The sequence below is a fragment of the Enterobacter sp. 3U4 genome (genome assembly GCF_057224565.1).
In genome coordinates this window covers 807202-922544 of the sequence record NZ_CP136665.1, presented here as the reverse complement: position 1 = coordinate 922544, position 115343 = coordinate 807202, and the positions used below count along the sequence as shown (strand labels likewise).

Sequence of the window (115343 nt, the reverse complement as noted above, 5' to 3'; positions counted from 1 at the left end):
ACCGTTGAGTTTTTCCAGAAACTCCGCCGTGCCATCGTTCGAGCCGCCGTCGACCACAATCCACTCAAAGGTGAGGCTTGGATCGCGCGCCAGGTTGCGCAGCGAGCGCCAGGTTTTTACCACCCCTTCGTAATTACGAAAAGCGACAGTAATGACGCTAAGAAACATAAATCACCTCATTTCGTCATACGTTCGTAATATTAAGCGCTTTGCGCAGAATAAACGGACAGACAATCAAGAAAGCATATTCCGGGCTAAATATTGACCCGGTAAAAAACAGCGACACCGGAGTAAAAAGATAAAGCTGAACGCGAAAGTTCTGGTTATCACCAAACGCGTTAATCATCATTTTGAAAACTTTAAACAGATACCACAGGGTCAACAGTACGGCGAACCACGAAAAATAAATAATTAACAGATACAGACCATTGTCTATGGTTTTACCGACATCCGCACCGTTAAAGATTCCGAATGATGCAACATATTCGTAAAGTGAGCCGAATCTTACTACCCCATCAATATGGGTTAAGGAATAACCCACCATCACCAGTGGCCCAATGATGCGATAATAGGACGAAGATCCTTCCGTTCCCAAATCACCCAGACGCTCTGAGATGTATGGGAAGGCAAATATCACGCCTACCATAAATACCGTCAGAGAGATAATCGCCAGCGGCAGTTTTTTCTTAATCGCATCTTTGTTCAGGTACTGGAACGCCCACTCCAGCAGGTAAAACAGGATAAATGTCATTACCCCTGAGAACGATCCAGACAGAACAATTCCTGCAAGAATCATAGCATCGGTCTTAGGCGTTTTGATACCAAACTGTTTGATGCTGAGCCAAATTGAGATTAACGCCAGAGCGAAAAACGCCGGTTCAAAATAGAGGGCCGTAGTACGCTTTCCGCCAAACTTGATGAAGTTCAATACATAGCTGTTACTGTAAATGAGATATTTCGAAATTATCTCCATCAGGCTGCTGCCGCCGGTCAGAATAATCTGCGCCATCTCCAGCGCGGCAAGCATAACAATTAACGCAACGGCAATATAAAAAAACCTAAGGATTTTCCGATAATTGTGCGGAGAAATAGTTTTAAACCGAATACTCCAGACCATTCCGATAATAATAACAATATAAACAAACAGCATGGTCGACGTGACGTATTTACTGGCATCCAGCGACTGGCCAAAGATGTAGTTAAACAGCGTCAGGCCCGTGCCCAGCCCCAGGGCAATCATCAGCTTCTTGAGGTTGATTTTATCGACATACAGCAGAAGCAGAACGGGCAAGAAGGTCACGATGGTTATCGGGAAGCTTTCGCCAAGCTGGGCAATTTTGACGTTGACCAGCAGATAAATCAGCGGCAGCAGTAGATAACTACAGATTCTGATAGAACGAGACATATTCCTCCAGCATCTGTTGTCCACTGTAGGCCTTGCGGCTGCGGTTGCGGAACGATTCCAGGTCAGTGCCAAAAACGATCTCAGCAATCTGCGCCTTCGGCAGCTGTACCAGGGGCAGGACTTCCTGCTCCGTGAAGGTTTTCCCGCCTGATTTTTCCAGCACTTCACGCGCCGCATCGCTGTGGGTGGCGATCACCGGCACGCCGATAGAGAGCGCTTCGCAGAGGATCAGCGGGTAGTTATCCACGCGGGAGCTGAACACCAGCGCGTCCATTTCATTCAGCGCGCTCATCAGCTTGCGCTTGTCGGTCTCAAACCCATGGTTCACCACGTTGGCCCCTTCGAACGGTGAAAACTTGCCGAATGTATGAAGTTCTATTTTGTCACCCAGCGCCATCATGTCGCGCACCAGCTGCTGGTTGGTTTTACCGTCGTAGCGCAGGTCATGCGCAACGATAGCGATTTTCGGTTTGCCCGCGGTTTTCGCCACCGGGGTCAGCTCGGCAAGAATGGCTTCCGTCGCCACGTCGATCCCGTTGTTGATAATCTGACAGCGCCCTGCCCCGTACAGGCTGTTGAAGGCATCGGCTACGTGCTGGCTCGGGGAGATAAAGGTACAGCCGAGCGAGAGCATGTCGCGGAACAGCTGGCGCTTTCCGTCCACCAGCTGATGCGCGCGATCCACCTTCACCGGCGGGTAGTTGCTTAACGTCGGGCACTTCTGGCAGTTATCTTTCCAGCCTTCGCAGCCGTCGGTAAACGCGCAGCGGCCCGTCACGCTCCAGTGATCGTGCAGCGTCCAGATGAAACGGGTGTCGGGCTTGTGGGCCTGCACCTTCTGACAAAACGCCACCACCTCTTCCAGATTCAGCCAGTAGCTGTGCAGCACGTGAAAATGCAGCACAACCGGGCCGGTAGTGCGGGTCACCGTACGGTAAAGCGTGTTCAGGTTGCCAAACAGGTCGCGGTTAAACAGACGGAACAGCGCAATGTTGGCAATCGAGGTCAGACGCGGCGTGTGCTTATGCACCTGCGGAAAATTATCGTGGCTGACGCTTTTCTTGCCGCCTTTGCCGTAGCCGTAAATAAAACGAGACTGAAGTCCTTTTTGCAGCGCGCGCTGGTGTAGATCCAGGGCTACGCCTGCCGCTCCGCCTTCTGCGAGGCGTACGTTAAATTGCAGAATGTTCATTTAATCACCTTCACGCGGGCTTTTTCTCCCACCACCAGCGCGTTATCCGGAATGCTGTCCAGCACCACGCTGCCAGCACCAATCGTGACGTTGTTACCAATCGTGATGTCACCAACGATCACCACGTTCGCCCCCAGCTCGACGTTATTGCCGATGACCGGGCAGGCAAGGCTGTCAGGGCCGCGGTTGCCAATGGTTACCGCATGACGAATGGTGAAATCATCCCCGGCGACCACGAATTTATTGATCACCACCGCATAGCCGTGATGGATGGTAAAGCGGCGGCCAATGGTGGCAGCGGCCTGGATTTCATAGCCGAAAAAGCATTCGGTGATGATGCGGTACAGCACCAGCACGGGTGCCGCCCAGATATTGTTGAGCACGTTTTTCTTACGCCACACCGAGCAAAAGTGCGCGATGCGGTACGCCAGAACCATGCAGCACGGACGCAGGCTCCAGCTGTTAGCGCGGCAATCTTCCAGAAACATTATTTCCCCCGAAGTCCATCAGCCAGGCGCTTGCCGTTACGCACGGAAAACAGCGTCAGCAGCGTGCGCCAGTTCATGCGCTTATTGCGGATCTGATAGAGGGTAAAGAGCTGATATTTACGGCTGGCACGGTCAAACTTGTCCTTGTGCTTGCGGTAAAAATGGAAGTAGCCGGAGAACTTTTTCGGCGAGGAGGTGATTTGCATCTCCCCGTGGTTGATGTGCAGGATCTGCGTGGCATCTTCCACTTTCCACGGCTCGCCATATTCCACCACCATGCGCAGGAAGATATCGTAATCCTGCGCGGCCTTGAGTTCGGTATCGAACAGGCACTCTTTGAAGCGCCACGCCCAGGTAAAGACCTGGTTACCAATAATGTTGCGCTTGTAGAACAGGCGGCGGGAGTAAGGTGATTTCGGATACAGCGGCAGGCTCGCGGGCTGCGAGTACACCTCGCCCTGGCAGACATAGTCGTTGGCATACAGGAAAGCGTGGGTGACCAGCTGCTCTTTATGCGACAGGAAGACAGACAGACGGTTCGGCGTCCATTCGTCGTCGTCGTCGATGCCGGTCAGATACTGCCCTTTGGCCTGCATAATCGCCTGATTACGCACAGCACAGGCGCCTGAGTTAATGGCGTTGTGCGTATAGACCACCCGCGGGTCGTTGAGGTCAGTCACAAACTTTTGCAGCTGTTCATACGAGGAAGAGCAGTCATCAACGATGATCAGCTCCCAGTTATCGTAATCCTGACGTAACACCGACTTGATTGCGCGAATCGCCAGCTGCTGACGATTCCATGTCGGCATATAGATTGAAACTAAAGGGCGTTGTGTGATCATTTTTTCCCCTCACCCCGGCCCTCTCCCCAAAGGGGAGAGGGTGAAAGGCAGCCAGTGGTTATCATTACGTTCGTCCCCCAAATCCAGCACCGAACAGTCCCCTCTCCCCTTTGGGGAGAGGGTTAGGGTGAGGGGTGTGGGGGGTGTTTTGTTATTTACTGTCAGACTTGTATTCGTATTCGTAATAGCCGTAATCCTGGTACCCGGTCGCGCGGCGGAAGATGGAGTTCAGGATCACCCCTTTCACCTCAATCCCGTTCTGCTCGAAGCGGCTCAGGCTGGTTTCCACCTCTTTCAGGGTATTCACCGCGTAACGCGCTACCATCAGCGTGGTGCCAGCGTGGCGGCCAACAACCGCTGCGTCGGTCACGGCCAGAATTGGCGGCGTATCGATCAGCACCAGGTCGTAGTTTTTACTCGCCCACTCCACCAGCTCGGTGAAGCGCTCGCTCATCAGCAGCTCGGACGGGTTAGGCGGCACCTGACCGCGTGGGATCAGGTCAAATTTCGGCACCGTTGTCGGTTTCGCGCTCTGGCTAATGTCACCTTTGCCGAGCAGGATTTCCGACAGACCGTTAACGTTGTTGGTACCCAGCAGTTCGTGGGTATAGCCCTTACGCATATCGCAGTCGATCAGCAGCACGCGCTTGTTGGTCTGGCTGACCACCGCCGCCAGGTTGGCGCAGACGAAGGTTTTACCGATTGACGGACTCACGCCGGTCAACATCAGGACGTTGTTTTTGGCCTGCAACATGGCGAAGTGCAGACTGGTACGCAGGCTACGGATCGCTTCGATGGCGAGGTCGGTCGGATTACCCACCGCCAGAAGCTGGCTCTGTTTGTAACGCTTGACGCCCTTGATGGTTTTGACGCGGTCACGGGATTTTTGCCACTCAGACAGCGGAATGCTGGCATAGACGTTGATACCGCTCTCTTCCAGCACCTGCGGGCTTTCGATACCGCGGTTGAACAGCGAACGCAGCAGCACGCCCACGATGGAGAGCATCAGGCCGAGAATAATGCTGCCGAGGATGATCAGCGCTTTCTTCGGCTTCAGTACGCCAGGCTGGGTAATGGCCGGGTCGACGATGCGCACGTCACCCACGGTACTGGCTTCGGTGATTTTCAGCTCCTGCTGCTTGTTCAGCAGCTGCATGTAAACCTGCTGTCCGGACTCCACGTCGCGGGTCAGACGCACGATCTCCTGCTGCGTTTTCGGCATCGCGGTCACGCGGTCATTGAGCTTCGCCTTCTCCTCTTCCAGCGTGCGGCGTTTCTCCAGCAGCGTGCGGTAGGCCGGGTGACGTTTGGTATAAAGCTTGGAAATCTCCGCCTCTTTGAAGGTCAGCTCGTTGAGCTGCGCATCAATGTTGACCATCGAATCAAGGACCGATTTCGCCTCCAGCGGCAGGTCAACGGAGTCTTTATCCTGACGATAGGCGTTCAGCTTGTTCTCGGCATCATCAAGACGGCCGCGCACTTCCGGGAGCTGTTTCGCGAGGAAGGCCAGGCTTTTCGCCGCCTCCGCCGACTTACGCTCAACGTTCTGCTCAAGATAGTTGCGGGTAATGCTGTTCAGGATGTCGCGGATTTGATCTTTATCTTCACCGGTAAAGGTCATGCTCAGCACGCCGGTGTCCTTACCGTTTTCGGTGACGGTCAGGTTGTTTTGCAGATTGTTGATCATCCCCAGCGTGGAGAATTTGGTGACGGTAAATTCACCACCCTCCTGGGCGTTAATCGCGCTGACCATCATGCTGACGCCGTCTTTGGTCAGCATCTGCCCCACTTCGCCGCGGGCGCTAAAACCCGCGTCGCTGGTTAGCTGGTACTGTTTCGGCCCCAGAACCGTCAGGGTAAACGTCTGATCGGCAGCCCCTTTCGGCAGCACGAAGTCAGTCACTTTCACCGTGTCGTTGCTTCGCCCCATCAGACGATCCCAGCCGGCACCAAAGACTGGGAAGGTATTTTTGGTGACGGAGATATCGAGCCCGAGGTCGTGAACCGTTTTGCCCAGCACCAGGCGTGACTGGATGAGCTGAATTTCAGCGTCGGAGGCCGGCGGCTTGTTCGCCAGCGCGGAGCCAATGTCCTGCACCAGAGAGTTGCCGGTATTCTGCTCGATCTGCACCAGCGCGTCGGCACTGTAGATAGGGGTGGCGAACAGCGTATAGACGACGGCCGCCGCCGCGAACACGGCGGTAATGCCCAGCACCCACCATTTTGCCTCTACAACAGTGCCGACCAGGCGCCCAATATCAATTTCATCACTGCCCGAAGTCGGGGCGGCAGAAGGTCTTGTTTTTTCTGTCATTGTTATCCCTGCTGAACTTTCAGTGCCTGCGCCCACTGTTGGGCAGACTGGTCAAGTAAGGTGTAAACCGCCTCAAAGGCCTCATGGCTTTTGCGATACGGATCGGGGATTTCACGTTCATTGTCCCAGTGACCAAACAGCATCACCTTGCCGCGCATCTCTGGAGCGATATCGCACAGCGCATGAATATGGCGTTTTTCCATCGCCAGGATCAGGTCATACTCCCGGCACATGCGGCCAGTGACCTGGCGGGCCACGTGACCGTCGAGAGAGAGGTGATGATCCCGCGCCACGCTCGTTGCGCGCTCATCGGCACCTTTACCGACCAGTGCACCCAGCCCTGCCGAATCAACGGTCAGTTCGGGCTGGTAGTGTTTCAACAACCGTTCAGCCGTAGGGGAACGACAAATGTTCCCCACGCATACCACCAGAATTTTGTTAAACATCGCGGATTACCAGGTATGAATGTCGCGCGCCGTATCCGTCATGTAGCGAACGCCACTGATGGTTGGCAGCAACTGGTTGATCAGACGGTTCCAGCGGGCAACCGGCGCGGTGGTGACATACACCACATCGTATGGCTGGAGACGGAACTCCGTTGCCATCACCAGAGAGGTCGCATCGGACATATCCAGCTGGTAGATGTTGGCAATCTTGCCTTTCGCACTACCCTCACCTTTCAGCGGACGGATAACGAAGATACCGGTCGCGTTAGAGGTCGTCAGATCGATACCCTCAGCATTGCCCAGCGCTTCGGTCAGCGTCATACCGCTGAAGTCCATTTTGAGGGTGCTCTGTTTCTTCACTTCACCCATCACGAAGACTTTCAGATCGTCATTGCGCGGCACGTAGAGAATGTCGCCCGGATAGAGCAGGCGGTTCTGGGTCAGATCGCCGTTTTGCATCAGCGCCTGCAGCGAAATGCGCTGCTCCTTCCCGTTGTGGGTGAGCACGACATTGCGCCAGTCGGCACCGTCGGTTAACCCGCCCGCGGCGTTAATGGCATCCAGTACGGTCAGAGGAACGTTGGTGATGGCCTGCTGGCCGGATTTGTTCACCTGGCCGGAGATATAGGCTTTTTGCGAGCGGAATGCGGCGATATTAACGTCCACCTGCGGATCGGCGATGTACTGCGCTAAGCGGCCGGTAATATCACTACGGATCTCGGCAAGCGTTTTCCCTGCAACATGTACTTTACCAATGTAGGGATAGAACATGGTGCCATCTGACTGCACCCAGTTACCGGTGTCGCTTGAGCTGCGGTACTGGCCCGCTGGCGTGGTCAGTTCGGGGTGGTCCCAGACGGTCACGTTGATCACGTCACCCGGACCCACGCGATACTGGTAGGACGCAATTTCCTGGTCCAGCGACATATTCGGCTGGGCAACATTCGGACGTGGACGTAATTGTTCGACCAGTCGAGGCGTAAGTGGATAAACATTCACCATTTTGTCGAGATCAAAATCGGCATCCTGTTGCTTGATCACATCCTTACCCATTGTTGACATATTGCTGCCGGGAAAGACCGTGCAACCACTCATCAAGGTCACAGACACCAATAATGGCATCAATTTCATTTTGGATTTCATCATTGATTATTTATCACTTTGGCAGAGTAATTATCCTGTGCAATTTAAATAAGCTCGAGTCGTATTGGGTTTCAGCATGCAGTTAATCAAATAGAAATATAACTGGCATCAGTCCTAAAAAAAGCTTATTCATCCATTGGCTATTGACAGAATAATCGAGGCTGATTCACACGCTTTCAGGCACGCTACCGCCCTTGGCTTTCAGTTACCAATCCACTGACTAAACAATGTGTTATGGATAGACACCCTCTTGAGCAAGGTCTTCTGGAAATATATCAGTCGCTTGAGAAACCCGACGGATAATGAATAACCATCTCCTGAAGACCGAACATTAATAGCAACACCGAGATTTAACATTTGATGCTGGGAGAATTGTTGCAGCTAACCTAATAGCAGGCAAGGAGACAACTGTCCTAATATCGGTTTTTAAGATTAATATTAAGAGCAAATTTTTGACCTTTTAGGATTTTCTTTATATTGACAAGATGAGAGTAAAAAATACCGCCTGCGATATATCCTAAAATGCTATCCCTGCAATTAAATATTCGCATTTCGCTTATTTACACATTATTGAGAATGCTCTCTTTTTTAAGCGCCGTATTAAGAGAAATCTCAGCCCGGCATTGCAATTTCCCCCAGCTTTATCCATGATCGAAGTGTGACATTCGTCATATAACAGAAGGTATTGCTATTACTATGGAATGGATTGCCGATCCCTCAATCTGGGCCGGGCTGGTTACGCTGGTCGTCATCGAGCTGGTGCTCGGGATTGATAATCTGGTTTTTATCGCCATCCTTGCTGAAAAACTGCCGCCTTCCCAGCGCGACCGCGCGCGCGTGACGGGTCTGCTGCTGGCGATGGTGATGCGGTTACTGCTGCTGGCTTCTATCTCCTGGCTGGTGACGCTCACTCAGCCTTTGTTCTCCATTCACGGCCTGAGCTTTAGTGCCCGCGATCTGATCATGCTCTTCGGCGGGTTGTTCCTGCTGTTCAAAGCCACGGTGGAGCTCAACGAGCGGCTGGAGGGCAAAGACAGCGAGAACCCCACCCAGCGCCGCGGAGCGAAATTCTGGCCGGTAGTGGCGCAAATCGTGGTGCTGGATGCGGTCTTCTCCCTTGACTCGGTGATCACCGCCGTCGGGATGGTGGACCACCTTGCGGTAATGATGGCCGCGGTGATTATTGCCATCACGCTAATGGTAATGGCCAGCAAGGCGCTGACCCGCTTTGTAAACAGTCACCCGACCATTGTGATCCTCTGTCTGAGCTTCCTGCTGATGATTGGCTTTAGCCTGGTGGCCGACGGTTTTGGCTTCCATATTCCGAAAGGCTACCTGTACGCCGCCATCGGATTCTCCGTCATGATTGAAGCGCTCAACCAGCTGGCGATATTTAACCGCCGCCGCTTCCTGTCCGCGAATCAAACCCTTCGTCAGCGCACGGCCGACACGGTTATGCGCCTGCTAAGCGGTAAGAAAGAGGATGCGGAGCTGGACGCCGAATCCTCCGCCATGCTGGCCGACCACAGCGACGGGCTGATCTTTGACCCGCAGGAACGACGGATGATCGAGCGGGTGCTCAATCTGAATCAGCGGACGGTCAGCAGCATCATGACCTCGCGGCATGACATTGAGCATATCGACCTGACGGCACCGGAAGAGCATATTCGCGCCCTGCTGGATAAAAACCAGCACACCCGCGTGGTGGTAACCGGCGGTGAAGAGGAAGAGGAACTGCTGGGGGTGGTGCACGTTATTGACCTGCTCCAGCAGCAGCTTCACGGCGAGGCGCTCAACCTGCGCGTACTGGTGCGCCAGCCGCTGGTTTTCCCTGAGGGGCTACCGCTGCTTTCCGCCCTTGAGCAATTCCGTAACGCGCGTACGCACTTTGCCTTTGTGGTGGATGAGTTTGGTTCGGTGGAAGGGCTGGTGACGCTCAGCGACGTAATGGAAACCATCGCCGGTAATTTGCCTAACGAGGTGGATGAGATTGATGCCCGCCATGATATTCAGAAAAACGCAGACGGTTCGTGGACGGCGAACGGCCATATGCCGCTGGAAGACCTGGTGCAATACGTGCCGCTGCCGCTGGATGAAAAACGGGAGTATCACACTATTGCCGGTCTGCTGATGGAGTATTTGCAGCGTATCCCGCAGCCGGGAGAAGAGGTTCAGGTAGGCGACTATCTGCTCAAAACGCTACAGATTGAAAATCATCGCGTGCAGAAGGTTCAGCTCATCCCGCTGCGGGATGAGGAAGAACTGGATTTTGAGGTTTAGGTAAAACAAAACGGCAACCGGGTTGCCGTTTTAGTATTTGCTCCCTCTCCCGTGGGAGAGGGTCGGGGTGAGGGCATCAGGCCGCACTGGCTGCCTGGTAAGGCGGAGCCGCCACCCGGCGCAACGAACGTCAAAGCTTATCCAGCAGCTTCTTCATATCCTTGCCGTCCTGTGAATCTTTATTGCGATCCGCCCAGCCGCTAAGCCGACGTTTCGCTTCATCCTGCAGATGCTTGCGCAGGATCTGATCCACCTCCAGGCTGTAATTCAGGGCCTGCCATTTGCCGTATACGGTCAGCGGGACCGGCGTCTCTTTCAGGAAGTCGATGAGCTTGCTTTCCCCCTGCCAGCCGGAAAGTACGCGCACGTTAAAGCGCGTGTCCGCCGTCTCTTTCACCAGATCCAGCTTACCTTCACCGGTCATTGATAACAGTGAAGAGGCACCCTGCATACCGTCGAGTGTGAGTTGTCCGTTGTCCAGCGTCAGGTCCGTGGTGAAGCTGTCGAGGCGCGTGGCACTGTCGTAGTTATCCTGGACCTTCACATCGCTGCTGCGCTCAACCGCCTGCTGCACCAGCTGCTGGAAGTTAAGCCCTTCCATGCGGGAATTTTTCAGATCAAGATGCGCCTGTCCCTGCCACTCGCGGCGGAAAGCATCGGCATCAATTTTCGTGCCTGAGAAGTCACCCGCGAGCGACAACTGCCCCGTCAGGGATATCGGGTAGTTAAACGCTTTCAGGATAGTGCCAATCTCAACGTTGTCGAGACGCGGCTGGAATTCGGCGCTGGCAACGTCTTTACGGACGTCCAGCGTGCCGGGCAGCGAGAGATTCCCTGCGCCCATCTTACCGCTCAGCTCGGAGATCACCAGCAAACCGTTATGGTTAAACATCTGGCTGCTCACGTCGGTAAAATCAATGCCGCGCCAGCGCAGGCTATTGGCTTTCAGCAGAATATCCGCTGTGAATCCGCGCAGAGCGTTATAGTCAGGTTGATCGAGATTAGACGAGATAACCGGACGTGAGACCGGCGCCTGACTTTGCCCCGTCTGCGTGGCATCGCTGTCCGTGGCGCTGGCCGGCAGAGGCGGCAGCAGGTTTTCCAGATTGAGCTTGTCAAACTGTAAATTCAGTACCCACTTAGGCTTCTCTTCGAGCGTGACGCTCGCCTGCCCTTTGAGGCTACTGTCATTTGCCTGCAGGTTGAGGTTATCCAGCTCCAGCTGCTTTTGCTCTTCGCGCCACACGGCCTGCAGCGTTCCCTGCCCCGCGATCCCCTGGGTGGGAAGATCGGCCCCCGTCAGCTGCCAGTTCAGCTGCTGGATGTCGGCCGTAAGCTGATGCGGATAGTCTGAGGCGTTGACGCTGGCATTCAACGACAGGGTCAAATCGCGCTGATCGCGGTTCACGCGCCCGCTAAACTCCAGCGACGCTAAATGGTGTGCATCCTGTTCCATCTGCAGGTTAATGTTGCGTACGGTCACCTGCTCCTGGTGCTCATGCTGGAAAACCAACACGCTATCGGCGACTTTCAGCTTGCCAATATCAAAGGACCAGCCGGTATCGGACGGCTCATCAGGAAGGGTATTTTCGCGCGGCGCAACCGGCGCATTGGCATCACGCACGGCTTCGGTTTGCGGGGTGAGCTGGATCACCGCGCCCTTCAGCATCACCTGCTTAACCTGCAGCTGATGGGAAATAAGCGGGATCAGCGCCACATCAAGGCGCATGTTGTCTGCGGACACCAGCGGCTGGGACGCCCCCGGTGCCGTGAGCGACATGCGGCCAGAGAGAATGCTGAGCTGCGGCCAGACGTGCCAGCGCAGCGGCCCGTCAAGATTCAGTTGATAACCACTGCGCGCCTCGACCTGCCGCACCATGTAAGCGCGGAAATCGTTGGGGTTAACCAGCAGAACCAACGCCGAAAGGCCAGCCACCAGCACCACCAGCAAAATCATCAGCGTTGTCAGAACTCTTCTCATGGCATCCTCAATGGGCTAACGATCAGTCTTTATCAATACGGCTGGCAACCGCGCCCTGCTGGTCGCGATATTTTGCGTCCTGCCGACGGTTGTAAGGACGATCTGCCGGGCCTGACAGCGGTTCAAAGCTCAACGCGCCGATCATCATGCCCGGGCGCAGCGCCAGCGGCAGTTTACCGGCATTAAAGAATTCCAGCACGATACGCCCCGACCAGCCTGGATCGATACGGTGCGCGGTCACGTGAACCATCAGCCCCAGTCGCGCCAGCGAAGAGCGGCCATCAAGCCAGCCGACGAGGTCCGCAGGCAGGGTGACGGATTCAAACGTCACCGCCAGGGCCAGTTCACCCGGATGCAGATAAAAGGCTTCGCCATCGTCGATAACGATTTCGTCACTCATCACGCGATCGAGCGCGGCGCTGACTTCGTCCTTCGGCCCGCTGAGGTCAATGAACGGTGCGGTATGGCCGCTAAAGGTGCGGAATTTATTCCCCAACCGGACATCAACGGTCACCCCATTGATACGCTCAACAGGTGGACGTGGGGTAATAGACAAACGGCCTTCATCCAGCCAGGCTTCTATATCGCGATCACAAAGACGCATGCCTCTTTCTCCTTTCATGCATCGTACCCTGAGTCGGTAAGCGCTCAGGGTAAAACCAGGTTATCTCTGAACGGTACACAATTCACGCGGCTTATTCAAAAAACTGGCTGATTTTCGCTTTTAAGATATCAATCGCAATGCGGTTTTTACCCCCGCGCGGCACGATGATATCGGCGTATTGTTTGGAGGGTTCAATAAACTGCAGGAACATCGGGCGGACCGTTTTCTGGTATTGCGCCATCACGGAGTCCATCGAACGGCCGCGTTCATTCACGTCACGCTTGATGCGGCGCATCAGGCAGATATCCAGCGGAGTGTCGACGAAAATCGAGAAGTTCATGGATTCACGCAGACGGGCGTCGGTCAGCAGCAGGATGCCTTCAAGGATAATGACCTTTTTCGGCTCGATGCGGATGGTTTCCTGCGTGCGGGTGTGTTCTACGTAACTGTAAACGGGCAGCTCAATCGCCTGGCCGCTCTTAAGCGCTTCTAAATGCTGGAACAGCAGGCTGTGATCCATTGCATTTGGGTGGTCATAGTTGGTTTTAACGCGTTCTTCCATCGACAGATGGGATTGATCTTTGTAATAGCTGTCTTCGGGAATGACGCCGATATGCTCATCACCTACTTGTTCACGCAGTTCGCGATAAAGCGTACTGGCAATTAGACTTTTACCTGAAGCCGATGCGCCGGCGATGCCTATAATGACGCACTGATGAGACTTATCAGTCATAAATTTAGCGACCTGATTAACCTGGATGTTAAGGAAGGACGACGCCGGAGCGTCAAACGCGGCAATTATAGGGATTTCGCGGGCGTGATACCAGTCGAAAGCACAGGTTCTGCGAGACTGGCCGAAAAGTAGCGCTTTATTCCCTGAGTGAAATTTAAATGAACGTTTTTTCAGCGTTTAACCGTTTTTTTTCACGGAGCCTCTATTTAATAAGTCTGTGGTGTCAAATTCTGAGCGGTCACCATATGAATTGTAAATTGTTTGTACTAGCATAAACCAAATTATCAAATTCACGCGTTCGGACATCTTCCCTGACGGCATGGCGTCTCTGGATAAAGCGGTAATGAATAAACAATACCAGCGGGTTTTGGTTACCACCCCACATCCTTTAATACGACTTGTCTGTCTGGGCCTGGTCACCTTTATCTTTACCTTATTTTCGCTGGAGCTCACCCGGTTCGGTACCCTGCTTGCCCCGCTCTGGTTCCCCACCGCGATTATGATGGTGGCGTTTTACCGTCATGCAGGAAAAATGTGGCCAGGAATCGCCCTGGCCTGCTCGTTCGGCAACGTTCTGGCCTCGTGGATGCTGTTTTCGTGGGGGTCGGTCAGCCTTATCTACCCTTCTATCAACGTCATTGAGGCTGCAATCGGCGCGCTGTTCCTGCGCAAATGGCTCCCGTGGTATAACCCGCTGCAGAATCTGAACGACTGGATCCGCGTGGCCGTTGGCAGCGCGCTGGTGCCGCCGCTGGTAGGCGGTATTCTGGTGTCTCTGCTGGCACCCGGCCCTGAGCCCCTGCGTAATTTCTTCGTCTGGGTATTGTCAGAAGCGATTGGCGCGCTGGCGCTGGTGCCGCTAGGGCTGTTGTTTAAGCCGCATTATCTGCTGCGCCACCGTGACCCGCGATTGCTGCTGGAAACGCTGACCACGCTGGCCGTAACGCTAGCCCTCAGTTGGGCAGCCATCACCTGGCTGCCGTGGCCCTTCACCTGCGTGATCGTTCTGCTGATGTGGAGCGCCGTGCGCCTGCCGCGAATGGAAGCGTTCATGGTGTTTCTGATTACCGTGATGGTTGTGTCGCTGATGATTGCCCGGAACCCTCTGGCGCTGACCACCCAGCACGCCGGGCCGATGCTGAACGCCCCGTGGCTACCGTTCCTGATGCTGCTCCTGCCCGCTAACGTGATGACCATGGTGATGTACGCCTTCCGCGCGGAGCGCAAACACATCACCGAAAGCGAAGAGCGTTTTCGTAACGCGATGGAGTATTCGGCCATCGGTATGGCGCTGGTCAGCATCGAAGGCAAATGGCTTCAGGCTAACAAGGCGCTGTGCAATTTCCTCGGCTACAGCCAGACGGAGCTCCAGTCGCTGACCTTCCAGCAGCTCACCTGGCCGGAAGATCTGCATACCGACCTGGAGCAGCTCGAACAGCTGATTAACGGCGACATCAATACCTATACCCTCGAGAAGCGCTATTACACGCGCGACGGGGAAGTGGTCTGGGCGCTGCTTGCCGTCTCCGTGGTGCGTCATGCCGACGGCTCGCCGCTCTATTTTATCGCCCAGATTGAAGACATTAACGACCTGAAGCAGACCGAATGGGTCAATAAACGCCTGATGGAGCGCATCACCCTGGCAAACGAAGCAGGGGGCATCGGCATCTGGGAGTGGGATCTGGAGCCAGACATTATCAGCTGGGACAAGCGGATGTTTGAGCTGTATGAAATTCCGCCGCACATCAAGCCCACCTGGCAGCTCTGGCACGACACGATGCTGCCGGAAGATCGCGCTCACGCAGAGAAGGTGCTGCGGGACTCGCTGATTTCCCGGCTGCCGTTTAAGCTGGAGTTCCGCATCCGCGTGAAAGAAGGCGTGCGCCATATTCGTTCCCTGGCGAACCGGGTGCTCAATAAGCAGGGTGAAGTCGAGCGGCTGCTCGGCATCAATATGGACATGACCGAGGTTAAGCAGCTTAACGAGGCGCTTTTCCAGGAAAAAGAGCGTCTGCACATTACTCTCGACTCCATCGGTGAAGCGGTGCTGTGCACCGATATCAACATGAACGTCACCTTTATGAACCCGGTGGCTGAGAAAATGAGCGGCTGGCTGCAGACCGAGGCTATTGGTCAGCCGATCCTGAAGGTGTTACACATCACCTTTGGTGAAAAAGGACCGCTGATGGAGAATATTCACAGCGGCGATATGTCCCGTTCCGATATTGATCAGGACGTGGTGCTGAACTGCCGTACCGGCGGCAATTTTGATATTCACTACAGCATTACGCCGCTCAGCACGCTGGATGGACAGAATATCGGCTCGGTGATCGTGATTCAGGACGTGACCGAGTCGCGCAAAATGCTGCGTCAGCTGAGCTACAGCGCCTCCCACGATGCCCTGACCCATCTGGCAAACCGGGTCAGCTTCGAAAACCATCTTAAACGGCTCCTGCAGACCGTTCGCGAAACGCGCCAGCGTCATGCTCTGGTGTTTATCGACCTCGATCGCTTCAAAGCCGTCAACGATACGGCTGGCCACGCGGCGGGCGATGCCCTGCTGCGGGAACTGGCCTCCCTGATGTTGACCATGCTCCGCTCCAGCGACGTGCTGGCACGTCTGGGCGGGGACGAATTCGGATTACTGTTACCGGACTGCAATATTGAAAGCGCGCGCTATATCGCCGGGCGCCTGATTCATACGATCAATGACTATCACTTTATGTGGGAAGGCCGTCTGCACCGGATCGGCGCCAGCGCCGGCATCACGCTGATTGATGAAAATAACCATCAGGCGTCGGAGATCATGTCCCAGGCGGACATTGCCTGTTACGCCTCGAAAAACAGCGGGCGCGGCATGGTGACGGTTTACGAACCCCAGCAGGAGCGGGATCACAACACGCGCAGCATGATGTCGCTTGATGAACAGTGGCACATGATTAAAGACAATCATCTGATGATGATTGCCCGCAGCGTCGCCTCCCCGCGCATCCCTGAGAGCAGTAATTTCTGGCTGCTGTCGTTACGCCTGTGGACCAGCCAGGGCGAAGTTCAGGAAGAGCATGCTTTCCGCTCGGGCCTGGCGGAGCCTGAGCTTCTGCACGCCCTCGACAGACGGATCTTTAGCGAGTTTTTCCGCACCTCAGCCGCACAGATCGCCAGTAAAGGCATGGGCGTGGCGCTGCCGCTTTCGGAGGCCGGTTTAGCCAGCGTGACGCTGGTCGATGAACTGCTCGACCTGCTGGATAAAAGCCCGATGCCGGGCCGTCTGCTGCATCTGGTTATCTCTGCCGATGTGGTGTGCAGCCCGGAAAAGAACCTGCATCGGGGTCTGCAAAAGCTCCGTCAGGCGGGCTGCCGCGTGATCTTCAGCCAGGTGGGACGCGATATGAACGTCTTTACCCACCTGACCGCTAATATGGCCGACTATCTGATGCTGGATGCGGAGGTGGTCACCAACGTATACGGCAATCTGATGGATGAGATGATGGTCACCATTATTCAGGGCCACGCCCAGCGTCTGGGAATGAAAACCATCGCAGGTCCCTGCAACCAGCCCATCATGATGGATACGCTCTCCGGTATCGGCATCGATTTTATTTTTGGTGACACCATCGCCGAGCCGCAGCCGCTGGATCTACTGCTCAACACCAGCTATTTCGCCATCAACTGACGGTGCCCAGCCGTCGGTATACCAGATGTGCAGCAGCGCGTAAGAGCGCCACGGCTGCCAGCGTTCGGCATAGCGACGAATTTGTGCGGGCGTCATTCCGGCGAAGCGTTGTTTAATCAGGTAATCATCCGGCAGAAACACATCTTTCGCCTGCCAGCCACGCAGGGCCAGGTAGTTTGCCGTCCAGCGCCCTATTCCCGGCCGCTGCTGTAGCGCCTTCATCCCCTCTTCTATATTTGCGGGCGGGAAAAGCGGAAACGTTCCGTCGATAACCGACTGCGCCAGGTGAATCAGCGACTCAGCGCGCTTTACCGGCATGCCCAATGCTTTCAGCGCCAGCGGGTCCGCTGCCGCCAGCGCCTGCGGCGTGGGGAAGCAGAGATAGCCCGGGCAATCCGCCACGGGTTCACCGCATAGCGCCACCACGCGCGACGCCAGCTTCGCCGCCATCGCCACGCTCACCAACTGCCCGAGAATCGCCCGGACGCCCTGCTCGTACGCATCCATCGCTCCCGGCAAACGCAAGCCTGGCCGGGCAGCACCGAGATCGCCCAGCGTCTCCGCGATGTGCTGCGGATTGCAGCCAAGATCGAACAGGCGTTCGATGCGTTCAAGGCACGGCTGCGCAACCGGAATTAACCCCGGGCTGAGGGTCACGGCCAGCGTGTGTGATGCGATATCCGGCGTCACGCGGAAAATCCCCTGATGCCCCTCGCAGGCAAAACTGCGCTCGTAGTAGTCGTGCGTGACGGTTTCAATGCCCGTTACCGCACGCGCGCCAAGAAAGCCAAACATCCACTGCCAGTCGTAAGGGGGAAGCCAGTTAAGGGTGTACATCGTCTCTCCTTTTGGGTTCTTCACAGCATAAACGGAAAGACCCTGTTTCGCCTTGCTTTCATATTCCTGTTGTCGCCATGCGGACATTTCGTTAAAGTCTCGCCCCTTCTCACCGGCATGGGGATTAATCGTGTTTATTGGATTTGACTACGGTACGGCAAACTGCTCGGTTGCGATTATGCAAAACGGGCAGCCACGGCTCCTGAAAATGGAAAAAGAGAGCACGCTGCTGCCGTCTATGCTCTGCGCGCCGACGCGTGAAGCGGTGAGCGAGTGGCTGTTCCGCCACCATCAGGTTCCGGCCACGGCGCCAGAGACCCAGGCGCTGCTGCGCCGGGCGGTCAGCTTTAACCGCGAGGAAGATATCGACGTTACGCCGTCCAGCGTGCAGTTCGGCCTCTCTTCGCTCGGGCACTACGTTGAAGACCCCGAAGAAGTCTATTTCGTTAAGTCGCCAAAATCCTTCCTCGGCGCCAGCGGCCTGAAGCCGCAGCAGGTCGCGCTATTCGAAGACCTGGTGTGCGCGATGATGCTGCATATTCGTCAGCAGGCGCAGACGCAGGTCTCCGATGCGATTACCCAGGCAGTCATTGGCCGCCCGATCAACTTCCAGGGGCTGGGCGGCGACGAGGCCAACCAGCAGGCGCAGGGGATCCTTGAACGCGCGGCGCACCGCGCAGGCTTTCGCGACGTGGTATTCCAGTATGAGCCTGTTGCCGCGGGGCTGGACTTTGAAGCCACGCTGACGGAAGAGAAGCGCGTATTAGTCGTGGACATCGGCGGGGGCACAACGGACTGCTCGCTGCTGCTGATGGGCCCCCAGTGGCATAACCGTCGCGATCGTGAAAACAGCCTGCTCGGGCACAGCGGCTGCCGCGTAGGCGGTAACGATCTTGACATCGCCCTGGCATTCAAGAGCCTGATGCCGCTGCTCGGCATGGGCGGTCAGACGGAAAAAGGCATCGCCCTGCCAATCCTGCCGTGGTGGAACGCGATTGCCATCAACGATGTGCCTGCGCAAAGTGATTTTTACAGCACCGCCAACGGCCGCTTCCTTAACGATCTGGTGCGCGATGCCCAGGACGGCGAAAAGGTCGCCCTGCTCTATAAAGTGTGGCGTCAGCGTCTGAGCTACCGCGTGGTGCGTACAGCGGAAGAGAGCAAAATCGCCCTTTCCGAGCGCGCTGAACATGGGGTTTCGCTGCAGTTCATCAGTGACGAACTGGCCACCGCCATTTCGCAGGACGGGCTGGAGACGGCGCTCGCCCAGCCGCTGCAGCGTATTCTGGAGCAGGTGCAGCTGGCGCTGGAGAACGGCAAAGAGAAGCCGGACGTTATCTACCTGACCGGGGGGAGCGCCCGTTCACCGCTGATCAAGAAAGCGCTGGCGGAACAGCTGCCGGGAATACCGATTGCGGGTGGCGATGACTTTGGCTCCGTTACCGCAGGGCTGGCGCGCTGGGCGCAGGTGATGTTTAGCTAGGGCTGTTGCGGTGCGGTCTGGTGCCCTCACCCCGTCCTTCTCCTACAGGGAGAGGGAGAAAACACCAAAAACGGCAACATCCGTTGCCGTTTGCATTTACCTTGTAGGCCGGGTAAGCGAAGCGTCACCCGGCGACACTCAGACAATTCCAGACAGTCTTCCATATTTCCTCCATTTTTCCGCTGTGTTAGCTGACTAAACTAGTATCATTCCCCGAAGTCTTCAGGATGAGAACGTATAACGATGAAAGGCAGTAACAAAACCCGCTGGGCAATCGCCGCTGGCATCATTGTGGTGGTCCTTGCCGCCGCCTGGTACTGGCACAGTCAATCCGCGAACTCCGCCGCTCCCTCCGGTGCCAACAGTCAGGCACAGCGCCCGTCAGGCGGAGGGCGCCACGGCATGCGCGGTGGTGCGCTGGCGCCGGTTCAGGCGGCGACGGCGGTGAATAAAGCCGTTCCTCGCTATCTCACAGGTCTCGGGACCATTACCGCCGCCAACACCGCCACAGTGCGCAGCCGCGTCGACGGCCAGCTGATGGCCATTCACTTCCAGGAAGGGCAGCAGGTCAAAGCCGGTGACTTACTGGCGGAAATCGATCCGAGCCAGTTTAAGGTCGCCCTCGCCCAGGCGCAGGGACAGCTCGCGAAAGACAAAGCCACTCTCGCCAACGCCCGGCGCGATCTAGCCCGCTACCAGCAGCTGGTGAAAACCAACCTTGTGTCTCGTCAGGAGCTTGATACCCAGCAGTCGCTGGTCAGCGAAACGCAGGGCACTATCAAAGCCGACGAAGCCGCCGTGGCCAGCGCCCAGCTGCAGCTGGACTGGAGCCGCATCACCGCGCCGATTGACGGACGCGTCGGCCTGAAGCAGGTCGATATCGGTAACCAAATCTCCAGCGGCGACACCACGGGCATCGTGGTGATCACCCAGACCCACCCGATTGATTTAGTCTTTACCCTGCCGGAAAGCGATATCGCGACCGTCATGCAGGCGCAAAAGGCCGGTAAAGGCCTGGTGGTGGAAGCCTGGGACCGCACCAACAAGCAGAAATTAAGTGAAGGGTCTTTGCTCAGTCTGGATAACCAGATCGACACCACCACCGGCACCATCAAGCTGAAGGCGCGCTTTAATAATCAGGACGATGCCCTCTTCCCGAACCAGTTCGTCAATGCGCGCATGCTGGTTGCGACCGAAGAAAACGCGGTGGTGATCCCCACCGCTGCGCTGCAGATGGGTAATGAAGGTAACTTCGTCTGGGTGCTGAACAGCGACAATAAGGTCAGCAAGCATCTGGTAAAAACCGGTATTCAGGACAGCCAGACGGTGGTCATCAGCGCCGGGCTTTCCGCAGGCGACCGCGTGGTCACCGACGGCATTGACCGTCTGACCGAAGGGGCCAAAGTGGAAGTGGTTGAACCTGCGAAACAGGGAGAGAAATCCTGATGCAGGTGCTGCCGCCAGGCTCTACAGGTGGGCCGTCACGCCTGTTTATCCTTCGTCCTGTCGCCACCACGCTGTTGATGGTGGCGATCCTGCTCGCCGGGATTATCGGCTATCGCTTCCTGCCCGTGTCGGCGCTGCCGGAGGTGGATTACCCAACGATTCAGGTGGTGACGCTGTATCCCGGCGCCAGCCCGGATGTTGTGACGTCCGCCATCACCGCACCGCTGGAGCGCCAGTTCGGCCAGATGTCGGGGCTAAAACAGATGTCCTCCCAGAGTTCCGGCGGGGCGTCCGTCGTGACGCTGCAGTTCCAGCTGACGCTGTCGCTGGACGTCGCCGAGCAGGAGGTACAGGCCGCCATCAACGCCGCCACCAATCTGCTGCCGTCAGACCTGCCTAACCCGCCGGTCTACAGCAAGGTGAACCCGGCGGATCCGCCGATCATGACGCTTGCCGTCACCTCCTCCGCCATGCCGATGACCCAGGTCGAAGATATGGTCGAAACGCGCGTCGCGCAGAAAATTTCTCAGGTCTCCGGCGTCGGCCTCGTCACGCTGGCGGGCGGCCAGCGCCCCGCCGTGCGCGTGAAGCTTAACGCGCAGGCGATTGCCGCGCTGGGGCTCACCAGCGAAACCATCCGCAGCGCCATCAGCAACGCGAACGTCAACTCGGCGAAGGGCTCGCTGGACGGCCCAACCCGCGCCGTCACGCTCTCGGCGAACGACCAGATGCAGTCCGCCGACGAATATCGTCAGCTGATTATCGCCTACCAGAACGGTGCGCCGGTTCGCCTGGGCGACGTGGCGACCGTAGAACAAGGCGCGGAAAACAGCTGGCTGGGGGCATGGGCCAACAAACAGCAGGCGATCGTGATGAACGTGCAGCGCCAGCCTGGCGCTAACATCATCGAAACCGCCGACAGCATCCGCACCATGCTGCCGCAGCTGATCGAAAGCCTGCCGAAATCGGTCAGCGTGAAGGTGCTTTCCGACCGCACAACGAATATTCGCGCGTCGGTCACCGACACCCAGTTTGAGCTGATGCTGGCGATTGCGCTGGTCGTCATGATCATCTATCTGTTCCTGCGTAACGTTCCGGCAACCATTATTCCCGCCGTCGCCGTGCCGCTCTCGCTGGTCGGGACCTTTGCGGTGATGGTGTTCCTCGACTTTTCAATCAACAACCTGACGCTGATGGCGCTCACCATCGCCACCGGGTTCGTGGTGGATGACGCTATCGTCGTTATCGAGAACATCTCGCGCTATATCGAGAAAGGCGAAAAACCGCTGGCCGCCGCGCTGAAAGGCGCGGGGGAAATCGGCTTTACCATTATCTCGCTGACCTTCTCGCTGATCGCGGTGCTGATCCCGCTGCTGTTTATGGGCGATATCGTCGGGCGTCTGTTCCGCGAATTTGCCGTGACGCTGGCGGTCGCCATTTTAATCTCCGCCGTAGTGTCGCTGACCCTGACGCCGATGATGTGCGCCCGCATGCTGAGCCACGAGTCCCTGCGCAAGCAAAACCGCTTCTCGCGCGCCTCCGAGCGCATGTTCGAGCGGATTATTGCCGCCTACGGTCGCGTGCTGGCGAAAGTCCTGAACCATCCGTGGGCCACGCTCGGCGTGGCGCTGGGAACGTTGGCGCTCAGCGTGATGCTGTGGATTTTCATTCCGAAAGGCTTCTTCCCGATCCAGGACAACGGCATTATCCAGGGCACGCTTCAGGCCCCGCAGTCGGTCTCCTTCGCCAATATGGCCCAGCGCCAGCAGCAGGTGTCTGAGATCGTCATGAAAGATCCGGCGGTAGAGAGCCTGACCTCCTACGTCGGCGTCGACGGCACCAACCCGTCGCTCAACAGCGCGCGTCTGCAGATCAACCTTAAGCCGCTGGATGAACGCGACGATCGCGTTAACGCCGTCATTGAGCGTCTGCAAAACGCCGTCGCGCGCGTGCCGGGCGTTGAGCTTTACCTGCAGCCGATTCAGGATTTGACCATCGATACCCAGGTGAGCCGCACGCAGTACCAGTTCACGCTGCAGGCCACCACGCTGGATGCCCTCAGCACCTGGGTGCCGCAGCTGGTGAACAAGCTTAACACCCTGCCCCAGCTCTCCGACGTTAGCAGCGACTGGCAGGACAAAGGGCTGGCGGCGTACGTTAACGTCAACCGCGATACCGCCAGCCGCCTGGGTATCACCATGGCAGACGTGGATAACGCCCTGTACAACGCCTTCGGTCAGCGTCTGATCTCCACCATCTACACCCAGGCCAACCAGTACCGCGTGGTGCTGGAGCACAACACGGAGAACACGCCCGGCCTGGCGGGGCTGGACTCGGTGCGCCTGACCAGCAAAGACGGCGGCATTGTGCCACTGAGCGCTATCGCCACGGTGGAAGAACGCTATACCCCGCTGTCGATTAACCATCTGGATCAGTTCCCGTCCACCACCATCTCCTTTAACGTGCCGGACAATTACTCTCTGGGTGAAGCGGTGGAGGCCATTCAGGCGGCTGAAAAAGATCTCAGCTTCCCGTCCGATATTCAGACCCAGTTCCAGGGCAGCACGCTGGCGTTTCAGGCCGCGCTGGGTAACACCATCTGGCTTATCGTCGCGGCGGTCGTGGCGATGTTCATCGTGCTCGGGGTCCTTTACGAAAGCTTTATCCACCCGATCACCATCCTCTCTACCCTGCCGACGGCGGGCGTGGGGGCGCTGCTGGCGCTGATGCTGGCGGGCAGCGAGCTGGACGTCATTGCCATCATCGGCATTATCCTGCTTATCGGGATCGTGAAGAAAAACGCCATCATGATGATCGACTTTGCCCTGGCCGCCGAGCGCGAGCAGGGCATGTCGCCGCGCGATGCCATCTTCCAGGCCTGTCTGCTGCGTTTTCGTCCGATCCTGATGACGACGCTGGCCGCCCTGCTGGGCGCGCTGCCGCTGATGCTCAGCACGGGCGTCGGCGCGGAGCTGCGTCGTCCGCTGGGTATCGGCATGGTCGGCGGTCTGCTGGTGAGCCAGGTGCTCACGCTGTTCACCACGCCGGTGATCTACCTGCTGTTTGACCGCCTGGCGCTGTGGACCAAAAGCCGCTTCCCGAAACGTGAAGAGGAGGCATAAGTGAAGTTTTTCGCCCTCTTCATTTATCGCCCGGTGGCGACGATTTTAATCTCGCTCGCCATCACCCTCTGCGGCGTGCTGGGCTTCCGGCTGCTGCCGGTGGCGCCGCTGCCGCAGGTGGATTTCCCGGTGATCATGGTCAGCGCCTCGCTGCCAGGCGCCTCGCCGGAAACCATGGCCTCGTCCGTTGCCACGCCGCTGGAGCGCTCGCTCGGGCGGATTGCGGGGGTCAACGAGATGACCTCCAGCAGCTCGCTGGGCAGCACGCGCATTATTCTGGAGTTCAGCTTCGACCGGGATATTAACGGCGCAGCGCGCGACGTGCAGGCCGCCATCAACGCCGCGCAAAGCCTGCTGCCGAGCGGGATGCCGAGCCGCCCAACCTACCGCAAGGCCAACCCGTCCGATGCGCCGATCATGATCCTGACGCTGACCTCGGATACGTACTCTCAGGGGCAGCTTTACGACTTTGCGTCTACCCAGCTGGCGCAGACAATCTCACAAATTAACGGCGTCGGTGACGTGAGCGTCGGCGGGAGTTCCCTGCCCGCGGTGCGCGTGGGGTTAAACCCGCAGGCGCTGTTTAACCAGGGCGTGTCGCTGGACGACGTGCGCTCCGCCATCAGCAACGCCAACGTGCGTAAACCGCAGGGGGCGATTGAGGACAGCAGCCACCGCTGGCAGATCCACACCAACGACGAGCTGAAAACCGCGGCGGAATATCAGCCGCTTATTATTCACTACAACAACGGCGCGGCGGTGCGCTTAAGCGACGTGGCCAGCGTCACCGACTCGGTGCAGGACGTGCGTAACGCCGGGATGACCAACGCTAAACCGGCCATTCTGCTGATGATCCGCAAGCTGCCGGAGGCCAACATTATTGAGACGGTGAACAGCATTCGCGCCCGTCTCCCAGACCTGCAGGAGACCATCCCGGCTGCAATCGATTTGCAAATTGCCCAGGATCGCTCCCCGACCATTCGCGCCTCGCTGGAAGAGGTCGAGCAAACGCTGGTGATCTCCGTCGCGCTGGTGATCCTGGTGGTCTTCCTGTTCCTGCGCTCCGGCCGCGCGACGCTGATCCCGGCGGTGGCCGTGCCGGTATCGCTAATCGGTACCTTTGCCGCCATGTACCTGTGCGGGTTTAGCCTCAACAACCTGTCGCTGATGGCCCTGACGATTGCCACGGGCTTCGTCGTGGATGACGCCATCGTGGTGCTGGAGAACATTTCCCGCCATCTGGAAGCGGGCGTGAAGCCGCTGCAGGCTGCCCTGCAGGGCACGCGCGAGGTGGGCTTTACGGTGCTCTCCATGAGCCTGTCGCTGGTGGCGGTATTCCTGCCGCTGCTGCTGATGGGCGGCCTGCCGGGCCGGCTGCTGCGCGAGTTTGCCGTCACCCTCTCCGTTGCCATCGGCATTTCGCTGGTTATCTCCTTAACGCTGACGCCAATGATGTGCGGCTGGATGCTCAAGCGCAGCAAACCGCATTCGCAGCCGCGCCGCAAAGGCTTTGGCCGCTTCCTGATGGCAATGCAGGAAGGCTACGGAAAATCGCTGAAGTGGGTGCTGAACCATACCCGACTGGTCGGCCTGGTGCTGATTGGCACCATCGTGCTCAACGTCTGGATGTACATCACCATCCCGAAAACCTTCTTCCCGGAGCAGGATACCGGCGTGCTGATGGGCGGCATTCAGGCAGACCAGAGCATTTCGTTCCAGGCCATGCGCGGCAAGCTGCAGGACTTTATGAAGATCATTCGTGAAGACAAAGCCGTGGATAACGTGACCGGCTTTACCGGCGGGTCACGCGTCAACAGCGGGATGATGTTTATTACCCTGAAGCCGCGCGGCGAGCGCAACGAAACCGCCCAGCAGGTGATTGACCGCCTGCGGGTGAAGCTCGCCAAAGAGCCGGGGGCAAACCTGTTTTTGATGGCCGTTCAGGATATCCGCGTCGGCGGGCGACAGGCGAACGCCAGCTATCAGTACACGTTGCTCTCGGACGATTTGGCCGCCCTGCGCGAGTGGGAGCCGAAGATCCGTAAGGCGCTGGCCGCCCTGCCGGAGCTGGCGGACGTCAACTCCGATCAGCAGGACAACGGCGCCGAGATGGCCCTGACCTACGACCGTGAAACTATGTCGCGGCTGGGCATCAACGTTGAAGCCGCCAACAGCCTGCTGAATAACGCCTTCGGCCAGCGCGAGATCTCCACCATCTACCAGCCGATGAACCAGTATAAGGTGGTGATGGAGGTTGACCCGCGCTACACCCAGGACATTAGCGCCCTGGACAAAATGTTTGTGATTAACAACGACGGCAAGGCGATTCCGCTCTCCTACTTCGCCAGCTGGCAGCCTGCCAACGCGCCGCTGTCGGTGAACCATCAGGGGCTTTCGGCGGCGTCGACCATCTCCTTTAACCTGCCCGCCGGTTCGTCACTGTCTGAGGCCAGCGATGCAATCAACCGCGCGATGACCCAGCTTGGGGTGCCGTCCACCGTGCGCGGCAGCTTTGCCGGGACCGCGCAGGTGTTCCAGGAGACGATGAACTCGCAGGTGATTTTAATTCTGGCCGCCATCGCCACGGTCTATATTGTGCTGGGCGTGCTGTATGAAAGCTACGTGCACCCGCTGACCATCCTCTCGACGCTGCCGTCGGCGGGCGTGGGGGCGCTGCTGGCGCTGGAGCTGTTCGGCGCGCCGTTCAGCCTTATCGCGCTTATCGGGATCATGCTATTGATCGGCATCGTGAAGAAAAACGCCATCATGATGGTGGACTTCGCGCTGGACGCCCAGCGCAACGGCAACCTCTCGCCGGAAGAGGCCATCTTCCAGGCCTGCCTGCTGCGTTTTCGTCCGATTATGATGACCACTCTGGCGGCGCTTTTTGGCGCGCTGCCGCTGGTTATCTCGGGCGGAGACGGCTCGGAGCTGCGCCAGCCGCTGGGGATCACCATTGTCGGCGGCCTGGTGATGAGCCAGCTGCTGACGCTGTACACCACGCCGGTGGTCTATCTGTTCTTCGACCGCCTGCGGCTGCGCTTTTCGCGTAAAAACAGAGAAACGGTAAACGGGTAAATGACTGAGCTTCCCAGCAACGTTCGCTGGCAATTATGGATAGTCGCCTTCGGCTTCTTTATGCAGTCGCTGGATACGACCATCGTCAATACCGCCCTCCCCTCCATGGCGAAAAGCCTGGGGGAGAGCCCGCTGCATATGCACATGGTGATTGTCTCCTACGTGCTGACGGTTGCCGTGATGCTGCCCGCCAGCGGCTGGCTGGCCGATAAGGTCGGCGTGCGGAATATTTTCTTTACCGCCATCGTGCTGTTTACCACCGGCTCGCTGTTTTGCGCGCAGGCCAATACCCTCGACCAGCTGGTGATGGCGCGCGTGCTGCAGGGCGTAGGCGGGGCGATGATGGTGCCCGTCGGGCGGTTAACGGTGATGAAGATTGTGCCGCGCGAGCAGTACATGGCGGCGATGACCTTTGTGACCCTGCCCGGTCAGGTGGGGCCGCTGCTGGGCCCGGCGCTCGGCGGCATTCTGGTGGAGTACGCCTCCTGGCACTGGATCTTCTTAATCAACCTCCCGGTAGGCATCATCGGCGCGATTGCGACCCTTGCGCTGATGCCGAACTACAAAATGCAGACGCGGCGCTTTGATTTCTTTGGCTTTATCCTGCTGGCGGCGGGTATGGCAACGCTTACCCTGGCGCTCGACGGGCAAAAAGGACTGGGGATTTCGCCCCTGACGCTCGGTCTCCTGATCGCGCTCGGCGTTACCGCTATTCTGTGGTACATCCGGCATGCCAGAGGAAACGATAAGGCGCTGTTCAACCTGGCGTTGTTTAAAAACCCCACTTACCGTCTGGGCCTGTCTGGCAGCTTTGCCGGACGCATCGGCAGCGGGATGCTGCCGTTTATGACGCCCGTTTTTCTGCAAATTGGCATGGGCTTTTCGCCGTTCCACGCGGGCCTGATGATGATCCCGATGGTGCTCGGCAGCATGGGGATGAAGCGCATTGTGGTGCAGGTGGTAAACCGCTTTGGCTATCGACACGTGCTGGTGGCCGCCACGCTGGGGCTGGCGCTTGTCAGCCTGCTGTTTATGGCCGTGGCGCTGATGGTCTGGTACTACATCCTGCCGCTGGTGCTGTTCTGTCAGGGGATCGTCAACTCCATGCGCTTCTCGTCGATGAATACCCTGACGCTGAAGGACCTGCCGGACGATCTGGCGAGCAGCGGCAACAGCCTGCTGTCGATGGTGATGCAGCTCTCCATGAGCGTGGGCGTGACTATCGCGGGGTTACTGCTCGGCATGTACGGCCAGCACCACCTCAGCGTCGACACGCCGGTGGCGCATCAGGTCTTTTTGTATACCTATCTCAGCATGGCGGTCATCATCGCCCTGCCCGCTTTCATCTTCGCCAGAGTGCCGGATGATACCAGCAAGAACGTCGTGATTAGGCGCGGCAAAAGGAGTGGCTCATGAAATTCTGGCGTCCGGGTATCACCGGCAAGCTCTTCGTGGCGATATTTGCCACCTGTATCGTCCTGCTGGTCACCATGCACTGGGCGGTGCGGGTAAGCTTTGAGCGCGGTTTTATTGATTACATCAAGCATGGCAATGAGCAGCGCCTGCAGGGACTGAGCGATGCGCTGAGTGAACAGTACGCCCAGCACGGCAACTGGCGTTTTCTGCGCAACAATGACCGCTTTATTTTCCAGATCCTGCGCTCGCTGGAGCACGATACCGGTGACGACCGTCCCGGCCCGGGCATGCCGCCGCACGGCTGGCGCACACAGTTCTGGGTGATCGACCAGGATATGCGTCCCCTGGTTGGCCCGCGCGCGCCTATACCGCCGGACGGCACCCGGCGGGCGATCAAAGTGAATAACGCCACCGTTGGCTGGGTGATCGCCTCCCCGGTGGAGCGCCTGACGCGCAACACTGACATCAACTTTGACCGCCAGCAGCGTCGCACAAGCTGGCTGATTGTCGCCCTCTCCACGCTGCTCGCCGCGCTCGCCACCTTTCCGCTGGCGCGCGGTCTGCTCGCCCCTGTGAAACGGCTGGTGGAGGGCACGCACAAGCTGGCCGCCGGGGATTTCACCACCCGCGTCGATACCCGCAGCCAGGACGAACTGGGCAAGCTGGCGCAGGATTTTAACCAGCTCGCAAGCACGCTGGAGAAAAACCAGCAGATGCGTCGCGACTTTATGGCCGATATTTCCCACGAGCTGCGCACGCCGCTGGCGGTGCTGCGCGGCGAGCTGGAGGCCATTCAGGACGGCGTGCGCCAGTTTACGCCCGAATCGGTGGCCTCTCTGCAGGCGGAGGTGGGTACGCTCACCAAGCTGGTAGACGATCTCCACCAGCTCTCCATGTCCGACGAAGGCGCGCTGGCCTATCAGAAAGCGCCGGTGGACGTGATTAACATTCTGGAAGTGATCAGCGGCGCGTTCCGCGAGCGGTTTGCCAGCCGCAACCTGAAAATCGATCTCTCCCTGCCGGACAGCGCGGTGGTGTTTGGCGACAAAGACCGGCTGATGCAGCTGTTCAACAACCTGCTGGAAAACAGCCTGCGCTACACCGACAGCGGCGGCGGGCTGCATATCTCCGGCAGGCAGGAAAACGGGCGCTTTGCCCTCACCTTCGCGGATTCCGCCCCCGGCGTGCAGGACGCACAGCTGGAAAAACTGTTTGAACGTTTCTACCGTACCGAAGGCTCCCGCAACCGCGCCAGCGGCGGTTCCGGCCTGGGGCTGGCGATTTGCGTAAACATCGTTGAGGCGCATAATGGCACCATCCGCGCCGCCCATTCGCCTTTTGGCGGGGTTAGCATTACAGTAGAGTTACCTCTGGAACGGGATTTATCGAGAGAAGTATGACCGAGTTACCGATTGACGAAAACACGCCGCGCATTTTGATCGTGGAAGACGAGCCGAAGCTTGGGCAGCTGCTGATCGACTATTTACGCGCGGCCAGCTATGCCCCGTCACTGATAAGCCACGGCGACCAGGTGCTGCCGTACGTGCGCCAGACCCCGCCGGATCTGATCCTGCTTGATTTAATGCTGCCAGGCGTTGACGGACTGACCCTGTGCCGGGAAATTCGTCGCTTCTCCGACGTGCCGATCGTCATGGTCACCGCCAAAATTGAAGAGATTGACCGCCTGCTGGGGCTCGAAATCGGCGCGGATGACTACATCTGCAAGCCCTACAGTCCGCGTGAAGTGGTTGCCCGCGTGAAAACCATTCTGCGCCGCTGCAGGCCGCAGCGCGAGCTTCAGGTGCTGGACGCCGAAAGCCCGCTGATTGTCGACGAAAGCCGCTTCCAGGCGAGCTGGCGCAGCAAGCTGCTGGACCTGACGCCTGCTGAGTTCCGCCTGCTGAAAACCCTCTCCCACGAGCCGGGCAAAGTCTTCTCCCGCGAACAGCTGCTGAACCACCTGTATGACGATTACCGCGTGGTGACCGACCGCACCATCGACAGCCATATCAAAAACCTGCGCCGCAAGCTGGAGGCGCTGGACGCCGAGCAGTCGTTTATTCGCGCGGTGTATGGCGTGGGGTATCGCTGGGAAGCGGATGCGTGCAGGATTGCGTGACCTTTCGACGCTGAAACCCGCCCCAGGGCGGGTTTTTCTTTTCTGGAATCAATTCAGGAATCAACCATACTCTTTTTACCGGTTCGCTTGCTTATAACTGGTGCCTCTCATTTTACTTTCGCTCAAGGAGTTCCTATGTCTGGTTGGTTCGAATTAAGTAAAAGCAGTGATGGTCAGTTCAGGTTTGTGCTGAAGGCGGGTAACGGGGAGATCGTTCTTACCAGCGAGCTTTACACCAGTAAAAGTGCCGCCGAAAACGGCATTGCCTCCGTACGCACGAACAGCCCCCTGGACGAGCGCTATGAGAAAAAAACAGCCTCTAACGGTAAGTACCATTTCAATCTCAAGGCAGGCAATCATCAGGGGATTGGCAGCAGTCAGCTTTATGCAACGGAACAATCGCGTGATAAGGGCATAGCCTCGGTCAAAACTAACGGGTCCACTCAGACGGTAAAAGACAACACCTGACAACACGAAGCACGCCGGGATAGCGGTGACGCGACCCGGCGCTTTACCTCCCTGCCCCGCAGCGCTACAATGCCCGCCCTTAAAGTGGGGGATCTCCCCTTACCGCTGCACCAGGTGCATGCGGATCTGACCTGTCATCAGAACGAGAACAAACATGTTTAAACCGGAACTCCTTTCCCCGGCGGGAACGCTGCAAAATATGCGTTACGCTTTCGCCTATGGCGCCGATGCCGTGTATGCGGGCCAGCCGCGCTACTCGCTGCGCGTGCGTAACAACGAATTCAACCACGAGAACCTGCAGCTCGGCATCAACGAAGCGCATGCCCTGGGCAAGAAATTCTACGTGGTCGTGAACATCGCGCCGCACAATGCCAAGCTGAAAACGTTTATCCGTGACCTGAAGCCGGTGGTCGATATGGGGCCGGACGCGCTGATCATGTCGGACCCGGGTTTAATCATGCTGGTTCGGGAGAACTTCCCGGAGATGGATATTCACCTCTCCGTACAGGCTAACGCCGTCAACTGGGCGACGGTGAAGTTCTGGAAGCAGATGGGGCTGACCCGCGTCATTCTGTCTCGCGAGCTTTCGCTGGAAGAGATTGAAGAGATCCGCACCCAGGTGCCGGATATGGAAATCGAAATCTTCGTCCACGGTGCGCTGTGCATGGCCTACTCTGGCCGCTGCCTGCTTTCTGGCTACATCAACAAGCGCGACCCGAACCAGGGAACATGCACCAACGCCTGCCGCTGGGAATATAACGTCCAGGAAGGCAAAGAGGATGACATCGGCAACATCGTCCACAAGCATGAGCCTATCCCGGTAACCAACGTTGAGCCGACGCTGGGCATCGGTGCGCCAACCGACAGCGTGTTTATGATTGAAGAAGCCAAACGTCCGGGCGAGTACATGACCGCCTTTGAAGACGAGCACGGCACCTACATCATGAACTCGAAAGATCTGCGCGCCATCGCCCACGTAGAGCGTCTGACCCAGATGGGCGTGCACTCCCTGAAGATCGAAGGCCGCACCAAATCCTATTACTACTGCGCGCGTACCGCGCAGGTGTATCGTAAAGCCATCGACGATGCGGCCGCCGGTAAACCGTTCGATACCAGCCTGCTGGAAACGCTGGAAGGCCTGGCCCATCGCGGCTATACCGAAGGCTTCCTGCGCCGTCATACCCACGATGACTACCAGAACTACGAGCACGGCTACTCCGTTTCCGAGCGCCAGCAGTTCGTCGGTGACTTCACCGGCGAGCGCAAAGGCGCGCTGGCGGCCGTCGCGGTGAAAAACAAATTCACCAAAGGCGACAGCCTGGAGCTGATGACCCCGCAGGGCAACATGAACTTCACGCTGGAGCACCTGGAAAACGGCAAAGGCGAAGCGATTGACGTAGCGCCGGGCGACGGGCATACCGTCTGGCTGCCGGTTCCGGAAGAGGTGGAGCTGAAGTTTGCGCTATTGATGCGTAACTTCAACGGTGAAAGCACCCGAAACCCGCACGGCAAATAGTTAATCAGGGAAATTTTTTCGCGCTGGGATAATTCTTAGAATCGGATCACATACCGCTTCGTTCAATGCGGGTATTATCCCCCCGCTGAAAAACATAACCCATAAATGCTAGCTGTACCAGGAACCACCTCCTTAGCCTGCGTAATCTCCCTTACGCGGGCTTATTTTTTGCCTTCTCTCCCCTCAACCCAGGCAATAAGCTCGTCGATTTGCCCCTCAGAGAATACGGCTATCCCATGCTCTGCGAGCAACGATGCAGCCACACCCATCCCCGCTTTATGGATCCCGCGAAAAGATCCGTCATAAATAAACTGACTGCCGCACGTGGGGCTGCCATCGGTTAAAAGTGCTGCGCTACACCCCGACTCCTGAGCAGCGCGTAGCGCGAGCCAGGCTGCAAGCTGATACTGCTCAGTCGCATCCTGCCCTGTATGTTCACTAATTCTGGCTTGCCCGCGCATTACGTCTTTGCCATCAGCGGACATAATCTCTGCCGGAGGACGAGGTACAGGCATCCCGGCCGCAAGTTCAGGACAGTGGATAACCAGACGCTTTTCCTGCTGCCAGCGAGCGAGCAGCTCGTTCATTCGCGCTTTTTCACTTCCGTTATAACGAACCTTAAAGCCCATCAGGCACGCGCTTACCAAAATTTTATTCATCATCACTTTCCTGTGATTACGCTACTATCATCGCTGGAGTGTAACGCGCTTTCGTGCCTGGTTTGTTCCTTTCATCCTGTTCTTACCCGCTTTTTCCCTCTCTGCTATACACTCTTACTAACGCTATAAAAGGGAGCAGCGCGGATGGCAACCTATCCAGACAGTTTATTGATTCTCAACGGCAAAAGTGCGGGCAACGATCTGTTGCGTCAGGCAATTCAGGGTTTGCGTGACGACGGCGCGCGCATCCACGTAAGGGTAACCTGGGAAAAAGGCGACGCGGCACGCTATATCAATGAAGCCCTCGGGCTTGGCGTCAGTACCATCATTTCCGGCGGCGGCGATGGCACCATCAATGAGATTGCGTCAGCGCTTATCGACCTGCCCCCGGCAAACCGCCCGGTTATGGGTATTTTACCGCTCGGCACCGCCAATGATTTTGCTACCAGCGCCGGGATCCCGGAAGAGTTAGAGAAGGCGCTTCAGCTGGCGATCCTCGGCAAGGCCACCGCTGTGGATATTGCGCAGGTGAATGACAAAACCTGCTTTATCAATATGGCGACGGGCGGGTTTGGCACGCGCATCACCAGCGAAACGCCGGAAAAGCTGAAGGCGGCGCTGGGCGGCGTGTCGTACCTGATCCACGGGCTGATGCGCATGGACACCCTCAAGCCTGACCGCTGCGAAATTCGCGGCGAGGATTTTCAGTGGCAGGGTGACGCGCTGGTGATAGGGATTGGCAATGGCCGTCAGGCGGGCGGCGGTCAGCAGCTGTGCCCGGAGGCGCTGATCAATGACGGTAAGCTCCAGCTGCGGATTTTCACGGGCGACGGCCTGCTGCCCGCGCTGTTTACCACGCTGACGCAGCCGGAAGAGAGTCCAAATATCATTGCCGGGAAATCGGCGTGGTTTGAGGTGAATGCGCCGCACGGGATGACCTTTAACCTCGACGGAGAGCCGCTGAGCGGAACGCAGTTCCGCATTGAGGTATTGCCCGGCGCGCTGCAGTGTCGGCTGCCGCCGGACTGTGTGCTTTTGCGCTGATGTTTCACACGGTGCGCGATGATGCCCTCATCCCAACCCTCTCCCACAGGGAGAGGGAGATGGAGGCGTCAGGCAATCGTGACTTTGCTATCCAGATAGACATCCTGAACCGCATTGATCAGCTTCACGCCGTCGGCCATCGATTTCTTAAACGCCTTGCGGCCAAGGATCAGCCCCATACCGCCCGCGCGTTTGTTGATCACCGCCGTACGCACCGCGTCTGACAGATCGGTATCACCGCCCGCCGCGCCGCCGGAGTTGATCAGCCCCGCGCGCCCCATGTAGCAGTTCGCCAGCTGGTAGCGCACCAGGTCGATCGGGTTATCGCTGGTCAGCTTGCTGTAAACCCGGTCGTCGGTGTAACCAAAGTTAACCGCTTTGTATCCGCCGTTATTTTCGGCCATTTTCTGCTTCACGATGTCTGCGCCAATGGTCGCCGCCAGGTGGTTCGCCTGCCCGGTCAGGTCGGCAGACACGTGGTAATCCACGCCGTCTTTCTTGAACGCGTTGTTGCGCAGATACGCCCACAGTACGGTGACCATGCCCAGCTCGTGCGCGCGCTCAAACGCCGCGGAGATCTCTTCAATCTGACGACGGGACTGCTCAGAGCCGAAATAGATGGTCGCACCTACCGCTACCGCCCCCATATTGAACGCCTGCTCGACGCTGGCGTAGAGGGTCTGGTCATATTCGGTAGGGTAGCTAAGGGTTTCGTTGTGGTTCAGCTTCACGAGGAACGGAATGCGGTGGGCATAGCGACGCGAAACCGAGGCCAGCACGCCGTAGGTGGACGCCACGCAGTTACAGCCCGCTTCAATCGCCAGCTCAACAATGTTCTTCGGATCGAAGTAGAGCGGATTCGCCGCAAAAGAGGCGCCCGCCGAGTGCTCAACGCCCTGGTCCACCGGCAGAATAGAGAGATACCCGGTGCCGCCGAGGCGCCCGGTGTTGTAGAGCGTCTGCATATTTCGCAGGACCGCAGGCGGACGGTTGTTATCGATCATCACGCGGTCAACGTAGTCGTGACCAGGCAGATACAGCTGGTCGGCTGGAATGGTCATACAACGATGCTGTAAAAGGCTGTCGGCGTCTTTGCCAAGCAACTGCGCAATATCAGTCATGTGATACTCCCGTAAGTCCGACGTCGTGTCGGTGTGTGTTTATCCAGTCCCATCTTTTATGGGCAGACTAAGCCTGGTACCGACTTAACAGATTTTCCACCCTTTGCATTTTTTTTCAGCACAATCTGCTGGCTCGATTCGTGTACAACAAAACTGTTACATTGATCAAACAATCGCCACAAAGGTATTTAAAAGGTATTATTGAGTGGTATGTTAAAGGCGTACCCTCTCTGACATGCAGGATTAAAAAATGAAAACGAAAGTCCAACTGTCATTCATGATGTTTGTTGAATGGTTTATCTGGGGCGCATGGTTCGTGCCGCTGTGGCTGTGGCTGAGCAAAAGCGGGTTTACCGCCGGGGAAATCGGCTGGTCTTACGCCTGTACCGCGATTGCCGCAATCCTCTCTCCTATTCTTGTAGGCTCGCTGACGGACCGCTTCTTTGCCGCGCAGAAAGTGCTGGCGGTGCTGATGTTTGCCGGCGCGATTCTGATGTACTTCGCCGCACAGCAAACCCAGTTCAGCACCTTCTTCCCGCTGCTGCTGGTTTACTCCCTGACCTATATGCCCACCATCGCGCTGACCAACAGTATTGCCTTCGCGAACGTGGATGACGTCGAGGCCGATTTCCCGCGTATCCGCGTGATGGGCACTATCGGCTGGATCGCCTCCGGGCTGGCGTGCGGGTTCCTGCCGCAGATGCTGGGCTATAGCGATATTTCCGATACCAATATTCCCCTCCTGATGACGGCCGCCAGCTCCGCCCTGCTCGGCGTATTTGCCCTGTTCCTGCCGAACACGCCGCCGAAAAGTACCGGCAAGCTGGACTTCAAAGTGATGCTGGGGCTGGACGCGCTGATCCTGCTGCGCGACAGAAACTTCCTCGTGTTCTTCTTCTGCTCGTTCCTGTTCGCCATGCCGCTGGCATTTTATTACATCTTCGCCAACGGCTATCTCACCGAAGTGGGGATGAAAAACGCCACCGGCTGGATGACGCTCGGCCAGTTCTCTGAAATCTTCTTTATGCTGGCGCTGCCGTTCTTTACCAAACGCTTTGGTATTAAGAAGGTCTTACTGCTGGGTCTGATCGCCGCCGCCATCCGCTACGGCTTCTTCGTATACGGCGGTGCGGAGCAATACTTCACCTATGCCCTGCTGTTCCTCGGCATTCTGCTGCACGGCGTGAGCTACGACTTCTACTACGTCACCGCGTATATCTACGTGGACAAAAAAGCGCCGGTGCATATGCGTACCGCCGCGCAAGGCCTGATTACGCTGTGCTGTCAGGGCTTTGGTAGCCTGCTGGGTTACCGCCTGGGCGGCGTGATGATGGAAAAAATGTTCGCATACAAAGAGCCGGTGAATGGGCTGACCTTCAACTGGGCCGGAATGTGGGCATTTGGCGCAATCATGATTGCCGTGATTGCCGTGCTGTTTATGCTGTTTTTCCGCGAATCGGACAAAGAGATCACCGCAATTGAGGTGGTTGATGGCGATACCGCGCTGACACAAGGGGAAGTTAAATGAAACAAGAACGTGTTCTCGGAGCCCTTTACGGGCAGGCGTTAGGGGATGCGATGGGCATGCCGTCGGAGCTGTGGCCGAGAAAGCGCGTCAAGGCGCACTTCGGCTGGATCGACCGCTTTTTACCCGGCCCGGCAGAGAATAATGCGGCCTGCTATTTCAAACAGGCAGAGTTCACCGACGATACCTCAATGGCGCTGTGTCTCGCTGATGCAATCATCGAGTGCGACGGAGAGATTAACGCGGACGTTATTGGCAAGCATATTCTGCGCTGGGCGCTTGATTTTGATGCGTTTAATAAGAACGTGCTCGGGCCGACCTCCAAAATCGCGCTTAACGCGATTCGCGACGGCAAGCCGGTCAGCGAACTGGAAAACAACGGCGTGACCAACGGGGCGGCGATGCGCGCGTCCCCGCTGGGCTGCCTGCTCCCGGCCACGCGTCTGGAACACTTTGTTCAGCAGGTGGCGCTGGCCTCCAGCCCGACCCATAAATCGGACCTCGCCATTGCAGGCGCGGTGGTAATTGCCTGGGCGGTATCCCGCGCCATCGACGGCGAAAGCTGGCAAAACATCGTTGATGCCCTGCCGGGGATCGCCCGCTATGCGCAGGAGGCGAAAACCACCACCTTCAGCGCGTCGCTCGCGGCGCGTATTGAACTCGCGCTGAAAACCGTGCGGGAAGCCAACGGGATTGAGTCCGCCAGCGAGCAGGTTTATCAGCTGATTGGCGCGGGAACCAGCACCATTGAGTCCGTTCCGGCAGCCATTGCGATGGTGGAACTGGCGGGAACCGACCCGAACCGCTGCGCCATTTTATGCGCCAATCTGGGCGGTGATACGGACACCATCGGCGCTATGGCGACGGCCATCTGCGGTGCGCTCCACGGTGTGCAGGCGATTGACCCGGCGCTGAAAGCCGAACTCGACGCCGTCAACCGGCTCGATTTCGGCCACTATTGCGAGAAACTGCTGCACTTCAGGGAGCATAGGGAGGGCGTATGAATGCATTTGCCCAACGTCTTGAAAATCTGCACGCCACGCGCCCGGTGACGGTGCTGGGCGCAGCGGTGATTGACGTCATCGCCGACGCCTACGCCCTGCCCTGGCGCGGGTGCGATATCGAACTTAAGCAGCAGGGCGTCAATATTGGCGGCTGCGCGCTGAATATCGCCATCGCTCTGAAGCGGCTCGGCATTGCGGCGCAAAACGCCCTGCCCGTCGGCCACGGCGTGTGGGCGGATATTATCCGCAACGCCATGGCGAAGCAGGATCTGCACAGCGCCGTGGAGGCCGATACGGGCGATAACGGCTGGTGCCTCGCGCTGGTTGAGCCAGACGGCGAGCGCACCTTTATGTCCTTTAGCGGCGTGGAGAACCAGTGGCAGCAGCGCTGGCTGGATGCGCTTCACGTTCCGCAAAACAGCCTGGTCTATTTGTCCGGCTATCAGCTGGCCTCACCGTGCGGCGAGCTGCTGACACGCTGGCTGGAGGGGTTGCAGGAGGTGACGGCATTCATCGATTTCGGTCCCCGCATCGCGGATATCCCCGACGCGCTGATGGCACGAATTATGGCCTGCAGGCCGATCGTGTCGCTTAATCGTCAGGAAGCGGAGATTGCAGCCGAACGACTGGGTGTAGCGGCTGAAAATCTGGGTGCGGAGTGGCAGCTGCGTTTCGGTGCCGCGCTGATTGTGCGGCATGATAAAGACGGCGCCGCATGGTATGACGGTAATACCTCGGGCGTTGTTGCGGCGTTCCCGGCGACGGTTGTGGATACCATTGGCGCTGGCGACAGCCACGCGGGCGGCACGCTTGCCGGGCTGGCGGCGGGATGGTCACTGGCGGACGCCGTTCTGCTGGGGAATGCCGTCGCGTCCTGGGTAGTCAGCCACCGAGGCGGGGACTGCGCCCCGACTCGCGAGGAATTACTCCTCGCACACAAAGACGTATAGGTCGCTGCGACAGTAGCTGATGCTGTACTCAATCGGCCGGTGCTGCTGGTCAAGCGCGACCTGCTTGATCACCAGCACCGGTATTTTTTCGTCCATCTTAATGTGCGCCTGAAACTCGCTGTCCGGCATGCGGGCGCTCACCCTTGAGCGGGTGCGCTGCGGGAAAATATTCTGACTGCGGAAGTAGTCGTAGAGCGAAATGCCAATCGCATCCGCATCGGGAATGAGCCCAACCGGTACCCAGGACTCTTCAATCGACACCGCATCGTCATCCACATAGCGAATGCGCTTGAGCAAAAAGACCTCGCTGTCCGGAAGAATCGACAGATGGTTCGCGACCTCTTCCGGGCACTTCACCACCCGCTTGTTGACCCATAGCGTATTGGGCTTTTGGCCGCGCAGCACCACCTGCTGGGAAAAGCCGCGCGCCTCTTTCAGCGAATATTCAAAGATGTTGTTGATTTGCGTGCCATAGCCACGGGAGCGCGTAACTACGCCCTCTTCCTCCAGCGCCTGCATCGCCTTTCGCACGGTGATGCGCGACACGCCGGTTAACTGGCTCAGATCGCGCTCGCCGGGCAAAATATTCCCGTGCTCCAGCACCCCGCTGCGCACCGCATTTTTTACCGTTTCGGCAAATTTCAGGTACAGCGGCGTGTTGTCAGGCGCGGCGATCCGTTCATTCAGTTGAGCGATTAACCGGGTATGCGCTTGTTCCATCTCTGTTTTCTCAGGCGTGGTGTTTCCTGCCAGTATACTGGCTTACCACCATGCATGAAAATGATGAACCGGCCCAATACCGTGACCGACTTCCAGAGTATCGGCTTTTGCCAGCGCCGCCGAGAGCCAGGCTTTCGCTTCGCGAACCGTATCGGCCCAGCTTTCATGCCGGGGACGCAGCGCCGCCAGCGCGGCCGAAAGCGTACAGCCCGTGCCGTGGGTATTTTTGGTCTGCACGCGCGGCGCGGTAAAGCGCACTTCGCCGTCGCGGGTAAAGAGCCAGTCCGGGCTTTCAGCGTCATCCAGATGCCCGCCCTTCATCAGCACCGCCCCACAGCCCATCGCCAGCAGCGCGTTCCCCTGCGCTTTCATCTCGCGTTCGGTTTGCGCGTGCGATGTGCCCAACAGCGCGGCGGCTTCCGGCAGATTGGGCGTGATGAGCGCCACCTGCGGCAGCAGCTTTGTACGCAGCGTCTCCACGGCAGAGGCGGAGAGCAGCGGATCGCCGCTTTTCGCCAGCATCACCGTATCCAGCACCACGTTTTGCACCTGATAGCGTTTAAGCCGCTCGGCCACCGCTTCCACAATATCCGTCTCGGCCAGCATGCCGATCTTAGTGGTATCGATGCGTACGTCGCTGAACACCGAATCCAGCTGCGCGGCAACAAAATCCGGCTCGATACGATAGACCGACTGCACGCCGCGCGTGTTTTGCGCCACCAGCGCGGTGATGACCGAGCAGCCGTACGCACCAAGGGCAGAGAACGTTTTCAGGTCGGCCTGGATGCCCGCGCCGCCGCTGGGGTCGGTGCCGGCAATGGTCAGGGCGTTAATTCGCTTCATGCTTGCTCCTCCAGCGTATAGAGCGCGTCGAGGAACGCGCTGGCAAAACTGCCCGGGCCACGCGACTGCGCAACGGCCACCGTTCCAGCCCGCTTCATCCATCCGCAGGCAGCAGCGATATTATCCAGCCGGTCGCCCGGCAGCGAGCAGCTCGCCGCGACGACGGCGGAGAGCGCGCACCCGGTGCCCACCACGCGTGTCATCAGCGGGTCACCGCCGGTTACCGTTCGGGTGCGTTGCCCGTCCGTGATGTAGTCCACCTCGCCGGTGACCACCACAATCGTATCGATCTGACGGGCCAGCGCCTGGGCAGCAGGCACCGCGCTGACGGCGGTATCGGTCGTATCGACGCCGCGCCCGCCTGCGCTCATCCCGGCGAGAGCCAAAATTTCGGAAGCATTGCCGCGAATGGCCGCCGGCTTCAGGGCAAGAATTTGATGGCAAAACCGGGTGCGGAACGCCAGGGCGCCCACGGCTACCGGGTCCAGCGTCCAGGGCTTGCCTGCCGCCACCGCGCTTTCAATCGCCCGACGCATCGACTGGGCGCGCGGCGCGGTCAGCGTGCCAACGTTAACCAGCAGCGCATCGGCTATCGGGGCAAACTGCTCGGCCTCTTCGGCCTCGATCACCATCGCCGGCGATGCGCCAAGCGCCAGCAAAACGTTGGCCGTAAAGGTCTGTACGACGTCATTGGTCATACAATGGGTAAGCGGAGAACGGGTGCGGAAGTGATGTAAAACGTGTAAATCGAGCAGGTCAGGCTGCATGGGTTCGCTCCTGCCTTGCGTGAAGAAGCGATGACCGGGAAGGCATCTGACTTCCCTACGCTGGCATTATCCAGATCAGGTAATACGGGTATTTCTCAGCCTTCACAAAGAAGGGCACCCCGAGTCAAAATACTTTTAAAACAGTGACTTATTAAAATCAATGTTCTTAATCAGTGTAACCGTGGCCACAGGCCAGGCGCAAGGGGTTTCGATTTATCACGACTGCGATCGCGTAATGAATCAGCCTAAACACTTTTTCGCTAGCATCTTCAACATAAATATTTTTTCCTGGTATATCCTGGAACAAAAATGACCTGAGTTTATTTTCATTCGAAGCAGAATAGAGATTCGATAATAATGAATCGGCAATAACCTATAAATTTACATAAACTGTTATGTGTATTTTTAATCTTTTTTCATCTAAACACATAAATATATTTAATGTATTGATATTTTATTTCCAATTTATCCCCCATTCACTGTAAACATATAAGTCATTGTATTATAAGATTAATAACTTCATCCCTTCTGGATCAACTCATTTAGCTATTACTGCTATTTGTGATTTAGATCAATAATCAAAACTACACATTCATAGATAGTTACTGCACGTTACGAAATAAGTTATCAAACCAAAATCTCAACGTTAATCGTGAATTAATTCAGATATAACAAGACGTTGTATCTTCCCGCCAGGATAGCGCCCTAACTTTTTTTATATTGATGATGAGAGCTTTAAAATGAAATGTTTAAATACATCAGCTGCCGCTGTTTTTGTATTTGGTATTGTGTTTTCTGGTGCAACATACGCAGCTACGATCGGCACTGATGATGTTGTAGATTCTTTGGGCTGGACTCAAACCCAAATCAATAAACAAAATGCAGATCGTGAAGAAGCAAATCGTGTTGATATTGGTACAAATCGTACTGATATTATCAACATGAAAGATGAGAATTTATTGCGTGATGATGCAATTAGAAGTGCAACTGATAAAGCAGATACAGCTCAAGCTGGCGTAAATGCTAACACTCAAGCTAACGCTATTCTTAATCAGAAAGTTAACGATAACGTGGCAGATCAGACAATTAATGATAATAAACAGAATGTTTTGATTGATAATGCCAATAATAAAGCAGACGCGGCTTTACAGGGCGTTACTACTAACGGACGAGCAATCACTGATACCAACACGAGAGTAAGTAAAGCTGAATCCGATGCTTTGCTTGCTGGTGCTAAAGCTGATACAGCGCTTACTGATGCTACCGGCGCTAAAGCCGCTGCCGATCATGCTGAAATCACCGCCACTAATGCGAACAACAAAGCCGATGCTAATACACAAGCGCTTGCAAGTAAGGTAGATAAAAGCATTTTCAACGCCGATCAGGATAGACAAGATCGCGCCCTCCAGGACGCCACTGACAAAGCGACTCAGGCATTTAATACGGGCGCTTATGCGCAATCTTTAGCTGTAGATGCACAAACTGTAGCCGCAGCGAATAAAGCTGCTGTTGCTAACGTTCAGTCACGCCAGCAAACACAAGAAGCGACGATTCAGAATCACAGCGCACAATTAGCGAACCATGAATCACGTATTACGTCGTTAGAGAATCAAAATAACGCTAAGTTCTCTGCTCTGGAAAATCAGCAGAATGAGGATCGCAAGGAATATCGTGCTGGTATCGCTGGCGCTGCTTCTCTTGCTGGTTTGCATTACGTTGATACAGATAACGCGGTTGCCGTCGGCGCTGCCAACTTCAAAGATGCGCAAGGCTATGCAATCGGCTACCGTCATAAGTTCGCTGAGAATGTAGCCGCTACCCTCTCTACATCAGGTACATCCAACGGTGATGAGATTGTTGCGGCGTCCGCATCTTACGGATGGTGATGTTACAGTATTAAAATAAAATGCCAGCGAACTAAAACTCGCTCATGAGTATTAATTAGCTGGCTATAACTCTAAACAATGCTTCTCACACAGAAAATGACAAAGTACATTTTTATTTCCGCTGTTCTATATCTCACTTTTATTTTATTAGGGATATGGATTGGATTGATGTTAGGCACCTATATTTATAATTGTAATTACTGAGGCAAGAATGAAAAAGTTAATGATGATAGCGGCTGTATTATCTCTTACTGCGTGTTCCTCACCTGCTCAACGTATGGCTGATTGTCAAAGCAAGGGAGTGAGTAAAGATGCTTGTTATATTGTCGAGCAAAACCGCACTACAGCCATTAACTCTGCTGCTGAAAAACAGGCTTTGGAGAATGCTGCTCAACTCGCACAATCAGCACATAAGCATCTTCCTGAAGGCTGCACTCAGGTTATGGATGCTGCGGGTCGTTGTGATAGCAAGCCTGCCAAAGCAAGCGGTGATTTAAAAACGTTTTCAGGTGAAGCGGATCACGTTATGAATAAGCCAATCTCTGATGCTGCTGAATATCTGCTTTCGAAAGGCTGGAAGCCAAATAAGGGGTCATGGCATAAGGGTAGCTATATTATGCAGCTGGCAGTCGAAAAAGAGAGAGTTGTAAACGCACAACTATCAAAAATGTGATGTTAGCTCTACGCGTCCACCTGATAATATTTACGTAGCCCCATTTGTATGGGGCTTTATTTTAGCTCGTGACTAAATATAAATTTACTCTAACTGCCACGCTCCGCCATGAATAAGCGACGCTCCCCCCGTCCAGGCAAATAACGCCAGCTCGCGGCAGCCTGCATCAGGATAGATACGGCTGCTGAGGCACGCCTCACCCTCGTTAACAAACACTTCCACAGACGAGCTATCAAAGAACATGCGCAGGCTGAGCGCGTCGTTCAGGTTAAGCGCAACGCTTCGGGTGCCGCACAGGCCATACTGTGGATAGTGTCGCTCCAGCACCAGGCGCTGCATCTGCGCATCAACATAGAGGCGTAGCCCGTCGCCGAGACGAATGCCGTATTGCTCCGCGCTGCTGTTCGCGCAATCCCATTGCAGAATGACCTCCATCGCATCGCAGTGTTCCACCAGCGTCATCTGCTGGCTATTAAGCGTACTTACCGGCCAGGGGAACCACGCCCCGCGCAGGGTTTCAACTTCTCTGGCCGGCCGCATTTGCAGATGATTATCCGCACTTAGCGTCAGCTCGCGAGGTAAGGAGAGCATGCCCGCCCAGCCATCGTCCTGTTCCGGCAGCGGAGATTCCCACATGTCCAGCCAGCCGATGACGATGCGTCGGCCATCCGGCGTCTGGAAACTTTGCGGCGCATAGAAATCATGCCCGTAATCCATCTCCACAAATTCACCTTCACGCACAAAGGGCTGACCGGGCTGCCATTCACCTACGAGATAGCCACTCTGGAAGAGATTGCGATTTTTAAAACCGTCTGCGGTCAGCCCCTGAGGAGAGAACATCAGCACGCGCTTGCCACTGAGAGTGAAAAAGTCCGGGCATTCCCACATATAACCCATCTCTTTTTCAGCCACCGCGAGCACGCCCCACTCCTCCCACTCGCGAAGGTTGGCAGAACGGTACGCACGCACCTGGCCCGTATCACCCTCCCGTGCGCCAACGACCATGTACCACCATTCCCCTTCACGCCATACTTTCGGATCGCGGAAGTGATGCAGTCCAGGCGGTGTGTCAATGACGGTCCCGTGCCGCACAAAGTGGATGCCGTCACGGCTGGTTGCCAGGCACTGGACCTGGTAGAGATTAGCCTCATCGCCGGGATCGCCGTGGAACTTGTGGCCGGTGTAGATCAGCGCCAGCGTGTCGCCATCCACCACCGCTGAGCCAGAAAAACAGCCGTCCTTGTCGTCTGGTCCTTCCGGTGCCAGCGCAACCGGGAGGTGCTCCCAGTGAACTAAATCTTTGCTGCGCGCATGGCCCCAGTGCATCGGACCCCACTGGGTCGAATACGGATGATGCTGATAAAAGGCGTGATACCAGCCGTCAAACCAGACCAGACCATTTGGGTCGTTCATCCAGCCAGCGCGTGCAGCGAGGTGGTAACGCGGATACCAGCGCAGGTTAAGCCCTTCGCGTCCGGAGTGCAGTTCCTGTTCTGCTTTCGTAATGGAATACGTCATTTCTCTACTCTTTCGATCAGATGGTGGAAGGTTGCGGCATGAGCGGGTCAGAAGTGGACTTACCCGAGCGCAACAGGAAGATGGAGATAAACGTGGTGCTGAAGACCAGTAGCCCCATGATGAGATAGGACTGGGCAAAGCCGTATTTCTCATAGCTATAACCTGCCAGCGGCGACAGCACCGAGGCAATCACCGAGCTTGTACAGGCAAAGCCCACCAGATAGAGGGTGGAAGAGAGCCGCTTATCAAAATGCAGGCTGTTGTATTTGAAGATGGAGACCAGCAAAACGGGCAGTTCAACCGCGTGCAAGAGCTTGGTAATGGAGATCAATACCGGTCCCTCAACCAGACCCGATGCCACCATACGCATCGCCATCACCATTCCGGCGAAAATCAGGCCGTTTTTCGCACCGAGGCGATTCACCAGCCACGGGGCGCAAAACATACCCGCCGCCTCAAGGAAAACCTGGAAGGAGTTGAGATAGCCGTACATGGCGTTCCCTTCCTGTAACGTCGCGAACTGGGACGAGAAATAGACCGGGAACTGCTGGTCATAAACGCCATAAATACAGGTGCCGATAACGAAAAACACCAGCGCCCAGAAGCGCGGCAGCGTCAGCAGACGCAAGGCATCTTCCAGCGTGACCTTACCGCCGGACACCGCCTCCTGCATGGCGTGCGGAGCGGAAGAGACCCTGAGCCGCGCCAGCAGCACAAAAAACACCAGCCCGGCGCAGCTCGCCACCGCGAAGTTCAGCTTCGGATTAATGTTGAACAGGAGCCCTGCAAAAAAGGTTGCCGCCGCCCAGCCAAGCGATCCCCACATCCTCGCTTTGCCAAACTCAAACTGGCTCTGGCGGGCCACGCGCTCGGTATAGGACTCCAGCACCCCTATTCCGCCGTTAAACGTCAGCCCGATATAAATCCCGCCGAAAATACTGCCGAGCAACACGTTAATTTGCAGCAGATAACCAAACAGCAGGAAGGCAGGACCGGAAAGAATGAGCATACTGGTCAGAAACCAGAGCAGGTTTTTGCGCAGGCCGAGCTTGTCCTGAATGAAGCCGTAGCAGATTTGCGCGCACAGCGCGGAGACAGAAAGCACGGCATAGATAATGCCGGTATCCCCCGCTTTTAGGCCCACTTCCTGATGAAGCCAGATGGAGAGTAACGAGCCGGAAGAGGACCACGTGACAAAAAAGAAAAACAGTAATGCGCTTAATAAAGGGTAGCTGTGAGAGTGATGCGTTTTCATCATGACATTCTCATGTAGGAGTAATGATGCGATGGTAACGTTAACATTTATCCTTTTTCATGCTGTTTGGTAAAAATTTAAGATGTTAATCACGAAAGTTAACGTTAACATTGAGAGAGTGAGATCGCGATCAAATATTCATCACTGAGGTAAGCCTGACCTGGCCTGTGGATTAGCCTTCCTTTTACATCAGCGACTTAGTTGTATACCCTTTCACACAGAGCATTAACGGAGTAAGAAAATGGCTTCCCTGAAGGACGTCGCAAAGCTGGCTAACGTATCGCTGATGACGGTCTCCCGCGCGCTGAACAGCCCGGAGCGCCTTAAGCCGGAAACGCTGGCCCGCGTTCAGCGGGCTATCGAGCAGACCAGCTACGTGCCAGACCTGTCTGCCAAGAAAATTCGCGGCGCGAATGCCTCGCCAAAAACCATAGGCGTGCTGGCGCTCGATACGGTGACGACGCCTTTCTCGGTGGACATCACGCTGTCGATTGAAGAGACTGCCAGAATGCACGGCTGGAACAGCTTCGTGATGAATATGTTTACCGATGACAACCCGGACGCCATTGTCGACCTTCTCCTCTCGCATCGGCCTGACGGAATTATCTACACCACCATGGGGTTACGTCAGGTTCCTCTTCCGTCTAAACTCCTCACCCTTCCCTGCGTGCTGGCCAACTGCGAAAGTGACGGCGAAAAGGTCGCCAGCTATATTCCCGATGATGAACAGGGGCAATATACCGCCGTGCGGGCGTTACTCTCTGAGGGTTATCGCCAACCTCTCTGCCTGCATCTGCCTGAGGGGCATCTGGCCACAACCCGGCGTCGTCACGGGCTGGAACGTGCATGCCGTGAAGCGGGGCTGGATCCTCAAAGCCTGGTACACAGCTATATGGCGTTCGGGGACGAGCACTATCGTGATATCCCGTCAGTGTTGCTGGCGCACATGCAGAATGGCATTCCCCAATTCGACTCCGTCATCTGCGGCAACGACCGTATCGCGTTTATGGTGTACCAGACGCTGCTGGCGCAAGGGCTTCGCATCCCGGAAGACGTCGCGGTAATCGGCTATGACAATATGGTGGGTATTGGGGAGTTGTTCCTGCCTCCCCTCACGACGGTTCAACTGCCACACTATGAAATTGGTCGCCTGAGCGCCTTGCATATTATTAACGGTGAAGAGCATCAGAACATCACGCGCGTTGAGAGTCCTTTTTTAATGCGTGATTCCGTTGTACATGCATCATAAGCACCGCTTTTTGCACATGACGCAGTAATAGAGATAGCCAGCCTTCTTTTTTGCTATTCGATGGCACGTTTTGTCACACTCTTTTTTGGGACTTTACACTCGGGATAAACAGCCTGTAACAGGCTGTTTTTATTTGGCATAAAATGCAATTTTCATTTTATAAATGGGGATATTCTCTCCCTACAGCCCCGTGTCACAAAACAGTAAACAAATTAACCATTGAGCCCCGTGGCAAAAGGCTCTATATTGGCGGCGTTTTTTTCAGGCCCCCATCTGTTTTTTAACTTTTTATTCAATCGTGGCTCATAACGAAGCGGCGGTTGTAGGAGTGATATGATGACGGATAAAGTCCGTATTGACACCGTAGATGCCCACAAAAGCAACGAAACCTATCTGGCCCGTCAGGCCGAGTTTGAATCTAACGTCAGGAGTTATCCGCGCAAACTGCCTTTAGCCATCACTAAAGCAGAAGGCGTGTGGATCACCGATGCAGACAATAAAGAATACCTTGACTGTTTAGCAGGCGCGGGGACCCTTGCGCTTGGCCATAACCATCCTGATGTGCTGAAAAGCATCCAAAATGTCATTACCAGCGGCTTGCCGTTACATACTCTGGATCTGACTACGCCTCTGAAAGACGCGTTTTCTGAATACCTGCTCTCTCTGCTGCCCGGTCAGGGCAAAGAGTACTGCCTGCAGTTCACCGGTCCATCCGGTGCTGACGCCGTTGAAGCGGCGCTGAAGCTGGCGAAAAAAGTGACCGGCCGTAGCGGTATCATCAGCTTCTCTGGTGGTTACCACGGCATGACCCACGGCGCGCTGTCCGTGACCGGCAACCTGTCTCCGAAAGAAGCGGTTGACGGTATGATGCCAGAAGTGCAGTTCATGCCTTACCCGCACGAGTACCGCTGCCCGCTGGGTATCGGTGGTGAAGCGGGCGTGAAAGCGCTGACTTACTACTTCGATAACCTGATCAACGACGTTGAAAGCGGCGTGCGTAAACCTGCTGCGGTGATCCTGGAAGCGGTTCAGGGCGAAGGCGGCGTGAACCCGGCTCCGGCTGAGTGGCTGCAGCGCATCCGTAAAGTGACTCAGGAACACGGCATTCTGCTGATCCTCGACGAAGTTCAGGCTGGCTTTGCCCGTACCGGTAAATTCTTCGCCTTCGAACACGCTGGCATTGAGCCAGACATCATCGTGATGTCTAAAGCAGTAGGTGGCGGTCTGCCGCTGGCCGTGCTCGGTATCAAAAAGCAGTTCGATGCATGGGCACCAGGTCACCACACCGGTACCTTCCGCGGCAACCAGCTGGCGATGGCAACCGGTCTGACGACGCTGAAAATCCTGAAAGATCAGAACATCGCAGGCAAAGTGGCAGCACAGGGCGAATGGCTGAAAGGCCAGCTGAAAGAGATGGCGAAACGTTATCCGGTTATCGGCCACGTGCGCGGTCTGGGCATGATGATCGGTATTGAGATCGTTAAGCCACACGAAGCCGCTGACCACATGGGCTGCTTCCCGGGCGACGGCGAGCTGTCTGCACTGATTCAGAAGAAGTGCTTCGAAGCCGGTCTGATTCTGGAGCGCGGTGGCCGTAACGGTATCGTTCTGCGTCTGCTGCCGTCTCTGCTGATCAGCGATGAAGAGCTGAAGATCTTCCTGGATAAATTCGAGCAGGCACTGCTTGCTGCGGGCGTTCGCCCGGCGTAACCGGAGTTGTTGATTACGATGTCTGATTCAAACCCAATTTTGTTCTCCTCTGCGCAGAGCATTGAAGCTTACCAGCAGGCGATTGAACAAAGCACTCAGGCTGTGATGCAGTGGCTGAAACAGCCTGAGATGTACCAGGGCAAAACGGTCGCGGAACTGCGCGACCGTATTAAGCTGGATTTCAACCCGAAAGGGCTGGGCAACGAAGCGGCGATTGAACGCGCCGTCGAGTTCTTCCTGAAAGACAGCCTGTCCGTTCATCACCCGCAGTGTGTGGCGCACCTGCACTGCCCAAGCCTGGTCGTAAGCCAGGCGGCGGAAGTGCTGATCAACGCCACTAACCAGAGTATGGACTCCTGGGATCAAAGCCCGTCCGCAACCATTATCGAGATCAAGCTGATCGAGTGGCTGCGTACCCGCGTGGGTTATCAGGCCGGCGACGCAGGTGTCTTCACCAGCGGCGGTACCCAGAGCAACCTGATGGGCCTGATGCTGGCGCGTGATGCGTTCTTTGCGCGTCAGGGTCACTCCGTTCAGCAGGACGGCCTGGTGGGCGATCTTCGTAAAATCCGCGTGCTGTGCTCCGAAAATGCGCACTTCTCCGTGCAGAAGAACATGGCGCTGATGGGGCTGGGCTACCAGTCCGTCGTACAGGTGAAAACGGACGAATTCTCCCGTATGGATTTGACCGATCTGGCGGCGAAAATTGAACAGTGCAATGCGAACGGCGAGCAGATTCTGGCTATCGTCGCGACGGCAGGTACTACCGATGCCGGTGCTATCGACCCGCTGCGTGCGATTGCAGAGCTGGCGGCGAAGCAGAACATCTGGGTACACGTTGATGCAGCCTGGGGCGGCGCGCTGCTGATGTCTGAGCAGTATCGTCACTACCTGGACGGCATTGAGCTGGTGGATTCCGTTACCCTGGACTTCCACAAGCAGTTCTTCCAGACCATCAGCTGCGGCGCATTCCTGCTGAAAGAAGCGCGCCACTATGAGCTGATGCGCTACCAGGCGGCCTACCTGAACTCTGAGTTCGACGAAGAGGCAGGCGTGCCAAACCTGGTGTCCAAATCTCTGCAGACCACCCGTCGTTTCGACGCGCTGAAGCTGTGGATGAGCCTGGAAGCGCTGGGTCAGGAACAGTACGCGGCGATCATCGATCACGGCGTGACGCTGGCACAGCAGGTTGCGGCTTACGTGAAAGAGCAGCCTGCTCTGGAACTGGTTATGCAGCCACAGCTGGCAAGCGTCCTGTTCCGCTTCCGCGGACAGGTCCAGATGGACGAAGCGGGTATCGCCCTGCTGAACCAGAAAATTGGTGATGCGCTGCTGGAATCCGGCCGTGCAAACGTCGGCGTGACCGAGCATAACGGCGTGACCTGCCTGAAGCTGACGCTGCTGAACCCAACCGTGACGCTGGAAGATATTAAAATCCTGCTGTCTTTGGTTGAGCGCACCGCGCAGGAAGTTCTGGCTAAGTAATACAAAACCCCTCTTCCGCCGGGAGAGGGGTTATTTTTATACGCCTGCCCACCACATCCTAAATTTTAATCCCCAGTAGCTCGTCCAGCCCGTCGTTGTACTCACTACGTTTCCCTTCGACACAACCACCAGCGTTGGCGTGACGCTCACCTGCCACTGCTGCGACAAAGCACCGTTTGCATCGTTAATCACCGGCATTTTCAGCTGTTTCTTTTCAACCCAGCGCTCAAGCTTTGCGTTGTCTCCGGAACGCATGGCGATACTCACCACGTTCCCGCCCTCTTCTGCCAGTTGATTAACCGAAGGCGTCGTGTACCGGCATATACTGCACCAGGTCGCCCAGATGTAGATCAGCAGCGGGCGATCCTGGCTGAGCGCCGCGATATCGTGCATCTTGCCGTCTATGCTCTGCATCGGTGTTGCGCTAAAACTGGCGGGCAGCGTCGGCTTCCGGTACCGATCCACGCCCCACACCACGACTAGCGTCAGCAGAACGAGGATGATCCCTTCCCGCGTCCAGCGGCGCAGTCGACTCATTTTGCGGTTTTCCATTGTGACCTCTTGAATTAACGAAGGTCATATTAGCGGGCAATACGCCATCACGCTGTAAAGAAGTGTCGCGTCAGGTTTACTCCTGGGTATAGCCGTAGTCGTAATGGCTATATCCCGAGCTGTAATAGAGCGCTGCCGATTTCACGATATCATTGAGGATCGCGCCATTCACCTGTACACCCATTTGCTGCAGACGCTTCAGGCAGTTCTCGATCTCCTTGACGCTGGTTTTACCAAAGCGGGCGACCAGCAGCGTGGTAGCCGCCGTTCTGGCTATCAGCAAGGCATCCGTTACGGCAAGCACAGGCGGGGTATCGACGATAACAATGTCATAGAGTTTGTCTATCTGCGACATCACGACCTGGAAGCGTTCACTCATGAGCAGCTCAACGGGATGCGAAGGTTGAGGTCCGCAGGTCAATACATCAAAACCGCCTTTCTCGACGCGCTGAATTGCCTCCTGCCACTCAACGGCTCCTTCGAGCACGCAGGATAATCCCCGATGATTACTCAGTTTGAAAACATTGTGAACATATCCCTTGCGCATATCCGCATCAATAAACAGCACTCGCTGTCCGGCCTGAGCGGCAATCGACGCCAGTGACGTACTGACCAGCGTCTTTCCGCAGTCCTGCGTGGGGCCTGACACCACGACGATCCGGTTTGTGGCCTCCATCATGGTAAAATGCAGACTGGTGCGCAGCCCGCGCACCGCCTCGACAAACATATCTGCCGGACGGTCAACGGGCAGAAAAGGAACGTTCGACGTCCTGTGCTTCCAGTGGGACGCAAAAAGGGTTTTCCTGCGCAGGTGCGTTTTTTTCCAGAGCCATTCCGAGCGCGGAAGCGTCGCCAGAAGCGGTATCCCCTGCACTTCCAGTTGTTCAGACGAGGTAATGCCCCGATTAAAGGCTGAGCGCACTAAAACCATTCCGGCGGAGAGCATCAAGCCCATCAGCATACCCAGTACGATAATGAGCGCTTTGTGCGGTTTGATCGGATCTGGCTTCGCTATGGCCGGGTCAATAATCCGCACGTTCCCGATAGCGCTGGAGCGCGAGATACTCAGCTCTTGCTGACGCGTCAGCAACTGCAGGTATATAGTACGCCCGGATTCAACGTCACGACTCAGCCGTAAGATTTCCTGCTGCGTGGAAGGCATGGTTGAGACTCGATTATTCAGGCGTGCACGCTCCCGCTCAAGCGTTTGTTTCTTCTCCCTCAAGGCACGGTAGGTGGGATGGTCCTTTTTGAAAAGCTGCGAAACCTCTGCTTCGCGGAACGTCAGCTCGTTAAGCTGGTTTTCCACGTTAACAACCTGATCAAGGACTGACTTCGCTTCCAGAGATAAGTCGACAGAATCGCGTTGCTCTCTGTAGGCATTCAGTCGCGCTTCAGCTTCATCCAGTTCCCGGCTGATCTTAGGTAATTGCTCCTGTAAGAACGTGAGGCTGCGGGAATCTTTCGCTTCCTGGCGCGCAATATTCTGGCTGAGAAAATTATCAGCAATGGTATTAAGTACCGCGGCGATCCTGGCGGGATCTTCACCCATCAACGTTAATGCGATCATACCGCTCTGTTTCGCCGACTCAACAACCGTAAGCCTGTTCTGAATGGCGCCGATCGCGTCAAGCCTTGTGACGGTTTCGAGAGTAAACTGGGTGCCGGGTTTCGCGCTGAGGGATGTTACCAGAAGCGACATTCCGTCTTTAACCAGCGTTTCCCCCACAATGCCGTCTGCTTCAAGGTTTTTACCCTCAAGACGATACCGCCCTTTCTCCTGTACGATAAGTAATAGCTTTTGTGGCTTACCTTTCAGAAGGGGAATTGCCAGCGCGCCAATCGTTATTTCATCGGATTTACGTCCCCGCACGTACTCCCACAGAGGCCCGATGACAGGAAACACGCGTCGCTTAACGTTGTACGTCAACCCTAATTGATCAACGGTCTCTCCCAGAATCATGCGTGATTTAAGGAGTAAAAGTTCCGGCGCGACCTCTGGCGAAAGCTCGGACCCGAACGGGGTCATGTTCTTGAGCAGCGAGTTACTCTGCCTGGCTTCTACCTGCACCAGGGCATCAGCCTGATAAACTGGCGTGGCGCTGAACGCGTAGATACCCGCGCATACGGTGAACAGGAGCGTGACACACGCGATCGTCACCCGGTTATCGAACATCTCAGCAAGCAACTGAAGGAGATCGATTTCATTATTCTGCGGTGTCGCAGCGCTATTTTTATCTGATTTAGAAGACGACATTACGGCTTCATTCCTTGTTGACTCAAACGACGAGCCCATTCCTGACTGGCTTTCCCCAATTGCTCGAAAACATAATCATAGACTTCGCGACTTTTGCGATACGGGTCGGGAATGTCCCTGGTTTCCAGCCATTGTCCAAAGAGCAGCGATTTTCCCCGGTTCTCCGGAGCCATAGCGGCTATGTAACGGAGATGTTCCGGCTCCATCACCAGAATCAAATCGGATTTTTGCAACAGGCTGCGCGTCACCTTGCGGGCAACATGGCCTTCCAGCGAAACACCATGACGCCGGGCCACAGCCTGCGCACCCGCATCCGCCGGGTGTCCTTCAAGTCCAAAAATACCTGCTGAGGTCACCTGCTTGCCAGGCAATTGCTGACGCAACAGCCGCTCACCCATCGGTGAACGGCAAATATTGCCGGTGCAGACCACTAAGATTGACTGGAACATTATTGCGGCCACGATCTGATGTAACGAACGGTTTCGGTCAGGTCATGCACGCCGCTGATGGTAGGCACCAGTTGGGTAATCACGCGATTCCAGCGTGATAACGGTGCCGTAGTGACGTAGACGATGTCGTACGGCTCCAGCTGGAATTCCGTACCCAGCACCATGGCTGACGCATCTTCCGCATTCAGTTGATAGATATTGGCGATTTTGTCCGCGCCGCCTTTTTTCGCTACCTGCCGAATAACAAAAATGCCGGTTGCATCAGCCATATTTTGGTTAAGTCCACCGGCATTTCCCAGGGCTTCGGCCAGCGTCATGCCGCTACGATCCATCTTAAGCGTACTCTGCTTGACCACCTCGCCCATCACGAACACTTTCAGCGCGTCGTTCCGGGGAATAAACAGGATATCGCCAGGATAAAGCAGCTTGTTTTGGGTCAAATCGCCATGCTGCATCAGTGCATAGAGCGAAAGCCGGGAGTCCTTGCCATCATGCGTGAGCACGACGTTACGCCAGTCGGCATCCGCAGAAAGACCGCCAGCAGCGTTAACCGCATCCATCACCGTCAGTGGAATATTGGTTATGGGTTGTTGGCCCGATTTTTCGACCTCTCCGGTGACATAGGCTTTTTGGGAACGGAAGGCGGCAATGCTGACGTCCACCTGCGGGCTCTCAATGACTTTATCCAGTCGCGCTGTAATCTCTTCACGTACCTGTGAAACTGTTTTTCCCGCCACCCGCAACTTTCCGACGTAGGGATAAAAGAGCGTACCATCGGCGTTGACCCAGTTGCCGGCATCGCTCGCACTACGATATTGTCCCGCAGGCGTCGTTAATTCAGGGTGATCCCAGACGGTGACCGTCAGGATGTCGCCAGTGCCAATACGGTATTCCCAGTTTTTGATCTGCTCATCCAGATTAGGATTTGCCTGAGATTTCGATACCGCCGGACGTAGTTTTTCAATCAATCCCGGCGTCAGAGAAAAAACGTCCACGCGCTTATCAAGCTGATAATTGGCGTCTTCCGCAGCAATGACTTTTTTCCCGGATACACTTAAGTTCTGGCCGGGGGAAAATACACACCCTGTTAATTGACTAACAGTAAGAAATAACAGCGAAAATGCAGTTGTACCTTTCATTATATAAAAATTTCTTTTTAACGTTGCGTTTATCGTCAAGTTTGCGAAGAGGCTTCACCTAAGCTTATGAAATTTAATTGCTTATTCTTCTGCAACATGAAATTCTGACATTATAAAACGTGACCAAATCGCTTTCTAAAAATCAAAAGCAATACTCAGCCCTGTAAAAAAATGGAAGCAAGCCCGCTTCACCCGAAGACAATATTAAATCTTCTTTAATGGTAAAGCATTCGCATAGCAGTCCAATTTTGACGTGAAAATTTATTTTCAGAATTGAGTAGAGAAATAATAAATTTTAAAAATATAAAGCACAGGCAATATTCACCACAATGATAAACATCTTCCAATGCGACTACACAAAACCGTCCACTTTTGTTACATTTTTTTTCAAACAGACCCTGCGTTGATACTTAAAATGGACTGTCTGCGCCGCTTTGCACGACCCGCAGACGCAAAGTATCTGTCACGATATCACTGGAGAAAAAATGGCTAAGCGTAAATTGCTGCTTCTGGGTGTATTACTGTCTCTGGCGGGATCCGCATTCTCTGCCCCGCAAACGGCCTCTGCCCCCTCCGGCATCAAGGTCTATGAAGAACAAGAGTTCATCGCTGACTTCACGAAATTCAAGATTGGCGACACGGCACCGGCGCAGTATCAAACGCCCGAGTACACCATCAAACAGTACCAGCTGCGTAACCTGCCGGCTCCGGATGCCGGAACCCACTGGACCTACATGGGTGAGAACTACGTGCTGATCGGCGATGCGGACGGCAAAATCTACAAAGCCTATAACGGAGATATTTTCTATCACCGCTAATACCATTCTGATCCGCCCCTGGCAGGAAAGCGATCGCCCTTTCCTGCGCACGCTTTTCCTCCACGCCCGGCGTGAAGCCTGGCCATGGCTGGACGGTTCAGACTGGCACCTGGAAGACTTTGACGCGGCAATCCGTGACGAAGAGATTTGGGTTGCCACGCAGAATGGCCATCGCCTGGGTTTTGCCTCCGTCTGGACGAACGATAATTTTCTGCACAACCTGTTTGTGGATCCGCAGTATCAGAGCCTCGGGGTCGGGAAGTTACTCCTGGAACAGGTTCAGAAGACGTTTACCAGTACGGGTTCGCTTAAGTGTCTGGTGAAGAATGCGCGGGCTGTCGCGTTTTACCAGCGGCACGGCTGGCACATTGAGGCGACGGGTGATTCTCCTGACGGAGAGTACTATCTGATGCATTACCGGCTTGGGTAAAGTCAGGTGGCGCTTCGCTTCCCTGACCTACAAAACCGTATTTCGTAGGCCGGGTAAGGCGAAGCCGCCACCCGGCACTAAGCGAAGAGGAATTACACCGCGCGGAACGCGATTTCCCCTGGGATGATTTCGCCCTGCCAGTAGAGCTGCGCCGCAACGCGTCCCGCCAGCTGACGATACATTTCTGCAAATTCGCTGTCCGGACGGCTGACCACCGTCGGCTTTCCGCTGTCGAGATCTTCACGAAGGGTAATGTGCAGCGGCATCTGTCCCAGCAGCTGGGTATGATACTTCGCGGCCAGTTTTTCTGCGCCTCCCGTACCGAAGATAGGTTCATGGTGCCCGCAGTTGCTGCAGATGTGCATGCTCATGTTCTCAACGATACCGAGCACCGGCACTTCCACCTTCTCGAACATCACGATGCCTTTTTTGGCGTCGATCAGCGCGATATCCTGCGGCGTAGTCACGACGACCGCTCCCGTAACCGGAATGTTCTGCGCCAGCGTCAGCTGAATGTCACCGGTGCCCGGCGGCATGTCCAGCACCAGATAATCCAGATCCGGCCACATCGTCTCCTGCAGCATCTGCAGAAGCGCTTTACTGGCCATCGGGCCACGCCAGACCATGGCGTTATCGTCAGTCACCAGGTAACCGATGGAGTTGGTCGCCAGACCGTGCGCCATGATTGGCGCCATGTGGGTCCCGTCCGGCGAGGTTGGGCGCTGGTTTTCCGCCCCCAGCATGTTCGGAATAGACGGACCGTAGATATCCGCATCCAGAATTCCGACCTTTGCCCCTTCCGCTGCCAGCGCGAGCGCCAGGTTAACGGCGGTAGAGGATTTCCCTACTCCGCCCTTGCCCGAGCTGATGGCAATGATATTTTTCACGCCGTTCACGCCAGGCTGGTTTTTCACGCGCTTCAGCGTGGCGATGCTGTGGCTCAGCTTCCAGTCGATCGCCTTAGCGCCGGTAATGCGCAGCAGCTCAGAGCTGGTCTGCTCTTTCAGTGCGTCAAAGGCGCTGGTCCAGACGAACGGCATCTGCAGCTCAATGTGCAGCGTATCGTCCAGCCAGGCAACGTGGTGTAACGCTTTCAGCGTAGTGAGATTATGCTTCAGGGTTGGATGCTGAAAGTTAGCCAGCGTCCCGGCGACCATTGCTCGTAAGGCTTCCGGTGATTTGGCCTGGGATTGAGAACTCATCCCGACTCCTTTGTTCTTGTGAATAAGACCTTAGATGAACAAGTTTACCTGAAAGGCCGTGGTTTGTGCTTACTTAATAATGCCCCTTTTGGTAATATCAAAAACCCTTTTCACAGTTAAAAGAAGTAATGCCTACTATGACTCAAGTCGCGAAGAAAATTCTGGTAACGTGCGCACTGCCGTACGCCAACGGCTCAATCCACCTCGGCCACATGCTGGAGCATATCCAGGCTGATGTCTGGGTCCGTTACCAGCGAATGCGCGGCCACGAGGTTAACTTCATCTGTGCGGACGATGCTCACGGCACGCCGATCATGCTGAAAGCGCAGCAGCTGGGGATCTCCCCGGAGCAGATGATTGCCGAAATGAGTCAGGAGCATCAGACCGATTTTGCTGGCTTTGACATCAGCTATGACAACTATCACTCCACGCACAGCGATGAAAACCGCGAGCTGTCGGAGCTGATCTACACCCGTCTGAAAGAGAACGGTTTTATTAAAAACCGCACCATCTCGCAGCTGTACGATCCGGAAAAAGGCATGTTCCTGCCGGACCGCTTCGTCAAAGGCACCTGTCCTAAATGTAAATCCCCGGATCAGTACGGCGATAACTGCGAAGTGTGCGGCGCAACCTACAGCCCGACCGAGCTTATCGAGCCGAAATCCGTGGTTTCCGGCGCCACGCCTGTGATGCGTGACTCCGAGCACTTCTTCTTCGATCTGCCGTCCTTCAGCGAAATGCTGCAGGCGTGGACCCGCAGCGGCGCCCTGCAGGAGCAGGTGGCGAACAAAATGCAGGAGTGGTTCGAATCTGGCCTGCAGCAGTGGGATATCTCCCGCGATGCGCCGTACTTCGGCTTTGAAATCCCGAACGCGCCGGGCAAATACTTCTACGTCTGGCTGGACGCGCCAATCGGCTACATGGGCTCCTTCAAGAACCTGTGCGACAAGCGCGGCGACACAACCAGCTTCGACGAATACTGGAAGAAAGACTCCACTGCCGAGCTGTATCACTTCATCGGTAAAGACATCGTTTACTTCCACAGCCTGTTCTGGCCGGCAATGCTGGAAGGCAGCAACTTCCGCAAGCCGACCAACCTGTTCGTACACGGCTACGTGACGGTGAACGGCGCGAAGATGTCCAAGTCTCGCGGGACGTTCATCAAAGCGAGCACCTGGCTGAACCACTTCGACGCGGACAGCCTGCGCTATTACTACACCGCGAAGCTCTCTTCACGCATCGACGATATCGACCTGAATCTGGAAGATTTCGTACAGCGCGTGAACGCGGACATCGTGAACAAGGTGGTGAACCTGGCATCGCGTAACGCGGGCTTTATCGCCAAGCGTTTTGACGGCGTGCTTTCTGCCGAACTGGCCGATCCTGAGCTGTATAAAACCTTCACCGATGCCGCCGCTGCGGTTGGTGAAGCCTGGGAAAGCCGTGAATTCGGTAAAGCGATTCGTGAAATCATGGCGCTGGCCGATGTTGCCAACCGCTATGTGGACGAGCAGGCCCCGTGGGTTGTCGCGAAACAGGAAGGCCGCGACGCTGATCTGCAGGCGATCTGCACCATGGGTCTGAACATGTTCCGCGTGCTGATGACCTGGCTGAAGCCGGTTCTGCCACAGCTGGCAGCCCGTGCTGAAGCGTTCCTGAACACGGAACTGACCTGGGATGCTATCCAGCAGCCGCTGCTCGGCCACAAGGTGAACACCTTCAAGGCGCTGTACAACCGCATCGAGATGAAGCAGGTTGAAGCCCTGGTGGAAGCGTCTAAAGAAGAGGTGAAGGCGGCTGCGGCACCTGTTACCGGCCCGCTGGCAGACGATCCGATTCAGGAAACCATTACCTTTGACGATTTCGCCAAAGTCGATCTGCGCGTGGCGCTGATTGAAAACGCGGAGTTCGTGGAGGGTTCAGACAAGCTGCTGCGCCTGACGCTGGATCTGGGCGGCGAGAAGCGTAACGTCTTCTCCGGCATCCGTTCCGCCTATCCGGACCCGCAGGTGCTGATCGGCCGTCAAACTGTGATGGTGGCTAACCTGGCGCCGCGTAAAATGCGCTTCGGCATCTCTGAGGGGATGGTGATGGCCGCGGGCCCTGGCGGGAAAGATATCTTCCTGTTAAGCCCTGACGAAGGCGCGAAGCCGGGTCAGCAGGTGAAATAACAAAAAAGCCGGAGATTATCTCCGGCTTTTTTTTGGCATTTTGTTTTCTCCCTCTCCCCGTGGGAGAGGGTCGGGGTGAGGGCATCAGGCCGCCCCCCTTCCGCAATCACACTTTCGGGTGATGCACCCGGTGGGTCAGCCCGCGCAGAAAATTACGCAGAAACTGGTCGCCGCACTCGCGGTAGTTTTTATGATCCGGCGCGCGCATCATGGCGGTCACTTCCGGCACGGATACACGGTATTTTTGCTCGGTCATGATCGCCACGATATCGTCCGTTTTCAGCGAGAACGCGATGCGCAGCTTTTTCAGCACCGTGTTGTTGTTCACCCGACGCTCCAGCGCCAGCTCTGGCGCGGCCGGATCTTTGCCACGCTTATCGTAAATCAGGCCGTTCAGGAAACCCGACAGAATAATGTCAGGGCAGCGGACAAAACCCTCTTCGTCTTCTTTGGTCATCCAGGTGTCAAAACTCGCAGACGTGGATTCCATGTCGGACAGCGCAAGAATGCGCACCATGTCGTTATTGTTCGCTTTCAGGGTGTAGCGCAGGCTACGAAGAATATCGTTACTTAGCATAGAGCCTTCGAATGTCGATGATGCAATGGCGCGCAGTGTACCAGCTTTATAGCCCAATCGCCTCTTTCAAACTCTTCAGGTAGCGACGGCTGACGGGTACCGTTTGCCCGGCGCGCAGCACCAGCTCGGCCTGGCCGTTATCTTCCAGGCGGATTTCCTTCAGGTGCGCCATATTCACCAGGTACTGACGATGACAGCGAATCAGCGGCGTGCGACTCTCCAGCGTGCGCAAGGTCAGCTCGGTAAACCCTTCGTTCCCTTCCGCGCTGGTGACAAACACCCCGCTCAGGCGGCTGCTGACAAACGCCACATCATCCATCTGCAGAAGATAAATTCGGCTGTGCCCGGTGCAGGGGATAAACTTCAGCGGCTGCTGATTTTCCGGCAGCAGCGTGACGTCCTGTACGGTGCGCTCCTGGCGTAAACGGGTGAGCGTTTTTTCAAGGCGCTTCTCTTCAATCGGCTTGAGTAAATAGTCAAACGCGTGCTCCTCAAAGGCCTTAACGGCGTATTCATCAAACGCCGTCAGAAACACGATATAGGGACGATGTTCCGGGTCGAGCATGCCGACCATCTCCAGCCCGCTGATGCGGGGCATCTGAATATCGAGGAACAGCACGTCCGGGCGCAGTTTATGCACCGCGCCGATGGCCTCAATGGCATTCGCGCACTCCCCCACAATCTCAATATCCGGCTGCTCCTGCAGCAGAACGCGCAGGTTTTCCCGTGCCAGCGGCTCGTCATCCACAATCAGCACTCTTAACATGCGTTTTCCTCCAGCGGCAGTCGTACGGTAATACGGGTAAATCGGTCGGGCTCGCAGGCGACGGTAATGCCACAGTCGTCGCCAAAATGGGCGCGCAGGCGTTTATCCACCAGGCTCATCCCTAAACCGCCGGAGGCGGAAGGCTGATAGAGCCCGGCATTATCTTCAATATCCAGCACCAGATGGTGATTAAAACGGCTGGCGGCAATGGTTATCTCCCCCGTTCCCAGAAGCTGCGATGTGCCGTGCTTAATGGCGTTTTCGACAATGGGCTGCAGGGTAAAGGCCGGAAGATGTTGATACGCCAGCTCGTCCGGTACCGAGAGCGATACCTGCAGGCGCGACTGGAAACGCGCCTGCTCAATCTGCAGATAGGCGTTCACGTGCTCAATCTCATCAGCGAGGGTCACAATCTCAGATGGCCGTTTCAGGTTCTTGCGGAAAAAGGTCGACAGAAACTGCACCAGCTGGGCGGCCTGATCGCTGTCGCGGCGGATCACCGCTTTGAGCGTGTTGAGGGCATTAAACAGGAAATGCGGGTTGACCTGGGCATGCAGCAGTTTAATCTCAGACTGCGTCAGCAGGGCTTGCTGCCGCTCATACTGTCCGGCGAGGATTTGCGCGGAAAGCAGCTGGGCGATCCCCTCCCCCAGCGTGCGGTTGATCGAGCTGAACAGACGGTTTTTCGCCTCATAGAGCTTGATGGTGCCCATCACCCGCTGATTCTCGCCGCGCAGCGGAATCACCAGCGTAGAGCCCAGCTTGCACTGCGGATGCAGCGAACAGCGGTAAGGTACTTCGTTTCCGTCGGCATATACCACCTCGCCGGTTTCAATGGCGCGCAGCGTGTAGGCTGAGGAGATGGGTTTACCCGGCAGATGGTGATCGTCGCCGGTGCCGGTAAAGGCCAACAGCCGCTCGCGGTCGGTGATGGCCACCGCGCCGATGTCCAGCTCCTTGTAGAGCACCTGCGCGACCTTCATGCTGTTCTCTTCGTTAAAGCCCTGGCGCAGTATCCCTTCGGTCGAGGCGGCGACCTTCAGCGCCGTGGCGGAAAAGGCCGAGGTGTACTTCTCAAACATGGCGCGCTTGTCGAGCAGAATGCGCATAAACAGCGCCGCGCCCACGGTGTTGGTTACCATCATCGGGGCGGCAATGCTGCTGACCAGGTGCAGCGCATCCTCAAACGGACGGGCAATGAGCAGAATGATCGCCATCTGCGCCATTTCTGCCACAAAGGTAATGGCACCGGCCGTGAGCGGACTGAAGACTTTATCCGGGCGACCGCGTTTAATCATGTAGCTATGCACCAGCCCGCCGAGCAGCCCTTCCACGATCGTCGAGATCATACAGCTGAGCGCCGTCATCCCGCCCATGGAATAGCGATGCAGCCCCCCGGTTAAACCGACAAGGCCACCGACGACGGGACCGCCCAGCAGTCCGCCCATCACCGCGCCGATAGCGCGCGTATTGGCAATAGAGTCTTCGATATGGAGACCAAAATAAGTCCCCATGATGCAGAAAATAGAGAAGGTGACGTAGCAGAGCAGCTTATGCGGCAGGCGGACGGTGACCTGCATCAGCGGGATAAACAGGCGTGTTTTGCTCATCAGCCAGGCAATGACCAGAAACACGCACATCTGCTGAAGCAACAGCAGCACCAGATTAAACTCGTACATACTCAAAACCGCACACGCTAAAAACGCGTAACATACACTGATGCGGGTTTACTTTCTTTGAAGCATCCCAAAAAAGCGCAAAATCGTGTCCGTTATCACACCTTTTTCTGAATATCGCGCATGCTTCGCATTGTTTGTTCAAAAATCAAACAATCCTTCCTGGTTCGCCAAAGTGAGTCTACAGTTAAGCTGGGGACGCGTAAGCCAGGGGGCGAATATGGCGCTTTACACGATAGGTGAAGTGGCACTCCTTTGTGATATCAATCCCGTTACCCTACGGGCGTGGCAGCGACGGTATGGATTACTCAAACCGCAGAGGACCGACGGTGGGCATCGCCTTTTCAATGAAGCCGATATCGACCGCATTCGCGAAATTAAAAGCTGGATCGACAACGGGGTGCAGGTTGGCAAAGTGAAGTCCCTTCTGAGCCACGACGACCCGGATACGCAGCATCTCTGGCGCGAACAGCAGGAAACCCTGCTGCGGCTCCTGCAGGCAGGCAATCTTCAGCGCCTGCGCGCATGGATAAAAGAGCAAGGCCGCGATTACCCGGCACAGACGCTGATCTCCCATCTTTTCATTCCGCTCCGTCGACGCCTGCAGTGCCAGCAGTCTACCCTGCAGGCGCTGCTCAGCATGCTCGACGGGGTGCTGATCAACTACATTGCCGTCTGCCTTGCCTCGGCGAAGAACAAAGCCGGAAAAGATGCGCTGGTAGTCGGCTGGAACGTACACGATACCACCCGCCTGTGGCTGGAAGCGTGGATTGCGACCCAGAAGGGCTGGCGCGTGGATGTCCTGGCGCACTCGCTGGCGCAGCTCAGACCTGAGTTTTTCGACGGCCAGACCCTGCTGGTCTGGTGTGGCGAAGTGCCGTCCGCCACGCAGCAACAGCTGCTGACGGAATGGCGGGAGAATGGTTACCCGGTTTATTCCCTTGGCCCGGATGAGCCATAACGGCATTTAATGGTTCATTAACAGCTGCGCTTCACCGTATAATTGTTCCGTTAACAACAGGAGCACATGATGAAGGCAACCAAACTGGCCATTATTACCCTTTTTGTCCTGATGGCCGTGAGCGGTATCGGCGGCGTAATGCTGGCAGGATACTCGTTTATTGTTCGCGGCGGTGTCGGCTGAGGTACAGCGCCAGCCGCTCAAAAAGGCGATCGACGACGATTGCCGCCAGCGCGACCAGCACTGCCCCCTGCACAATGTAAGCCGTATTAAACCCGCTTAAGCCGATAATGATCGGCGTTCCCAGCGTATTGGCACCGACCGTAGACGCAATGGTCGCCGTCCCGATGTTAATGATTACCGAGGTGCGGATCCCGGCAATAATAACCGGCGCCGCAAGCGGCAGTTCAACCTTGCGCAGCCGCTGGAAACGACTCATTCCCATCCCTTCAGCCACGCTCAGCACCGACGCCGGTACCGCCGCGAGGCCCGCAAGCGTGCCCTGCAGCACCGGCAATACGCCGTATAAAATCAGCGCAACGATCGCAGGCTGCTGACCAAAGCCCATCACCGGAACCGCTATCGCCAGCACCGCCACGGGGGGAAACGTCTGTCCGATAGCCGCAATCGTCTCCACCAGCGGGCGAAACTCCCGGCCCGCAGGGCGCGTGACCGCGATGCCCGCCCCCACGCCCAGCACAACCGCGATGGCACTGGAGAGCGCCACCAGCCAGAGATGCGCCAGGGCGAGATTAATGAAGCTCTCCTGCTGATACACCGGCCGCGGCAGCCCGGGAAAGAGGCTGTTAAACAGCGCCGCGCTGTGGGGCATCAAAAACAGTAAGGCGACAAAGAGCGCTACCAGCCAGAGGAGCGGATCACGCAGTGCCTTCACGCGTCACCTCCCCGGCCAGCAGATCGCGAAAGTGTAAGGTTCCGCACGGCGCGCCTCGGGCATCCGAAACGGGCAATACCTCGCACTGGCGCGCGACAAACGCGGAGAGCGCATCCCGCAGGCTCATCTGCGCCTGCAGCGGTTCGCCGCTCACCGACACCGCATCCCGACGCATATAGTCGCTGACCGTCCGCAGGGAGAGCAGCCTGACGCCCAGCTCGCTGCGGCCAAAAAACTCGCGCACAAAGTCGTTCTTCGGCCAGGTTAACAGCTCAAGCGGCGAGCCCTGCTGCACCACTTCGCCATGATCCATCAGCACCAGATGGTCGGCCAGGCGCAGGGCTTCATCAATATCGTGCGTCACGAGAACGATCGTGCGTCCGAGAATGCGGTGAATGCGGGTCATCTCCGCCTGCAGCGCCCCGCGCGTAACCGGGTCCAGCGCGCCGAAGGGTTCATCCATCAGCAGTACCTGCGGGTTAGCCGCCAGCGCGCGCGCCACGCCGACGCGCTGCTGCTGCCCGCCGGAAAGCTGGTGCGGATAGCGATCGCGCAGCGCGGGCTCGAGCCCCAGCAGAGACATCAGCTCGTCAACACGCTCGGCGATTTTCGCCCGCGACCATTTTTCCAGCTGCAGCACGGTGGCGATGTTCTGCGCCACCGTCCAGTGCGGAAACAGGCCGATAGACTGAATGGCATAGCCCATCCGACGGCGCAGCTCCAGCACCGGCAGGCTGCGGATCTCCTCCCCGGCAAAGCGAATCAGCCCGCTGTCATGCTCAACCAGCCGGTTGATCATCTTCAGGGTGGTGGATTTACCCGACCCCGAGGTGCCAATCAGCACGGAAAACGCCCCCTCGGCAAAGTTCAGGTTCAGGTGGCTCGCCGCCGGGCGACCGGCAAAAGTTTTACTGACATCATGAAATTCAATCATTGGCTCTTCTCCCGAGCAGCGCGAGCCATAAGGCAAACAATGCGTCGACGACCACCGCCAGCGCAATCGTGGGCACCACGCCCAATAACACCAGATCCAGGGCACTGCTCAGCAGCCCCTGGAACACCAGCGCGCCAAAGCCGCCCGCGCCAATCAGCGCCGCAATCACCGCCATGCCGACGGTCTGTACCGCCACCACCCGCAGGCTGCGCAGCAGCAGGGGCAGCGCCAGCGGGAGCTGAATTTTCCAGAAACACTGCCGGGCGCTCATTCCCATCGCATGGGCGCTTTCCAGCACGTCAGGTGCGACCTGACCTAAGCCCGCAACCACGCCGCGCACCAGCGGCAGCAGGGCATACAGCACCAGCGCGATTAGGGCGGGCGTTAACCCCGTTCCGGCAATACCGAGCGTTCCCAGCACAGGAAATGACTTCACCAGCCCGGCCAGCGGCGCGATCAGCAGGCCAAACAGCGCAACGGAAGGAATGGTCTGGATCACGTTGAGCACGGCAAAGATCCCACCCTGGCGTGAAGGATGGCGATAGCACCACATGCCGAGCGGTATCCCGATCAGCAGAGCAGGGATCAGCGTGCCGAAAAGGATTGTCAGGTGTTGCGCCAGGGCATCATCGAACACCTCCTGACGGTTGGCGTACTCTTTTAGCAGCGAGAGATTGTTCAGTTCCCCGCTGAACAGCAGGAGTAAAGGAATACACCATATCTGCGCATTGAGCACCCAGCGCCAGACGGCGCTGGCGATGAGTCGACGAATGGCATCGCTGCAGGCCAGCAGGCAGAGCGCCAGCCACAGCCACAGGCCGCTGCCCACCGTGGTTCTCGCCAGCGGACTTTCCGCCGAGGCCATGTGCGTCGCCGCCATCCCGGCGCTCCAGAACAGAATGATAAACAGCCCTTCGGAGAGGAGCAGCGTCAGCCACTGCGCCGGGCGTCCCTGCCAGAGCGACAGGATCACCCACGCGCCAAGCGACGCCACAAGCCACACCGGCGTGAACGACCAGACCTGCCAGAGCGCTTTGCCCTCCCCCGACATCAGGCGGTTTGGGGCAACGTTGACAAACGGTAACGCGACCGCCGCGATGGCCACGCAGGCCAGCAGCAGCAGGACGCGGTTATGACATTTTATTGGCACAGCCCTTTCCCGTTACTTCACAAGCCCTTGTTGCTTCAGGAAGTCGGCGGCCACTTTTTTGGCATCCAGTCCCTCGACGGCAATGCTGGCATTTAGCTGCTGCAGCGTTTTTTCATCCAGCTTTTCGAAGACCGGTTTGAGCCATTCTGCAATATCCGGATAGGCTTTCAGCACCGCCTCACGCACGACAGGGGTCGGAGCGTAAATCGGCTGTACGCCTTTAGGATCGGTCAGGGTTTGCAGACCAAGCGCCGCCACCGGGCCGTCAGTGCCGTAGGCCATGGCCGCGTTAACGCCGGAGGTTTGCTGCGCCGCCGCTTTGATGGTCACCGCAGTATCCCCGCCCGCCAGAGAGAGCAGCTGCGCCTGGTCGAGCTTGAAGTCGTAGGCTTTTTCGAACGCCGGGAGCGCATCAGGACGCTCGATAAACTCCGCAGAGGCCGCAAGCTTGAAATCGCCCTTCTCTTTCAGGTAGCGGCTGAGATCCGCAAGCGAGGTGAGCTTGCCTTTCTCCGCCACGTCCTTGCGCACGGCGATAGTCCAGGTGTTGTTGGCCGGGGCTGGGGTCAGCCAGACCAGTTTGTTCTGTTCCGCGTCGAGCTTTTTGACTTTCTCATACCCGGCTTTGGCGTTTTTCCATGCCGGATCGTTTTCTTGTTTGAAGAAGAACGCGCCGTTGCCGGTGTATTCCGGATAGATATCCAGCTCGCCGGAGGTAATCGCGCCGCGCACGACGGGCGTGGTGCCGAGCTGTACTTTATTGACGGTTTTCACGCCGTGGCTTTCCAGCACCTGCAAAATAATATTGCCGAGCAGCGCGCCTTCAGTATCGATCTTTGAGCCCACCTTTACCGGCTCCGCCGCCTGTAACGGCAGACTCAGCGCCGCGAGTAACACCGCAGATCCCAACATCCCCTTTGCAATCGTCATTCCGCTATCCTCATTTTTTTGCTGCCTTTTTCAGAGGCTTGAGAGAAAAGCGTAGCTTAAAACGGCGGAATTAACCGTCAAAATGCCTTTTTAGCATAAGGTAAGACGCCTCCCCCGCAGGACGGGGGAGGCAAAGGAGGGAAAGGTTACAGCAGCTCGAACTCGCCTTTATTCACGCGGGCGGAGTCCACGCCGATAAAGACGTTAAACTTGCCCGGTTCCGCGTCATATTTCATCTGCTGGTTCCAGAACTTCAGCGCGTCCACGTCGATCGGGAAGCTGATGGTTTGGGTTTCGCCCGGCTTCAGGTTGACCTTCTCAAAGCCGCGCAGCTGTTTCACCGGACGGCTCATCGACGCGGTGACATCCTGAACGTACATCTGAATCACCGTTGCCCCTTCGCGCTTGCCGGTGTTGGTCACCTCAACGCTGGCGGTAACTTTGCCGTCACGCTTCAGGCTCGGCGACGACATTTTGACGTCAGAGACCCTGAAGGTGGTGTAGCTCAGGCCGTAACCGAACGGATACAGCGGGCCGTTAGCTTCGTCGAAGTAACGAGAGGTGTACTTGTTCGGCTTGTCGGCATTGTACGGACGACCGGTGTTCAGGTGGCTGTAGTAAACCGGGATCTGCCCGACGGAGCGCGGGAAGGACATCGGCAGCTTGCCCGACGGGTTGTAATCGCCAAACAGCACGTCGGCGATGGCGTTACCGCCTTCGGTACCGGCGAACCAGGTTTCCAGAATGGCGTAAGCCTGCTGGTCTTCTTTCACCAGCGCCAGCGGACGACCGTTCATCAGCACCAGCACCAGCGGCTTGCCGGTCGCTTTCAGGGCGGCGATCAGATCGCGCTGGCTCTGAGGAATGGTGATATCGGTACGGCTGGAGGCTTCGTGCGCCATACCCTGCGCTTCCCCCACGACCGCGACAACGACGTCAGACTGCTTCGCGGCGTTCACTGCCTCGTCAATCATCTCCTTCGGCGTGCGCGGATCGACCTTGACCGCTTCCTCGTACTGGTTGAGGAAGGTCACGATGTCTTTATCGTTGGTGACGTTCGCCCCTTTGGCGTAAACCACTTTGGCATTTTCACCGACGGCACTCTTGATACCGGTCAGCACGGTCACGGACTGGTCGGCTACGCCTGCGGCGGACCAGCTGCCCATCACGTCGCGCTTGCTGTCGGCCAGCGGGCCTACCACGGCAATAGTGCCTGATTTTTTCAGCGGCAGCGTGTCTAGGCGGTTTTTCAGCAGCACCAGGCTTTCGCGCGCCACGTCACGCGCTTCTTTGCGGTGCAGGCGACTTTCGGCATTGGTATCTGCCGGGTCAGAGTCTTTCGGACCCAGGTGGCTGTACGGATCGTTAAACAGCCCCATGTCGTATTTCACATTCAGCACGTGACGGGTGGCATCGTCCAGCTCCGCCATCGTTACCTTGCCGCTCTTCACCAGCCCCGGCAGGTATTTGCTGTAATACTCATCGCTCATGCTCATGTTGATGCCGGACTTGAGCGCCACGCGCACCGCGTCTTCCGGATCGGAGGCAGTACCGTGCTTGATCAGCTCTTTAATCGCGCCGTGGTCAGAAACGGTGATGCCTTTAAAGCCCCACTGGTCGCGCAGCACGTCTTTCAGCAGCCAGGAATCGGACGTCGCAGGCGTGCCGTTCAGGGAGTTCAGCGCCACCATCACCGCCCCGCTGCCCGCATCCAGGCCTGCCTTGTACGGCGGCATATAGTCGTTAAACAGGCGCTGCGGGCTCATGTCGACGGTGTTGTACTCTTTACCGCCTTCCACCGCGCCGTAGGCCGCAAAGTGTTTGACGCTGGTCATCACCGAGTAGCGGTCCGCCGGGCTTTTGCCCTGCATCGCTTCCACCATGGTTTTGCCCATCGTGGAGGTTAAATACGTATCTTCACCAAAGCCTTCCGAGCCGCGGCCCCAGCGCGGATCGCGCGAGACGTCCACCATGGGCGCCCAGGTCATGTTCAGGCCGTCGTCAGCCGCTTCATAAGCCGACACGCGCCCGACGGTTTTCACCGCGTCGAGGTTAAAGGAAGATGCTAAGCCGAGGCTGATGGGGAAGACGGTGCGCTGGCCGTGCACCACGTCATAGGCAAAGAACAGCGGAATTTTCAGGCGGCTGAGATCCATCACCTGGTCCTGCATCTTGCGGATATCCTGGCGGGTGACGGTATTAAAGATGGCCCCTACCTGCCCGTCTTTGATCATCTCGCGGATGGCCTCTTTCGGGTTATCCGGGCCGACGCTGATCAGACGCAGCTGGCCGATTTTCTCATCGACCGTCATTTTCTTGAGCAATTCCGTGACAAACGCATCCCGCGCTTCAGGCGTGAGCGGGTGATTACCAAACAAATCCTCTGCCAGCGCAGGTTGCAGCGCCAGGCTGACGGCGACACCTACAGAACATAGCCATTTCATGTCGTTTTACTCTCTCATCAATAACCGCCGGACGATCTCGGCCATACCGTGCGAAAAGCGCAGTGTGCCACAAACCCTCAGAACGTTGCAGGGTTATTCTCTGATTTTTCTCGTGAATACTCGACCGCTTAACAGTTAATCGCGCTATGCTTTACAGCGAGAAATTTGCCCCACCACAAGGAGTGGAAGATGTCTTCTGTTCGAACTGACGATAACAAAACATTCATTAACGAACTGTCGCGCTTGGTTGGCTCCTCTCACCTGCTTACCGACCCGGCCAAAACCGCCCGCTACCGCAAGGGCTTCCGCTCCGGTCAGGGCGAGGCGCTGGCGGTGGTTTTCCCCGGCACGCTGCTGGAGCTTTGGCGCGTGCTGAGTGCCTGCGTCGCCGCCGACAAGATTATTTTAATGCAGGCGGCCAATACGGGCCTGACCGAAGGCTCCACGCCGAACGGCAACGATTACGATCGTGACATCGTGATTATCAGTACCCTGCGCCTCGACAAGCTGCACCTGCTGGATAAGGGCGAGCAGGTGCTCGCGTTCCCCGGCACCACGCTTTACTCCCTCGAAAAAGCCCTTAAGCCGCTGGGTCGTGAGCCGCACTCGGTGATTGGCTCCTCCTGCATTGGCGCCTCGGTGGTCGGTGGGATCTGCAATAACTCCGGCGGCTCGCTGGTGCAGCGCGGCCCGGCCTACACCGAGATGTCGCTGTTTGCCCGTATTGACGAAAACGGCAAGCTAACGCTGGTGAACCATCTGGGAATCGATCTCGGCGTAACGCCGGAACAGATCCTCAGCAAGCTCGACGACGATCGCGTGAAGGATGAAGACGTGCAGCACGACGGTCGTCATGCGCACGATCACGACTACGTGACCCGCGTGCGGGATATCGACGCCGATACGCCGGCGCGCTACAACGCCGACCCGGACCGCCTGTTTGAATCCTCCGGCTGCGCCGGGAAGCTTGCCGTTTTCACCGTGCGTCTGGATACCTTCCCGGCGGAGAAAAAGCAGCAGGTATTTTACATCGGCACCAACCAGCCTGAGGTTCTGACGGAGATCCGCCGTCATATTCTGGGCGAATTCACCCATCTGCCGGTGGCGGGCGAGTACATGCACCGGGACATTTACGATATCGCCGAGCGTTACGGCAAAGACACGTTCCTGATGATCGACAAGCTCGGCACCGACAAAATGCCGTTCTTCTTCACCATGAAGGGCCGTACCGACGCGATGCTGGAGAAAGTGTCGCTGTTCAAACCCCACTTCACCGACCGCTTTATGCAGAAGCTGGGCAACGTTTTCCCGGCGCATCTGCCGGAGAGGATGAAAACCTGGCGCGACAAGTACGAACATCACCTGCTGCTGAAAATGGCCGGAGACGGGATCGCCGAAGCGCAGAGCTGGCTGACCGAGTTCTTCAAATCCGCCGAAGGGGATTTCTTTGCCTGTACGCCTGAAGAAGGCAGCAAAGCGTTTCTGCACCGCTTTGCCGCCGCAGGAGCCGCCATTCGTTACCAGGCGGTGCATTCCGAAGAGGTGGAAGATATTCTGGCGCTGGATATCGCCCTGCGCCGTAACGACACCGAGTGGTTTGAGCACCTCCCGCCTGAAATCGACAGCAAGCTGGTGCACAAGCTCTATTACGGCCACTTTATGTGCTACGTCTTCCATCAGGACTACATTGTCAAAAAAGGGGTCGATGCGCACGAACTGAAGGAGCAGATGCTCGCCCTGCTGCGTGAACGCGGCGCACAATATCCTGCGGAACACAACGTCGGGCATCTTTATAAAGCCCCTGACGCACTTAAGCAGTTTTATCGCGAGAATGACCCTACAAACAGCATGAATCCCGGCATTGGCAAAACAACGCGGAAGAAATACTGGAAAGAGAGCACAGACGCGGAGCAGCGCATAACGCAAGCGTCTGATTAATTCCTACAGCCAAATTTGAGAGATTGTTTAGCGCTCCTTAATCGTAATAGAGTAACCGTCTGACGCCGGAGGAACGTTTCTCCGGCATTCGATAACGAGGAGCAGGCACATCATGTCGGCTATTGATGTTTTATCCGAGACCGAACTGGAAGTGCGCGATGCCCTTCCCGATGATGTGCATGCCATTGCCGCGATCTACGCCTGGCATGTGCTTCACGGGCGTGCGTCATTTGAAGAAGTCCCCCCCACCGTCGACGAAATGCGTCAGCGTATGAAAAGCGTTGCTGAGAGCGGTTTACCGTGGCTTATCGCGCTGTATCGCGGCATCGTGGTGGGCTACTGCTACGCCACCCCTTACCGACCGCGACACGCCTACCGCTATACCCTGGAAGAGTCGATTTATGTGGATGCCAGCATCACCGGGCGCGGTTTTGGTTCGGCACTGATGGATGCGCTGATTGAACGCTGCGAGCAAGGGCCGTGGCGACAGATGATAGCCGTAGTGGGAGATGGCAATAACAACGCCGGTTCGTTACGCCTGCATAAAAAACATGGCTTCGTGATTGTCGGTCAGCTGCGCAGCGTGGGCTATAAGAAAGGCGACTGGCGGGATACGGTGATTATGCAGCGCCCGCTCAACGATGGTGACTGGACGCTGCCGGAATAAAAGCAAAACGGTAACCTGGGTTACCGTTTTTAGTGTTTTCTCCCTCTCCCTGTGGGAGAGGGTCGGGGTGAGGGCATCAGCGCGCAGAGGAGAATTAATCGTTCTGCGCCGTCGCCATCTGCTCGGCTTTCTGCTTTTTATACGTCAATGCCGCGGCCGGTACAGGCTGCACTTTCCCGGTCTCAATCCAGGTACGCAGGCGGCTCGCATCCGCAAAGTGCGTGTATTTGCCGAACGCATCCATCACCACCAGCGCCACCGGCTTACCGTTAAACACCGTGCGCATCACCAGACAGTGTCCTGCCGCGTTGGTAAAGCCGGTTTTCGTTAGCTGAATATTCCAGTTATCGCGGTAAACCAGATGGTTAGTATTGCGGAACGGCAGCGTATAGGCCGGATTCGCAAAGGTAGCCATCTCTTCACGGGTGGTGCTGAGCTGACCAATCAGCGGGTACTGTTTGCTGGCAATCAGTAGTTTCGTCAGGTCGCGCGCCGTGGAGACGTTGTTGATCGACAGCCCCGTCGGTTCAACGTAGTGCGTATTGTTCATCCCCAGCGCTTTGGCTTTTGCGTTCATCGCGCGGATAAAGGCGTCGTAGCCGCCCGGATAGTGGTGCGCCAGGCTCGCCGCCGCGCGGTTTTCAGACGACATCAGCGCCAGCAGCAGCATATTCTTACGGCTGATCTCACTGTTCAGGCGCACGCGGGAGTAGATCCCTTTCATCTCCGGCGTGTGGCTGATATCCACTTTCAGCTTTTCGTCCAGCGGCAGATGGGCATCAAGCACCACCATCGCGGTCATTAATTTGGTAATAGAGGCGATCGGTCGCACCAGATCCGGATGGCTGGCGTAAATCACCTTATTGGTGTTGAGATCGACGATCATCGCGCTGCCGGAAGCAATTTGCGGTTGGGCAGCGGCTGCGGCAACCACCGCAGGCGTTTTAGCGACGGCCGGCACGGCAGCGGACGCGCCCAGCAACAGCGCCAGGCTAAGTAAAGAGACTCGGAATTTCAGCATGGTGAGACTTCTGATAATTATTCACGCACGTTATGACGTACACCGCCTGGGTCGACGGATAAACTCAGGCTGGCTTCGGCATCATAGCCGTCAGCGGGCGTTGTCGCCAGAGGATAATCGTGAACAGATGCTGCATTGCTGGCATTTACGCCAGCAATGCAGTGCGTTTAGAAGAGACGGTATCCATAACCCCAGAGAATCACCGTCAGCGCCAGTAGCGCCTCCAGTACCAGCACCCCGATGGCAAGCGTTGAGCTGGAGAAGCTCAGGCCCTCTTCTTTATTGATATTCAGGAAGGTTGGGACCCCCAGATACAGCAGATAACCGGTGTAAAAGAGGGCAATGGTACCGATCAGCGCGCACAGCCAGACCAGTGGATAGAGCGCAACAATACCGCTTAAGAACAGCGGGGTCGCGACATATCCGGCAAAGACCATACAGTGCGCCAGCGATGGACGCTGCGGGTAGTTACGCGCCATCCAGTGAATGACCCTCCCCATGACCGCCACACCCGCCAGCATCAGGCCATAAAAGACGATGGCCAGATAGAGTCCGGTAAACCAGGAGAGCTGAACCACGGTGCCGTCACCGAAGTTCCAGCCGATTTGTGTCGTTCCGATAAAAGCGCATATTACCGGCACCGCAGCCATCAGCAGCACGTGGTGCGTGTAATGATGCGAGACCGTTTCGTTCTCACTTTTAATGACATGCATTTCACGATCGGGATGGGAGAAAAGTCCCCAGACATGGTTCATAGCGCCCCCTTGTTGTCGGCCCGTCAGCGATACCTTAAGTATAATGCAGGCTTTAGATTATTTTATGTACAGTGGGAAATTTCCGTTGATTTCCCCGCTGTTGATTCATGGGGTATATGATTAAACGAGGTACGCTGAGGGAGATAACAGTTACGTAATGGATATTAACGCACTCATTGAGCAATATGGATATGCCGCGCTGGTCATCGGTAGCGTGGCAGAAGGTGAAACCATCACGCTGTTAGGGGGCGTCGCCGCGCATCAGGGGTTACTGAAATTCCCGCTGGTCGTCGCCGCGGTCGCACTGGGCGGGATGATAGGCGATCAGCTGCTCTACTTTCTCGGGCTGCGCTTCGGGCCAACGCTGCTTAAGCGTTTCGCAAAGCATCAGAAGAAAATCCGCCGCGCTCAGCGGCTCATTCAACGCCATCCCTATCTGTTCGTCATCGGCACGCGCTTTATGTATGGCTTTCGCATTATCGGGCCGATACTCATTGGCGCCAGCCATCTGCCGCCCAAAATTTTTCTGCCGCTCAATATTGTCGGCGCGATTGCCTGGGCGCTGATCTTTACGACGCTCGGTTATGTAGGGGGCGAAGTGATCGCGCCCTGGCTGCATAATCTCGACCAGCACCTGAAGCACTGGGCATGGTTGATTCTGGTGGTCGTGGCAGTGATTGCGGTTCGACTGTGGCTGAAGCACCGGGAAAAGAGGCGGGATGAGGAGTGAGTGCGGCCTGATGCCCTCACCCTAACCCTCTCCCACAGGGAGAGGGAACTAAAAACACCCTCTCTCACAGGGAGAGGGGAACCTACCCCTCCGGCTTAAACTGCGGGTTCGCCAGCATAAAGCCCCCGTCGACGATAAACGATTGCCCTGTTGTATAGCTGGCGTCGCTGTCGCACAGCCACGCCACCAGGCTGGCAATCTCTTTAGTATGGCCCGGCCTTGCCAGCGGGATTTCCGGCATTGAGCCTTCCTGCACTTCGCTGTCGTCCATGTCATTCATCGGCGTGGCAATGGCACCCGGCGCGACGGCATTCACCAGAATATTGTGCTTAACCAGCTCCATCGCCATGGATTTGGTTAACCCGCCCAGGGCATGTTTCGCCGCCGTGTAGGCGCTGGCCTCCGGCAGGGGCGTGTGTTCATGTACCGAGGTGATGTTCACAATCCGCCCCCCTTTCCCCTGCTTCACCATCTGCCTTGCGGCAATTTGTGAACAGAGAAACGCGCCGTCCACATCGACGGTGAAAATGTTCCGCCAGTCGTCAAACGGCATCTCGAGGAACGGCGCTTTGGTCATCGCCCCTGCATTATTGACCAGCACGTCCAGCCGACCAAAACGCGCAATCAGCGTTTCAATGGCCTCAGCGCCTTCCGGCAGCGTGCTTAAATCAAGATGGATAGCCTCCGCGCGCTGCCCCTGCGCTTCGACTTCGCGGCAGGTTTCCAGCGCCCCTTTTTCATCCGAGTGCCAGGTGACGCCAATATCAAACCCGCGCTCGGCCAGCATCAGGGCCGTGGTTTTCCCAATCCCGGAATCCGATGCGGTAACAATCGCTACTCTGGTCATACTCACCTCCTGAAAAACTGCAAAGAGGTAAGTATAGATAATGGCCTTTTTTAGCCATGATGATAGCCACCGCCCAGCGCCGACGTCAGCTGCAGGGTAGCGTCGACATATTGCCCCTTCAGCAGCACTCCTTCGAGGTGCTCTTTGAGGGCCGGAATTCTGGCTTCGCTGACCCGGGAACCCGCAACGATCCCCGCGCTGAAACGCGCCTGCGCCAGCGCCACGACCCGCGCCGCATCTTTTTCAACCTGCTGCTGACGGCCGTTCTTCGCCATAAGCGTTTCGACTTCGCTGGCCGTGCGTGCCACCTGACTGACGGCTTCGACCACCGCTTTGTTGTAGTTGGCTACCGAGAGATTATTCTGCGCCTGGGCGATATCAAGGCTGGCGTTCAGCCTGCCGCTGTCAAAAATCGGCAGCGTCAGCCCGGCGGTCACGCCCATCTGCTGCGCTGAAGAGCGAAACAGATCGCTCAGGTGCAGCGCATCCTGCTGTAAGAACGCCATCAGGTTTACGTCAGGATAGAAAGCCGCTCTGGCGGCCTCCACCTCGCTCATGGAGGCTTCGATATACCAGTGCGCCTCCTGAAGATCAGGACGGCGTGCCAGCAGTTCATAGCCGAGCGTCGCCGGTAACGAAGCGTCTACCGTCGGCAGCGCATGCCGCGTAAGCGTTACGGAGGAAGAATTCGTCAGCGCGACCAGACGCGCCTCTACGGCTTTCATCTTCCCGTTGACCCCAGCCAGCTCCTCTTCGGTTTTGCTGGCGTTGATGTCCGTTTCAACGCCCTCTACGGATGAGGTGATGCCGTGCTGATACAGTTCGCGATCGGCGCCGATAATGTTGTCCTGCTCATGTTTGATCTGCGCGAGCACCTCCCCTGCGGCGGCCTGCGTTTGCCACTCCCAGTAGAGTCGCGCCACGCTGCTGGCCAGCAGCTGCCGGGTCTGCTCCAGCTCCGCTTTTTGCGCATTCACTTTGCCAATCCGGGCCTCGACCCGGGCGCGATTTTTTCCCCACAGATCGAGATCCCAGCCAGCGGTCAGGCCAAAAGTGCCGTTGGTGTACCACGGCCCGGTGGTGCCTGCAGCCGGGTCGGTAAAGGCAAAGGGCCCCATCAGCCCTTCGGCGGACATTTTCTGGCGTTCCACATCGGCGGAAAAATCAATTTGCGGACCGTCTGCCGCCATTACGGCTTTGGCCTGGGCTTCCGCAAGCGTAATGCGCTGACGGGCAATCTGCATATCCGGCGCATCGCTTAATGCTTTAGCAATAAGCCCGTTAAGCTGGGGATCATTATACGCTTTCCACCACTCATTTTTCGGCCAGTCCTGATGATTCAGAACCGTATTAACCGACGCCGCCGTGGTTTGCGTTTTAATGGGAGACACCGTGGCATGTTCAGGCGCGCAGGCAGCCAGAATAAAAACGAAGGGTGTGCTCAGAGATAAAATAAGAGAACGTTTCATGACGCCATACACTCAAAAAATAAAGGCGCACGTTACGCTCGATGTTGTTAATTTTTTTAGTAACGCGTGGCAATCCGCAAATTGTCATACATCTTAATACCCGGAAATTTATTCCCAAAGAGAATGATTAAATCCAATACATTCACGTCAAATATAAATACGCTGCTACACTTATTCAGGACATACATGAGCGGGAGAAAGAAATGAAAATATTACTGTGGGTTATTTTGATTATATTTCTGATAGGGCTCTTAGTGGTTACCGGCGTATTCAAGATGATTTTCTGATTCATTTGCCCGGCTCTGAGCCGGGCAACGCGTTGATATCAGTCTTTCAGCGAAGCACCTTTCGTGGCAATAACCTCTTTATACCAGTAGAAACTTTTCTTACGGCTGCGCGCTAAGGAGCCTTTTCCGCTGTCATCGCGATCGACGTAAATAAAGCCGTAGCGCTTTGAGAGTTCGGCTTTAGACGCGCTCACCAGATCGATGGGCCCCCAGCTGGTATATCCCATCACCTCAACGCCGTCGTCAATCGCCTCTCGCACCTGCACCAGGTGGTCGTTGAGGTAGCTGATGCGATAGTCATCCTGCACCACGCCGTCCGCATCCGGTTTGTCCTTCGCCCCAAGGCCATTCTCCACGATAAACAACGGCTTCTGATAGCGATCCCAGAGAACGTTTAACAGGGTACGCAGGCCGATGGGGTCAATCTGCCAGCCCCATTCGGAACTTGCCAGATGCGGGTTTGGCACCATGCTCAGGATGTTGCCACGCGCCTGCTGGTTGAGCGCGTCGTCCGCGGTGACGCAGCCCGTCATGTAGTAGCTGAACGAGATAAAATCGACGGTCGATTTCAGCGCCTCGCGGTCGGCATCCGTTACCTCTAGCTGAATACCGTTGTCGCGGAAGAAACGCTGCATATAGCCCGGGTAGGCGCCGCGACACTGCACGTCGCCAAAGAATTGCCACGCGCGGTTTTCCTGCAGCGTCTCCAGAACATCTTCCGGCTTGCAGGTCAGCGGATACATCAGGCCGCCCAGCAGCATGTTGCCGATTCTGGCATCCGGAATAATCTCGTGGCAGGCCTTCACCGCCAGCGCGCTGGCCACCAGCTGGTGGTGGATCGCCTGGTACACCTCCCCTTTGCTGCTGGTTTCCGGCAGGCCCACGCCGGTCATCGGCGCGTGCAGAGACATATTGATCTCGTTGAAGGTCAGCCACAGCTTCACCTTCTCTTTGTAGCGCGTAAACACGGTGCGGGCGTAGCGCTCGAAGAACCCAATAGTCTGGCGGCTGCCCCAGCCGCCGTACTGTTTCACCAGCCCCCACGGCATTTCGTAATGCGACAGCGTCACCAGCGGGGTAATGTTGTGCGAGGCCAGTTCGTCAAACAGCCGGTCGTAAAACGCCAGGCCCGCTTCGTTAGGCTGCTGCTCGTCACCGTTCGGGAAGATACGCGTCCAGGCAATGGAGACGCGCAGGCAGCTAAAGCCCATTTCGGCAAAGAGCCTGATGTCTTCCGGGTAGCGGTGATAGAAGTCGATGGCGACGTCCTTGATGCCGCTGTCGCCCGCCACGCGCTCAACCACCGGGCCGAAGACCCCCTGCGGCTGAACGTCTGAGGTGGACAGCCCTTTGCCATCCTCCAGATACGCGCCTTCTACCTGATTAGCGGCAACCGCGCCGCCCCATAAAAAATCGTCCGGGAAAGTTTTCATCACATTCTCCTGTTATTAATGGCTTACGCTGAGTAACGGCGCACCGGCACTGACGGATGTTGCCGCCACGGTCACCACGTCACGGTACTCATCGCTGTTGCTGATAATGATCGGGGTCGCCAGGTCGTACCCGGCATCGATAATCGCCTGTCGGTCAAACTCCAGCAGCAGATCGCCGGGCTGTACCCTGTCGCCCACCTTCACGTGGGCGGTAAACGGCTTGCCGTCGAGCTTCACGGTGTCGATCCCCACGTGGATCAACACTTCTATTCCGCCGTTGCTGAGCAGGCCGATGGCGTGTTTGGTCTGAAACAGCGAGGCCACCACGCCGGCAAACGGGGCAATCACTTTGTTATCGGAGGGAATAATCGCGGCACCGCTGCCCAGCAGGCCGCTGGCAAACGTGGTATCCGGCACCTGGTCGAGCGCAAGAACGGTACCGGTCATCGGTGCCAGCACATCGTTTTCACCCGCTGGCGCAACCGCCTCGGGCGCTGAGCGTGCAGGCATGCCCGCCGCCAGCGTCAGGCCGCAGCTCAGCACCAGCGCCACCACCGTACCGATAATGCCGCCCCACAGCGTAGCGTCCACGCCGCCCGGCGGAATCATCTGGGCGATAGTAAAGATATTGGCGAAGCCGAAAGAGTAAACGTGGGTGTCACTGAAGCCGACAATCGCCCCGCCGATAGCGCCTGCCACGCAGCCAAAAATAAACGGACGGCGCAGCGGCAGGTTTACGCCATACACTGCGGGTTCGGTAATACCGAAAATACCTGCCGTCACGGATGAACCGGCCAGCATTTTCTGACGCGCATCGCGGGTACGCAGGAAGATCCCCAGCGCCGCCCCCACCTGGCCGAACACCGCAGGCAAAAGCATGGGCAGCATGGAGTCATGCCCCAGCACCGCCAGGTTGTTGATCATCAGCGGCACCAGCCCCCAGTGCAGGCCGAAGATGACGCAGACCTGCCACAGCGCGCCCATCGCCGCGCCCGCCAGCCACGGTGCCAGAACGTAAATACTCTGATAGCCGTTCGCCAGCATCTGGCTCAGCCAGGTCGCCAGCGGCCCGATAACGAGGAAAGTCAGCGGCACGGTCACGACCAGACAGATCAGCGGCGCGAAGAAGTTTTTCATCGAGGAAGGCAGCAGCCTGGTGCTCTGCTTTTCCAGCCAGCAGCTGACCCACGCGGCGAGAATGATCGGGATCACCGACGAGCTGTAGTTAAACCAGGTCACCGGGATGCCGAGAAACGCCTCGGAAACCGCCCCCGGCTGCTGGCTGGCATTAAACGCCGCAATCATCATCGGATGGGTGAGCGCCCCGCCGATCACCATGGTAATGAACGGGTTGCCGCCGAACTTTTTCCCGGCGGTATAGCCCAGCACCAGCGGGAAGAAGAAGAACAGCGCGTCGCTGGCGGCGAACCAGATTTTATAGGTGCCGCTCTCGGGGCTGAGCCAGCCGCACACCACGGCCAGCGCCAGCAGCCCTTTCAGAATACCGGACGCGGCCAGAATGCCAATAAACGGGGTAAAGATCCCGGAGACAATGTCAATCAGACGACCCAGCAGGTTCCCCTTTTCACCCTTCTCTTCCACAGCAGGGGCGTCATCCGTAAGGCCTGCTTCATTACGGACAGCCTGCCAGACGTCGTGAACGTGGTTGCCAATCACCACCTGAAACTGGCCGCCGCTTTCAACCACCATGATCACGCCCGGATTTTTCTTCAGCCCTTCTGCATCCGCCCGTTGATTCTCTTTCAGTTTGAAGCGAAGCCGGGTTGCGCAGTGCACAAGACTGACGATGTTCTCTTTTCCGCCAACGTGGCCGAGAATATCCTTCGCTAAAGCCTGGTATTCCATCTCGATTTCCTTACATCCGATGCCCGCAGGCACCTGTTGACTGAGTACAAAAAATAAAAAAACCCGAGAACGGCCTTCTGACGAAGGCCGCGCTCAGGTTTTGCCTGCGTGATGCAGTAACAATCCTGTTTTGAGGCTTAACGCCCCTCTTTTCTCACCCGCTCGATATGAATGGCGAGGAACATAATTTCTTCGGTTGTCAGCTCACGCTGATAGCTTTTGTTCAGGTGCTGCGCGATTTTCTCGGCGCATTTCCACGCTTTCGCGTAGTTGTCTTTTACTGCCGTATGCAGCGAGACATCATCATCTTCCACCACTGTGCGGGTGAGCATCCGCTGGGCAAAAAACTTCAGGTGGGTGACAAAACGCTGATAGCTGAGCGACTCTTCGTCATACTCAAGCTGCAGCTGATACTTCACCAGCTGCAGGATCTCCTGCATCACCCGCGTCACGTGCATCACCTCCGGCATTTCGCTGTTCAGCTGCGCGGTGACCAGATGCAGCGCGATAAAACCGGCCTCATCCTCCTCCAGTTCGACGTTCAGGCGTCTGGCGATAATGGCCCGCGCCTCCTGCCCTAACTCGAACTCCTTCGGATACAGCCGCTTAATATCCCACAGCAGCACGTTTTTGATGGCCAGCCCTTTCTTCTGCCGCTCAATCGCAAAGTAGCAGTGATCGGTGAGGGTGATGTACAAACTCTCCTGCAGCTTGCCCAGCCGCTGCGCCGCCAGCCCGATGATGCGGTCGCAGGTGGTCATCACCTCCAGCGGAATTTGACTCAGCAGCTCTCCAAGCCGACGCACCAGTTCATCGCTTTGTAACGCAAACACCTTTTCAACCAACGCGGTATCCAGCGCTTCACCGACGCGCTTCTGAAAGGCCAGCCCACGGCCCATCACCACCTGTTCGCGCCCGCGCTCATCCTGAACAACCACCACGTTATTATTGAGTATCTTGGCGATTTTCATCTGAACCCCAGAAACAAAAAAACCTGACCTCCGGCAGATGCCAGAAAATCAGGTTTTGCCTGCCTAAGCAGTAACAATCCAGTTCTGGCACTCTATCAGTTTCATTCGTAGCCTCAATGCCTCACGCGTCAGAAACGTGACGCGGATCGAACTTGCTACGGTGATATCAGAAGCTCACCACCGTTTTCAGCTCGGTGACCCAGGCATCCTGGGTGCGACTGACCCCGCCGGGATGGTGCCAGTACTGAATGCCCGGCTGCAGCTCAAGCCATGACACCGGACGAAAACGGTAGTAAAACTCGCCGTTCAGGGAATGGCCCGGCACCGGGTGATATGCCGGATTGTTATAATCGCTTACGCCGCTCACGCTGTTCAGGTAACGCTGGTTGCGGGCGTACTGGTTGCTCATATCAATCCAGGTTAAGCCAAATCCAATCCAGTCTTCCGGTCGCGCATCAAACAGCCCGCGGTAGCGCAGCGAGGCGGCGTAAACCTGGTGCATGTAGTTAGTGCTCTGATCCGCAAGGCTCATGCTGAACGAGGTGCTCAACCCGCGATTCGGGTCATCCTGATGCTGCGTAAGCTGCTGGTTCAGCCCGGCGTACATGAACCAGGTCCGGTTGTGCGTATCGAATCCGTCCGGGTCCGTCGCCCCCGCCCCACCCGATTTACCGCGATAAAGATCGGTTTGCGGCGCGTTGGTAAACACCGCGCCCAGGTTGTAAGCGCCCGGCAGACCGTTAATCAGCGGACGCGCTTCGATTTCAACCGGCAGCAAGACCCCTTTGCTGCCCTTCGTCGACCAGCTCCACGCGTGGCTGCGGCTGGATGCCTGCGGATTTTGCTCCATCACGCCGCCCTTCAGGGTCAGCGTCGGCGTTAATTGATACGAAAGCGTGGTGCCCCAGGTGTGCACGTTCCAGTTGTTCCAGGTGAGCGAGTTGGCCGACTTCCCGCCGCACTGCGACAGCAGCTGGAAATCACAGGGAATGATTTGGTCGAAGGTCTGCACCTTGTTCATCATCCCGATGCGCCAGGTCAGACGCCGGTCGTCAAAGCTGCGGGCAAAGGTCAGCCAGCCCAGACGAGTAATCGACTGCCCGCCCCAGCTCTCCTGGGTTAAATCGTTAAAGTTGACGCGCGGGTCCTGCACGCGTTTGGTGGTGAGGTCGTCATTGTGATTACGGTTGACGATGTTCCCCTCGATACGCGCGTCCGGGATACCGGTCCAGCGCTCCAGGTCCTGGTTGAAGGTCAGCGCGAACTGGTCAATATAGGCCACGTGGGAGTCGTGGTTATAACCACCGCCGCCGTTCCAGCCAATTTCATTCAGGTATCCGAGATTATAGGTAAAACCGTTATCGTTAAGGATTTTACGTATGCCGAGCATTTCGCCCAGCACGGGCGCCGGTGGAGCTTCAAAACCTAATACCGTTCCGTTCCATTCCTGCGCCAGCGACAGCGGGGATATCGCCAATAAGGCGAACGCATAGAGTTTATTTTTATATGCCATAATAACAACCTGTGATTGAGTATTGAGTGCGTAACCGGCCGCAGGAAATTTTTCTATTTCCTGTCGATATTTCATTTTTTAAAAACCAGTAAATAGCGCTAAGCCAAATGTCTCTCCTGCGTAAACGACAGGCAAAAAAAAACCTAAGCGCTCCACAGCGAAAATGCTGTGAAACGCTTAGGTTTTGCCTGTTAACCAGTAACAATCCTGCGTTGAAAACAGTGGCACCTTAACACCGTCGCGCCACGTTGAAAACCTGAACTGTTTTCTGCTTTAAAAAAGTGTGAGCAATTTAACGCTTATTATTTTGACTGAATCACCCGGGCAATATCAGCCGACGTCTGTAAAGTACGAATCTCCTGAAATAACCCCAGCGCTTCATCGTACTCTTTGCGTAAATAACTCAGCCACTGCTTAATTCGCGCGACGTGATACAAACCGGTGTCGCCCTGCTTTTCCAGACGGCTGTATTTTTGCAGCAGCGTGACGACGTCTGCCCACGGCATCCGCGTCTCGTTATATTTCACCACCCGGCTGAGGTTGGGCACGTTCAGCGCGCCGCGGCCGATCATTACCGCATCGCAGCCGGTGGCGCTCAGACAGGCCTGCGCGCTCTCGTAGTCCCAGATTTCGCCGTTGGCGATCACCGGAATAGTGAGGCGTTTGCGGATCTCACCGATCGCCTGCCAGTTAATGCGATCGGCTTTGTAGCCATCTTCTTTGGTACGGCCATGCACCACCAGCTCGGTGGCCCCGGCCTGCTGCACCGCATCGGCGATTTCAAACTGCCGCGCGTCGCTGTCCCATCCCAGGCGCACCTTCACCGTCACCGGCAAATGCGCGGGTACCGCCTCGCGCATGGCCTTCGCGCCGCGGTAAATCAGCTCAGGATCTTTCAGCAAGGTGGCCCCGCCGCCGCTGCCGTTCACCAGCTTCGACGGACAGCCGCAGTTGAGATCCACCCCGTAAGAGCCCAGCTCAACCGCCCGGGCGGCGTTTTCCGCCAGCCATTCCGGATACTGGCCGAGCAGCTGAATACGCACCAGCGTGCCGGAAGAGGTCCGGCTCTGGTTGTGCAGCTCAGGGCACAGACGGTAGAAGGATTTTACCGGCAACAGCATATCGACCACGCGCAGGAACTCCGTCACGCAGAGATCGTAATCATTCACCTCGGTCAGAAGCTCGCGCACGAGAGAGTCGAGCACGCCTTCCATTGGGGCCAGTAAAACACGCATAGCAGTACCTGTGAAAAAAGACGCGCTATAGTATCTGCTCTGTATGTGTGTGGAAAGCACGACGTTCCATTCTGGAATGTCTGGTATGCTCAAATTTCATGATGTGATCCGTGGCACATTTTTTGGTTTAATTGTATGATGAATGCGTTTCAGCAAGGACTATCACCATGAGCAAATCATTGAACATTATCTGGCAATATCTGCGCGCATTCGTCCTGATTTACGCCTGCCTGTATGCCGGGATTTTCATCGCGTCGCTGCTGCCTATCGTCATTCCCGGCAGCATTATCGGCATGCTGATCCTTTTCGTTTTGCTGGCGCTGCAAATCTTGCCCGCAAAATGGGTCAACCCCGGCTGCTTCGTCCTCATTCGCTATATGGCGCTGCTTTTCGTGCCAATTGGCGTCGGGGTCATGCAGTATTTTGATTTGCTCAAAGCCCAGTTCGGCCCGATTGTGGTCTCCTGCGCGGTCAGTACGCTGGTAGTTTTCCTGGTAGTGAGCTGGAGTTCGCATCTGGTGCATGGCGAACGTAACGTGGTCGGGGAGAAAACAAAAAAATGATGGCCAATATCTGGTGGTCGCTGCCGTTAACCTTGGCGGTGTTCTTCGCCGCGCGCAAACTTGCCGCGCGTTTCAAAATGCCGTTGCTGAACCCGCTGCTGGTGGCAATGGTGGTAATCATTCCGTTCCTTCTGCTCACCGGCATTCCTTACGAACGTTACTTTGCCGGCAGCAAAATTTTAAACGACCTGCTGCAGCCCGCCGTCGTGGCGCTCGCCTTTCCTTTATATGAGCAGCTCCACCAGATCCGCGCCCGCTGGAAATCCATCATTACCATCTGTTTTGTCGGCAGCCTGGTGGCGATGATCACTGGAACGTCGGTAGCGCTGTTGATGGGAGCCTCCCCGCAGATTGCCGCCTCTATCCTGCCTAAATCGGTGACCACGCCTATCGCGATGGCGGTCGGGGGCAGCCTCGGCGGCATTCCGGCCATCAGCGCGATGTGCGTCATTTTCGTCGGTATTCTCGGCGCGGTGTTTGGTCACACCCTGCTGAACGGGATGCGTATTCATACGAAAGCGGCGCGGGGGCTGTCGATGGGGACCGCCTCCCACGCGCTGGGCACTGCCCGCTGCGCGGAGCTGGATTATCAGGAAGGCGCGTTTAGCTCGCTGGCGCTGGTGATCTGCGGGATTATCACCTCCCTGCTGGCCCCGTTCATTTTCCCGCTGATTCTGGCGGTGATGGGCTAAAATTTGCGATGCGTCGCGCAAATTTCATTTTGATTTCATAAGTTGCATACATAATGAGAAGTGGATCACATATAAAGCCCTGACGGCTCCGTAAACTACCGATCCATTAACCTTTATGAGGCAAACGCCATGCACCCACGTTTTCAAGCTGCTTTCGCCCAGCTTGCAGAGAATTTGCAGTCAGCCCTTGCTCCCGTTCTGGCAGATGCGCACTTCCCCGCCCTGCTGACCGCGGAGCAGGTCACGATGCTGAAACAGGCAACGGGACTGGATGAAGACGCGCTGGCTTTCGCACTGCTTCCTCTGGCTGCCTCCTGCGCGCGGGCCGATCTCTCCCACTTTAACGTCGGGGCCATTGCGCGCGGCGTCAGCGGCACCTGGTACTTCGGCGGCAACATGGAGTTCCTGGGCGCAACCATGCAGCAAACCGTGCACGCCGAGCAGAGCGCCATCAGTCACGCCTGGCTGCGCGGTGAAAAAGCGCTGAGCGCCATTACCGTTAACTACACTCCGTGCGGCCACTGCCGTCAGTTTATGAACGAGCTGAACAGCGGGCTGCAGCTGCGCATCAACCTGCCAGGCCGCGCGCCGCACACGCTGGGGGATTATCTGCCTGACGCGTTTGGCCCAAAAGATCTGGAGATCAAAACGCTGCTGATGGACGATCAGGACCACGGTTTCGCCCTGTCCGGCGATGACCTGAGCCAGGCGGCGATTACCGCCGCCAACAAGAGCCACACGCCGTACAGCAAGTCCCCGAGCGGCGTGGCGCTGCAGTGCCGCGATGGCCGAATCTTCACCGGCAGCTATGCGGAAAACGCCGCGTTTAACCCAACGCTGCCGCCGCTGCAGGGCGCACTCAACCTGCTGAGCCTGAACGGCTATGATTATCCTGACATTCAGCGAGCCATTCTGGCTGAAATTGCCGATGCGCCGCTGATTCAGTGGGATGCCACTGCCGCAACGCTTAAAGCGCTGGGCTGTACGACGATTGACCGCGTACTGCTGGCTTAATCCTTCCGGCGGGCAGAAATGCCCGCCAGTTTGCTGAAAAACCCCTCAGTTGAGTCGCTGTTTCTTGCGCTAACCAGGCGGGTAAAGTAGCCTGAGTTAAATTTCACCTTCGGTACGAGCCATCTGCATGTTAAAGCGCGTTTTTTACAGCCTGTCTGTCCTGGTCGGCATACTGCTGTTGATCGTGCTCGGTCTCGACCGCTGGATGAGCTGGAAAACCGCCCCCTACATCTTTGATGACCTGCAGGACCTGCCCTATCGCCAGGTTGGCGTGGTGCTCGGCACCGCCAAGTATTACCGCACCGGTGTCATCAACCAGTATTACCGTTACCGCATCCAGGGCGCGCTGAACGCCTACAACAGCGGCAAGGTGAACTACCTGCTGCTGAGCGGCGATAACGCGCTGCAAAGCTACAATGAACCGGTGACGATGCGTAAGGACCTGATTGCCGCGGGCGTGGATCCTGCCGATATCGTGCTCGACTACGCCGGGTTCCGCACCCTGGACTCCATCGTGCGCACGCGCAAAGTCTTCGACACCAACGACTTCATCATCATCACCCAACGCTTCCACTGCGAGCGCGCGCTGTTTATCGCCCTGCATATGGGCATTCAGGCGCAGTGCTACGCGGTGCCGTCGCCAAAAGATATGCTGAGCGTGCGCGTGCGCGAGTTCGGCGCCCGCTTTGGTGCCCTGGCCGATCTGTACATCTTCAAACGCGAACCGCGCTTTTTAGGCCCGCTGGTGCCTATTCCGGCGATGCACGAAGTGCCGGAAGACGCGCAGGGTTACCCGGCCGTCACGCCCGAGCAGCTGCTTGATATGCAGAAAAAAGAGAAATAGCGGGACCGCCTTTATACTTTCTTTACGCCGGACCTGACGCTTTTTATCTCCCCTTTACGCCGGCTCTTTTAAGCTGAGTTCACTGCCGCTACGGCTTCATTGAAGAATGACTATGAACTCGATAATGAATGCGTTTTTCCTCAAAAGTCTCCGCCCGTACTTTAACTTTCCCGGCTTATCACTCCCTGGCGCACTCACTTCTGGTCTCTGGCTGGATGAAAAAATTGACGCCCTGCAGCACAACGTTGCCGTGGAAGTGGCCGATTATCTGGAACGTTACCCGCAAACGAAACATGTTGACGTTTACCTGAACGATATCAACGGCACGATGCGCGGCAAGCGTCTGTCGGTGGAGAGCATGCTGAACCTGGAGAAAGGCTGTTATTTTCCGCTTTCCGTCTACTCAATGGATCAGAAGGGAAACATCGCTGCCCCGCTTCATGATGAACCGGACCGACTCTGCGTTCCGGTCGCCGGCTCTTTGCGTCCCTGTCCGCAGGATCCGCAGCACAACGCGCAGATCCTGTTAACGATGAAAGACAGCGACGGTAACCCCTGCCCGCTTGAGCCGCGCGTGATACTGCAGAACGTCGTGGCCCGCTTCCACCGGCACGGCCTTTTCCCGGTGATTGCCCCGGAAATCGAGTTCTATCTGACGGGACAGGGCGATCGCGATCCGCAAAATCAGGGCTGCTTTCACATGGATACCTCGTCGGCGCATGCGGCGCTGTTTGACGAGCTGGAACAGCTGGCGCACCTGCAGCGCATTCCGCTGCCAGGGGTCGTAGCGGAAGCCGAGTCCGGTCAGTACGAATTAAACCTGAAGCACAGCCATCGCGTCGTTGAGGTCTGCGATAACGTGCTGGCGCTTCGTCGCCTGACCCGTTATGTCGCTGAAAAGCACGGCCTGCAGGCCAACTTTATGGCTAAGCCATTCAGCCAGCTGTCCGGCAGCGGTTTGCACATCCATTTCAGCCTGAACGATAGCCGCGGAGACAACGTCTTTGCTTCCCCGGTGAATGCGCTGAGCAGCATGATGCGTTTGTGCATCGCGGGCCAGCTGGCGCTGATGCCCGCCTCTATCGCCATACTTGCGCCGGGCGTCAACGCGTTTCGTCGCCTGCGTAAAAACCTGACGGAACCCGTCTTTAACTCCTGGGGCTATAACACCCGCTCCGCCGCCTTGCGTATTCCCTGCTCGGATGACCACAACCGTCGTATCGAGTACCGGCTTGCCGGGGCCGATGCGAATCCGTATCTGGTGGCAGCCACTATCCTGACCGGCATGCTCTACGGGCTGGAAAACATCGACGAGGAGGACTTGCCCGAACCGCAGCACGATCGGCCCGAACTGCCGCTGTTTCAGCAGGAGGCGATTGAGACCTTTGCCCGCTGTCAGTATCTCACCGACAGCCTGGGCGACGCCTTTTCCGAACAGTGGGTCGCCTGCAAGCTCTCTGAACTCGACTGGTTTGAACGCATTGTGACCCCAGAGGAGTCACAGCTGGCATAAGGCATAAAAAAAGCCCGCTCGGTGAGCGGGCCGGGTACAGCGAGAGACGATTATTTCTTACGCGCGTACTTCAGTGAATCCAGCGCAACCGCGAAGATAATAATGGCGCCCTTGATGATGTACTGCCAGTACGGGTTCACGCCGATATAGGTCAACCCGTAGTTGATGACGGTGAAGATGATCACACCGGTCACCACGCCCAGTACCGTACCCACACCGCCGCTGAAGGAGACGCCGCCTACCACGCAGGCTGCGATCGCATCCAGCTCGTACATGAAGCCAAGGTTGTTGGTTGCAGAGCCGATACGGCCCGCTTCCAGCATCCCGCCGAAGGCGTAGAACACGCCGGACAGCGCATAGATGAAGAGCAGGTTCAGGGCAACGTTTACGCCGGAGACTTTCGCCGCTTCCGGGTTACCGCCGATCGCGAAGATGTTTTTACCAAAGCGCGTTTTGTTCCACAGGATCCAGACGAAGGCCACCGCGATCAGCGCATAGAAGGTGATATATGACAGGCGGAAGCTGCCCAGCGCGATAAACCCTTGCGTAAAGGTCGAGAAGCCGCTGTCAAAACCCGAGATAGGTGAAGCACCGACAAAGTCGTAGTACAGGGAGTTGATACCGTAAACGATGATCATCGTACCCAGGGTGGTGATAAATGGCGTCACGTTCAGGTAGGCGATGATAATACCGTTGATCAGACCAATCACCGCACCGATGGCGCAGACAATCAGGATCACCACGAAAATCGGCATGGTGGCCATTTCCGGGAAGACCTTGTTGGCGTTTTCCATCGACTGCAGCAGGGTTGCTGCGATAACCGCCGCCAGACCCACCTGACGACCGGCAGAAAGGTCCGTCCCCTGGGTCACGATCAGGCCCGCCACGCCCAGCGCAATGATAATACGCACGGAGGACTGGGTCAGAATGTTACTCAGGTTCAGCAGGCTTAAGAACGTAGGGTCCTGGAAAATGATGATTGCCAGCAAGACTAAAAGAACAACGTAAATACCGCCTTCTTTCAGGTAAGTGAGAAAACTTTTTTTATTTAACGCACTCATGAGGAGCCCCTGATCTTAAAGGTGCAAAGACGCAAGACGCAAAATTTCGTTTTGCGTTGTCGTTTTGGTGTCAACAATACCGGCGACGAGACCATTGCTCATAACCAGAATACGGTCCGTGATCCCTAACAATTCCGGCATTTCGGAAGAAATAATAATGATCCCTTTATTCTTTTTCGCCAGCTCGGCAATCAGCTGATAAATTTCAAACTTCGCGCCGACGTCAATACCGCGGGTCGGTTCATCCAGCATCAGAATTTCTGGCTGGGTTAATAACCAGCGGCCGATAATCACTTTTTGCTGGTTACCGCCTGACAGCGAACCAATTTGGGTGCGGTGCCCTGGCGTTTTCACGCGCATGGAGTCAATAACCCATTGGGTATCGCTCTTCATGCGGGAGTTATCCAGCAGTCCAACTTTGTTTTTGTAATTGCGAATGTTAGAAATTAACGAGTTAAAGTTAATATCCAGATAGGCATAAATACCGGTCGAACGACGCTCTTCCGTCACCAGTGCAAAACCATTATTAATGGCTTCGTTGGCGTTGTGGTTATTGATTTTCTTTCCGTGCAGCGTAATGGTGCCCTGAGCTTTCTCACGGATGCCAAACAGGGTTTCCACGATATCGGTGCGTTTTGCTCCGACCAGACCGGCAATCCCCAGGATTTCACCCTTGTGCAGGTCGAAGGAGACATCGCGGATGGACGGCTGACGTAACGAGGTCAGATTACGCACTTCCAGAATCACTTCGCCCGGCTTGTTCTCTTTATCCGGGAAGCGCTGGTTCAGGGAGCGGCCGACCATCATGGCGATGATCTTGTCCATGTCCAGCCCTTCCAGCGGCTGCGTGGCAATCCACTGACCGTCGCGCAGGATGGTGATCTCATCGCACAGCTGGAAGATCTCTTCCATTTTGTGGGAGATATACACAATGCCGCAGCCGCGATCTTTAAGCTTGCGAATAATGGTAAAAAGGTGGTTAACCTCTTTTTCCGTTAATGACGATGTCGGTTCGTCCATGATGACGATTTTCGCATCATAGGAGAACGCTTTGGCAATTTCGATCATCTGCATCTGTGAGACGGATAATGTTCCCACGCGGGCGCGCGGATCGATATCAATATCCAGCTCGTCGAAAATCGCCTTGGTGTCGCGATACATTTTTTCCTGATCGACAAAGACACCCTTGGTTGGATAACGCCCCAACCACATGTTATCCATGACTGAACGCTGCAGAACCAGGTTTAATTCCTGGTGAACCATCGAGATACCGTTTTCCAGCGCTTCTTTCGCTGAATGGAAATCGATCTCTTTCCCCTGAAAAAGAATGCTGCCAGAATCTTTTTGATAGATCCCAAAAAGACATTTTAATAATGTTGATTTACCCGCACCGTTCTCCCCCATTAAGGCGTGAATAGAGTGAGGACGAACTTTTAAATTAACATTATCGAGTGCCTTAACGCCGGGAAATGACTTGTTGATACCGCTCATTTCCAACAGGTATTCACCGGATGACTGAGTAGTTGTGCTGACCATAATTATACCTTGTTGGCCTCGCATATCGCGTTATAAAAGGGCGCAACGAATTGCGCCCAGTGGAGACAGTACCGCTTACTTATTTACCGATAAACTCAGCCAGGTTGGACTGGTCTACGCCCACGTAAGGTACGCGAACGATTTTATTTTCAATTTTCCAGCTGGTGCCATCAGCCGCACCTTTACCGTCGGCCAGGTTTTTCGCCAGATCGAAGGTCGCTTTCGCCTGGTTGTTGGCATCGTTCAGAACGGTACCGGCCATTGCGCCAGATTTAACCAGCGCCAGCGCTTCTGGCAGTGCATCCACGCCGAACACAGGAATGGAGGATTTATTGTGTGCTTTCAGCGCTTCTACCGCACCCATTGCCATCGCATCGTTGTTGGCGATAACCACTTCGATTTTGTTGGCGTTAGGGCCAGACAGCCACGCGTCCATCTTATCTTTCGCCTGAGCGGTATCCCACATCGCGGTATCTAACGCCAGCTGCTGGGTCTTCAGGCCTTTGTCGTTCAGCTCTTTGATAACGTAAGTGGTACGCGCTTCAGCATCCGGGTGGCCTGGTTCGCCTTTCAGCAGCACGAACTGAATCTGGCCGTCTTTGTTCAGGTCCCAGTTCGGGTTCGCCGCCCAGTGTTTGGCGATCAGATCGCCCTGAATAATACCGGACTCTTTGGAGTCGGTACCGACGTAATACGCTTTGTCGTAGCTATCCAGCGCCTTACGGGAAGGTTCTTTGTTGAAGAAGACGATCGGCACGTTCTGGCCGCGCGCTTTTTCAATAACCGTGCCTGCTGCAGCCGGGTCAACCAGGTTGATGGCCAGGGCTTTCACGCCTTTCGCCAGCAGAACGTCGATCTGGTCGTTCTGTTTGGACTGGTCGTTCTGGGAGTCGTTCATCAGCAGCTGAACGTCTGGCGCTGCTTTCGCATCTTTCTCAATCGCTTTACGCACAACAGACATGAAGTTGTCGTCGTATTTATAGATGGTCACACCAATACGGGTATCCGCAGCGTGCGCTGCTGCACCAAAAAGCATGCTTGCCATTACAGCAGACAGGGTCAACACCTTCTTATTCATGGTATCTCCGGTTTTTTTATGCAGGGTAGTTCTTGTGAATAACGATCGGCGGGCAGGTGTTAATAAAACGTTACTGACAGCCGAAGTTCACTTATAAAATTTCTATCTTCCGTGTTCGGTAACGCTCCAGAAATGCGTTTTATTCGTTGTTTGCGGCTCGTTGGCTATAGTGAAAGTGAATAATCACCGTTACATAGCGTTTCAGCTCCTAAAACGCTGACATCATAGTCAGCGCCTTGTTAAGATACTGTGAATTTACTCACAGATTGAAAACGGTTACATCACCTGATGTAATCAGTTAGTGATCGGAACCACAATTTGCCTGGCCGCGACGGAGTGCCGGCGTACTAAAGTCGGCATGAAACAGTGCGTTGCGCCCGGATCCAGCAGCCCTGCCGCCCCCTGTAACGCCAGCTCAGTCGCCAGTTTCGCCATAGAAGCAATGGGGTAACGCACCGTTGTCAGCTGCGGGTCGGTGTAACGGGCAATCGGAATATCATCAAAACCAATGAGTGATAAATGCTGCGGCACCGCAATGCCGTTATCTTTCAGCGCCGTCAGGGCCCCTGCCGCCATGCTGTCGTTATAGGCAAACACCGCAGACAGCTGCAGGTTGCGGCCCAGTAGCTCGACCATTGCCGCCTCACCGCCCTGCATGTCCGGCGTGCCGGTGCCCGTCCAGCTTTCTGACGGCGTAATGCCGTGCTCTTTCAGGGCGTTTTGCCACCCCTCGCGCCGCAGATCGTCATCTTCAATCTGATGGCTGGAGGCCAGATAACCGATCCGCTGGTGCCCGTTGTTAATGAGCATTTTCGTGGCCATCATGGCACCGCTGACGTTATCCAGCCCGACGCAGCGGTGGGCATAGCCCGGAACGATGCGGTTGATCAGCACCATGCCTGGGATCTGATCCATAAAGCCGGTTAGCTCTTCATCACATAAGGCTTTTGAGTGGACAATCAACGCGTTACAGCGCTGGCGGATCAGCACTTCGATGGCATGGCGCTCTTTTTCGGCCTCATGATAGCTATTGCCGATCAGGACGTATTTCTGATGCTGCTGGGCGACCACGTCGACCGCTTTCACCAGCGCGCCGAAAAAGGCATCTGATACATCCATCACCACCACGCCGATGGTGTCGCTAACCTGCGTCGCAAGCGCTTGGGCATTGGCATTTGGCCGGTACCCGAGCTGGGTCACGGCTTTCATTACGGTTTCACGGGTTTCAGGGCTGACCAGCGCGCTGTTGTTGAGCACGCGTGAGACGGTAGCCACAGAAACGCCCGCCTGACGGGCGACGTCACGAATGGTGATCATATTCACCATCCTTCAAAGGATTGCAGCAACTCACAGACACCCCCTGTGTTTAGCAAGGTGGCTATTTTGGCAGCGAGAGAAAGGGGACTACGTGAAGAAGCTCACACTCATGAAAACGCTTACATCCGTTTTGTTAATGATTGTGATCCAGATCGTTATCTGGATGTGTTTTTCAATGATACCCCTGAAGCATGTGCGGTTAACTGACGCCACACCCACTCCAGCGGTCCCTGGCGGAAATAACGTAGCCAGAGCACAGAAAACGCCAGGTTTACTACCCAGACCGGGATAACAAACGCCAGCAGCGTAAGGCGGTCGAATTTCATAAACAGGCCAAAGCGATAGAAAAGCGTGGTGCAAATCAGCGTTTGCAGGAGGTAGTTGCTTAACGCCATGCGTCCCACGCAGGCGATAGCGCTGACGATCCACAGGCGGGAAAGCGTTGGCCAGAAGCCATAGATCAGCGCCGCATAGCCGATGGTCTGAAACGGCGCGCTTAGTTCGCGCGGCACCTGGAGCAGGAACGCGCACCAGCGGTAATCCCAGTGGATATGCCACTGCATAATTACCGCCGGGAGGTTAATCAGAACGCCGAGCAGCACCAGTCCGGCGCCGGTGCGACGATAGTGACGCAGGCTGAATTCGCCTTTCAGCCAGCCGGTGCGCATCAGTGACGCGCCCATCAGCATCATGCCCGCCAGCTGCCAGCCGTATTGTGCCCCCAGCGCAAGGAGGTTATCCCCCAGCATATCCGCGCGGTTGCTTATCGCTTCCGTACCGCCTTTCAGCTTCCAGTACTGTTCGTACTGCAGGTTAGCGGCATCCGGGGTCCAGGAACGGTTTGTCGCCTCGCCGGAGATCATCCCCAGCAGCAGCAATACAGCAAGCCCCATGACATAGAGCATCACGCCGGTGTTGAACAGGCTTTTAACGCTGTGCGCATCGCGAATCAGACGCCAGCAGATGAGCCCGACTAACCCATACGCGAGAAGAATATCGCCGTCCCAGAAGAACAGACCGTGGATAAAGCCGAGGATAACCAGCAGCGTCAGGCGCGACTGGATCCAGCGCGTGCCGCGTTTAAGGAGCAGTTGCAGACCCGCGCCAAACAGCAGGGCAAACAGCGTGAGGAACTTAACCTGCGCGAAGAGATCGAGGATCGCCCAAGTCCAGGCGTCGCTGCGGGTGATGTCGCCATACCAGGCAGGATTGAGATAAGCCGCCTTCGGCAGACCGAAGGCGCTGATATTAAGCAGCAGGATACCGAGAATGGCGACGCCGCGAACAAAATCGAGCGTGACGTTTCGCTCCATGGTCCCTGCCCTGTAAGACTTAATTGTGGTGACGTACCGCGCGCAGGAACTCCTGGCGGGTATTCTGGCTCGATTTAAACAGGCCGCCCAGCGAGGTTGTTGTGGTCGCGCTGGTTGCATCACGCACGCCGCGCGCCTTCACGCAGTAGTGAACCGCGTCGATAGAGACGGCCACGTTATTGGTACCCAGCAGCGTTTGCAGCGCGGTCAGGATCTGCTGCGTCAGACGCTCCTGCACCTGCGGACGCTGCGCGAAGAACTGCACGATGCGGTTGATCTTCGACAGGCCAATCACCGTATCTTTTGGGATATACGCCACGGTCGCTTTGCCGTCGATGGTGACGAAATGGTGTTCGCAGGTGCTGGTCAGGGTGATATCGCGCACCGTCACCATCTCATCCACTTTCATCTTGTTTTCAATGACGGTGATTTTCGGGAAGTTGGCGTAATCCAGCCCCGAGAAAATTTCGTCGACATACATTTTCGCGATGCGGTGCGGCGTCTCCATCAGACTGTCGTCACTCAGATCGAGATTCAGCAGCTCCATGATATCGGTCATATGACCGGCAATCAGACGCTTACGGGTTTCATTGTCCAAATCCTGTACGGGCGGACGCAGTGGCGTTTCAAGACCGCGCGCAACCAGGGCTTCGTGGACCAGGGCAGCTTCTTTACTGAGTGATGACATTTTGATCTCCTGCAGGTGTGGCGTCTTTTGCCCTCGTTGTGGCAAAAGTATGCGCTCATTGTGCGTGAGGCGGCGCACATAATCCAGTATTCACGACGATAATTATTGCAATTGCTGTTGCCTTTCAGCGTGACGATTCCAGACCAGGGCTCCCCCCACGAACAGCGCAATGCCCGCCAGCCCCAGCGCGGGCTCCAGCCGGTGGGAAAGCCAGGTTGATAACGCTGAGGTCATCGGGCCAATCAACTGCCCAATCGCATATCCGGTGGTGAGCAGGCCGGCCATATAGCGCGTGTGGTTTGGCGCCAGCTCGCGACCGTATAAAAGCGAGAGCTGCACGGCACACAAAAAGCCGCCTCCCACCAGCAGCCCGCCCGTCAGCAAACCGCCAATCCCCGGCAGCAGCCAGGCCGCCAGCACGCCTGCCCCCTGTAACCACAGGACTATAGCCAGCCTGCGGTTAGCCGTTGAGGTATGGCGTAAAAGAATACTGAGCGCAATACCCACCACGGCGGCGATACCAAAAATCGGCCAGACAAACTGCGCAAACAGGCTGCCGGGAAAACGCACTGCCGCCATTTGCGACAGGAAGGTCGCCGGGAGGATATAGCCAAACCCGGCCAGGCTGTAGCTCCAGACCAGACGCTTTAAATCCGCCGTCAGCACCAGCGGCTCCGGGGCGGTGCCGGGCCGATGGAGCTGCCCGGATCGCGGAAGGTAGCGCGCCACCAGCGCAATCAGCACCAGCGCCAGCACGCCGTAGATTTGCCATGCCGCTCCGGCCGAAAGGGATTTTGCCTGAATATAGACGGCGAGCAGGCCGCTCAGGGCAATGCCCGCCCCCGGTCCGGCAAACACCGCAGCGCTCAGGCCCGGTTTACCCAGCTGCCCCAGCCGTTCGTTGGTCCAGGCTGCGATGAGTACCATCGACCAGCCGCTCATGCAGCCAATCACGAAGCGCAGCAGGCCGTGCACGACGGCGTTCTCCGCCGCCGCGGAGAGCAGCGTCAGCGCAACCGCGCCGGTGATGCCAAGCCAGAGGCGCGTTTCCACAAAGCGGTGCGCGCGCATCGCATCCCACGCGCCCACCAGATAGCCCAGATAATTCATCGCCGCGACCAGACCCGCGCTGGTCAGCGTAAGCTGCCCGGCAGCAATCATCAGCGGCACCTGAGGCGTAAAGGCAAAGCGCCCTATCCCCATCGCCACCACCAGAACGACAAACCCACTGAGCGCAATACGCAGCGCCATGACGGCTCCAATTGTTAAAGAAAAGTAAATTTATGATGCAGCATCTCGCCGTCTGGCGAAAGTGAAAGTTACTCACAGGTCAATGAAAAGACTGTATTATGGTTTTTATGAATACGCATTCTCATTAAGGAGCCCTGCATGGAACTGCTCGAAGAGCACCGTTGTTTTGAAGGTCGACAGCAGCGCTGGCGGCATGACTCCACCGTCCTGAACTGTGCGATGACGTTCAGCATTTTCCTGCCGCCGACGGAAAATCCGCCGGTTCTGTTCTGGCTTTCAGGCCTGACCTGTAACGACGAAAACTTCACCACCAAAGCGGGCGCGCAGCGTATTGCTGCCGAGCTGGGCATTGCGCTGGTGATGCCTGACACCAGCCCGCGCGGCGATGATGTGGCCGACGATGCCGGATACGATCTGGGCAAAGGCGCAGGGTTTTATCTCAATGCGACCGAGCAGCCCTGGGCGCGCCACTACCGCATGTATGATTACCTTCGCGATGAACTTCCTGCGCTGGTGAAGTCGCAGTTTGCGGTTGGCGAGCGCTGCGCGATCAGCGGCCACTCGATGGGCGGACACGGCGCGCTCATCATGGCGCTGAAAAATCCGGGGAAATACGTAAGCGTGTCGGCATTTGCGCCAATCGTGAACCCAACGCAGGTGCCGTGGGGGCAGAAAGCCTTCACGAACTATCTGGGTGAAGATGAAGCGAATTGGCAGGAATGGGACAGCTGTGCGCTGATGCTGGCCAGCAAATCTGAAGCGGCGATTCCCACCCTTATCGATCAGGGTGATGCGGATCAGTTCCTCGCCGGGCAGCTACAGCCTGCGGTGCTGGCAGAAGCGGCACGCCAGAAGGACTGGCCGCTGACGCTGCGCATTCAGCCGGGATACGATCACAGCTATTACTTCATTGCGTCCTTTATTGAGGATCATCTTCGCTTCCATGCGGAGCATTTGTTCGGATAAGTGGCGCCGATTGCCGGGTGGCGGCTTCGCCTTACCCGGCCTACATTCGCGGATTTTGTAGGCCCGGTAAGCGAAGCGCCACCGGGCATAAAGGTTATATCAGAACTTATAATCCACACCGACAAAGTAGCGACGGCCATCTTCCGTGTAGCTGTAATCGTCACGGCTCAGATCTTTATCCAGCAGGTTCTGCACGCCCGCGCGCAGCTTCACGCTTTTCGTCGCCTGCCACGCGGCGCCGGTATTCCAGATCACGTAACCGCCCGGCGTTGGTGCACTGCTGGTCAGCGCGCGTTTCTCACCGGTGTAGTTGCCCTGAACATAGAACGACCAGTCCTGCGTCGCCTTCCAGTCAACGGTACCGTTGGCGGTGTGGAACGGCAGATCGGACAGCGGCTTGTTGCCGCCGTTGCTGATATCACGACCGTCGTTATAGGTGTAGTTCAGCGTTACCTTCCAGTCTTCAGCAACCGGGAATTTAACCTCTGTCTCCACCCCGCGGATGCGCGCCTTGTTAACGTTGTAGTAGCGGAAAATAGGTTCACCGTCCGCATTCAGGCCAACGTAGTTAGGGTAGCCCTGGGCCTGTTTCGCATTGGCCGTACGGCTGATGCTGATGCGGTCATCCACATTATTCTGGAAGGTGGTGACGCTGGCCTGCACGCCCTCTAACCAGCCCTCTTCCCCGCTGTAGTAGAGACCGAATTCGAAGCTCTCGCTGGTTTCCGGCTTCAGGTCCGGGTTACCGACAATCTCACAGGCACCGCGGCACGAGCCGGTGACCCAGTCCGGGCTCAGCTGCAGCAGCGACGGCGCTTTAAACGCGGTAGCCCAGCCCCCTTTCACCGTTACGGTATCGGTCGCGTTGTAGACCAGATAGGCGCGCGGGCTCCAGTGGTCGCCGTAGGTATCATGGTCATCCATACGGATGCCGGTGGTCAGCGCCAGAGGTTCAAAGATACGCCACTCATCTTCAAGGAACAGGGCATACTGGCTTGTCGACGTACTGCTGCCTGAACCGCCCGTCAGGTTGACAGGATCCTTCAGCTTATCGTGACGCCATTCGCCGCCGAAGGTCATCAGCTGGTTGATTTCGCCCAGCGGCAGCACGTATTTCCCGTCCACCGCGTTGCTCTCGGAGGTGATCGGATTGCTGTTGCCCGGGTTTTTGTTATCTACCTTTTCGCCGTAAACCTTCAGCTCGCTGTTGCCGACGCCCCAGCGACCGTTGTGGCTGAGCGAGTAGTTCTGACGCTCAAGGCGGTTTTTGTCGAGGGAATCCGAGTCACGATCCTGACGATCGAAACCGTAGCCCGCCGTAAAGTCGTGATTTTCAGACGGCGTCCAGGCGAATTCCACATTCGCATCGCGGCTGGTAAAGCCTTCAATGCGCGGCGTTTCACCGCTCGCCGTAGTAGAAGATTTCTGCTGACCGTCTTTCTCACGCTTCGCGAGGCTACCGTAGGCTTTCAGCCCCAGCAGACCGTCCACCAGCGGACCGCTGGCATAGAACTGACCGTTGTAGGTATCTCCACGGTCGCGATGTTCCTGAATTGTGGAATCGGCGCTCAGGGTGCCCGTCCATTTCTGGCCGATTTTTTTGGTGATAATGTTTACCACGCCGCCCAGAGCATCGGAGCCGTAAAGAGAAGACATCGGTCCGCGCACCACTTCAATTCGTTCGATGGCGTCAACCGGCACCCAGTTGAGGTCGAAATCATTATGGCGGAATACCGCGTTACGGGAATTGACGCGCTTGCCGTCGATCAGGATCAGCGTGTAGCTGCTGTCCAGTCCACGGATACTTACCCCTTTACGGTTGTCCCCTTCGCTCGTGAGCTGAACGCCCGGCACATCCCGTAACACATCTTTCAGGTTCTGAACGGGTTTGCGCTGCAAATCTTCCTGGGTAATCACGCTGATGCTTGCCGGTGCGTCTTTCAGGTTTTGCTCGGTCGCGGAGGCCGTGACAACCATTGTGTCGCCGGATTCCGCTGCGATAACAGGCAGGGCCAGGGACATTGCGGACGCACAAAGTCCTCCCCTGACGAAGGGATTCAACCTAAACATTCCATATCTCCATGAGGTAAATACAACTAAATCAAATCATCATTGCTCACAGCGTCTTCCTTGCCGCCCACTTCTGCGGTGGGTCAGTGACACGCTTATTTTTGATAACGATAAAGCAAACGATAATTATTATCAATTAAATTGTTAAGAAATATATCTTTGTTTCAGGATGCGGGAATAAAAAAACCCGCTCGAATGAACGGGTTAAAAGAGAGGAAGTGCGGTTATTGTTTAAATCGTTCCGGGAATTCCATTTCACTGTAGCGAACGAATTTTGTTCCTTTCGTCAGCTTGTAGCCAAACCAGATAACGAGGAACAGCGGAATACCAATGTAGGTCGCCGTGACGGCGCCCCAGTCAATGGTGTCCGCCAGGAACGCTTCATAGTTCTGTCCAAGCGTAATGATCAGGCACAGAATGAAGGCGAAAATGGGACCCAGCGGGAAGAAGCCGGAGCGATACGGCAGCGAGTTAATATCGTGACCCTGTTTGACGAAGCCACGGCGGAAACGATAGTGGCTAATGGCAATCCCCAGCCAGGCAATAAAGCCCGTCATCCCGGACGTGTTAAGCAGCCACAGGTACACAGTCTGGTTGCCAAACATGGAGGTCAGGAAGCACAGACCGGCAATCACCGTTGTGGCATACAGCGCGTTACGCGGTACGCCGCCACGGGACAGCTTAGCGAAAATACGCGGTGCTTTACCGTCGCATGCCAGCGTGTAGAGCATACGGGTGGACGCGTACATCCCGGAGTTACCGGCTGAAAGCACAGCGGTCAGGATAACGGCGTTCATCACTGCCGCGGCTGAAAGCAGACCGGCGTGCTGGAAGACCAGCGTGAACGGACTGACGCTAATGTCTTTAACGTCATTACGCAGCAGGCTTGGATCGGTGTAAGGGATGATCAGGCTGATAATGAGGATAGCGAACACATAGAACAGCAGGATACGCCAGAAGACCTGACGGACCGCGCGCGGAATATTCTTCTCCGGGTTCTCTGACTCACCGGCCGCGATACCAATCAGCTCGGTCCCCTGGAAGGAGAAGCCGACAATCATCGCCACGCCAATCATCGCCGACAGCCCACCGGCAAACGGCGCATCGCCTATTGTCCAGTTACTCCAGCCCGCAGGTTCTGCACCTTTGAAAATACCAACGATCATCGCCACACCGACGACGATAAAGATGATGACGGTTGCCACTTTGATCAAAGAGAACCAGTATTCCGCCTCGCCGAAACCGCGCACGGAGATGTAGTTCAGCAGGAAGATGACGGCCAGGAACAGGGCACTCCAGATCCAGCCTGGCGTATCCGGGAACCACCAGTTCATCACCAGCTGTGCGGCGACAAGGTCAACGGCGATAGTGACCGCCCAGTTGTACCAGTAGTTCCAGCCCAGCGCGAAGCCGAAGCCTTCTTCAACGTATTTTTGACCGTAGGTCGAGAACGAACCGGATACCGGCATGTACGCGGCCAGTTCGCCGAGACTGGTCATCAGGAAGTACACCATCAGGCCAATCAGGATATAAGAGAAGAGTGCCCCACCCGGGCCTGCTGCCGAAATCGTTGCGCCAGAGGCAACGAAAAGACCTGTACCGATTGAGCCGCCAATGGCGATCATCGTCAGGTGACGCGCCTTGAGTTCACGACGTAGCGTGGGCGCTTCTGTGGTTTTAATTTCTGAAACCATATGAAAATGCTGTCCATTTAATAAATGAGGCGCGATTGTAGCAGACGATCCGCGTTCCTTCCGGCAGAAATACTCAGTTATAAGAGAGCTTCATGACTCGGCCAGGATTATAAGTAAAGCATAATTTTTCCCTCCCCCCTTTGGGGAGAGGGTCATGGTGAGGGGAGGATTACATCTCGCAATAGCGCAGAAAACGCTGCAGAGAGCTGGAAAGATGTTTCTGACGGTGATGAATGCACCACAGCGTGCGCACCAGCTTCGGCAATGGAACCGGGATTTCAACCAGCGACCCCGTTTCAAGCTGTTCGGCAATGACGCGTCGGGAAAGACAGCTGATCCCCAGGCCATGACGCACCGCGTGCTTGATGGCCTCAGAGTTCCCCAGCTCCATCCCTAACTGGAAATGCGGCAGATGGGAAAGCAGCAGATAATCGACAATTTCACGCGTTCCGGAGCCTTGCTCGCGCAGGATCCACTGCGCCTGCGCCAGGCGCTCCAGCGTCACCTCGCCCTGCAATAACGACGAGGCCGGGGACGCGAACACCACCAGCTCATCTTCCAGCCAGGGCTCGGCAATGATATCGACGTTATGGCAGGGTCCTTCGATGAGGCCGATATCCACGCGGAAATCGATCACCGCGTTGATGACGTCCTGGCTATTGCCCACGCTCATCTCCAGCGGCAGGGTCGGGAAATCCCGGCGGTAGCGGGCAATCACTTCCGGCAGGATGTAGTTCCCAATGGTGCTGCTGGCGTAGACGCGGATCGCGCCGTTCTCTTCGCGGAACAGCTGCTCGATTTCGATAGCCTGCTCCAGCAGCGCCAGCGCGCGTGGATAAAGAAGACGACCGTGCTCGTTGACCACCAGACGCTTCCCTACCCTGTCAAAAAGCTGAACGCCCAGCTGTCCTTCAAGATCGGTCAACGCCGCGCTGACCGCAGACTGTGAGAGCGCCAGCATTTGTGACGCCTGGGTCGTCGAGCCGCTTTTCAGCACCTCGGCAAACACTTCCAGCTGACGCAATGTAATGTGCATCGTTTCTTACCACTTATATAGATTGATTATAAGTATATAATCAATTTTATTTTTAAGCCAGAGCGCCGTAACCTTTAGCCAGACAAAGGAGAAGGTTATGTCAGAAATCACCTTACAACATCATCGTACAGTGTGGCACTTCGTGCCGGGTCTTGCGCTCAGCGCCGCAGTGACCGCCGTAGCGCTATGGGGCGGCAGCATCCCGGCTATCGCAGGCGCCGGTTTTAGCGCATTAACGCTGGCTATCTTGCTGGGTATGGTCGTGGGAAATACCGTTTACCCACATATCTGGAAATCCTGCGACGGCGGTGTGATCTTTGCCAAACAGCACCTGCTGCGTCTGGGGATCATTCTTTACGGCTTCCGTCTCACCTTTTCGCAGATTGCGGATGTGGGCGTGAGCGGGATCGCCATCGACGTCCTGACCCTGACCAGCACCTTTTTACTGGCCTGCTTTATCGGCCAGAAAGTGTTTGGCCTGGACAGGCAAACCAGCTGGCTGATCGGTGCCGGGAGCAGTATCTGTGGCGCAGCGGCGGTGCTGGCAACGGAACCCGTTGTTAAAGCCGAAGCCAGCAAGGTGACGGTGGCGGTAGCGACGGTGGTGATCTTCGGTACGCTGGCGATTTTCCTCTACCCGGCGATGTATCCGCTGGTTGCCCACTGGTTTAGCCCGGAAACCTACGGCATCTATATCGGTTCGACCATGCACGAAGTGGCTCAGGTGGTGGCGGCAGGACACGCCATTAACCCGGACGCCGAAAACGCAGCGGTGATTGCCAAAATGCTGCGCGTGATGATGCTGGCCCCGTTCCTGATTTTCCTTGCGGCGCGGGTTAAACAGCTGGCACCGGCAGACGGTAACCAGAAGAGTAAAATCACCATTCCGTGGTTTGCGATCCTGTTTATCGTGGTCGCTATCTTTAACTCCTTCCACCTGCTGCCGAAAGCGGTGGTGGATATGCTGGTGACGCTGGATACCGTGCTGCTGGCGATGGCCATGGCGGCCCTGGGGGTGACCACGCACGTCAGCGCGCTGAAAAAAGCCGGTGCGAAACCGCTGCTGATGGCGCTGGTGCTCTTCATCTGGCTGATTGTCGGCGGCGGTGCCATTAACCTCGCGGTGCACAGCCTGATGGCATAAACCATCTCGTCCTTCTCCTGCTAACCCGCTATCATAAGCGTTTCGGGTTAGCAGGAGTTTTTTTATGAAATATGTTGGAGCGCACGTCAGCGCTGCAGGTGGCCTTGCGAACGCCGCCATTCGCGCCGCCGAAATTGAGGCGACCGCTTTCGCCCTGTTCACCAAAAACCAGCGCCAGTGGCGCGCCGCAGCGCTCACCGCTGAAGTGATTGATGATTTCAAGGCTGCCTGTGAGAAGTACCACTACGGGCCAGGCCAAATCCTTCCCCACGACAGCTACCTGATCAACCTCGGTCACCCGGTTGAAGAGGCGCTGGAAAAATCCCGCGAGGCGTTTCTTGATGAAGTTCAGCGCTGCGAACAGCTGGGGCTGACGCTGTTGAACTTCCATCCGGGTAGCCATCTGATGCAGATCGATGAAGATGCCTGCCTGGCGCGCATTGCTGAATCCATCAACATCACCCTGGACAAGACCAAAGGCGTCACCGCGGTGATTGAGAATACCGCCGGTCAGGGCAGCAACCTGGGCTTTAAGTTCGAACATCTGGCCGCAATTATCGACGGCGTGGAGGATAAATCCCGCGTGGGAGTGTGCATTGATACCTGCCACGCGTTTGCCGCCGGTTATGACCTGCGCACCACCGAGGCAACAAAAAAAACCTTCGATGAGTTTGAGCGTATTGTGGGCTTTAAGTACCTGCGCGGCATGCACCTGAACGATGCGAAAAGCGCCTTTGGCAGCCGCGTTGACCGCCACCACAGCCTCGGTGAAGGCAACATTGGCCACGATGCGTTCCGCTTTATTATGCAGGACGCCCGCTTCGACGGTATTCCGATGGTGCTTGAAACCATCAATCCGGATATCTGGGCAGAAGAGATTGCCTGGCTGAAGGCTCAGCAAACCGCTGAACAGGCGGCATAAAAAAAGCCGGGTGCGTAATGCAACCCGGCTTTTTTTGTAGGTCGGGTAAGGCGAAGCCGCCACCCGACACTTTTTTTACGCTGCTTTTGCCACAACTTCCGCTTCCGGACGTTTCAGTACCGCGTAAGAGAGACCCGCCACCAGCGTACCGGCAACAATCGCCAGCAGGTAGCCCAGTACCGGGGTAATGGCGCCAGGGATCAGCAGCACGAACAGACCGCCGTGTGGTGCCATCAGCTTCGCGCCGACAGCCATAGAGATCGCCCCCGTTACCGCACCGCCTACGATACAGCACGGCAGCACGCGCATTGGGTCACGCGCCGCGAACGGAATCGCCCCTTCGGTGATGAAGCACAGACCCAGCACCAGCGCCGCTTTACCGCCTTCCTGCTGCGCTTTATCGAACTTACGACGGGCAATAATCGTCGCCAGGCCGAGCGCCAGCGGAGGCACCATGCCTGCCGCCATGATCGCGGCCATCGGCGCGTAGGTCTGGGTACTCAGCAGGCCAACACCAAAGGCGTACGCCGCTTTGTTCACCGGACCACCCATGTCGGTACACATCATGCCGCCGAGGATTGCACCCAGCAGAACCGCGTTCGCGGTACCCATGGTTTGCAGCCAGTGGGTCAGACCCGCCAGGATGCCCGCCACCGGCTTACCAATCAGGTAAATCATCGCCAGACCGACCACCAGGCTGGAAATCAGCGGGATGATCAGGATCGGCTTCAGCGCTTCCATGCTCTGCGGCAGCTTCAGCTTCGAACTAATCAGCTTCGCGACGTAACCCGCCAGGAAGCCGGCGATGATACCGCCGATAAAGCCGGAACCGGTGCTCACGGCCAGCATGCCGCCGATAAGACCCGGCGTCAGACCAGGACGGTCAGCGATGGAGAAGGCAATAAAGCCCGCCAGTACCGGCACCATCAGGGCGAAGGCTGAACCGCCGCCGATCTGCATCAGCGCAGCCGCCAGCGTGCCTTGTTCTTTAAACGCGGTGATACCAAACGCGAACGAGAGAGCGATACACAAACCGCCCGCAACAACCATCGGCAGCATGTAAGACACGCCGGTCAGCAGGTGACGATAGGCGCCTGCGGACTCTTTCTTCCCTTCCGTCGCGGTCTGACGCGCGCCGGTTGCCTGATACGGCTTCGCTTCTACCAGCGCTTTATCAAACTCCTGCGCGGTTTTTTTCAGCGCCAGGCCGGTGGAGGTACGGTACATTGGCTTACCGGCAAATTTCGCCAGGTCCACTTCGATATCCGCCGCTACAATCACCAGATCGGCCTCAGCCACTTCTTCAGGGGTGATCGCGTTGCCGGCACCGACGGAGCCGCGCGTTTCAACTTTTACCCACCAGCCGCGTTTTTTCGCTTCGGTTTCAATGGCTTCAGCCGCCATAAAGGTGTGAGCGACGCCCGTCGGGCAGGCCGTCACCGCAACAATACGTTTCGGACCCGTGGCCGCAGCCGGTGCCGTTGCGACAGGCGCGCTGTAGACAGACGCGTGACCTTTCGCTTCGCTCAGGAACAGTTCCGGGTGTGCCACCGCGCGATTAATATCGCCCAGCCACACTTTTTTACCGTTCAGCGCACTGTCAGCCGGGATTTTATCGCCCAGGACAATGGCCAGTTCTGCATCGCCTGGATTATCGATAATGTCCAGATGTGCTTTTTGTGCCGCCGCGCCCAGCAAGGTCTTCGCCATGTAGGCGCGAGCCTGTCCGAGACCGGAGTCAATGATCAGCAGCGTTTTCATTATTCCTCTCCTGCTGTTAGTTAAAAGGTTTTAAGTCAACGCGCGCCATCATCGCGGCTAACTGGGTACGATCGGTAATACCGACATTGCTCTGGCTGACGGCCAGGGCAGCAACGGCAGTGGCAAGACGTAAGGTATGTTCACTGGATTCACGCATCAGCAGACCATAAATCAGGCCGCCAACCATGGAATCCCCTGCGCCAACGGTACTCACAACTTCCATTGACGGCGGTTTGGCGATCCATTCGCCAGACGCGTTAACCCACAACGCGCCTTCTGCACCAAGAGAGATCACCACGTGAGCGATACCCTGCTCGCGCAGCGCATGGGCAGCGTCAATCACATCTTTTAATTCTGGCAGCTTACGACCCGCCCAGATTTCCAGCTCGCGGCGATTCGGCTTCACCAGCCACGGCGAGGCTTTCAGGCCCGCAACCAGCGCGTCACGGCTGCTGTCAAAAATGATGCACGGGCACTGGCTGCGCAAGCGCGTCATCCAGTCGGTAAAGGCTTCCGGACTCACGCCGGACGGCAGGCTGCCGCTGACGCAGACCATGTCAAACTGACCCAGCCAGGTCAGCGAGTCGTTTACAAAACGTTCCCAGTCCGACGGCGTCACTTCGAAGCCAGAGAAGTTCAGATCGGTTACTTCACCGTCTTTCTCCGTCAGCTTAACGTTAATACGGGTACGGCCCTGAACAACCTGAAAACGGTTGGCAATGCCCAGCTCGCTAAACAGCTGCTGGAAACCATCCTGGTTGTCTTTACCGAGGAATCCGCCCACGGTGACATCGATACCGAGATCCTTGAGCACTTTCGCGACGTTAATCCCTTTCCCCGCAGCATGCAGGCCAGTGGTACGCACGAGGTTGACTTCGCCGCGCTCAATTTCCGGGCAAAATCCTACCAGGTCATAAGCCGGGTTCAGCGTAATAGTCGCAACACGTCTGCTCATTATGCGCCCTCCCCCAGACCCGCCGCGATGGCATCGCCAATCGCTTTCAGCGCCTGTTCAGCATCGGCACCCTGCGCGGTGAAACGCAGACGGTGACCTTTCTTCACGCCCAGCGCGACCACTTTCATCAGACTACGACCGTTGGCCGGTTTGCCCGTGCCGTCAAGATTCGCCACGGTAATCTCACTCTCGAATTGTTTAATGGTATTCACCAGCATGGTGCCCGGACGGGCATGCAGGCCGTGTTCGTTGCGCACCACGAACTCAGCTGTCTGCACGTCTTCAGTCGGCGCATCATCACTGGTCAGCAGCGCCAGCACGGTGGAGGCATCAGCGTTCAGCAGTTTTTCAGCTTTGTTGTTCAGCAGCAGGTCGCCCAGACGCTTCAGCACGGAAACCGGCTGTTCATCGTTCATCGCCACGGTCACCAGCATGGCCGCGCGTTCGCCTTCTACGTCAAACGCGTTGGCCGCGCGGCTCACGGCGATAGCGCTGCGCAGGTTGCCTTCAGCACTGTCGTTCAGCCAGATACCCTGACCCAGATTCAACGGCTTATCGTTAATCACGCGCGTCACAAAGGTGGCATCCGCCGCGCCGGCTTCTTTCAGACGACCCGCGTTCAGCGCCTGCAGCGTTACCAGATCGGAGGCAACCACATCCAGCGTTAGCGTTTCATTATCCAGTTTCAGCGCTTCACTCTGTTTTTCGCCCATCAGCAAGGCGCGCAGCTCTTCCGCAGTGGTTGCAGACTTAAGCTGTTCAGCCACATCGTCATCGCTCAGGACATGCGTCAGCTGACGCAGCAGACCTAAATGTTCGTCGCTGCTGGCCGCGATACCGATAGCCACATAGGCCACCTGACCGTCGCCCCAGAGCACGCCCTGAGGGAACTGGTAAACCTTAACGCCGGTCTTCAACACCTGATCGCGGGTGTCGGTGGTGCCGTGCGGAATGGCAATCCCATTGCCGAGGAAGGTTGAGGTCTGCTGCTCACGCGCCAGCATGCCGTTGACATAGCCGTCCGCTACGTTACCCGCCTGCACAAGCGCAGCGGCAACCTGGCGAATAGCCTCTTCTTTATCCCCGGCCTGAGCGCCCGGGTGGATATCCTGAACAGATAACTGGAACATGGTTCTCCACTCCTGCTGAACTTGAATCGTTTCAGCTTTAATGAGAAAAAATGCGCTAGCCTGCTCCGTTTGTTAAAACAAGATAGCGCTGAAACGTTTCAAAAAGTCTTGCGCTTTCTGCAATGTCTTGCAAGAAAACTCGTATTTCAGATTGCAGAATTTAGAGATACAGCACATTTCTTCTTCGTTCAGCTGAATTTTGCTGAAGTTCAGCAAGTCAGTTTCAGCTAAGGTCAGCCGGGTAAGAGGTAAGTTGAAATGCCATTTTGATTTTTCGTGGCATCATTGACCGCACCCACTGTTTATTTTTTAGCTGACGGCGTACACTCCGCCCCTCTCTGCTACTCGCTAATTATAAAACATGCATAACACCCCTGCGGCTGCCTCGCCGAAGCCCTTTGATTTAACCTCTGCGGCCTTCCTGATTGTTGCCTTCTTCACGGGCATTGCCGGTGCGTTACAGACGCCGACGCTGAGCTTATTTTTGACCAATGAAGTGCATGTTCGTCCGGCACTGGTTGGATTCTTTTTTACCGGAAGCGCCATCATCGGCATCCTGGTCAGCCAGTTTCTGGCGGGACGATCCGACAGAAAAGGCGATCGTAAAAGCCTGATCGTTTTCTGCTGTCTGCTGGGGGTCATGGCCTGCGTTCTTTTTGCCTGGAATCGCAACTACTTCATTCTGCTTTTCGTCGGGGTATTCCTGAGCAGCTTCGGCTCGACGGCGAACCCACAGCTGTTCGCGCTTGCCCGCGAACACGCCGACCATACCGGACGTGAAGCGGTGATGTTCAGCTCTGTCCTGCGTGCTCAGGTGTCGCTGGCATGGGTGATTGGCCCGCCGCTGGCTTACGCGCTGGCGATGGGTTTTGGCTTTACGGTGATGTACCTGAGCGCGGCTGTCGCGTTTGTGGCGTGCGGCACGCTGGTGTGGTGCTTCCTGCCGTCCATGCGCAAAGAGCCAAAAGTGGCAACGGGCGTGCTGGAAGCGCCGCGACGTAACCGCCGCGATGCCCTGCTCCTGTTCACGATCTGCACGCTGATGTGGGGCACCAACAGCCTGTACATCATCAATATGCCGCTGTTTATTATTAATGAGCTTCACCTGTCGGAGAAGCTGGCGGGCATCATGATGGGCACCGCGGCCGGGCTTGAGATCCCGACCATGCTTATCGCGGGCTATTACGCAAAGCGCTTCGGGAAACGTTTTTTAATGCGCGTCGCCGCGGTAGCCGGTCTGCTGTTCTATGTCGGTATGCTGACGGTACATACGCCGGGGCTGTTGCTGGCTTTACAGCTGCTGAACGCCATCTATATCGGCATCCTCGCCGGGATAGGCATGCTCTATTTTCAGGATCTGATGCCGGGCCAGGCAGGCTCTGCCACCACCCTTTATACTAATACCACCCGCGTGGGCTGGATTATCGCGGGCTCAATGGCCGGTGTCGTGGCCGAAATCTGGAACTATCACACGGTGTTCTGGATTGCGCTGCTGATGTGTATGCTGACGATCGGCTGTCTGGCGAGGATTAAAGACGTTTAAGGCGCGGTGAGCTTTTCAAGGTCAAGAAGGTACGTCATCGCCTGCTCTCGCGTGCTGCCGCACATTTCGGCAGCGGGCTGAAGTCCGGAGCAGACTTTCGGGCGCAGCGGTGAGCCAAAGATCATGCACAGGTTGGTTTCCGAGAGCTGAACGCAGCGGGTATTGGCAGGCTTGCCCTCGGGCATTCCTGGAATGGGGCTTGAAATGGACGGTGCAGTACAGCACGCGCCACAATCGGGACGGCAATCCATAAATGCTCTCTTTCGCTGGCGAACGCCCGTACGGTCGGGCATCGCGCGCACAGTAACACCTTTTGCGTATTGATAGCAAAAGCCACGAATTCCTCTTGCCTGAAAGGCCGCGCGCGAGTAATTTGGCGCGATATTTTTTACCTCCCGTAAACAGGATTACTGCAATGCCAAGAGCGAACGAAATTAAGAAAGGTATGGTGCTGAATTACAACGGCAAACTGCTGATTGTGAAAGATATCGACATTCAGGCACCAAGCGCCCGTGGTGCAGCTACGCTGTACAAAATGCGTTTCGCCGATGTGCGTACCGGCCTGAAGGTGGAAGAGCGCTTTAAAGGTGACGATATCGTCGATACCGTGACCCTGACCCGTCGCTACGTTGATTTCTCCTACATCGACGGCAACGAATACGTGTTCATGGACAAAGAAGATTACACCCCGTACATCTTCACCAAAGATCAGATTGAAGAAGAGCTGCTGTTCATCCCTGAAGGCGGCATGCCTGACATGCAGGTTCTGACCTGGGACGGCGTGCTGCTGGCGCTGGAGCTGCCTCAGACCGTCGATCTGGAAATCGTTGAAACGGCACCAGGCATCAAAGGCGCATCAGCGAGTGCCCGCAACAAACCGGCTACCCTGACGACCGGCCTGGTTGTGCAGGTGCCGGAATACCTCTCCGCTGGCGAGAAGATCCGCATCCATATCGAAGAAAAACGCTATATGGGTCGCGCTGACTGATTGCGGCATTTGTCGGGTAGCGGCTTCGCCTTACCCGACCTGCAAAAACACAAAAACCGGCTCTCAGGCCGGTTTTTTTTATTGTTGCCCCGGTGGCGCTTACAGAAGCTCCGGATACTTCGTCATCTTCAGCGCCAGCTCAACGCCGCGCACTTCCGCCATCCCTTTAAGACGGCCAATCGCCGAATAGCCCGGGTTAGTTTTCTTACGCAGATCGTCCAGCATCTGGTGGCCGTGATCCGGACGGAACGGAATAGGACGCACATCGCCAATCTGCTTGCGACGCGCCTCTTCTGCCAGAATAGCGTCCACCACCGCGACCATATTCACATCACCGCCAAGGTGCGCCGCCTCGTGGAAGGTTTTTGGGTTCTCTTCGCGGCAGGTCGCACGCAGATGCGTAAAGTGAATGCGGTCGCCGAAGGATTCAATCATCTGCACCAGATCGTTATCCGCCCGCACGCCGTAGGAGCCGGTACACATTGTGAAGCCGTTATAGATGCTGTCGACCGTCTCTTTCAGCCACTGCATATCTTCAATCGTGGACACGATACGCGGCAGACCGAGGATTGGACGCGGCGGATCGTCCGGATGTACGGCCAGGCGAACCCCCACCTCTTCCGCGACAGGCACAATTGCGCGCAGGAAATACGCCATGTTTTCACGCAGCTGGTGCTTATCTATATCGCCGTATTCCGCCAGGCGCGCGCGGAACTGATCCAGCGTATAGCCCTCTTCGGCACCCGGCAGGCCCGCAATAATATTTCGGGTCAGCTTTTCGATATCTGCGTCACTGGCGGCGTTAAACCACGCGAGCGCCTGCTGCTGCTCTTCCACGGTGTAATCCGCGTCTGCGCCAGGGCGTTTCAGAATGTGCAGTTCGAATGCCGCAAAGGCAATCTGATCGAAGCGCAGCGCTTTCGAGCCGTCAGGCATTTGATATTCGAGATCGGTACGCGTCCAGTCGAGGATGGGCATGAAGTTGTAGCAAACCGTATCAATGCCGCAGGACGCGAGGTTACGAATGCTCTGCTGATAGTTAGCAATCCAGGTCTGGTACTCCCCTGAGTGGGTTTTGATATCTTCATGAACAGGAATGCTTTCCACCACAGACCAGGTTAGTCCCTTCTCCGCCAGCAGCGCCTGACGCGCCTGTATTTCCTCTACCGGCCAGACCTGACCGTTAGGAATATGATGCAGCGCCGTGACGACACCCGTTGCGCCAGCCTGACGCACATCATCAAGAGAAACCGGATCGTTCGGCCCGTACCAACGCCAGGTTTGTTCCATTGCCTCACCCTCTTAAGTTGTTATACCAATATGCGTTACTGCAATGACGACTACCATACATGTTTGCCGGAAAGGGTCAATACGCCGCCACACATTGATTGATCGAACTCACATAACGGGGATATTTACGGCTCACCAATTTTATTTGCTGTCATATAACTTTACACTGGCATTGTTAATTAATGGTTAATCAGGTGTGTATCTCATGAAGACAATTGCCTCCACCGCCCTTCCTGCCCGGGTTCAGCAACCGCGTTACGATCGTCAGCAACTGCGCTCCCGCATCGTCCACTTTGGCTTTGGCGCGTTTCACCGTGCGCACCAGGCTTTGTTAACAAATAGGGTGCTGAATGAAAAAGGCGGCGACTGGGGGATTTGTGAGATTAGCCTCTTCAGCGGCGATGTGCTGATGAGCCAGCTTCGCGCGCAGGATCACCTGTTCACCGTGCTGGAGAAAGGGGCTGAAGGAAATGAGGCGATTATCGTCGGTGCCGTCCACGAATGCCTGAACGCAAAGCTGGACTCCCTGCCCGCCATTATTGAGAAATTTTGCGAGCCTCAGGTCGCGATCGTATCGCTCACCATCACGGAAAAAGGCTATTGCATCGATCCCGCGAGCGGAAAACTCGATCTGAATAACCCCCGGATCGTCCACGACCTTGAAAACCCCTCAGAGCCACATTCGGCCCCAGGGATCCTGGTCGAAGCCCTCAACCGCCGCCGCGAGCGCGGCTTGCCTGCGTTTACCGTGCTGTCCTGCGACAATATCCCTGATAACGGGCACGTGGTGAAAAACGCGGTATTGGGCATGGCGCAAAAGCGTTCCGCGACGCTGTCTGAATGGATTGATAGCCACGTGAGCTTCCCTGGGACGATGGTCGACAGGATTGTGCCCGCCGCGACGGACGCCTCGCTGGCGGAAATCACCGACGCGCTCGGCGTGGAAGATCCTTGCGCCATCAGCTGCGAACCGTTCATTCAGTGGGTCGTAGAAGATAATTTTGTCGCCGGTCGTCCGGACTGGGAAGTCGCGGGTGTCCAGATGGTGCAGGATGTTCTGCCGTGGGAGCAGATGAAATTACGCATGCTCAACGGCAGCCACTCTTTCCTGGCGTATCTGGGATACCTCGCGGGCTACGCCCATATAAATGAATGCATGGAGGACGCGGCGTTCCGTGAAGCTGCCCGTCGGCTGATGCTGGACGAACAGGCCCCCACGTTACGTATTAAGGATGTCGATCTCACCGCCTACGCCGATAGCCTGCTGGAGCGCTTTGCCAACCCGGCCCTCCAGCATCGGACCTGGCAAATCGCGATGGACGGTAGTCAGAAGCTTCCGCAAAGAATGCTGGACGGGATCCGCGTTCATCTTGAGCGAAAAACACCGTGGCCGCTGCTGGCTCTGGGCGTGGCCGGCTGGATACGCTACGTCAGCGGTACCGACGACCATGGCAACGCGATTGACGTTCGCGATCCCCTCAGCGATAAAATCCACGCCATCGTCAACGCCAGCAGCGACGCCGACCGCGTTAACGCGCTGCTGGGGCTGAGTGAGGTCTTTGGTCAAGATCTCGCGCAAAACAGCATTTTTGTGGAGGCAGTCAGCCAGGCCTATCAGCGCATTACCCGCCACGGCGCGCGTCAGGCTGTTATCGAAACGTTAAATCTTTAACGATTATTGCCCTTAACGCGAACGGATAAGACCTCCGTTCGCCCTTCCCCTTCTCACAGGACCCGTTTTTCGCCAGGATAGAGAGAAGTGTTATAGCATCACAATTCTCAGCTGGAGCGCACGTGACCAAAACCAACCTCATCACCGGTTTTCTCGGCAGCGGTAAAACCACCTCAATTTTCCACCTGCTGGCGAATAAAGATCCGGCCGAGAAGTGGGCCGTG

Annotated in this window: 96 protein-coding genes, 1 pseudogene and 1 riboswitch (2 of these 98 only partly in view); of the genes and pseudogenes, 41 read left to right on the top strand and 56 right to left on the bottom strand. The window is 56.5% G+C overall.

Annotated elements, in window-relative coordinates; genetic code table 11:
• The 8 genes from wcaE to RVY89_RS04270 all read right to left on the bottom strand — a co-directional run.
• Positions 1-168, bottom strand: partial view of a colanic acid biosynthesis glycosyltransferase WcaE gene (wcaE, locus tag RVY89_RS04305; RefSeq protein WP_484827003.1) — the 5' end (the start) only. It extends 579 nt beyond the left edge of the window; only the first 168 of its 747 coding nucleotides appear in the window; its start codon is at positions 166-168; its stop codon lies off the left edge, out of view.
• Between the two features lie 16 nt (positions 169-184).
• Positions 185-1405, bottom strand: coding sequence for a colanic acid polymerase WcaD (gene wcaD, locus RVY89_RS04300; protein ID WP_029742034.1), 1221 nt, complete (start codon positions 1403-1405; stop codon positions 185-187).
• On the bottom strand, positions 1380-2597 hold the full coding sequence (gene wcaC / locus RVY89_RS04295) for a colanic acid biosynthesis glycosyltransferase WcaC (protein WP_484827002.1): 1218 nt from the start codon (positions 2595-2597) through the stop codon (positions 1380-1382). Before wcaC ends, wcaD begins: the two co-directional genes overlap by 26 nt.
• On the bottom strand, positions 2594-3085 hold the full coding sequence (gene wcaB / locus RVY89_RS04290; RefSeq protein WP_032642828.1) for a colanic acid biosynthesis acetyltransferase WcaB: 492 nt from the start codon (positions 3083-3085) through the stop codon (positions 2594-2596). Before wcaB ends, wcaC begins: the two co-directional genes overlap by 4 nt.
• Positions 3085-3927, bottom strand: a complete 843-nt coding sequence (wcaA, locus tag RVY89_RS04285; protein ID WP_484827001.1) for a colanic acid biosynthesis glycosyltransferase WcaA — start codon at positions 3925-3927, stop codon at positions 3085-3087. The genes wcaB and wcaA overlap by 1 nt, the downstream gene beginning before the upstream one ends.
• Before the next feature lie 151 nt (positions 3928-4078).
• Positions 4079-6241, bottom strand: a complete 2163-nt coding sequence (gene wzc, locus RVY89_RS04280) for a tyrosine-protein kinase Wzc (RefSeq protein ID WP_371897241.1) — start codon at positions 6239-6241, stop codon at positions 4079-4081.
• A 2-nt stretch (positions 6242-6243) separates the two neighbouring features.
• The gene (gene wzb, locus RVY89_RS04275; protein ID WP_371897242.1) at positions 6244-6687 is read right to left on the bottom strand and encodes a low molecular weight protein-tyrosine-phosphatase Wzb; all 444 of its coding nucleotides are present in this window, start codon (positions 6685-6687) and stop codon (positions 6244-6246) included.
• Between the two features lie 6 nt (positions 6688-6693).
• The gene (locus RVY89_RS04270; protein ID WP_014170829.1) at positions 6694-7833 is read right to left on the bottom strand and encodes a polysaccharide export protein; all 1140 of its coding nucleotides are present in this window, start codon (positions 7831-7833) and stop codon (positions 6694-6696) included.
• Positions 7834-8526: 693 nt separating this feature from the next.
• On the opposite strand from RVY89_RS04270, the gene RVY89_RS04265 reads away from it, so the two are divergent.
• The gene (locus RVY89_RS04265) at positions 8527-10110 is read left to right on the top strand and encodes a TerC family protein (protein WP_023312406.1); all 1584 of its coding nucleotides are present in this window, start codon (positions 8527-8529) and stop codon (positions 10108-10110) included.
• A 130-nt stretch (positions 10111-10240) separates the two neighbouring features.
• Here RVY89_RS04265 and asmA read toward each other — a convergent pair whose 3' ends face one another.
• The 3 genes from asmA to udk all read right to left on the bottom strand — a co-directional run bounded on the left by asmA (position 10241) and on the right by udk (position 13428).
• Positions 10241-12091 carry an outer membrane assembly protein AsmA gene (gene asmA / locus RVY89_RS04260; protein ID WP_484827000.1) on the bottom strand — a complete coding sequence of 617 codons (1851 nt, stop codon included), beginning with the start codon at positions 12089-12091 and terminating at the stop codon, positions 10241-10243.
• A gap of 22 nt (positions 12092-12113) precedes the next feature.
• Positions 12114-12695, bottom strand: a complete 582-nt coding sequence (gene dcd / locus RVY89_RS04255; RefSeq protein ID WP_024908111.1) for a dCTP deaminase — start codon at positions 12693-12695, stop codon at positions 12114-12116.
• A 91-nt stretch (positions 12696-12786) separates the two neighbouring features.
• On the bottom strand, positions 12787-13428 hold the full coding sequence (gene udk, locus RVY89_RS04250) for a uridine kinase (RefSeq protein WP_008500855.1): 642 nt from the start codon (positions 13426-13428) through the stop codon (positions 12787-12789).
• 343 nt (positions 13429-13771) lie between these two features.
• On the opposite strand from udk, the gene RVY89_RS04245 reads away from it, so the two are divergent.
• Complete coding sequence (locus RVY89_RS04245; protein WP_484826999.1) at positions 13772-17101, top strand: diguanylate cyclase; 3330 nt, start codon at positions 13772-13774, stop codon at positions 17099-17101.
• On the opposite strand, the gene alkA is transcribed toward RVY89_RS04245, so the two are convergent.
• Positions 17066-17938: a DNA-3-methyladenine glycosylase 2 gene (alkA, locus tag RVY89_RS04240; protein ID WP_484826998.1), complete on the bottom strand. Its 873-nt coding sequence runs from the start codon at positions 17936-17938 to the stop codon at positions 17066-17068. The two genes, RVY89_RS04245 and alkA, sit on opposite strands and share 36 nt — an antisense overlap.
• A gap of 130 nt (positions 17939-18068) precedes the next feature.
• Here alkA and yegD point away from each other — a divergent pair, with 130 nt between their 5' ends.
• The 9 genes from yegD to trhP all read left to right on the top strand — a co-directional run bounded on the left by yegD (position 18069) and on the right by trhP (position 32586).
• Complete coding sequence (gene yegD / locus RVY89_RS04235) at positions 18069-19421, top strand: molecular chaperone (RefSeq protein WP_484826997.1); 1353 nt, start codon at positions 18069-18071, stop codon at positions 19419-19421.
• 243 nt (positions 19422-19664) lie between these two features.
• Positions 19665-20867 (top strand): MdtA/MuxA family multidrug efflux RND transporter periplasmic adaptor subunit, encoded by a 1203-nt coding sequence (locus RVY89_RS04230; protein ID WP_484826996.1) that lies wholly within the window; start codon positions 19665-19667, stop codon positions 20865-20867.
• On the top strand, positions 20867-23989 hold the full coding sequence (locus RVY89_RS04225) for an MdtB/MuxB family multidrug efflux RND transporter permease subunit (RefSeq protein ID WP_484826995.1): 3123 nt from the start codon (positions 20867-20869) through the stop codon (positions 23987-23989). Before RVY89_RS04230 ends, RVY89_RS04225 begins: the two co-directional genes overlap by 1 nt.
• A complete protein-coding gene (gene mdtC, locus RVY89_RS04220) occupies positions 23990-27067 on the top strand; it encodes a multidrug efflux RND transporter permease subunit MdtC (RefSeq protein ID WP_395314432.1) in 3078 nt (1025 codons plus the stop codon).
• The gene (mdtD, locus tag RVY89_RS04215; RefSeq protein WP_484826994.1) at positions 27068-28483 is read left to right on the top strand and encodes a multidrug transporter subunit MdtD; all 1416 of its coding nucleotides are present in this window, start codon (positions 27068-27070) and stop codon (positions 28481-28483) included. It begins immediately after the preceding gene.
• On the top strand, positions 28480-29883 hold the full coding sequence (gene baeS / locus RVY89_RS04210) for an envelope stress sensor histidine kinase BaeS (RefSeq protein WP_484826993.1): 1404 nt from the start codon (positions 28480-28482) through the stop codon (positions 29881-29883). Before mdtD ends, baeS begins: the two co-directional genes overlap by 4 nt.
• Positions 29880-30602 carry an envelope stress response regulator BaeR gene (gene baeR, locus RVY89_RS04205; protein WP_032642850.1) on the top strand — a complete coding sequence of 241 codons (723 nt, stop codon included), beginning with the start codon at positions 29880-29882 and terminating at the stop codon, positions 30600-30602. Before baeS ends, baeR begins: the two co-directional genes overlap by 4 nt.
• 135 nt (positions 30603-30737) lie before the next feature.
• On the top strand, positions 30738-31070 hold the full coding sequence (locus tag RVY89_RS04200; RefSeq protein WP_484826992.1) for a YegP family protein: 333 nt from the start codon (positions 30738-30740) through the stop codon (positions 31068-31070).
• 154 nt (positions 31071-31224) lie between these two features.
• Positions 31225-32586: a prephenate-dependent tRNA uridine(34) hydroxylase TrhP gene (trhP, locus tag RVY89_RS04195; protein ID WP_032652696.1), complete on the top strand. Its 1362-nt coding sequence runs from the start codon at positions 31225-31227 to the stop codon at positions 32584-32586.
• Positions 32587-32747: 161 nt separating this feature from the next.
• On the opposite strand, the gene RVY89_RS04190 is transcribed toward trhP, so the two are convergent.
• Positions 32748-33248, bottom strand: a complete 501-nt coding sequence (locus tag RVY89_RS04190; RefSeq protein ID WP_484826991.1) for a 2-thiouracil desulfurase family protein — start codon at positions 33246-33248, stop codon at positions 32748-32750.
• Positions 33249-33389: 141 nt separating this feature from the next.
• Between RVY89_RS04190 and yegS the strand changes: the two genes are divergently transcribed.
• The gene (gene yegS, locus RVY89_RS04185) at positions 33390-34289 is read left to right on the top strand and encodes a lipid kinase YegS (RefSeq protein ID WP_484826990.1); all 900 of its coding nucleotides are present in this window, start codon (positions 33390-33392) and stop codon (positions 34287-34289) included.
• A 68-nt stretch (positions 34290-34357) separates the two neighbouring features.
• Here yegS and fbaB read toward each other — a convergent pair whose 3' ends face one another.
• Entirely contained in the window at positions 34358-35410 is a 1053-nt protein-coding gene (fbaB, locus tag RVY89_RS04180) for a class I fructose-bisphosphate aldolase (RefSeq protein ID WP_023312424.1), read from the bottom strand.
• A gap of 250 nt (positions 35411-35660) precedes the next feature.
• On the opposite strand from fbaB, the gene RVY89_RS04175 reads away from it, so the two are divergent.
• The 3 genes from RVY89_RS04175 to RVY89_RS04165 are packed head-to-tail and all read left to right on the top strand — an operon-like array spanning position 35661 to position 38889.
• Complete coding sequence (locus tag RVY89_RS04175; protein WP_484826989.1) at positions 35661-36938, top strand: nucleoside permease; 1278 nt, start codon at positions 35661-35663, stop codon at positions 36936-36938.
• Entirely contained in the window at positions 36935-37939 is a 1005-nt protein-coding gene (locus RVY89_RS04170; RefSeq protein WP_484826988.1) for an ADP-ribosylglycohydrolase family protein, read from the top strand. Before RVY89_RS04175 ends, RVY89_RS04170 begins: the two co-directional genes overlap by 4 nt.
• Positions 37936-38889 (top strand): PfkB family carbohydrate kinase, encoded by a 954-nt coding sequence (locus RVY89_RS04165; protein WP_484826987.1) that lies wholly within the window; start codon positions 37936-37938, stop codon positions 38887-38889. Before RVY89_RS04170 ends, RVY89_RS04165 begins: the two co-directional genes overlap by 4 nt.
• Here the strand turns inward: RVY89_RS04165 and RVY89_RS04160 are convergent.
• From RVY89_RS04160 to thiM, 3 genes are read right to left on the bottom strand one after another with little or no spacing between them, the layout of a single operon-like run.
• On the bottom strand, positions 38863-39609 hold the full coding sequence (locus tag RVY89_RS04160; protein ID WP_484826986.1) for a GntR family transcriptional regulator: 747 nt from the start codon (positions 39607-39609) through the stop codon (positions 38863-38865). The genes RVY89_RS04165 and RVY89_RS04160 overlap by 27 nt on opposite strands.
• 42 nt (positions 39610-39651) lie before the next feature.
• Positions 39652-40452 carry a bifunctional hydroxymethylpyrimidine kinase/phosphomethylpyrimidine kinase gene (thiD, locus tag RVY89_RS04155; RefSeq protein ID WP_484826985.1) on the bottom strand — a complete coding sequence of 267 codons (801 nt, stop codon included), beginning with the start codon at positions 40450-40452 and terminating at the stop codon, positions 39652-39654.
• A complete protein-coding gene (thiM, locus tag RVY89_RS04150; RefSeq protein WP_484826984.1) occupies positions 40449-41219 on the bottom strand; it encodes a hydroxyethylthiazole kinase in 771 nt (256 codons plus the stop codon). Before thiM ends, thiD begins: the two co-directional genes overlap by 4 nt.
• Before the next feature lie 35 nt (positions 41220-41254).
• Positions 41255-41351, bottom strand: a riboswitch (TPP riboswitch).
• 608 nt (positions 41352-41959) lie between these two features.
• On the opposite strand from thiM, the gene RVY89_RS04145 reads away from it, so the two are divergent.
• Both RVY89_RS04145 and RVY89_RS04140 read left to right on the top strand, forming a co-directional pair.
• Entirely contained in the window at positions 41960-43105 is a 1146-nt protein-coding gene (locus RVY89_RS04145) for a YadA C-terminal domain-containing protein (RefSeq protein ID WP_484826983.1), read from the top strand.
• Between the two features lie 211 nt (positions 43106-43316).
• Positions 43317-43778 (top strand): hypothetical protein, encoded by a 462-nt coding sequence (locus RVY89_RS04140; RefSeq protein WP_484826982.1) that lies wholly within the window; start codon positions 43317-43319, stop codon positions 43776-43778.
• A gap of 84 nt (positions 43779-43862) precedes the next feature.
• Here the strand turns inward: RVY89_RS04140 and RVY89_RS04135 are convergent, their stop codons facing one another.
• Positions 43863-45296 carry a glycoside hydrolase family 32 protein gene (locus RVY89_RS04135; protein ID WP_484826981.1) on the bottom strand — a complete coding sequence of 478 codons (1434 nt, stop codon included), beginning with the start codon at positions 45294-45296 and terminating at the stop codon, positions 43863-43865.
• Positions 45297-45312: 16 nt separating this feature from the next.
• The gene (locus RVY89_RS04130) at positions 45313-46554 is read right to left on the bottom strand and encodes an oligosaccharide MFS transporter (RefSeq protein WP_484826980.1); all 1242 of its coding nucleotides are present in this window, start codon (positions 46552-46554) and stop codon (positions 45313-45315) included.
• 238 nt (positions 46555-46792) lie between these two features.
• Here RVY89_RS04130 and RVY89_RS04125 point away from each other — a divergent pair, with 238 nt between their 5' ends.
• The 3 genes from RVY89_RS04125 (at position 46793) to RVY89_RS04115 (ending at position 50995) form a co-directional block, all read left to right on the top strand.
• Positions 46793-47800: a LacI family DNA-binding transcriptional regulator gene (locus RVY89_RS04125; protein WP_484826979.1), complete on the top strand. Its 1008-nt coding sequence runs from the start codon at positions 46793-46795 to the stop codon at positions 47798-47800.
• A 333-nt stretch (positions 47801-48133) separates the two neighbouring features.
• Positions 48134-49510 carry a diaminobutyrate--2-oxoglutarate transaminase gene (locus tag RVY89_RS04120; protein ID WP_014884533.1) on the top strand — a complete coding sequence of 459 codons (1377 nt, stop codon included), beginning with the start codon at positions 48134-48136 and terminating at the stop codon, positions 49508-49510.
• An 18-nt stretch (positions 49511-49528) separates the two neighbouring features.
• Positions 49529-50995, top strand: a complete 1467-nt coding sequence (locus RVY89_RS04115; protein ID WP_484826978.1) for a pyridoxal phosphate-dependent decarboxylase family protein — start codon at positions 49529-49531, stop codon at positions 50993-50995.
• A gap of 36 nt (positions 50996-51031) precedes the next feature.
• Here RVY89_RS04115 and RVY89_RS04110 read toward each other — a convergent pair whose 3' ends face one another.
• The 4 genes from RVY89_RS04110 to RVY89_RS04095 all read right to left on the bottom strand — a co-directional run bounded on the left by RVY89_RS04110 (position 51032) and on the right by RVY89_RS04095 (position 55392).
• Positions 51032-51547 (bottom strand): protein disulfide oxidoreductase, encoded by a 516-nt coding sequence (locus RVY89_RS04110; protein ID WP_484826977.1) that lies wholly within the window; start codon positions 51545-51547, stop codon positions 51032-51034.
• Between the two features lie 76 nt (positions 51548-51623).
• Positions 51624-53804 (bottom strand): polysaccharide biosynthesis tyrosine autokinase, encoded by a 2181-nt coding sequence (locus RVY89_RS04105; protein ID WP_484826976.1) that lies wholly within the window; start codon positions 53802-53804, stop codon positions 51624-51626.
• Positions 53804-54253: an arsenate reductase/protein-tyrosine-phosphatase family protein gene (locus tag RVY89_RS04100; protein WP_484826975.1), complete on the bottom strand. Its 450-nt coding sequence runs from the start codon at positions 54251-54253 to the stop codon at positions 53804-53806. Before RVY89_RS04100 ends, RVY89_RS04105 begins: the two co-directional genes overlap by 1 nt.
• Complete coding sequence (locus RVY89_RS04095; RefSeq protein WP_484826974.1) at positions 54253-55392, bottom strand: polysaccharide export protein; 1140 nt, start codon at positions 55390-55392, stop codon at positions 54253-54255. The genes RVY89_RS04100 and RVY89_RS04095 overlap by 1 nt, the downstream gene beginning before the upstream one ends.
• 485 nt (positions 55393-55877) lie before the next feature.
• Here RVY89_RS04095 and RVY89_RS04090 point away from each other — a divergent pair, with 485 nt between their 5' ends.
• A complete protein-coding gene (locus RVY89_RS04090) occupies positions 55878-56210 on the top strand; it encodes an RcnB family protein (RefSeq protein WP_484826973.1) in 333 nt (110 codons plus the stop codon).
• Positions 56155-56640 (top strand): GNAT family N-acetyltransferase, encoded by a 486-nt coding sequence (locus RVY89_RS04085; RefSeq protein ID WP_484826972.1) that lies wholly within the window; start codon positions 56155-56157, stop codon positions 56638-56640. The genes RVY89_RS04090 and RVY89_RS04085 overlap by 56 nt, the downstream gene beginning before the upstream one ends.
• A 92-nt stretch (positions 56641-56732) precedes the next feature.
• Here the strand turns inward: RVY89_RS04085 and apbC are convergent, their stop codons facing one another.
• Positions 56733-57842, bottom strand: coding sequence for an iron-sulfur cluster carrier protein ApbC (gene apbC, locus RVY89_RS04080; RefSeq protein WP_484826971.1), 1110 nt, complete (start codon positions 57840-57842; stop codon positions 56733-56735).
• A 137-nt stretch (positions 57843-57979) separates the two neighbouring features.
• Between apbC and metG the strand changes: the two genes are divergently transcribed.
• Positions 57980-60013 (top strand): methionine--tRNA ligase, encoded by a 2034-nt coding sequence (metG, locus tag RVY89_RS04075; RefSeq protein WP_484826970.1) that lies wholly within the window; start codon positions 57980-57982, stop codon positions 60011-60013.
• 106 nt (positions 60014-60119) lie between these two features.
• Here the strand turns inward: metG and RVY89_RS04070 are convergent, their stop codons facing one another.
• From RVY89_RS04070 to RVY89_RS04060, 3 genes are read right to left on the bottom strand one after another with little or no spacing between them, the layout of a single operon-like run.
• A complete protein-coding gene (locus tag RVY89_RS04070) occupies positions 60120-60590 on the bottom strand; it encodes a YehS family protein (RefSeq protein ID WP_484826969.1) in 471 nt (156 codons plus the stop codon).
• A gap of 46 nt (positions 60591-60636) precedes the next feature.
• Positions 60637-61356: a two-component system response regulator BtsR gene (btsR, locus tag RVY89_RS04065; protein ID WP_024908144.1), complete on the bottom strand. Its 720-nt coding sequence runs from the start codon at positions 61354-61356 to the stop codon at positions 60637-60639.
• On the bottom strand, positions 61350-63035 hold the full coding sequence (locus tag RVY89_RS04060; RefSeq protein WP_484826968.1) for a LytS/YhcK type 5TM receptor domain-containing protein: 1686 nt from the start codon (positions 63033-63035) through the stop codon (positions 61350-61352). Before RVY89_RS04060 ends, btsR begins: the two co-directional genes overlap by 7 nt.
• Positions 63036-63252: 217 nt before the next feature.
• On the opposite strand from RVY89_RS04060, the gene mlrA reads away from it, so the two are divergent.
• Together mlrA and RVY89_RS04050 are read left to right on the top strand one after the other, a co-directional pair.
• Positions 63253-63993 carry an HTH-type transcriptional regulator MlrA gene (gene mlrA / locus RVY89_RS04055; protein ID WP_048224086.1) on the top strand — a complete coding sequence of 247 codons (741 nt, stop codon included), beginning with the start codon at positions 63253-63255 and terminating at the stop codon, positions 63991-63993.
• A 69-nt stretch (positions 63994-64062) separates the two neighbouring features.
• Complete coding sequence (locus RVY89_RS04050; RefSeq protein WP_008500895.1) at positions 64063-64176, top strand: protein YohO; 114 nt, start codon at positions 64063-64065, stop codon at positions 64174-64176.
• Here RVY89_RS04050 and RVY89_RS04045 read toward each other — a convergent pair.
• The 5 genes from RVY89_RS04045 to bglX form a co-directional block, all read right to left on the bottom strand.
• The gene (locus RVY89_RS04045; RefSeq protein ID WP_484826967.1) at positions 64151-64888 is read right to left on the bottom strand and encodes an ABC transporter permease; all 738 of its coding nucleotides are present in this window, start codon (positions 64886-64888) and stop codon (positions 64151-64153) included. The genes RVY89_RS04050 and RVY89_RS04045 overlap by 26 nt on opposite strands.
• Entirely contained in the window at positions 64872-65822 is a 951-nt protein-coding gene (locus RVY89_RS04040) for an ABC transporter ATP-binding protein (RefSeq protein WP_371897272.1), read from the bottom strand. The genes RVY89_RS04045 and RVY89_RS04040 overlap by 17 nt, the downstream gene beginning before the upstream one ends.
• Complete coding sequence (locus tag RVY89_RS04035) at positions 65815-66972, bottom strand: ABC transporter permease (RefSeq protein ID WP_484826966.1); 1158 nt, start codon at positions 66970-66972, stop codon at positions 65815-65817. The genes RVY89_RS04040 and RVY89_RS04035 overlap by 8 nt, the downstream gene beginning before the upstream one ends.
• Positions 66973-66984: 12 nt before the next feature.
• Positions 66985-67902, bottom strand: coding sequence for a glycine betaine ABC transporter substrate-binding protein OsmF (gene osmF, locus RVY89_RS04030; protein ID WP_484826965.1), 918 nt, complete (start codon positions 67900-67902; stop codon positions 66985-66987).
• Positions 67903-68048: 146 nt separating this feature from the next.
• Positions 68049-70346, bottom strand: coding sequence for a beta-glucosidase BglX (bglX, locus tag RVY89_RS04025; RefSeq protein WP_484826964.1), 2298 nt, complete (start codon positions 70344-70346; stop codon positions 68049-68051).
• Positions 70347-70535: 189 nt separating this feature from the next.
• Here bglX and dld point away from each other — a divergent pair, with 189 nt between their 5' ends.
• Both dld and RVY89_RS04015 read left to right on the top strand, forming a co-directional pair.
• Positions 70536-72284: a D-lactate dehydrogenase gene (gene dld / locus RVY89_RS04020; protein ID WP_484826963.1), complete on the top strand. Its 1749-nt coding sequence runs from the start codon at positions 70536-70538 to the stop codon at positions 72282-72284.
• A 112-nt stretch (positions 72285-72396) separates the two neighbouring features.
• Positions 72397-72951, top strand: a complete 555-nt coding sequence (locus RVY89_RS04015) for a GNAT family N-acetyltransferase (RefSeq protein ID WP_371897277.1) — start codon at positions 72397-72399, stop codon at positions 72949-72951.
• A gap of 94 nt (positions 72952-73045) precedes the next feature.
• On the opposite strand, the gene pbpG is transcribed toward RVY89_RS04015, so the two are convergent.
• Positions 73046-73972 (bottom strand): D-alanyl-D-alanine endopeptidase, encoded by a 927-nt coding sequence (pbpG, locus tag RVY89_RS04010; RefSeq protein WP_484826962.1) that lies wholly within the window; start codon positions 73970-73972, stop codon positions 73046-73048.
• 167 nt (positions 73973-74139) lie between these two features.
• The gene (locus RVY89_RS04005; RefSeq protein ID WP_023312454.1) at positions 74140-74727 is read right to left on the bottom strand and encodes a Yip1 family protein; all 588 of its coding nucleotides are present in this window, start codon (positions 74725-74727) and stop codon (positions 74140-74142) included.
• Between the two features lie 157 nt (positions 74728-74884).
• Here RVY89_RS04005 and RVY89_RS04000 point away from each other — a divergent pair, with 157 nt between their 5' ends.
• Positions 74885-75457 carry a DedA family protein gene (locus tag RVY89_RS04000; RefSeq protein ID WP_048028237.1) on the top strand — a complete coding sequence of 191 codons (573 nt, stop codon included), beginning with the start codon at positions 74885-74887 and terminating at the stop codon, positions 75455-75457.
• A gap of 82 nt (positions 75458-75539) precedes the next feature.
• Here the strand turns inward: RVY89_RS04000 and RVY89_RS03995 are convergent, their stop codons facing one another.
• Both RVY89_RS03995 and mdtQ read right to left on the bottom strand, forming a co-directional pair.
• Complete coding sequence (locus RVY89_RS03995; protein ID WP_484826961.1) at positions 75540-76304, bottom strand: SDR family oxidoreductase; 765 nt, start codon at positions 76302-76304, stop codon at positions 75540-75542.
• A gap of 50 nt (positions 76305-76354) precedes the next feature.
• Positions 76355-77773 (bottom strand): multidrug resistance outer membrane protein MdtQ, encoded by a 1419-nt coding sequence (gene mdtQ / locus RVY89_RS03990; protein WP_484826960.1) that lies wholly within the window; start codon positions 77771-77773, stop codon positions 76355-76357.
• Positions 77774-77976: 203 nt separating this feature from the next.
• On the opposite strand from mdtQ, the gene yohP reads away from it, so the two are divergent.
• Positions 77977-78060 carry a small membrane protein YohP gene (gene yohP / locus RVY89_RS03985; protein ID WP_015572324.1) on the top strand — a complete coding sequence of 28 codons (84 nt, stop codon included), beginning with the start codon at positions 77977-77979 and terminating at the stop codon, positions 78058-78060.
• Between the two features lie 38 nt (positions 78061-78098).
• Here the strand turns inward: yohP and RVY89_RS03980 are convergent, their stop codons facing one another.
• From RVY89_RS03980 to dusC, 5 genes and pseudogenes are all read right to left on the bottom strand, one after another.
• On the bottom strand, positions 78099-79493 hold the full coding sequence (locus tag RVY89_RS03980; RefSeq protein WP_484826959.1) for a glycoside hydrolase family 1 protein: 1395 nt from the start codon (positions 79491-79493) through the stop codon (positions 78099-78101).
• Between the two features lie 15 nt (positions 79494-79508).
• Positions 79509-81472 (bottom strand): annotated as a pseudogene (bglF, locus tag RVY89_RS03975) (PTS beta-glucoside transporter subunit IIABC).
• Between the two features lie 24 nt (positions 81473-81496).
• A complete protein-coding gene (gene licT, locus RVY89_RS03970; protein WP_023336336.1) occupies positions 81497-82330 on the bottom strand; it encodes a BglG family transcription antiterminator LicT in 834 nt (277 codons plus the stop codon).
• Positions 82331-82496: 166 nt separating this feature from the next.
• Complete coding sequence (locus tag RVY89_RS03965) at positions 82497-83843, bottom strand: carbohydrate porin (RefSeq protein ID WP_484826958.1); 1347 nt, start codon at positions 83841-83843, stop codon at positions 82497-82499.
• A gap of 302 nt (positions 83844-84145) precedes the next feature.
• Complete coding sequence (gene dusC / locus RVY89_RS03960) at positions 84146-85078, bottom strand: tRNA dihydrouridine(16) synthase DusC (protein ID WP_484826957.1); 933 nt, start codon at positions 85076-85078, stop codon at positions 84146-84148.
• 167 nt (positions 85079-85245) lie between these two features.
• On the opposite strand from dusC, the gene RVY89_RS03955 reads away from it, so the two are divergent.
• The 5 genes from RVY89_RS03955 (at position 85246) to RVY89_RS03935 (ending at position 89704) form a co-directional block, all read left to right on the top strand.
• Positions 85246-85641: a CidA/LrgA family protein gene (locus tag RVY89_RS03955; protein WP_023312463.1), complete on the top strand. Its 396-nt coding sequence runs from the start codon at positions 85246-85248 to the stop codon at positions 85639-85641.
• Positions 85638-86333 carry a CidB/LrgB family autolysis modulator gene (locus RVY89_RS03950; protein WP_029740398.1) on the top strand — a complete coding sequence of 232 codons (696 nt, stop codon included), beginning with the start codon at positions 85638-85640 and terminating at the stop codon, positions 86331-86333. Before RVY89_RS03955 ends, RVY89_RS03950 begins: the two co-directional genes overlap by 4 nt.
• 129 nt (positions 86334-86462) lie before the next feature.
• Positions 86463-87347: a cytidine deaminase gene (gene cdd, locus RVY89_RS03945; protein ID WP_484826956.1), complete on the top strand. Its 885-nt coding sequence runs from the start codon at positions 86463-86465 to the stop codon at positions 87345-87347.
• Positions 87348-87474: 127 nt separating this feature from the next.
• Positions 87475-88191, top strand: coding sequence for an outer membrane permeability protein SanA (gene sanA, locus RVY89_RS03940; RefSeq protein ID WP_008500918.1), 717 nt, complete (start codon positions 87475-87477; stop codon positions 88189-88191).
• Between the two features lie 124 nt (positions 88192-88315).
• Positions 88316-89704, top strand: a complete 1389-nt coding sequence (locus RVY89_RS03935) for a glutamine synthetase family protein (protein ID WP_484827897.1) — start codon at positions 88316-88318, stop codon at positions 89702-89704.
• A 50-nt stretch (positions 89705-89754) separates the two neighbouring features.
• Here RVY89_RS03935 and mglC read toward each other — a convergent pair whose 3' ends face one another.
• The 7 genes from mglC to RVY89_RS03900 form a co-directional block, all read right to left on the bottom strand.
• A complete protein-coding gene (gene mglC, locus RVY89_RS03930) occupies positions 89755-90765 on the bottom strand; it encodes a galactose/methyl galactoside ABC transporter permease MglC (RefSeq protein ID WP_029740401.1) in 1011 nt (336 codons plus the stop codon).
• Positions 90766-90780: 15 nt separating this feature from the next.
• On the bottom strand, positions 90781-92301 hold the full coding sequence (gene mglA, locus RVY89_RS03925; RefSeq protein WP_484826955.1) for a galactose/methyl galactoside ABC transporter ATP-binding protein MglA: 1521 nt from the start codon (positions 92299-92301) through the stop codon (positions 90781-90783).
• A gap of 79 nt (positions 92302-92380) precedes the next feature.
• A complete protein-coding gene (mglB, locus tag RVY89_RS03920) occupies positions 92381-93379 on the bottom strand; it encodes a galactose/glucose ABC transporter substrate-binding protein MglB (protein WP_023312468.1) in 999 nt (332 codons plus the stop codon).
• Between the two features lie 294 nt (positions 93380-93673).
• Positions 93674-94696, bottom strand: coding sequence for an HTH-type transcriptional regulator GalS (galS, locus tag RVY89_RS03915; protein ID WP_484826954.1), 1023 nt, complete (start codon positions 94694-94696; stop codon positions 93674-93676).
• A gap of 155 nt (positions 94697-94851) precedes the next feature.
• On the bottom strand, positions 94852-96009 hold the full coding sequence (gene yeiB / locus RVY89_RS03910) for a DUF418 domain-containing protein YeiB (RefSeq protein WP_484826953.1): 1158 nt from the start codon (positions 96007-96009) through the stop codon (positions 94852-94854).
• Between the two features lie 19 nt (positions 96010-96028).
• Positions 96029-96697 (bottom strand): GTP cyclohydrolase I FolE, encoded by a 669-nt coding sequence (folE, locus tag RVY89_RS03905; RefSeq protein ID WP_008500927.1) that lies wholly within the window; start codon positions 96695-96697, stop codon positions 96029-96031.
• Positions 96698-96799: 102 nt separating this feature from the next.
• Entirely contained in the window at positions 96800-97948 is a 1149-nt protein-coding gene (locus RVY89_RS03900) for a YbfB/YjiJ family MFS transporter (protein WP_484826952.1), read from the bottom strand.
• 138 nt (positions 97949-98086) lie between these two features.
• Between RVY89_RS03900 and fghA the strand changes: the two genes are divergently transcribed.
• Positions 98087-98914: an S-formylglutathione hydrolase gene (fghA, locus tag RVY89_RS03895; protein WP_484826951.1), complete on the top strand. Its 828-nt coding sequence runs from the start codon at positions 98087-98089 to the stop codon at positions 98912-98914.
• 99 nt (positions 98915-99013) lie between these two features.
• On the opposite strand, the gene cirA is transcribed toward fghA, so the two are convergent.
• The 3 genes from cirA to yieE all read right to left on the bottom strand — a co-directional run bounded on the left by cirA (position 99014) and on the right by yieE (position 103714).
• The gene (cirA, locus tag RVY89_RS03890; protein WP_484826950.1) at positions 99014-100984 is read right to left on the bottom strand and encodes a catecholate siderophore receptor CirA; all 1971 of its coding nucleotides are present in this window, start codon (positions 100982-100984) and stop codon (positions 99014-99016) included.
• Positions 100985-101208: 224 nt separating this feature from the next.
• The gene (locus tag RVY89_RS03885) at positions 101209-102678 is read right to left on the bottom strand and encodes an amino acid permease (protein ID WP_121425315.1); all 1470 of its coding nucleotides are present in this window, start codon (positions 102676-102678) and stop codon (positions 101209-101211) included.
• A 169-nt stretch (positions 102679-102847) separates the two neighbouring features.
• Positions 102848-103714: a DNA-binding transcriptional regulator YeiE gene (gene yieE, locus RVY89_RS03880; protein ID WP_484826949.1), complete on the bottom strand. Its 867-nt coding sequence runs from the start codon at positions 103712-103714 to the stop codon at positions 102848-102850.
• A 97-nt stretch (positions 103715-103811) separates the two neighbouring features.
• Here yieE and RVY89_RS03875 point away from each other — a divergent pair, with 97 nt between their 5' ends.
• Positions 103812-104858, top strand: a complete 1047-nt coding sequence (locus RVY89_RS03875) for a YeiH family protein (protein ID WP_484826948.1) — start codon at positions 103812-103814, stop codon at positions 104856-104858.
• Positions 104859-104922: 64 nt separating this feature from the next.
• Positions 104923-105780 carry a deoxyribonuclease IV gene (gene nfo / locus RVY89_RS03870; RefSeq protein WP_484826947.1) on the top strand — a complete coding sequence of 286 codons (858 nt, stop codon included), beginning with the start codon at positions 104923-104925 and terminating at the stop codon, positions 105778-105780.
• 75 nt (positions 105781-105855) lie between these two features.
• Here nfo and fruA read toward each other — a convergent pair whose 3' ends face one another.
• From fruA to fruB, 3 genes are read right to left on the bottom strand one after another with little or no spacing between them, the layout of a single operon-like run.
• Positions 105856-107541, bottom strand: coding sequence for a PTS fructose transporter subunit IIBC (gene fruA / locus RVY89_RS03865; RefSeq protein WP_484826946.1), 1686 nt, complete (start codon positions 107539-107541; stop codon positions 105856-105858).
• Between the two features lie 16 nt (positions 107542-107557).
• The gene (fruK, locus tag RVY89_RS03860; RefSeq protein WP_008500936.1) at positions 107558-108496 is read right to left on the bottom strand and encodes a 1-phosphofructokinase; all 939 of its coding nucleotides are present in this window, start codon (positions 108494-108496) and stop codon (positions 107558-107560) included.
• Positions 108496-109626 (bottom strand): fused PTS fructose transporter subunit IIA/HPr protein, encoded by a 1131-nt coding sequence (fruB, locus tag RVY89_RS03855; RefSeq protein ID WP_039263167.1) that lies wholly within the window; start codon positions 109624-109626, stop codon positions 108496-108498. Before fruB ends, fruK begins: the two co-directional genes overlap by 1 nt.
• 361 nt (positions 109627-109987) lie before the next feature.
• Between fruB and setB the strand changes: the two genes are divergently transcribed.
• Positions 109988-111169, top strand: a complete 1182-nt coding sequence (gene setB / locus RVY89_RS03850) for a sugar efflux transporter SetB (protein ID WP_484826945.1) — start codon at positions 109988-109990, stop codon at positions 111167-111169.
• Here the strand turns inward: setB and RVY89_RS03845 are convergent.
• Positions 111166-111420, bottom strand: a complete 255-nt coding sequence (locus tag RVY89_RS03845; protein ID WP_371897473.1) for a YkgJ family cysteine cluster protein — start codon at positions 111418-111420, stop codon at positions 111166-111168. The genes setB and RVY89_RS03845 overlap by 4 nt on opposite strands.
• Before the next feature lie 164 nt (positions 111421-111584).
• Between RVY89_RS03845 and yeiP the strand changes: the two genes are divergently transcribed.
• A complete protein-coding gene (gene yeiP / locus RVY89_RS03840; RefSeq protein WP_008500940.1) occupies positions 111585-112157 on the top strand; it encodes an elongation factor P-like protein YeiP in 573 nt (190 codons plus the stop codon).
• A gap of 99 nt (positions 112158-112256) precedes the next feature.
• Here the strand turns inward: yeiP and uxuA are convergent, their stop codons facing one another.
• Complete coding sequence (uxuA, locus tag RVY89_RS03835; protein WP_484826944.1) at positions 112257-113447, bottom strand: mannonate dehydratase; 1191 nt, start codon at positions 113445-113447, stop codon at positions 112257-112259.
• Between the two features lie 205 nt (positions 113448-113652).
• On the opposite strand from uxuA, the gene RVY89_RS03830 reads away from it, so the two are divergent.
• Positions 113653-115119 (top strand): mannitol dehydrogenase family protein, encoded by a 1467-nt coding sequence (locus tag RVY89_RS03830; RefSeq protein ID WP_484826943.1) that lies wholly within the window; start codon positions 113653-113655, stop codon positions 115117-115119.
• A 122-nt stretch (positions 115120-115241) separates the two neighbouring features.
• Positions 115242-115343, top strand: partial view of a CobW family GTP-binding protein gene (locus RVY89_RS03825; RefSeq protein WP_484826942.1) — the 5' portion only. 885 nt of this gene lie beyond the right edge of the window; the window shows 102 of its 987 coding nt (coding positions 1-102); it begins with the start codon at positions 115242-115244; the stop codon falls past the right edge of the window.

Excerpts from the sequence above, each read along its gene's own strand:
- mglC (WP_029740401.1), bottom strand. The coding sequence starts at position 90,765 with ATGAGTGCGTTAAATAAAAAAAGTTTTCTCACTTACCTGAAAGAAGGC.
- fruA (WP_484826946.1), bottom strand. The coding sequence starts at position 107,541 with ATGAAAACGCTGCTGATCATTGACTCCGGTCTCGGACAGGCTCGCGCC.
- mdtQ (WP_484826960.1), bottom strand. The coding sequence starts at position 77,773 with ATGAAACGTTCTCTTATTTTATCTCTGAGCACACCCTTCGTTTTTATT.
- RVY89_RS04095 (WP_484826974.1), bottom strand. The coding sequence starts at position 55,392 with ATGAAAGGTACAACTGCATTTTCGCTGTTATTTCTTACTGTTAGTCAA.
- licT (WP_023336336.1), bottom strand. The coding sequence starts at position 82,330 with ATGAAAATCGCCAAGATACTCAATAATAACGTGGTGGTTGTTCAGGAT.
- wzc (WP_371897241.1), bottom strand. The coding sequence starts at position 6,241 with ATGACAGAAAAAACAAGACCTTCTGCCGCCCCGACTTCGGGCAGTGAT.
- RVY89_RS03955 (WP_023312463.1), top strand. The coding sequence starts at position 85,246 with ATGAGCAAATCATTGAACATTATCTGGCAATATCTGCGCGCATTCGTC.
- RVY89_RS03900 (WP_484826952.1), bottom strand. The coding sequence starts at position 97,948 with ATGGCGCTGCGTATTGCGCTCAGTGGGTTTGTCGTTCTGGTGGTGGCG.
- dusC (WP_484826957.1), bottom strand. The coding sequence starts at position 85,078 with ATGCGTGTTTTACTGGCCCCAATGGAAGGCGTGCTCGACTCTCTCGTG.
- mlrA (WP_048224086.1), top strand. The coding sequence starts at position 63,253 with ATGGCGCTTTACACGATAGGTGAAGTGGCACTCCTTTGTGATATCAAT.
- RVY89_RS04135 (WP_484826981.1), bottom strand. The coding sequence starts at position 45,296 with ATGACGTATTCCATTACGAAAGCAGAACAGGAACTGCACTCCGGACGC.
- osmF (WP_484826965.1), bottom strand. The coding sequence starts at position 67,902 with ATGACGATTGCAAAGGGGATGTTGGGATCTGCGGTGTTACTCGCGGCG.
- RVY89_RS04160 (WP_484826986.1), bottom strand. The coding sequence starts at position 39,609 with ATGGAACAAGCGCATACCCGGTTAATCGCTCAACTGAATGAACGGATC.
- trhP (WP_032652696.1), top strand. The coding sequence starts at position 31,225 with ATGTTTAAACCGGAACTCCTTTCCCCGGCGGGAACGCTGCAAAATATG.
- mglA (WP_484826955.1), bottom strand. The coding sequence starts at position 92,301 with ATGGTCAGCACAACTACTCAGTCATCCGGTGAATACCTGTTGGAAATG.
- fruB (WP_039263167.1), bottom strand. The coding sequence starts at position 109,626 with ATGTTCCAGTTATCTGTTCAGGATATCCACCCGGGCGCTCAGGCCGGG.
- RVY89_RS04165 (WP_484826987.1), top strand. The coding sequence starts at position 37,936 with ATGAATGCATTTGCCCAACGTCTTGAAAATCTGCACGCCACGCGCCCG.
- metG (WP_484826970.1), top strand. The coding sequence starts at position 57,980 with ATGACTCAAGTCGCGAAGAAAATTCTGGTAACGTGCGCACTGCCGTAC.
- RVY89_RS03965 (WP_484826958.1), bottom strand. The coding sequence starts at position 83,843 with ATGGCATATAAAAATAAACTCTATGCGTTCGCCTTATTGGCGATATCC.
- RVY89_RS04140 (WP_484826982.1), top strand. The coding sequence starts at position 43,317 with ATGAAAAAGTTAATGATGATAGCGGCTGTATTATCTCTTACTGCGTGT.
- RVY89_RS04230 (WP_484826996.1), top strand. The coding sequence starts at position 19,665 with ATGAAAGGCAGTAACAAAACCCGCTGGGCAATCGCCGCTGGCATCATT.
- yohP (WP_015572324.1), top strand. The coding sequence starts at position 77,977 with ATGAAAATATTACTGTGGGTTATTTTGATTATATTTCTGATAGGGCTC.
- fbaB (WP_023312424.1), bottom strand. The coding sequence starts at position 35,410 with ATGACTGATATTGCGCAGTTGCTTGGCAAAGACGCCGACAGCCTTTTA.
- RVY89_RS04170 (WP_484826988.1), top strand. The coding sequence starts at position 36,935 with ATGAAACAAGAACGTGTTCTCGGAGCCCTTTACGGGCAGGCGTTAGGG.
- dld (WP_484826963.1), top strand. The coding sequence starts at position 70,536 with ATGTCTTCTGTTCGAACTGACGATAACAAAACATTCATTAACGAACTG.
- RVY89_RS04110 (WP_484826977.1), bottom strand. The coding sequence starts at position 51,547 with ATGGAAAACCGCAAAATGAGTCGACTGCGCCGCTGGACGCGGGAAGGG.
- cdd (WP_484826956.1), top strand. The coding sequence starts at position 86,463 with ATGCACCCACGTTTTCAAGCTGCTTTCGCCCAGCTTGCAGAGAATTTG.
- wcaA (WP_484827001.1), bottom strand. The coding sequence starts at position 3,927 with ATGATCACACAACGCCCTTTAGTTTCAATCTATATGCCGACATGGAAT.
- yegS (WP_484826990.1), top strand. The coding sequence starts at position 33,390 with ATGGCAACCTATCCAGACAGTTTATTGATTCTCAACGGCAAAAGTGCG.
- baeS (WP_484826993.1), top strand. The coding sequence starts at position 28,480 with ATGAAATTCTGGCGTCCGGGTATCACCGGCAAGCTCTTCGTGGCGATA.
- alkA (WP_484826998.1), bottom strand. The coding sequence starts at position 17,938 with ATGTACACCCTTAACTGGCTTCCCCCTTACGACTGGCAGTGGATGTTT.
- RVY89_RS04100 (WP_484826975.1), bottom strand. The coding sequence starts at position 54,253 with ATGTTCCAGTCAATCTTAGTGGTCTGCACCGGCAATATTTGCCGTTCA.
- wzb (WP_371897242.1), bottom strand. The coding sequence starts at position 6,687 with ATGTTTAACAAAATTCTGGTGGTATGCGTGGGGAACATTTGTCGTTCC.
- RVY89_RS04200 (WP_484826992.1), top strand. The coding sequence starts at position 30,738 with ATGTCTGGTTGGTTCGAATTAAGTAAAAGCAGTGATGGTCAGTTCAGG.
- yieE (WP_484826949.1), bottom strand. The coding sequence starts at position 103,714 with ATGCACATTACATTGCGTCAGCTGGAAGTGTTTGCCGAGGTGCTGAAA.
- thiD (WP_484826985.1), bottom strand. The coding sequence starts at position 40,452 with ATGAAGCGAATTAACGCCCTGACCATTGCCGGCACCGACCCCAGCGGC.
- RVY89_RS04130 (WP_484826980.1), bottom strand. The coding sequence starts at position 46,554 with ATGATGAAAACGCATCACTCTCACAGCTACCCTTTATTAAGCGCATTA.
- RVY89_RS04085 (WP_484826972.1), top strand. The coding sequence starts at position 56,155 with ATGCGGACGGCAAAATCTACAAAGCCTATAACGGAGATATTTTCTATC.
- RVY89_RS03885 (WP_121425315.1), bottom strand. The coding sequence starts at position 102,678 with ATGGTTTCAGAAATTAAAACCACAGAAGCGCCCACGCTACGTCGTGAA.
- RVY89_RS04090 (WP_484826973.1), top strand. The coding sequence starts at position 55,878 with ATGGCTAAGCGTAAATTGCTGCTTCTGGGTGTATTACTGTCTCTGGCG.
- RVY89_RS04105 (WP_484826976.1), bottom strand. The coding sequence starts at position 53,804 with ATGTCGTCTTCTAAATCAGATAAAAATAGCGCTGCGACACCGCAGAAT.
- RVY89_RS04270 (WP_014170829.1), bottom strand. The coding sequence starts at position 7,833 with ATGATGAAATCCAAAATGAAATTGATGCCATTATTGGTGTCTGTGACC.
- mdtD (WP_484826994.1), top strand. The coding sequence starts at position 27,068 with ATGACTGAGCTTCCCAGCAACGTTCGCTGGCAATTATGGATAGTCGCC.
- wcaB (WP_032642828.1), bottom strand. The coding sequence starts at position 3,085 with ATGTTTCTGGAAGATTGCCGCGCTAACAGCTGGAGCCTGCGTCCGTGC.
- RVY89_RS04050 (WP_008500895.1), top strand. The coding sequence starts at position 64,063 with ATGAAGGCAACCAAACTGGCCATTATTACCCTTTTTGTCCTGATGGCC.
- sanA (WP_008500918.1), top strand. The coding sequence starts at position 87,475 with ATGTTAAAGCGCGTTTTTTACAGCCTGTCTGTCCTGGTCGGCATACTG.
- RVY89_RS03845 (WP_371897473.1), bottom strand. The coding sequence starts at position 111,420 with ATGGATTGCCGTCCCGATTGTGGCGCGTGCTGTACTGCACCGTCCATT.
- dcd (WP_024908111.1), bottom strand. The coding sequence starts at position 12,695 with ATGCGTCTTTGTGATCGCGATATAGAAGCCTGGCTGGATGAAGGCCGT.
- RVY89_RS04015 (WP_371897277.1), top strand. The coding sequence starts at position 72,397 with ATGTCGGCTATTGATGTTTTATCCGAGACCGAACTGGAAGTGCGCGAT.
- RVY89_RS04120 (WP_014884533.1), top strand. The coding sequence starts at position 48,134 with ATGATGACGGATAAAGTCCGTATTGACACCGTAGATGCCCACAAAAGC.
- RVY89_RS04175 (WP_484826989.1), top strand. The coding sequence starts at position 35,661 with ATGAAAACGAAAGTCCAACTGTCATTCATGATGTTTGTTGAATGGTTT.
- RVY89_RS04070 (WP_484826969.1), bottom strand. The coding sequence starts at position 60,590 with ATGCTAAGTAACGATATTCTTCGTAGCCTGCGCTACACCCTGAAAGCG.
- bglX (WP_484826964.1), bottom strand. The coding sequence starts at position 70,346 with ATGAAATGGCTATGTTCTGTAGGTGTCGCCGTCAGCCTGGCGCTGCAA.
- uxuA (WP_484826944.1), bottom strand. The coding sequence starts at position 113,447 with ATGGAACAAACCTGGCGTTGGTACGGGCCGAACGATCCGGTTTCTCTT.
- cirA (WP_484826950.1), bottom strand. The coding sequence starts at position 100,984 with ATGTTTAGGTTGAATCCCTTCGTCAGGGGAGGACTTTGTGCGTCCGCA.
- folE (WP_008500927.1), bottom strand. The coding sequence starts at position 96,697 with ATGTCATCACTCAGTAAAGAAGCTGCCCTGGTCCACGAAGCCCTGGTT.
- RVY89_RS04060 (WP_484826968.1), bottom strand. The coding sequence starts at position 63,035 with ATGTACGAGTTTAATCTGGTGCTGCTGTTGCTTCAGCAGATGTGCGTG.
- thiM (WP_484826984.1), bottom strand. The coding sequence starts at position 41,219 with ATGCAGCCTGACCTGCTCGATTTACACGTTTTACATCACTTCCGCACC.
- RVY89_RS03950 (WP_029740398.1), top strand. The coding sequence starts at position 85,638 with ATGATGGCCAATATCTGGTGGTCGCTGCCGTTAACCTTGGCGGTGTTC.
- RVY89_RS03995 (WP_484826961.1), bottom strand. The coding sequence starts at position 76,304 with ATGACCAGAGTAGCGATTGTTACCGCATCGGATTCCGGGATTGGGAAA.
- RVY89_RS04190 (WP_484826991.1), bottom strand. The coding sequence starts at position 33,248 with ATGATGAATAAAATTTTGGTAAGCGCGTGCCTGATGGGCTTTAAGGTT.
- RVY89_RS04245 (WP_484826999.1), top strand. The coding sequence starts at position 13,772 with ATGAATAAACAATACCAGCGGGTTTTGGTTACCACCCCACATCCTTTA.
- RVY89_RS04225 (WP_484826995.1), top strand. The coding sequence starts at position 20,867 with ATGCAGGTGCTGCCGCCAGGCTCTACAGGTGGGCCGTCACGCCTGTTT.
- RVY89_RS03830 (WP_484826943.1), top strand. The coding sequence starts at position 113,653 with ATGAAGACAATTGCCTCCACCGCCCTTCCTGCCCGGGTTCAGCAACCG.
- asmA (WP_484827000.1), bottom strand. The coding sequence starts at position 12,091 with ATGAGAAGAGTTCTGACAACGCTGATGATTTTGCTGGTGGTGCTGGTG.
- wcaD (WP_029742034.1), bottom strand. The coding sequence starts at position 1,405 with ATGTCTCGTTCTATCAGAATCTGTAGTTATCTACTGCTGCCGCTGATT.
- yeiB (WP_484826953.1), bottom strand. The coding sequence starts at position 96,009 with ATGGAGCGAAACGTCACGCTCGATTTTGTTCGCGGCGTCGCCATTCTC.
- udk (WP_008500855.1), bottom strand. The coding sequence starts at position 13,428 with ATGACTGATAAGTCTCATCAGTGCGTCATTATAGGCATCGCCGGCGCA.
- nfo (WP_484826947.1), top strand. The coding sequence starts at position 104,923 with ATGAAATATGTTGGAGCGCACGTCAGCGCTGCAGGTGGCCTTGCGAAC.
- RVY89_RS04005 (WP_023312454.1), bottom strand. The coding sequence starts at position 74,727 with ATGAACCATGTCTGGGGACTTTTCTCCCATCCCGATCGTGAAATGCAT.
- fruK (WP_008500936.1), bottom strand. The coding sequence starts at position 108,496 with ATGAGCAGACGTGTTGCGACTATTACGCTGAACCCGGCTTATGACCTG.
- galS (WP_484826954.1), bottom strand. The coding sequence starts at position 94,696 with ATGATCACCATTCGTGACGTCGCCCGTCAGGCGGGCGTTTCTGTGGCT.
- yeiP (WP_008500940.1), top strand. The coding sequence starts at position 111,585 with ATGCCAAGAGCGAACGAAATTAAGAAAGGTATGGTGCTGAATTACAAC.
- RVY89_RS04145 (WP_484826983.1), top strand. The coding sequence starts at position 41,960 with ATGAAATGTTTAAATACATCAGCTGCCGCTGTTTTTGTATTTGGTATT.
- RVY89_RS03935 (WP_484827897.1), top strand. The coding sequence starts at position 88,316 with ATGAATGCGTTTTTCCTCAAAAGTCTCCGCCCGTACTTTAACTTTCCC.
- RVY89_RS04000 (WP_048028237.1), top strand. The coding sequence starts at position 74,885 with ATGGATATTAACGCACTCATTGAGCAATATGGATATGCCGCGCTGGTC.
- setB (WP_484826945.1), top strand. The coding sequence starts at position 109,988 with ATGCATAACACCCCTGCGGCTGCCTCGCCGAAGCCCTTTGATTTAACC.
- RVY89_RS04125 (WP_484826979.1), top strand. The coding sequence starts at position 46,793 with ATGGCTTCCCTGAAGGACGTCGCAAAGCTGGCTAACGTATCGCTGATG.
- baeR (WP_032642850.1), top strand. The coding sequence starts at position 29,880 with ATGACCGAGTTACCGATTGACGAAAACACGCCGCGCATTTTGATCGTG.
- wcaC (WP_484827002.1), bottom strand. The coding sequence starts at position 2,597 with ATGAACATTCTGCAATTTAACGTACGCCTCGCAGAAGGCGGAGCGGCA.
- pbpG (WP_484826962.1), bottom strand. The coding sequence starts at position 73,972 with ATGCTGAAATTCCGAGTCTCTTTACTTAGCCTGGCGCTGTTGCTGGGC.
- RVY89_RS03875 (WP_484826948.1), top strand. The coding sequence starts at position 103,812 with ATGTCAGAAATCACCTTACAACATCATCGTACAGTGTGGCACTTCGTG.
- RVY89_RS04040 (WP_371897272.1), bottom strand. The coding sequence starts at position 65,822 with ATGATTGAATTTCATGATGTCAGTAAAACTTTTGCCGGTCGCCCGGCG.
- btsR (WP_024908144.1), bottom strand. The coding sequence starts at position 61,356 with ATGTTAAGAGTGCTGATTGTGGATGACGAGCCGCTGGCACGGGAAAAC.
- mglB (WP_023312468.1), bottom strand. The coding sequence starts at position 93,379 with ATGAATAAGAAGGTGTTGACCCTGTCTGCTGTAATGGCAAGCATGCTT.
- RVY89_RS04265 (WP_023312406.1), top strand. The coding sequence starts at position 8,527 with ATGGAATGGATTGCCGATCCCTCAATCTGGGCCGGGCTGGTTACGCTG.
- fghA (WP_484826951.1), top strand. The coding sequence starts at position 98,087 with ATGGAACTGCTCGAAGAGCACCGTTGTTTTGAAGGTCGACAGCAGCGC.
- RVY89_RS04115 (WP_484826978.1), top strand. The coding sequence starts at position 49,529 with ATGTCTGATTCAAACCCAATTTTGTTCTCCTCTGCGCAGAGCATTGAA.
- apbC (WP_484826971.1), bottom strand. The coding sequence starts at position 57,842 with ATGAGTTCTCAATCCCAGGCCAAATCACCGGAAGCCTTACGAGCAATG.
- RVY89_RS03980 (WP_484826959.1), bottom strand. The coding sequence starts at position 79,493 with ATGAAAACTTTCCCGGACGATTTTTTATGGGGCGGCGCGGTTGCCGCT.